This is a genomic window from Mycolicibacter sp. MU0102 (assembly GCF_963378105.1).
GTDB classification, from domain to species: Bacteria; Actinomycetota; Actinomycetes; order Mycobacteriales; family Mycobacteriaceae; genus Mycobacterium; species Mycobacterium holstebronense.
Map to the genome: position 1 here is coordinate 1,085,455 of NZ_OY726398.1, position 114,012 is coordinate 1,199,466.

General features: G+C 67.5%; 107 protein-coding genes, 1 tRNA gene and 2 pseudogenes (2 of these 110 cut by a window edge). 62 read left to right on the forward strand and 48 right to left on the reverse strand.

The genetic code is table 11. The annotated features are described in order from the left end of the window. The 10 genes from RCP37_RS05135 to RCP37_RS05180 all read right to left on the reverse strand — a co-directional run. On the reverse strand, positions 1-651 hold the 5' portion of the coding sequence (locus RCP37_RS05135) for a PPE family protein, SVP subgroup (RefSeq protein ID WP_308485896.1). Its footprint begins 150 nt before the window's first position; 651 of the gene's 801 nt are visible here — the first part of the coding sequence; its start codon is at positions 649-651; its stop codon lies off the left edge, out of view. Between the two features lie 130 nt (positions 652-781). Then, positions 782-1,066, reverse strand: coding sequence for a WXG100 family type VII secretion target (locus tag RCP37_RS05140; RefSeq protein WP_308485897.1), 285 nt, complete (start codon positions 1,064-1,066; stop codon positions 782-784). A 20-nt stretch (positions 1,067-1,086) separates the two neighbouring features. Beyond that, entirely contained in the window at positions 1,087-1,383 is a 297-nt protein-coding gene (locus RCP37_RS05145; RefSeq protein WP_308485898.1) for a WXG100 family type VII secretion target, read from the reverse strand. Between the two features lie 41 nt (positions 1,384-1,424). Further along, a complete protein-coding gene (locus RCP37_RS05150; protein WP_373693109.1) occupies positions 1,425-2,540 on the reverse strand; it encodes a PPE family protein in 1,116 nt (371 codons plus the stop codon). A 27-nt stretch (positions 2,541-2,567) separates the two neighbouring features. Beyond that, the gene (locus tag RCP37_RS05155) at positions 2,568-2,867 is read right to left on the reverse strand and encodes a PE family protein (protein ID WP_308486946.1); all 300 of its coding nucleotides are present in this window, start codon (positions 2,865-2,867) and stop codon (positions 2,568-2,570) included. A 206-nt stretch (positions 2,868-3,073) separates the two neighbouring features. Next, a complete protein-coding gene (locus RCP37_RS05160; protein ID WP_047317298.1) occupies positions 3,074-3,358 on the reverse strand; it encodes a WXG100 family type VII secretion target in 285 nt (94 codons plus the stop codon). A 14-nt stretch (positions 3,359-3,372) separates the two neighbouring features. Next, positions 3,373-3,669, reverse strand: a complete 297-nt coding sequence (locus tag RCP37_RS05165; RefSeq protein ID WP_047317297.1) for a WXG100 family type VII secretion target — start codon at positions 3,667-3,669, stop codon at positions 3,373-3,375. 44 nt (positions 3,670-3,713) lie between these two features. Next, on the reverse strand, positions 3,714-4,961 hold the full coding sequence (locus tag RCP37_RS05170) for a PPE family protein (protein ID WP_308485899.1): 1,248 nt from the start codon (positions 4,959-4,961) through the stop codon (positions 3,714-3,716). Between the two features lie 8 nt (positions 4,962-4,969). Then, positions 4,970-6,208 carry a PPE family protein gene (locus RCP37_RS05175; protein WP_308485900.1) on the reverse strand — a complete coding sequence of 413 codons (1,239 nt, stop codon included), beginning with the start codon at positions 6,206-6,208 and terminating at the stop codon, positions 4,970-4,972. Between the two features lie 9 nt (positions 6,209-6,217). Further along, a complete protein-coding gene (locus RCP37_RS05180; protein WP_308485901.1) occupies positions 6,218-6,517 on the reverse strand; it encodes a PE family protein in 300 nt (99 codons plus the stop codon). A 481-nt stretch (positions 6,518-6,998) separates the two neighbouring features. Between RCP37_RS05180 and RCP37_RS05185 the strand changes: the two genes are divergently transcribed. The 9 genes from RCP37_RS05185 (at position 6,999) to RCP37_RS05225 (ending at position 14,408) form a co-directional block, all read left to right on the forward strand. Then, the gene (locus RCP37_RS05185) at positions 6,999-7,304 is read left to right on the forward strand and encodes a DUF732 domain-containing protein (protein WP_308485902.1); all 306 of its coding nucleotides are present in this window, start codon (positions 6,999-7,001) and stop codon (positions 7,302-7,304) included. Between the two features lie 64 nt (positions 7,305-7,368). Then, positions 7,369-7,442: transfer RNA gene (locus RCP37_RS05190), tRNA-Leu, on the forward strand. A gap of 135 nt (positions 7,443-7,577) precedes the next feature. Continuing rightward, positions 7,578-8,000 (forward strand): limonene-1,2-epoxide hydrolase family protein, encoded by a 423-nt coding sequence (locus RCP37_RS05195; protein WP_308486947.1) that lies wholly within the window; start codon positions 7,578-7,580, stop codon positions 7,998-8,000. A 468-nt stretch (positions 8,001-8,468) separates the two neighbouring features. After that, on the forward strand, positions 8,469-9,482 hold the full coding sequence (locus tag RCP37_RS05200; protein ID WP_308485903.1) for a YncE family protein: 1,014 nt from the start codon (positions 8,469-8,471) through the stop codon (positions 9,480-9,482). A gap of 41 nt (positions 9,483-9,523) precedes the next feature. Then, positions 9,524-11,155, forward strand: coding sequence for a long-chain fatty acid--CoA ligase (locus RCP37_RS05205; RefSeq protein ID WP_308485904.1), 1,632 nt, complete (start codon positions 9,524-9,526; stop codon positions 11,153-11,155). Next, the gene (locus RCP37_RS05210) at positions 11,155-12,213 is read left to right on the forward strand and encodes an NAD(P)H-dependent amine dehydrogenase family protein (RefSeq protein ID WP_308485905.1); all 1,059 of its coding nucleotides are present in this window, start codon (positions 11,155-11,157) and stop codon (positions 12,211-12,213) included. Before RCP37_RS05205 ends, RCP37_RS05210 begins: the two co-directional genes overlap by 1 nt. A 16-nt stretch (positions 12,214-12,229) precedes the next feature. After that, positions 12,230-12,697 (forward strand): SRPBCC family protein, encoded by a 468-nt coding sequence (locus tag RCP37_RS05215; RefSeq protein WP_308485906.1) that lies wholly within the window; start codon positions 12,230-12,232, stop codon positions 12,695-12,697. Between the two features lie 8 nt (positions 12,698-12,705). Further along, entirely contained in the window at positions 12,706-13,572 is an 867-nt protein-coding gene (locus RCP37_RS05220) for a class II glutamine amidotransferase (protein WP_308485907.1), read from the forward strand. Beyond that, a complete protein-coding gene (locus RCP37_RS05225) occupies positions 13,569-14,408 on the forward strand; it encodes a patatin-like phospholipase family protein (RefSeq protein WP_308485908.1) in 840 nt (279 codons plus the stop codon). Before RCP37_RS05220 ends, RCP37_RS05225 begins: the two co-directional genes overlap by 4 nt. Positions 14,409-14,412: 4 nt before the next feature. Here RCP37_RS05225 and RCP37_RS05230 read toward each other — a convergent pair whose 3' ends face one another. Next, positions 14,413-15,432, reverse strand: coding sequence for a patatin-like phospholipase family protein (locus RCP37_RS05230; RefSeq protein WP_373693159.1), 1,020 nt, complete (start codon positions 15,430-15,432; stop codon positions 14,413-14,415). Between the two features lie 271 nt (positions 15,433-15,703). Between RCP37_RS05230 and RCP37_RS05235 the strand changes: the two genes are divergently transcribed. Together RCP37_RS05235 and RCP37_RS05240 are read left to right on the forward strand one after the other, a co-directional pair. Next, a complete protein-coding gene (locus tag RCP37_RS05235) occupies positions 15,704-16,249 on the forward strand; it encodes a cysteine dioxygenase (protein ID WP_308485910.1) in 546 nt (181 codons plus the stop codon). After that, positions 16,246-16,722: a rhodanese-like domain-containing protein gene (locus RCP37_RS05240; protein ID WP_308485911.1), complete on the forward strand. Its 477-nt coding sequence runs from the start codon at positions 16,246-16,248 to the stop codon at positions 16,720-16,722. Before RCP37_RS05235 ends, RCP37_RS05240 begins: the two co-directional genes overlap by 4 nt. On the opposite strand, the gene RCP37_RS05245 is transcribed toward RCP37_RS05240, so the two are convergent. From RCP37_RS05245 to RCP37_RS05255, 3 genes are read right to left on the reverse strand one after another with little or no spacing between them, the layout of a single operon-like run. After that, on the reverse strand, positions 16,654-18,360 hold the full coding sequence (locus RCP37_RS05245) for an alpha/beta hydrolase (protein WP_308485912.1): 1,707 nt from the start codon (positions 18,358-18,360) through the stop codon (positions 16,654-16,656). The genes RCP37_RS05240 and RCP37_RS05245 overlap by 69 nt on opposite strands. 11 nt (positions 18,361-18,371) lie before the next feature. Further along, the gene (locus RCP37_RS05250) at positions 18,372-19,145 is read right to left on the reverse strand and encodes an enoyl-CoA hydratase (RefSeq protein ID WP_308485913.1); all 774 of its coding nucleotides are present in this window, start codon (positions 19,143-19,145) and stop codon (positions 18,372-18,374) included. A 9-nt stretch (positions 19,146-19,154) separates the two neighbouring features. After that, positions 19,155-20,192: an enoyl-CoA hydratase/isomerase family protein gene (locus RCP37_RS05255; RefSeq protein WP_308485914.1), complete on the reverse strand. Its 1,038-nt coding sequence runs from the start codon at positions 20,190-20,192 to the stop codon at positions 19,155-19,157. A gap of 158 nt (positions 20,193-20,350) precedes the next feature. Here RCP37_RS05255 and RCP37_RS05260 point away from each other — a divergent pair, with 158 nt between their 5' ends. Then, the gene (locus tag RCP37_RS05260) at positions 20,351-21,202 is read left to right on the forward strand and encodes a Bax inhibitor-1/YccA family protein (protein WP_308485915.1); all 852 of its coding nucleotides are present in this window, start codon (positions 20,351-20,353) and stop codon (positions 21,200-21,202) included. Between the two features lie 110 nt (positions 21,203-21,312). After that, positions 21,313-22,158: a hypothetical protein gene (locus RCP37_RS05265; protein WP_308485916.1), complete on the forward strand. Its 846-nt coding sequence runs from the start codon at positions 21,313-21,315 to the stop codon at positions 22,156-22,158. Positions 22,159-22,222: 64 nt separating this feature from the next. Here the strand turns inward: RCP37_RS05265 and RCP37_RS05270 are convergent, their stop codons facing one another. Then, positions 22,223-23,440, reverse strand: a complete 1,218-nt coding sequence (locus RCP37_RS05270; protein WP_308485917.1) for an acetyl-CoA C-acetyltransferase — start codon at positions 23,438-23,440, stop codon at positions 22,223-22,225. A 36-nt stretch (positions 23,441-23,476) separates the two neighbouring features. Then, complete coding sequence (locus tag RCP37_RS05275; protein ID WP_308485918.1) at positions 23,477-24,331, reverse strand: SGNH/GDSL hydrolase family protein; 855 nt, start codon at positions 24,329-24,331, stop codon at positions 23,477-23,479. Between the two features lie 182 nt (positions 24,332-24,513). Here RCP37_RS05275 and RCP37_RS05280 point away from each other — a divergent pair, with 182 nt between their 5' ends. The 4 genes and pseudogenes from RCP37_RS05280 to RCP37_RS05295 all read left to right on the forward strand — a co-directional run bounded on the left by RCP37_RS05280 (position 24,514) and on the right by RCP37_RS05295 (position 28,971). Next, positions 24,514-25,566, forward strand: coding sequence for an alpha/beta hydrolase (locus tag RCP37_RS05280; RefSeq protein WP_308485919.1), 1,053 nt, complete (start codon positions 24,514-24,516; stop codon positions 25,564-25,566). 71 nt (positions 25,567-25,637) lie between these two features. Then, the gene (locus RCP37_RS05285; protein WP_308486948.1) at positions 25,638-27,032 is read left to right on the forward strand and encodes a cystathionine beta-synthase; all 1,395 of its coding nucleotides are present in this window, start codon (positions 25,638-25,640) and stop codon (positions 27,030-27,032) included. A 67-nt stretch (positions 27,033-27,099) separates the two neighbouring features. Beyond that, positions 27,100-27,814, forward strand: a pseudogene (locus RCP37_RS05290) (RDD family protein). Further along, entirely contained in the window at positions 27,811-28,971 is a 1,161-nt protein-coding gene (locus tag RCP37_RS05295) for a cystathionine gamma-synthase (protein WP_308485920.1), read from the forward strand. The pseudogene RCP37_RS05290 and the gene RCP37_RS05295 overlap by 4 nt, the downstream one beginning before the upstream one ends. A 31-nt stretch (positions 28,972-29,002) precedes the next feature. On the opposite strand, the gene greA is transcribed toward RCP37_RS05295, so the two are convergent. Then, positions 29,003-29,497 carry a transcription elongation factor GreA gene (gene greA, locus RCP37_RS05300; protein WP_308485921.1) on the reverse strand — a complete coding sequence of 165 codons (495 nt, stop codon included), beginning with the start codon at positions 29,495-29,497 and terminating at the stop codon, positions 29,003-29,005. A 121-nt stretch (positions 29,498-29,618) separates the two neighbouring features. After that, positions 29,619-30,041 (reverse strand): DUF4307 domain-containing protein, encoded by a 423-nt coding sequence (locus tag RCP37_RS05305; RefSeq protein WP_308485922.1) that lies wholly within the window; start codon positions 30,039-30,041, stop codon positions 29,619-29,621. Positions 30,042-30,196: 155 nt separating this feature from the next. Here RCP37_RS05305 and mca point away from each other — a divergent pair, with 155 nt between their 5' ends. The 3 genes from mca (at position 30,197) to RCP37_RS05320 (ending at position 31,854) form a co-directional block, all read left to right on the forward strand. After that, a complete protein-coding gene (gene mca, locus RCP37_RS05310) occupies positions 30,197-31,069 on the forward strand; it encodes a mycothiol conjugate amidase Mca (RefSeq protein ID WP_308485923.1) in 873 nt (290 codons plus the stop codon). After that, positions 31,066-31,374, forward strand: coding sequence for a hypothetical protein (locus RCP37_RS05315; RefSeq protein ID WP_308485924.1), 309 nt, complete (start codon positions 31,066-31,068; stop codon positions 31,372-31,374). Before mca ends, RCP37_RS05315 begins: the two co-directional genes overlap by 4 nt. Positions 31,375-31,530: 156 nt before the next feature. Beyond that, on the forward strand, positions 31,531-31,854 hold the full coding sequence (locus RCP37_RS05320) for a DUF732 domain-containing protein (RefSeq protein ID WP_308485925.1): 324 nt from the start codon (positions 31,531-31,533) through the stop codon (positions 31,852-31,854). 6 nt (positions 31,855-31,860) lie between these two features. On the opposite strand, the gene RCP37_RS05325 is transcribed toward RCP37_RS05320, so the two are convergent. Together RCP37_RS05325 and pstS are read right to left on the reverse strand one after the other, a co-directional pair. Further along, positions 31,861-32,973: a PPE family protein gene (locus RCP37_RS05325; protein WP_308485926.1), complete on the reverse strand. Its 1,113-nt coding sequence runs from the start codon at positions 32,971-32,973 to the stop codon at positions 31,861-31,863. Positions 32,974-32,985: 12 nt separating this feature from the next. After that, the gene (gene pstS / locus RCP37_RS05330) at positions 32,986-34,095 is read right to left on the reverse strand and encodes a phosphate ABC transporter substrate-binding protein PstS (protein ID WP_308486949.1); all 1,110 of its coding nucleotides are present in this window, start codon (positions 34,093-34,095) and stop codon (positions 32,986-32,988) included. Positions 34,096-34,274: 179 nt separating this feature from the next. On the opposite strand from pstS, the gene RCP37_RS05335 reads away from it, so the two are divergent. Both RCP37_RS05335 and RCP37_RS05340 read left to right on the forward strand, forming a co-directional pair. Then, a complete protein-coding gene (locus RCP37_RS05335; RefSeq protein WP_308485927.1) occupies positions 34,275-36,281 on the forward strand; it encodes a thioredoxin domain-containing protein in 2,007 nt (668 codons plus the stop codon). A 10-nt stretch (positions 36,282-36,291) separates the two neighbouring features. Further along, the gene (locus tag RCP37_RS05340; RefSeq protein ID WP_308485928.1) at positions 36,292-36,675 is read left to right on the forward strand and encodes a nuclear transport factor 2 family protein; all 384 of its coding nucleotides are present in this window, start codon (positions 36,292-36,294) and stop codon (positions 36,673-36,675) included. A gap of 13 nt (positions 36,676-36,688) precedes the next feature. Here RCP37_RS05340 and trhA read toward each other — a convergent pair whose 3' ends face one another. Continuing rightward, on the reverse strand, positions 36,689-37,399 hold the full coding sequence (gene trhA, locus RCP37_RS05345; protein ID WP_308485929.1) for a PAQR family membrane homeostasis protein TrhA: 711 nt from the start codon (positions 37,397-37,399) through the stop codon (positions 36,689-36,691). A gap of 79 nt (positions 37,400-37,478) precedes the next feature. On the opposite strand from trhA, the gene RCP37_RS05350 reads away from it, so the two are divergent. From RCP37_RS05350 to RCP37_RS22170, 4 genes and pseudogenes are all read left to right on the forward strand, one after another. Further along, positions 37,479-38,288 carry a (2Z,6E)-farnesyl diphosphate synthase gene (locus RCP37_RS05350; RefSeq protein ID WP_308485930.1) on the forward strand — a complete coding sequence of 270 codons (810 nt, stop codon included), beginning with the start codon at positions 37,479-37,481 and terminating at the stop codon, positions 38,286-38,288. Positions 38,289-38,294: 6 nt separating this feature from the next. Next, entirely contained in the window at positions 38,295-39,662 is a 1,368-nt protein-coding gene (locus RCP37_RS05355) for a hypothetical protein (RefSeq protein WP_308485931.1), read from the forward strand. Between the two features lie 99 nt (positions 39,663-39,761). Beyond that, positions 39,762-40,169, forward strand: coding sequence for a hypothetical protein (locus RCP37_RS05360; protein ID WP_308485932.1), 408 nt, complete (start codon positions 39,762-39,764; stop codon positions 40,167-40,169). Positions 40,170-40,223: 54 nt separating this feature from the next. Next, a pseudogene (locus RCP37_RS22170) lies at positions 40,224-40,499 on the forward strand (DUF732 domain-containing protein); the annotation flags it as partial. 342 nt (positions 40,500-40,841) lie between these two features. On the opposite strand, the gene coaA reads toward RCP37_RS22170, so the two are convergent. Beyond that, entirely contained in the window at positions 40,842-41,783 is a 942-nt protein-coding gene (gene coaA / locus RCP37_RS05365; protein ID WP_046285492.1) for a type I pantothenate kinase, read from the reverse strand. 45 nt (positions 41,784-41,828) lie between these two features. On the opposite strand from coaA, the gene RCP37_RS05370 reads away from it, so the two are divergent. The 8 genes from RCP37_RS05370 (at position 41,829) to RCP37_RS05405 (ending at position 49,996) form a co-directional block, all read left to right on the forward strand. Next, the gene (locus tag RCP37_RS05370) at positions 41,829-43,025 is read left to right on the forward strand and encodes a DUF885 domain-containing protein (RefSeq protein WP_308485933.1); all 1,197 of its coding nucleotides are present in this window, start codon (positions 41,829-41,831) and stop codon (positions 43,023-43,025) included. Between the two features lie 183 nt (positions 43,026-43,208). Continuing rightward, positions 43,209-44,483 carry a serine hydroxymethyltransferase gene (glyA, locus tag RCP37_RS05375; RefSeq protein WP_308486950.1) on the forward strand — a complete coding sequence of 425 codons (1,275 nt, stop codon included), beginning with the start codon at positions 43,209-43,211 and terminating at the stop codon, positions 44,481-44,483. Between the two features lie 65 nt (positions 44,484-44,548). Then, positions 44,549-45,376, forward strand: coding sequence for an acyl-ACP desaturase (locus RCP37_RS05380; RefSeq protein WP_308485934.1), 828 nt, complete (start codon positions 44,549-44,551; stop codon positions 45,374-45,376). A gap of 192 nt (positions 45,377-45,568) precedes the next feature. Next, the gene (locus RCP37_RS05385) at positions 45,569-46,876 is read left to right on the forward strand and encodes an RNA 5'-3' helicase PhoH2 (RefSeq protein WP_308485935.1); all 1,308 of its coding nucleotides are present in this window, start codon (positions 45,569-45,571) and stop codon (positions 46,874-46,876) included. Positions 46,877-46,930: 54 nt separating this feature from the next. Beyond that, a complete protein-coding gene (locus RCP37_RS05390) occupies positions 46,931-47,746 on the forward strand; it encodes a polysaccharide deacetylase family protein (RefSeq protein ID WP_308486951.1) in 816 nt (271 codons plus the stop codon). A 129-nt stretch (positions 47,747-47,875) separates the two neighbouring features. After that, entirely contained in the window at positions 47,876-48,340 is a 465-nt protein-coding gene (locus RCP37_RS05395; RefSeq protein WP_308485936.1) for an Rv1419 family lectin, read from the forward strand. A 98-nt stretch (positions 48,341-48,438) separates the two neighbouring features. After that, a complete protein-coding gene (locus tag RCP37_RS05400) occupies positions 48,439-49,395 on the forward strand; it encodes an oxygenase MpaB family protein (protein WP_308485937.1) in 957 nt (318 codons plus the stop codon). Positions 49,396-49,408: 13 nt separating this feature from the next. Further along, positions 49,409-49,996: a TetR/AcrR family transcriptional regulator gene (locus RCP37_RS05405; RefSeq protein WP_308485938.1), complete on the forward strand. Its 588-nt coding sequence runs from the start codon at positions 49,409-49,411 to the stop codon at positions 49,994-49,996. Between the two features lie 767 nt (positions 49,997-50,763). Here RCP37_RS05405 and RCP37_RS05410 read toward each other — a convergent pair. Genes RCP37_RS05410 through glpX form a run of 3 tightly spaced genes read right to left on the reverse strand, consistent with a single transcriptional unit; the run spans position 50,764 to position 54,574 of the window. Beyond that, a complete protein-coding gene (locus RCP37_RS05410) occupies positions 50,764-52,107 on the reverse strand; it encodes an MFS transporter (protein ID WP_308485939.1) in 1,344 nt (447 codons plus the stop codon). 15 nt (positions 52,108-52,122) lie between these two features. Further along, entirely contained in the window at positions 52,123-53,517 is a 1,395-nt protein-coding gene (locus RCP37_RS05415) for a class II fumarate hydratase (RefSeq protein ID WP_308485940.1), read from the reverse strand. Positions 53,518-53,542: 25 nt separating this feature from the next. After that, the gene (glpX, locus tag RCP37_RS05420) at positions 53,543-54,574 is read right to left on the reverse strand and encodes a class II fructose-bisphosphatase (protein ID WP_192830883.1); all 1,032 of its coding nucleotides are present in this window, start codon (positions 54,572-54,574) and stop codon (positions 53,543-53,545) included. A gap of 65 nt (positions 54,575-54,639) precedes the next feature. On the opposite strand from glpX, the gene RCP37_RS05425 reads away from it, so the two are divergent. Beyond that, entirely contained in the window at positions 54,640-55,269 is a 630-nt protein-coding gene (locus RCP37_RS05425; RefSeq protein ID WP_308485941.1) for a DUF4245 domain-containing protein, read from the forward strand. A gap of 7 nt (positions 55,270-55,276) precedes the next feature. On the opposite strand, the gene RCP37_RS05430 is transcribed toward RCP37_RS05425, so the two are convergent. From RCP37_RS05430 to RCP37_RS05440, 3 genes are all read right to left on the reverse strand, one after another. After that, positions 55,277-57,133, reverse strand: a complete 1,857-nt coding sequence (locus RCP37_RS05430) for a serine/threonine-protein kinase (RefSeq protein ID WP_465270685.1) — start codon at positions 57,131-57,133, stop codon at positions 55,277-55,279. A gap of 94 nt (positions 57,134-57,227) precedes the next feature. Next, positions 57,228-58,316 (reverse strand): AI-2E family transporter, encoded by a 1,089-nt coding sequence (locus tag RCP37_RS05435; RefSeq protein WP_308485943.1) that lies wholly within the window; start codon positions 58,314-58,316, stop codon positions 57,228-57,230. Continuing rightward, positions 58,313-59,419 carry an NAD-dependent epimerase/dehydratase family protein gene (locus RCP37_RS05440; protein ID WP_308485944.1) on the reverse strand — a complete coding sequence of 369 codons (1,107 nt, stop codon included), beginning with the start codon at positions 59,417-59,419 and terminating at the stop codon, positions 58,313-58,315. The genes RCP37_RS05435 and RCP37_RS05440 overlap by 4 nt, the downstream gene beginning before the upstream one ends. Before the next feature lie 248 nt (positions 59,420-59,667). Here RCP37_RS05440 and RCP37_RS05445 point away from each other — a divergent pair, with 248 nt between their 5' ends. The 3 genes from RCP37_RS05445 to RCP37_RS05455 all read left to right on the forward strand — a co-directional run bounded on the left by RCP37_RS05445 (position 59,668) and on the right by RCP37_RS05455 (position 64,548). Then, on the forward strand, positions 59,668-62,277 hold the full coding sequence (locus tag RCP37_RS05445) for a helix-turn-helix transcriptional regulator (RefSeq protein WP_308485945.1): 2,610 nt from the start codon (positions 59,668-59,670) through the stop codon (positions 62,275-62,277). 544 nt (positions 62,278-62,821) lie between these two features. Beyond that, positions 62,822-63,007: a hypothetical protein gene (locus RCP37_RS05450; RefSeq protein WP_308485946.1), complete on the forward strand. Its 186-nt coding sequence runs from the start codon at positions 62,822-62,824 to the stop codon at positions 63,005-63,007. A gap of 65 nt (positions 63,008-63,072) precedes the next feature. Continuing rightward, positions 63,073-64,548: a PE-PPE domain-containing protein gene (locus RCP37_RS05455; protein ID WP_308485947.1), complete on the forward strand. Its 1,476-nt coding sequence runs from the start codon at positions 63,073-63,075 to the stop codon at positions 64,546-64,548. On the opposite strand, the gene RCP37_RS05460 is transcribed toward RCP37_RS05455, so the two are convergent. The 5 genes from RCP37_RS05460 to RCP37_RS05480 all read right to left on the reverse strand — a co-directional run bounded on the left by RCP37_RS05460 (position 64,529) and on the right by RCP37_RS05480 (position 71,077). Then, positions 64,529-67,738, reverse strand: a complete 3,210-nt coding sequence (locus tag RCP37_RS05460; protein WP_308485948.1) for an adenylate/guanylate cyclase domain-containing protein — start codon at positions 67,736-67,738, stop codon at positions 64,529-64,531. The genes RCP37_RS05455 and RCP37_RS05460 overlap by 20 nt on opposite strands. Positions 67,739-67,810: 72 nt before the next feature. Beyond that, positions 67,811-68,920 carry a 3-beta-hydroxysteroid dehydrogenase gene (locus RCP37_RS05465; protein ID WP_308485949.1) on the reverse strand — a complete coding sequence of 370 codons (1,110 nt, stop codon included), beginning with the start codon at positions 68,918-68,920 and terminating at the stop codon, positions 67,811-67,813. Between the two features lie 54 nt (positions 68,921-68,974). Beyond that, positions 68,975-69,217 carry an exodeoxyribonuclease VII small subunit gene (locus tag RCP37_RS05470; protein ID WP_308485950.1) on the reverse strand — a complete coding sequence of 81 codons (243 nt, stop codon included), beginning with the start codon at positions 69,215-69,217 and terminating at the stop codon, positions 68,975-68,977. Beyond that, positions 69,207-70,478: an exodeoxyribonuclease VII large subunit gene (xseA, locus tag RCP37_RS05475; protein ID WP_308485951.1), complete on the reverse strand. Its 1,272-nt coding sequence runs from the start codon at positions 70,476-70,478 to the stop codon at positions 69,207-69,209. Before xseA ends, RCP37_RS05470 begins: the two co-directional genes overlap by 11 nt. Beyond that, the gene (locus tag RCP37_RS05480; protein ID WP_308485952.1) at positions 70,475-71,077 is read right to left on the reverse strand and encodes a lipid droplet-associated protein; all 603 of its coding nucleotides are present in this window, start codon (positions 71,075-71,077) and stop codon (positions 70,475-70,477) included. The genes xseA and RCP37_RS05480 overlap by 4 nt, the downstream gene beginning before the upstream one ends. A 96-nt stretch (positions 71,078-71,173) precedes the next feature. On the opposite strand from RCP37_RS05480, the gene RCP37_RS05485 reads away from it, so the two are divergent. Next, a complete protein-coding gene (locus RCP37_RS05485; RefSeq protein WP_308485953.1) occupies positions 71,174-72,190 on the forward strand; it encodes a 4-hydroxy-3-methylbut-2-enyl diphosphate reductase in 1,017 nt (338 codons plus the stop codon). Between the two features lie 51 nt (positions 72,191-72,241). On the opposite strand, the gene RCP37_RS05490 is transcribed toward RCP37_RS05485, so the two are convergent. Further along, positions 72,242-73,972: a SulP family inorganic anion transporter gene (locus RCP37_RS05490; protein ID WP_308485954.1), complete on the reverse strand. Its 1,731-nt coding sequence runs from the start codon at positions 73,970-73,972 to the stop codon at positions 72,242-72,244. A 569-nt stretch (positions 73,973-74,541) separates the two neighbouring features. Next, positions 74,542-75,690, reverse strand: a complete 1,149-nt coding sequence (locus tag RCP37_RS05495) for a DUF6542 domain-containing protein (RefSeq protein WP_308485955.1) — start codon at positions 75,688-75,690, stop codon at positions 74,542-74,544. A gap of 71 nt (positions 75,691-75,761) precedes the next feature. Between RCP37_RS05495 and ychF the strand changes: the two genes are divergently transcribed. The 4 genes from ychF (at position 75,762) to RCP37_RS05515 (ending at position 78,852) form a co-directional block, all read left to right on the forward strand. Next, entirely contained in the window at positions 75,762-76,835 is a 1,074-nt protein-coding gene (ychF, locus tag RCP37_RS05500; RefSeq protein ID WP_308485956.1) for a redox-regulated ATPase YchF, read from the forward strand. Positions 76,836-76,865: 30 nt separating this feature from the next. Beyond that, positions 76,866-77,303, forward strand: coding sequence for a VOC family protein (locus RCP37_RS05505; RefSeq protein ID WP_308485957.1), 438 nt, complete (start codon positions 76,866-76,868; stop codon positions 77,301-77,303). Between the two features lie 141 nt (positions 77,304-77,444). Then, entirely contained in the window at positions 77,445-78,452 is a 1,008-nt protein-coding gene (locus RCP37_RS05510; protein ID WP_308485958.1) for an alpha/beta fold hydrolase, read from the forward strand. Between the two features lie 88 nt (positions 78,453-78,540). Continuing rightward, the gene (locus RCP37_RS05515; protein ID WP_308485959.1) at positions 78,541-78,852 is read left to right on the forward strand and encodes a hypothetical protein; all 312 of its coding nucleotides are present in this window, start codon (positions 78,541-78,543) and stop codon (positions 78,850-78,852) included. Here the strand turns inward: RCP37_RS05515 and arr are convergent. Beyond that, on the reverse strand, positions 78,789-79,199 hold the full coding sequence (gene arr / locus RCP37_RS05520; protein ID WP_308485960.1) for an NAD(+)--rifampin ADP-ribosyltransferase: 411 nt from the start codon (positions 79,197-79,199) through the stop codon (positions 78,789-78,791). The genes RCP37_RS05515 and arr overlap by 64 nt on opposite strands. A 72-nt stretch (positions 79,200-79,271) precedes the next feature. Here arr and RCP37_RS05525 point away from each other — a divergent pair, with 72 nt between their 5' ends. Then, entirely contained in the window at positions 79,272-79,664 is a 393-nt protein-coding gene (locus RCP37_RS05525) for a nuclear transport factor 2 family protein (protein WP_308485961.1), read from the forward strand. Between the two features lie 10 nt (positions 79,665-79,674). Beyond that, positions 79,675-80,874: an acetyltransferase gene (locus RCP37_RS05530; RefSeq protein WP_308485962.1), complete on the forward strand. Its 1,200-nt coding sequence runs from the start codon at positions 79,675-79,677 to the stop codon at positions 80,872-80,874. Positions 80,875-80,883: 9 nt separating this feature from the next. Here RCP37_RS05530 and RCP37_RS05535 read toward each other — a convergent pair whose 3' ends face one another. After that, the gene (locus RCP37_RS05535; protein ID WP_308485963.1) at positions 80,884-81,264 is read right to left on the reverse strand and encodes a nuclear transport factor 2 family protein; all 381 of its coding nucleotides are present in this window, start codon (positions 81,262-81,264) and stop codon (positions 80,884-80,886) included. A gap of 66 nt (positions 81,265-81,330) precedes the next feature. Continuing rightward, positions 81,331-81,684, reverse strand: coding sequence for a hypothetical protein (locus RCP37_RS05540; protein ID WP_046283854.1), 354 nt, complete (start codon positions 81,682-81,684; stop codon positions 81,331-81,333). 103 nt (positions 81,685-81,787) lie between these two features. Here RCP37_RS05540 and RCP37_RS05545 point away from each other — a divergent pair, with 103 nt between their 5' ends. Then, a complete protein-coding gene (locus RCP37_RS05545; protein ID WP_308485964.1) occupies positions 81,788-82,300 on the forward strand; it encodes an OsmC family protein in 513 nt (170 codons plus the stop codon). 5 nt (positions 82,301-82,305) lie between these two features. Continuing rightward, on the forward strand, positions 82,306-82,626 hold the full coding sequence (locus RCP37_RS05550; RefSeq protein ID WP_308485965.1) for a putative quinol monooxygenase: 321 nt from the start codon (positions 82,306-82,308) through the stop codon (positions 82,624-82,626). 52 nt (positions 82,627-82,678) lie between these two features. On the opposite strand, the gene RCP37_RS05555 is transcribed toward RCP37_RS05550, so the two are convergent. Then, complete coding sequence (locus RCP37_RS05555; RefSeq protein WP_192830881.1) at positions 82,679-83,383, reverse strand: guanylate cyclase; 705 nt, start codon at positions 83,381-83,383, stop codon at positions 82,679-82,681. Between the two features lie 11 nt (positions 83,384-83,394). On the opposite strand from RCP37_RS05555, the gene RCP37_RS05560 reads away from it, so the two are divergent. After that, entirely contained in the window at positions 83,395-83,556 is a 162-nt protein-coding gene (locus RCP37_RS05560; RefSeq protein ID WP_308485966.1) for a hypothetical protein, read from the forward strand. Positions 83,557-83,562: 6 nt separating this feature from the next. Here the strand turns inward: RCP37_RS05560 and RCP37_RS05565 are convergent, their stop codons facing one another. Together RCP37_RS05565 and RCP37_RS05570 are read right to left on the reverse strand one after the other, a co-directional pair. After that, positions 83,563-84,390, reverse strand: coding sequence for an adenylate/guanylate cyclase domain-containing protein (locus RCP37_RS05565; protein ID WP_308485967.1), 828 nt, complete (start codon positions 84,388-84,390; stop codon positions 83,563-83,565). Then, positions 84,391-85,242, reverse strand: coding sequence for an alpha/beta fold hydrolase (locus tag RCP37_RS05570; RefSeq protein WP_308485968.1), 852 nt, complete (start codon positions 85,240-85,242; stop codon positions 84,391-84,393). It abuts the gene before it with no gap. A gap of 72 nt (positions 85,243-85,314) precedes the next feature. Between RCP37_RS05570 and RCP37_RS05575 the strand changes: the two genes are divergently transcribed. From RCP37_RS05575 to RCP37_RS05585, 3 genes are read left to right on the forward strand one after another with little or no spacing between them, the layout of a single operon-like run. Next, entirely contained in the window at positions 85,315-86,205 is an 891-nt protein-coding gene (locus tag RCP37_RS05575; protein WP_308485969.1) for an alpha/beta fold hydrolase, read from the forward strand. A 14-nt stretch (positions 86,206-86,219) separates the two neighbouring features. Continuing rightward, positions 86,220-87,446, forward strand: coding sequence for a WS/DGAT/MGAT family O-acyltransferase (locus RCP37_RS05580; RefSeq protein WP_308485970.1), 1,227 nt, complete (start codon positions 86,220-86,222; stop codon positions 87,444-87,446). A 9-nt stretch (positions 87,447-87,455) separates the two neighbouring features. Further along, a complete protein-coding gene (locus RCP37_RS05585; RefSeq protein WP_308485971.1) occupies positions 87,456-87,974 on the forward strand; it encodes a DoxX family protein in 519 nt (172 codons plus the stop codon). On the opposite strand, the gene RCP37_RS05590 is transcribed toward RCP37_RS05585, so the two are convergent. Continuing rightward, positions 87,938-89,383: a short-chain fatty acyl-CoA regulator family protein gene (locus tag RCP37_RS05590; protein ID WP_308485972.1), complete on the reverse strand. Its 1,446-nt coding sequence runs from the start codon at positions 89,381-89,383 to the stop codon at positions 87,938-87,940. The genes RCP37_RS05585 and RCP37_RS05590 overlap by 37 nt on opposite strands. Positions 89,384-89,503: 120 nt before the next feature. On the opposite strand from RCP37_RS05590, the gene prpD reads away from it, so the two are divergent. From prpD to RCP37_RS05610, 4 genes are read left to right on the forward strand one after another with little or no spacing between them, the layout of a single operon-like run. Further along, positions 89,504-91,009, forward strand: a complete 1,506-nt coding sequence (prpD, locus tag RCP37_RS05595) for a 2-methylcitrate dehydratase PrpD (RefSeq protein WP_308485973.1) — start codon at positions 89,504-89,506, stop codon at positions 91,007-91,009. Continuing rightward, positions 91,006-91,920, forward strand: coding sequence for a methylisocitrate lyase (prpB, locus tag RCP37_RS05600; protein WP_308485974.1), 915 nt, complete (start codon positions 91,006-91,008; stop codon positions 91,918-91,920). The genes prpD and prpB overlap by 4 nt, the downstream gene beginning before the upstream one ends. Further along, positions 91,917-93,059: a bifunctional 2-methylcitrate synthase/citrate synthase gene (locus RCP37_RS05605; RefSeq protein ID WP_308485975.1), complete on the forward strand. Its 1,143-nt coding sequence runs from the start codon at positions 91,917-91,919 to the stop codon at positions 93,057-93,059. Before prpB ends, RCP37_RS05605 begins: the two co-directional genes overlap by 4 nt. 28 nt (positions 93,060-93,087) lie before the next feature. Next, positions 93,088-94,248: an acyl-CoA dehydrogenase family protein gene (locus RCP37_RS05610; RefSeq protein WP_308485976.1), complete on the forward strand. Its 1,161-nt coding sequence runs from the start codon at positions 93,088-93,090 to the stop codon at positions 94,246-94,248. On the opposite strand, the gene RCP37_RS05615 is transcribed toward RCP37_RS05610, so the two are convergent. After that, positions 94,232-95,452, reverse strand: a complete 1,221-nt coding sequence (locus RCP37_RS05615; RefSeq protein ID WP_308485977.1) for a cytochrome P450 — start codon at positions 95,450-95,452, stop codon at positions 94,232-94,234. The genes RCP37_RS05610 and RCP37_RS05615 overlap by 17 nt on opposite strands. 191 nt (positions 95,453-95,643) lie before the next feature. Between RCP37_RS05615 and RCP37_RS05620 the strand changes: the two genes are divergently transcribed. The 4 genes from RCP37_RS05620 to RCP37_RS05635 are packed head-to-tail and all read left to right on the forward strand — an operon-like array spanning position 95,644 to position 99,588. Then, positions 95,644-96,216, forward strand: coding sequence for a TetR/AcrR family transcriptional regulator (locus tag RCP37_RS05620; protein WP_308485978.1), 573 nt, complete (start codon positions 95,644-95,646; stop codon positions 96,214-96,216). A 22-nt stretch (positions 96,217-96,238) separates the two neighbouring features. Beyond that, entirely contained in the window at positions 96,239-97,981 is a 1,743-nt protein-coding gene (locus RCP37_RS05625) for a DUF3556 domain-containing protein (protein WP_308485979.1), read from the forward strand. A 58-nt stretch (positions 97,982-98,039) separates the two neighbouring features. Further along, entirely contained in the window at positions 98,040-98,756 is a 717-nt protein-coding gene (locus tag RCP37_RS05630; protein WP_308485980.1) for a FadR/GntR family transcriptional regulator, read from the forward strand. A 4-nt stretch (positions 98,757-98,760) separates the two neighbouring features. Beyond that, positions 98,761-99,588 carry a sterol desaturase family protein gene (locus RCP37_RS05635; protein WP_308485981.1) on the forward strand — a complete coding sequence of 276 codons (828 nt, stop codon included), beginning with the start codon at positions 98,761-98,763 and terminating at the stop codon, positions 99,586-99,588. Here the strand turns inward: RCP37_RS05635 and RCP37_RS05640 are convergent. Continuing rightward, positions 99,585-103,601, reverse strand: a complete 4,017-nt coding sequence (locus tag RCP37_RS05640) for a cation-translocating P-type ATPase (RefSeq protein WP_308485982.1) — start codon at positions 103,599-103,601, stop codon at positions 99,585-99,587. The two genes, RCP37_RS05635 and RCP37_RS05640, sit on opposite strands and share 4 nt — an antisense overlap. A 284-nt stretch (positions 103,602-103,885) precedes the next feature. After that, the gene (locus RCP37_RS05645; RefSeq protein ID WP_308485983.1) at positions 103,886-104,764 is read right to left on the reverse strand and encodes a crotonase/enoyl-CoA hydratase family protein; all 879 of its coding nucleotides are present in this window, start codon (positions 104,762-104,764) and stop codon (positions 103,886-103,888) included. A gap of 65 nt (positions 104,765-104,829) precedes the next feature. Here RCP37_RS05645 and RCP37_RS05650 point away from each other — a divergent pair, with 65 nt between their 5' ends. Genes RCP37_RS05650 through RCP37_RS05660 form a run of 3 tightly spaced genes read left to right on the forward strand, consistent with a single transcriptional unit; the run spans position 104,830 to position 106,497 of the window. Further along, entirely contained in the window at positions 104,830-105,636 is an 807-nt protein-coding gene (locus RCP37_RS05650) for a MerR family transcriptional regulator (RefSeq protein WP_308485984.1), read from the forward strand. 29 nt (positions 105,637-105,665) lie between these two features. Further along, positions 105,666-106,016 carry a VOC family protein gene (locus RCP37_RS05655; protein WP_308485985.1) on the forward strand — a complete coding sequence of 117 codons (351 nt, stop codon included), beginning with the start codon at positions 105,666-105,668 and terminating at the stop codon, positions 106,014-106,016. Position 106,017: 1 nt separating this feature from the next. Then, positions 106,018-106,497 carry a hypothetical protein gene (locus RCP37_RS05660; protein ID WP_308485986.1) on the forward strand — a complete coding sequence of 160 codons (480 nt, stop codon included), beginning with the start codon at positions 106,018-106,020 and terminating at the stop codon, positions 106,495-106,497. A gap of 8 nt (positions 106,498-106,505) precedes the next feature. Here the strand turns inward: RCP37_RS05660 and RCP37_RS05665 are convergent, their stop codons facing one another. The 3 genes from RCP37_RS05665 to metE form a co-directional block, all read right to left on the reverse strand. Then, positions 106,506-110,462 carry a cation-translocating P-type ATPase gene (locus RCP37_RS05665; RefSeq protein WP_308485987.1) on the reverse strand — a complete coding sequence of 1,319 codons (3,957 nt, stop codon included), beginning with the start codon at positions 110,460-110,462 and terminating at the stop codon, positions 106,506-106,508. Positions 110,463-110,754: 292 nt separating this feature from the next. Continuing rightward, on the reverse strand, positions 110,755-111,645 hold the full coding sequence (locus tag RCP37_RS05670; protein ID WP_308485988.1) for a mycobacterial-type methylenetetrahydrofolate reductase: 891 nt from the start codon (positions 111,643-111,645) through the stop codon (positions 110,755-110,757). Positions 111,646-111,720: 75 nt separating this feature from the next. Next, positions 111,721-114,012 carry the 3' portion of a 5-methyltetrahydropteroyltriglutamate--homocysteine S-methyltransferase gene (gene metE / locus RCP37_RS05675; protein WP_373693110.1) on the reverse strand. The gene runs 12 nt beyond the window's last position, so the window shows 2,292 of its 2,304 coding nt (coding positions 13-2,304); its start codon lies beyond the right edge, outside the window — the gene reads right to left on this strand; its stop codon occupies positions 111,721-111,723.

The following is a 114,012-nucleotide window of genomic DNA, read 5'->3' on the forward strand; positions in this document are numbered from 1 at the left end:
GAGCCGCGCGGCCGGGGCCGCCGGCTCTGGGGCACCGGCCCAGCTGGGCGGGGCCGACAGCTTGCCTGCCGCTGCCGCCTGCCCGCCGGTGACCACCGATACCGGTCCGGCATCCGAGCTGGCGTTGGTCAGTACCGACGAGGGCAGCGCGTCGGTGGAACTGGCCAGGTGGCCCGGCGCCAGGAAGCCGGAGCTGCCCAGCTGCAGCAGGTCGGATGCCGCGGACCCGAAGTTGCTGGCCTGCATGGCACCGGCGATGCCTAGGTTGGACACCGCGGCGTTGGACAGGTTGTAGGGGCCCGATGCCGACCCGGTCAGCATGTTGATGAGGTCGGTCAGCGGGGAGTCGGCCGCCCCGTTGCCGGTCGCGTTGGCCGCCTCGGTGGTGTCGTAGGACTCTGAGCTGGTGCGCAGGGTCTGGACGAACATCTCCTGGATCGCGGCGGCTTGGGCGCTGATCTGCTGGTACAGGGTTCCATAGGCGGAGAACTGCGTCGCTTGAAGTGCCGAGACCGCGTCCGCTGCCGCCGGCGCCACGCCCGTGGTCGGTGTCGCAGCCGCCGTGTTCTGCGCCGTCATCGCCGCACCGATCGTCTGCAGGTTAGTGGCAGCCGCGGCGAGCGCCTCGGGCTGCGTGGTCACGAACGACATGACTTCTCCTGACGGATGGCGGTTTGACCGGCGGCCGAATGCACGGCTCCACTGTTTCCGGCAGATGGTGCCGTGACCACGGCATTAACGACTTCTTTACGGGCCGATCTGGATTATTGACGGTTTGCTTTCAGGCCCAGCTGGAGCCCACGGCGGCGTCGGTGTTGGCCATGTTGTTGCCAGCCGTCTGCACCTTCTGGCCGTGGGCGTTGGCCTGCTCGTAAATGACCTGGAAGTTCCGCCCAAGCGCGGTGATGAACTCCTGGCAGGCCACCGAGCCGGCGCCGCCCCAGAAGTCCCCGGCGGCCAGCACATCGTGCACGATCGCCTGGTGCTCGGCCTCCAAAGCGGCGGCCTGGGCGCGGATCAATGCGCCGTGGGCGTCGACGTCGCCGAACTGGTAGTTGATGGACATTGTTGTTCTCCTTTTCTTGGTTAGCTGCTCAGGATCTGCTGCGAGGCAGCTTCCTGCTGTTCGTACTGGTTGGCGTCGCGGATCAGACCGTCACGCACGCCGTGCAGCATGTTGACGATGTTGCTGAACGCGGTCTGCATCTGGCCCATGGTGTCGTAGGACGTGCGTTCGGCCAGCCCGCCCCAGCCGGAGCCGGAAATGCTGGTCGTCGATGCCCACATCCGTCGGGCCTCGTCCTCCACGGTCTGTGCGTGCGCGTCGAAACGTGCCGCGGTCGAACGCATGGCGTCCGGGTCGGTCATAAAACGCGTGGTCATGATGTCTCGCTGTCTCCTTGGTGGTGATTTCTTTTTCCTGCTCAGCCCGCCGCCACCGGGTGCATGGTGACGGTGGGCCGAAATCCATAGCTCGGGGCGGGGGCCGCCGAGGTGGCGCGTGCGCCGAGCGTTCCGATCGGCATGCCGGTGGGCATGGGGCCCACGCCTCGTTCGGCGGCGGCCAAGGTCCCTGCCGGCAATGCTGTTGAGGTGGCTCCGGCAGTCGTGCCGCTGGCGGCCCACGTCGGCGGTACCGAGAGCAGGCCGACCGAACCGGCTCGCCCCAGGCCGGCCACCACGCCGGCGCCGTTGGCGCTCGTGCCGGCCGCACCAGCCAGTCTCGCGGCGTTGGTCAGCACCGTCCCTGAGAGCAGCGGCGCCGCGGCCAGCGCGGGCGCGGGCGTCGTGGTGGCGCCGCCGGCGCTGCTGACGATGCCGAGCATGTTCGACAGCACCCCGACCAGGTTGGAGCCACTGGAGCTCGCCAGCGAACCCAGGTTCGCCGGGTCCAGCAGGCTGCTGAGCATCCCGGATGCCGACGACGAGCCGGCTTGCAGCGGTGACGAAAGTCCTTGCAGCGCAGCCGGAACCGACGAGATCAGTTGGGCTAGCCCGCCCAGCCCGCCCGGGGTGGTCGTGTCGGCGGGCGCGGCGAATGGAGTCACCTGCGCCGCTGCCGCCGACGAGCCCGCGTAGCCGTACATAGCGGCGGCGTCCTGGGCCCACATCTGGGCGTACTGAGCCTCGGTGGCCGCGATCGCCGGAGTGTTCTGCCCCAGCAGGTTGGTCGCGACCAGCATCATCAGCAGGCTGCGGTTGGCCACGATCACCGGCGGCGGCACCGTCATGGCGAACGCCGTCTCGAACGCGGCCGCGGCCGCAGTGGCCTGGGTGGCGGCCTGCTCGGCTTGAGCGGCGGTGGTGTTCATCCACGCCACGTAGGGAGTGGCCGCGGCGACCATCGACGCCGACGCCGAACCCGTCCACAGTTCACCGGCCATCCGGGTGACCACCGCCTGGTAGGCGGCGGCGGTCGACCCCAGCTCCAAGGCCAGGCCGTGCCAGGTCGTGGCGGCGGCCATCAACGGCGCCGCGCCCGGGCCGGTGTAGATCCACGCGGAGTTGACTTCCGGTGGCAACGCACCGAATTCCATCATTTCGTGATCCGTTGGGCGTGCGGGAAACTAGCGGGCTGCGATCGCGTTGGCGGCCTCAGTCGCCTCGTACGCGCCCGCGCCAGCCGCCAAGGTGGCGACGAACATCTGATGAATCGCGTCTGCCTGAGCACTGACCGCCTGGTATAGGCCGGCGTGCGCCGCGAACTGGGCGGCGGTCAACGCCGACACCGGATCCGCCGCCGCGGGTATCACGTCGGTGGTCGCCGGGGCGGCCGCCGCGTTCTGGGCGGCCATCGCCGCGCCGATACCGGTCAATTCGCCGGCCGCGGTCGTCAGCCCGGCGGGCTGCGCGCTCACGAACGACATCAACGACATCACCATCTCCTCACCAATTGAGCCGGCACGGTGCCGGCCACGAGATCCACCGTGCCGCAGCGGTGCTCGGCTAGCTGTTGCCCTTACGCGCTCTTAACGACGCCGGGGCCAACCTTGATGAGTCCTTGATGTCCGGGAATGGAAAAACCCGACGCAGCCCCCTCTGCTGCGTCGGGTTTCCCGGGACTTGGCTGACGTTACGCCCAGCTGGAGCCGACCGAGGCGTCGGTGTTGGCCATGTTGTTGCCGGCCGACTGCACCTTCTGACCGTGGCTGTTGGCCTGTTCGTAGATCACCGCGAAGTTGCGGCCCAACTGCGCCACAAACTCCTGGCACGCCACCGAACCGGCGCCACCCCAGAAGTCACCGGCGGCCAGCACATCGTGCACGATCGCCTGGTGCTCAGCCTCCAACGAAGCAGCCTGGGCACGAATCAACGCACCGTGGGCATCCACATCACCGAACTGGTAATTGATCGACATCTGCGGTTCTCCTTCTAGCTCGACAGGATCTGCTGGGAAGCAGCTTCCTGCTGCTCGTAGTGGTTAGCGTCGCGGATAAGACCGTCGCGCACACCGTGCAGCATGTTCACGATGTTGCGGAACGCGGTCTGCATCTGACCCATGGTGTCCATCGAAGTCCGCTCCGCCAGACCACCCCAGCCAGCACCGGAGATGTTCGTCGACGACGCCCACATCCGACGAGCCTCGTCCTCCACCGTCTGCGCGTGCACATCAAAACGGCCCGCCATCGAACGCATCGCGTCCGGATCAGTCATAAAACGTGTTGCCACTGTTGTGTCTCCTTTTCTGCGGTTCCGCTTTGCGGTGAGGGGGTTTAACCGGCAACTACCGGCCGGGCCATGACGGTCGGTTTGAAGCCGTAGCGCGGGGTGCTCAGACCGAAGCCGCCCCGTTCGGCACCCATCGGCATTCCGCCGGGCATGGCCGCCATCGACGACTCGATCTCTTCGGGGGCGGCCGCCCAGCTGCTGCCCTGCAAGGCGTTGGCGGTGTCGACGGCACTGGCGGCGGGAGCGGCTGCGGCCCAGGTCGGTGGCGTGGACAGCTCGCCTACCAGGGTGGCCTGACCCACGCCGGCCGACACGGTCTGGGCGCTCGCGGTGAACGCCGACGCGCCGCCCAGCGCACCCAAGCTGCTCAACGGACCGCCCGGGGCTAGCAGGGCACCGATGCCGGCACCTGCCGCACCACCGCCGAGGGCGTTGAAACCACCGCCGGAGAAGAACGTGGTCATGGTCGGGATCAAACTGGCGGGGGTGAACGCCGCGGAGGTTCCGGTGAAGCTCATCATGCCGTTGAGCGGGTAAGTCACCAGCGACACAACACCGTTGATCGACGCGTTCCGGCCGATGGCTTCGAGCAGTCCGGACCACGTGGCCGGGGGCAGACCGGCGTCCGCGGGACCCGGCGAGGTCAGCGTCTGCAGCGTGTTCGGCAGCGACGAAATCGCCTGTGCCGTCTGCGCGGTGTTGTTGGCGGCGGTGTTGCCGTTGGCCTGTCCGACCGCGGCGGCCTGGTTGGCCGTTCCGTCCGGGTTCGTGGTCTGGTTGGGCTCGTTGAACGGTGTCACCTTGCTCGCCGTCGCCGAGGACGCGGCGTAGCTGTACATGACGTCGGTGGCCTGGGCCCACATCTCGAAATACTGTGCGTCGCTGGCCATGATCGCCGCCGAGTTCTGACCGACGACGTTGGTCGCCACCAGTTGCTTCTGCTGCGCGCGATTGGCGGCGATCACCGCCGGGGGAGGGGTGGCCGCGTGGGCCGCCTCGAACGCGGCCGCTGCAGCGGTGGCCTGGGTGGCCGCCTCCTCGGCCTTGGTGGCCGTGTCGGCCATCCACGTCAGGTACGGCTTGGTGGCCGCGGACATCGAGGCCGATGCCGGGCCCATCCACTCTTCGTCGACGAGTTGGGTGATCGTCGTTTCGTACGACGTCAACGCCGAGGAGATCTCCGCGGCCAGTCCACGCCAGGCGGAGGCGACCGTCATCATCGGCGTGGAGCCGGGACCGGCGTACAGGCGCCCGGAGTTGATCTCCGGCGACAGCAGTGCGTAGTCGATCATCGTTGCTCCTAGACCACCATCGGCTTGGGCATGAATTTGGGCCGGAACCCGTAACGCGGCGTGCCGTAGTTCATGCCGCGCTGCCCGACGCCGGTCGGCACCGGGGGAGGCATCGAGGCCATGTTGTTGTGGGTCTCGGTGGGGACCGCCCAACCGCCGGGGCCGCTGGTGAGCGCCGCGGCGCCAGGGGTGGCCGCCGCCCAACTCGCCGGCGCCGAGAACGACGTCCCGACCAGTGAGGCCTTCCCCATGCCGGCGGTGACGGCCGGGGTGACCGAGCTGACCCCGAATGCGCTGCTGACCCCGCTGGAGAGGCCTCCGCCGAGCGCGCCCAGGGCGCCGAGTGCGCCCCCCGGGCTTAACGCCGCTCCCAGGCCGCTTCCGAGTGCGCTGCCGGTGGCGGCGGTGAAGCCGCCGCCGGTCAAGTTACCGATAAGGCTGGGCAGCAGGGCGGACGGGATGAAGGCCGCTCCGGTGCCCGCGGTGTTGAACAGGTTGTAGAGCGGGGTGCCGAACATGAACATGTAGCCGTTCGTCGGGTCGTTGTAGAGGAACTCGATGATCGGTGCGAGCCAGTCGGTCGACGCTGCGGGCGAGGCCATGCTCTGCAGGGCGTTCGGCAGCGAGGAAATCATCTGCGCGGCCTGCGCGGTGTTGTTGGCAGTGCTGCTGCCGCCGGCCTGGGTGACCGCAGCACCCTGGTTGGCCAGCCCGGCCGGGTTGGTGGTTTCGGCCGGCTCGCTGAATGGGGTGACCTGTGTCGCGGCAGCCGAACCGCTGGCGTAGCCGTACATCGCGGCGGCGTCTTGGGCCCACATCTGGGCGTAGTTGGCGTCGAGGGTCGCGATCGCCGGGGTGTTGATGCCGAGGATGTTGGTCGCGACCAGCGCCGCCTGCTGCACCCGGTTGGTCGTGACGGCCGCCGGGGGCACCGTGGCCGCCCGCGCCGTCTCAAAGGCGGCGGCGGCGGAGGTGGCCTGGACCGCGGCCTGTTCGGCCAGCGCGGCGGTGTTGTTCATCCAGGCGATGTAGGGCGCCGCGGCCGCGGCCATCGATGACGAAGCCGGACCGAGCCATTCCTCGCCGGACAGCTCGGTGATCACCGTCTCGTAGGAGTGGGCGGCCGCGGACAGTTCGGCGGCCAATCCGCGCCAGGCCGCGGCGGCAGTCATCATCGGGGTCGACCCCGGTCCCGTGTAGATGCGCCCGGAGTTGATCTCGGGGGGCAGTGCTCCGTAATCCCACATGGTTGCCGCCTAACCCGCCGCCGCCGCGTTCGCGGCCTCGGTGGCCGCGTACGACGCGGAGCTGCCCTTGAGCGTGGCCACGAACATTTCGTGAATGGCCGACGCCTGCGTGGCAACCGTCTGGTAGAGGTTGGCGTGCGCGGCGAACTGCGCGGCGGTCAGCGCCGAGACCTCGTCAGCCGCCGCCGGAGCGACGCCGGTAGTCGGGGCGGATGCCGCGGCGCTCTGCGCGTTGAGCGCCGCGCCGATCGCCTGCAGGGTGCTGGCCGCGGACGCCAGCGCCTCCGGCTGGGTGGTCACGAAAGACATGGGATTCTCCTTACAGAGCCCGGTGACGATTCGGCTCCTGGCACCACCGTTGCGTATGACTGGGCGATTGTGAAAGCTGGTTAACCGCTTCTTAACCGCGGTGTCGGAACTCTTTACATGCGCCTCAGTGGAGGGGGGTTCGCTGTGTGTGGGGCGTCACGATTTCGCGTGTGCGAGGCCCAGTGAAGGCTTGGACACGCAAGCTGCGCGTGGCGTTATTGGGCGTTCGCCGAAGGGCTTTCGTATTGCGGCGGCGTGGCCCAGCTCACACTGACGCGTTGGGTGCTGGGGTGCTCATTTCGGCCCTGCCAGGCTGACTCTCAATTAGCTTGATGGGCAACATTTTTAGCCCCCTCGGCCCACCATGGCAGCCGGTCGATTTGGGGCGGTGAAGGCCTGGTAACACGGATTTAACATCCGGATCCGGCGGAGTAAACGGTGCGTAACACGCTATTAACGAACGCTCAGCACACTACGAGCTATGAATCGGCTTCTGCTGCTGGCGGGTCTGACCGCCATGGTCGGTCTGGCGACCCCGGCGCATGCAGAACCGGTCGGCAGCGACGCTGCCTTCCTCACCCAGCTGACCGGCGCCGGCTTGAGCCACAAGGGCTCGGACCAGGTGGCCATCTCGGCCGGTCACTCGGTGTGTCAGCTGATGGACGCCGGACTCACCCCGATGGACACCGTGGTCGCCGTGCAGACCACCAACCCCGGCTTCACGCTGCAGCGTGCCGCGGAGTTCGCGCGGATCGCCGCGCAGAACTACTGCCCCGAGCACGCCTGATTTCTTCGTCTTCTCGGGGTACCGGTAGGGCGCTGGCGAGGCCGCCGCGTTAGATTCGCCGCGAGCCCCCATAGCCCAATTGGCAGAGGCAGCGGACTTAAAATCCGCACAGTGTCGGTTCGAGTCCGACTGGGGGCACAATTTTTGCTAGGCCGGATTTTCTACCGCGACGAACCCGCCCGCTCAGACGCGCCAAACGCCTTCTCGTGACGAGGTTCGCACCTTATTCTCGACCCTGTGGACGACCAGCTGGGTGCCGCGGAGTCGCCGGTGATGGCGCCGGCCGAAGTCGTCGAGGCATTCCTCTACGCGGTCATGCGGGACAAGGACTTTGATCGATTGAGCGAGCTGGTCACTGACGATCTCGTGTATGAGAACGTGGGCTACTCGACCATCCGTGGGGGCCAGCGCCTCGTGGCGATGTTTCGGGGTATGGCCGCGCGTATGCCCGTCATAAATTGGGAAGTCCGCTTCCACCGGGTCGCCAGCCAGGGCGCGACCATCCTGACCGAGCGCACAGACTCGATCGTGATGGGACGGTTCCAAGCGCACTTCTGGGTGTTTGGGGTGTTTGAGATACGGGACGGCAGGGTCGCGCTGTGGCGTGACTACTTCGACCTCGCGGATGTCATCAAGGGGGCGCTTCGCGGAGTCCTCGCGCTAGCGGTTCCGGCCCTGCGGCGACGGTCTTCGTAGCGTGGCGCCAGCGGAGTCGACGCTGGTTGGAGCGTTACGGCGCGAGTCGCATACCCGCCGGTCCGGGAATTTGCAAGGGTCTTTGGCAAGGCGTGCGGAATTTCCTGGTGGGAGTTCTTAATTTCTTATTTAACGTTAATCGCGGGGCGTATCGCGCGTTGTCCAGTGGCGGAATAATGCCTGGTCAGAAGCTATCGATAGGGTTGCTGAACGGCTCTGATCTGCGGTTTTGTCCGATGTGACGTGGGACGGTTGGGATTAGTCTGCGACCTCGATCACAATAATTACGACATTTTCCTGTTACCTCGAATTCACCGCTAGGATCGACCGGATGCCCCGCCTCGGCATCCCGGTTACGACCGGGCCGCACTGCGGTAGCCGCGGGGGCGCGAGGGCAGTGACGATACGAACGAAGCGACACGAACAGTGGTTGATAGGAGCGATGTGGACGAAGTGCCGGCTTATAGATTGGCCAACTCGCCAGCCCGCGTCGCGAACACCGTGACCCTGGACCGTGGCCCGATCGGCGGCATTGCGGTCACCGCGGACGGCCGGCGCCTGCTGGCCACCAACTTCGGCGACGACACCGTCTCGATCATCGACACCGTCACCTGCAAGATCGTGAACACCGTCTTCCAGGCCAACGAGCCGTACTCGATCGCCGCCGGCCCCGCCGGCACCGGCTGGGCCTATATCACCGCGGGTTCGACCGCTCTGGACGCCGTGCTGGCGATCGACGTCGACACCGCGCAGGTCGCCGGGTGCTACCCGGTGGCCATGGACATCGGCGACCTGGTCGCCGACCCGACCAGCAGCCGCGTCTACCTCACCCGTACCGGCTCGGCCGGCGTTGATGTGCTTGCGCTCGACGCGGCCATGCGTCCCGCCGCGTCCGCCGCAGTGTCCGGGCACCCCGGGGCGGCAGCGGCCGGCCTGCGGATCAGCGCGGACGGCCGGCGGCTGTACGCGGCGGTCCGCCAGCCCAACGGCGACACCGTCACCGTGCTGGACCGTGACCTGAACATCGTCGACACCGTCAAGGTCGGCGCCACCATCATCGATGTGGCGGTCAGCCCGGACGGTGCCCGGCTGTACGTGGCGACGTCCGGTCCCGACGGCCACGGCCGGGTGCACGTTGTCGACACCCGCACCCACGCGGTCAGCTCCAGCCGCGCCATCGAGGCCCAGCTGATCCAGCTGATCGCCGGCCGCGACGGCCAGCGGATCTACCTGGTGACCGATGGTGCCGTGTTGGTCATGTGCGCGCGCACCAGCGAAACCCTCGGCACGCTGGCCGGCGTCAACGAGCCGTCCTGCGCCGCAGAGAGCCCGGACGGCAGCCGGCTCTACATCGCCGGGTACGACGGCAAGGTGACCATCGCGTCACTGGCCGACCTGCCGGCGCCTTCAGCGTCGTTGCACGAGCAGCTCGAGCTCGACGACGCCGTCACCCGCATGCTGCAACTCGAACCCGCGGTGTAACCCACGCCACGTTCGGAATGGTGGCGTGATCGAATAGGCCGATGCACAGCACCATGCAGCACTGGCCGTTGACGGTCGGCGCCATCTTGGACCATGTCACTGCTGTCCACGGTGATCGCACCGTCACCACCGTGGCCGACGATGGATATCGGGTCACCACCTATCGCGAGCTCGGTCGGCAGGTGGCCCAGTTGGCCAACGCCCTGCGGCGTCTCGGTATCACCGGCGACGAGCGGGTCGCCACCTTCATGTGGAACAACACCGAACACCTGGCCGCCTACCTGGCGGTGCCGTCGATGGGCGCGGTGCTGCACACGCTGAATATCCGGCTGTTCGCCGAGCAGATCGTCTTCGTGGCCAACGAGGCCGAGGACCGGGTGATCCTGGTCGACGGGTCACTGGTGCAGCTGCTGGCGCCGGTGTTGGCGGAACTGGAGACCGTGCACACCGTGATCCTGGTCGGGGACGGCGACGTCGCGGCGTTGGAGGCCTCCGGCAAGACCGTGCTGGGCTATGCCGAGCTGCTGGCGGCCGAGTCCGACGAGTTCGACTGGCCGGTCATTGACGAGAACTCGGCGGCCGCCATGTGCTACACCAGCGGCACCACCGGCAACCCCAAGGGCGTGGTGTACAGCCACCGGTCCAGCTACCTGCACGCCATGGCGGGATGCACCACCAACGGCACCGGGATCGGCGCGATCGACTGCGTGCTGCCGATCGTGCCGATGTTCCACGCCAACGCCTGGGGTCTGCCGTATTCGGCGCTGATGGCCGGCGCAGACCTAGCGATGCCCGACCGGCATCTGGATGCCAAGTCACTGGTCGCCCTCATCGAATCGCAGCGGGCCACCGTGGCCGGTGCGGTGCCGACCATCTGGAACGACGTCATGCACTACCTGGAACGTGAACCCGGCCATGACATCTCGTCGTTGCGGCTGGCGGCCTGCGGCGGGTCGGCGGTTCCGGTCTCGCTGATGCAGGCGTTCGAGCAGCGCCACAACGTGCAGGTGCGGCAGCTATGGGGCATGACCGAGACCTCGCCGATGGCCACCATGGCCTGGCCGCCGCCGGGCACCCCGCCCGAGCAGCACTGGGCGCTGCGCGGCACCCAGGGCCGGCCAGTGTGTGGCGTCGAGACCCGCATCGTCGACGACGAGGACGCGGTACTGCCCAACGACGGCGAGGCGGTCGGTGAGCTGGAGGTGCGCGGCGCCTGGATCACCGGCGCCTACTACCGCGGCCAGGACGAGTCCAAGTTCTCCTCGGGCTGGCTGCGCACCGGTGACGTCGGCCGCATCGACCCGCAGGGCTTCATCACGCTGACCGACCGGGCCAAAGACGTGATCAAGTCTGGCGGGGAGTGGATCTCCTCGGTGGAACTGGAGAACGAGCTGATCGCCCACCCCGACGTCGTCGAGGCGGCGGTGGTTGGGGTGCCCGACGAGCGCTGGCAGGAACGGCCGCTGGCCGTCGTGGTGGTCCGTAGTGGCGCTTCGGTGAGCGGTGCCGAACTGCGAACCTTCCTGTCCGACAAGGTCGCCCGCTGGTGGCTGCCGGAGCGCTGGACGTTCGTCGAGGCGATCCCGCGCACCAGCGTCGGCAAGTACGACAAGAAGACCATCCGTGCCCGGTACGCCGAGGAGCAATACCAAGTGAGCGAGGTGCATAACTGATGAGTCTGCGTGTCATCCAATGGGCCACCGGCGGGGTGGGAGTCGCCGCCATCAAGGGCGTGCTCGAGCATCCCGAGCTGGAGTTGGTCGGTTGCTGGGTCCACTCGAAGTCCAAGAGCGGCAAGGACGTCGGGGAGATCATCGGCACCGGACCGGTGGGTGTGACGGCCACCGACAGCGTCGACGAGATCCTGGCGACCGAGGCCGACGCGGTGATCTATGCGCCGCTGCTGCCCAACCCCGACGAGGTCGCGGCGCTGCTGCGCTCGGGTAAGAACGTCGTCACCCCAGTCGGCTGGTTCTACCCGACGGAGAAGGAGGCCGGCCCGCTGGAAGGCGCGGCGCGTGAGGGCGACGTGACCCTGCACGGTGCCGGCATCGGCCCGGGCGCGGCGACCGAGTTGTTCCCGCTGCTGCTGTCGGTGATGTCCACTGGCGTGACATTCATTCGCGGCGAAGAGTATTCGGACCTGCGTACCTATGACGCCCCGGATGTGGTGCGGCACGTCATGGGCTTCGGCGGGACTCCGGACAAGGCGCTGAGCGGCCCGATGCAGAAGCTGCTCGACGGCGGGTTCCGTCAATCGGTGCGGCTGTGCGTGGACCAGCTGGGATTCGCTGCCGACGAGGAAATTCGTTCCTCGCAGGAGGTGGCGGTGGCCACCGCGCCGATCGCTTCGCCGATCGGGTCTATCGAACCCGGCCAGGTGGCGGGGCGGCGGTTCCACTGGGAAGCCACCGTCGGCGACGAGGTAGTGGTCCGGGTCACCGTCAACTGGCTGATGGGTGAGGAAAACCTCGACCCGCCATGGACTTTCGGGCCGGCCGGCGAGCGCTACGAGATGGAGGTGCGGGGCAACCCCAACACGTTCGTCACCGTCAAAGGCTGGCAGCCCGAAACCGTCGAAGAGGGCCTGATCAGCAACCCGGGCGTCGTGGCGACCGCGGCGCACTGCGTCAATGCCGTCCCGGCGACCTGCGCGGCCCCGCCCGGTATCGCCGGGTTCTTCGACCTGCCGCTCATCACTGGCCGGGCCGCTCCGCACCTGGCGCGATGAGCGCTACTCTCGGCTGATGGCCCTGGTTGTCGAACAGTCTCGGACGGTACCTGCGACGGTCGCCGACGCATTCGCCGGAACGCTGCCATTGCCGCTGCCACAGCTGTTCCGGCGCTGGTACGGGCCGATCCCGCCGATCAAAGAGGTCCGGGGCCAAGCCGGTGATTGGGCGAGCGTCGGGCAGACCCGCACCGTCCTGCTGACCGGCGGCGGCAGCATGCGCGAGGAGCTGACCGAGGTCGATTCCCCCCGGGCGTTTGCCTACCGGCTCACCGACGTCACCGGCCCGATGGCGCCACTGGTGGCCTATGTCGAGGGCAGGTGGCAGTTCGCACCCGCTGGTTCGGGCACCACGGTCACCTGGAGCTGGGTGATCCACCCGCGGTCCAGGCTGGCCGCGCCGGTGCTGCCGGTGCTCGGTTGGCTGTGGAAGGGCTACGCGCGTCAAGCCTTGGCGCGCCTGTCCGCCCTGTTGGAGGGCTGACCGCGCCGATGTGCCGACTCTTCGGGCTGCACGCCGGGACCAGCGTCGTGACCTCAACGTTCTGGCTGCTCGACGCCGCGGACAACCTGGCCGAACAGAGCCGACGCAACCCCGACGGCACGGGCCTGGGTGTGTTCGACGGCTACGGGCAATCGCAGCTGCGCAAGCAGCCGATCGCAGCGTGGCAGGACACCGAATTCGCTACCGCTGCACATGAACTGACCGGCACCACCTTCGTCGCGCACGTACGCTACGCCACCACCGGCGCTCGGAGCGTCGCCAACACTCACCCGTTCCTGCAGGACAACCGCATCTTTGCGCACAACGGCGTTGTCGAAGATCTTCCCGCGATTGACCAGCGGCTGCGCGAGGTCGACGGCTACGGCATGGTGCGAGGCGATACCGACTCCGAACGGATCTTCGCCCTCATCACCGCCGCGATCCGGGCGCGACGCGGCGACGTGACGGGCGGCCTCGTCGACGCTGTTCGGTGGCTGGCCGCCAACGTGCCGATCTACGCGCTCAACCTGCTGCTGAGCACCGCCACCGACATGTGGGCGCTGCGGTACCCCGAGCCCAACGAGCTCTACATTCTGGACCGGCGAGACGGCACAGCACCCGGAGGTCTGACATTGCGCACCAAGCGGATTCGAGCAGATGCCGCGAGATTACGCGGCCGACCCGCGGTAGTGTTCGCCACCGAACCGATGGACGATGACACCCGCTGGGAACCGATCGAGCCGGGCCACCTTGTCCACGTCGACGCGGGCCTGCGGATCACCCGCCAATTGGTGCTGCCCGATCCGCCCGCGCGGCAACTGCGGCGCGAAGATCTGAACCCGGTGGCCGCAGCGGCCCAACACCCGGCGGTATGAGTCCGATGACGAAACGTGCCCTGGTGCTCGGCGGGGGTGGGGTAGCGGGCATCGCCTGGGAGACCGGCGTGCTGTGCGGCATCGCCGACGAATCACCCGACACTGCACGGGAATTACTCGAATCCGCTGTGCTGGTTGGGACATCGGCCGGGTCGGCGGTGGCCGCCCAGATCGGCAGCGGGCTGGGCCTGGAGCAGTTGTTCGCCCGCCAGGTCGCGGAGACCTGCTCGGAGATCGATCCCGGTGTCGGCGCCGATGAGCTGACCGAGCTGTTCGTGGCGGCGATCACCGAACCCAACACGACCACCGCGCAGAAACTGCAAGGAATCGGCGCGGTGGCCCTGGCGGCGCAGACCGTTGCCGCGCCGGTGCGGCGCGGGATCATCGCCGACCGGCTGCCGTCGCACGACTGGCCGAAGCGCACGCTGCGGATCACCGCGATCGACATCGACACCGGGGAGCTGACGGTCTTCGACCGCGACTCGGGGGTGGAACTCATCGACGCGGTGGCAGCCAGTTGTGCGGTGCCCGGCGCCTGGCCTCCGGTGGTGCTCGGCACGCGGCGCTACATGGACGGCGGGGTGCGCAGCACGGTCAACCTCGATGTGGCCGCCGATTGCGACGAGGCCGTGCTGCTGGTGCCCACCGGCGGCGGCGTCGACGGCGAGATCGCGGCGTTCCCCGGTCGCGTCTGCGCGGTGTTGGCCGACGATGACGCGATACGTGCCTTCGGCGGCAATCCGCTCGACCCGGCGTGCCGGTTGCCATCGGCGCAGGCCGGCCGCGAACAGGGCCGACGGCAAGCCGGCGCCATCGCGGAGTTCTTGGCCGGCTAGAGCGCTACGGCGATTTCGGGGCGTCGAGAGCGCGGGCGGCGAGTTCTCGGCCCAGGTCGACCAACTCCGCGGCGCGGTGGAAGTCCAGGCTGCGGCAGGCGACGCGAGGCACCTCGATCAGCAGATCGGGCGGGTGCGACGCGAGCTGATGGCGGGCCAGCGCTGCCTGGGCGATATCGATGGTTCGGTTCATCACCTCGAAGCTGCCGAGTTTAGGCACCACCTCGGGAGTGGACTCCTCGTCCTCGCCGCCGGGCCCGCCGGGCTCGGACTCGCCACTGCTGAACCGGTCCAGGATCGCCCGTGCCGTGGGCCGGTCCAGCAGAGACCGCGCTCCGCTGGTGTCCAGCAGCGCAGAGGTGCTGCGCCACATGCGATTCAACCGGCCAGCCGGCACGTCCCGCTCGGAATCGTCGGCAGCCGGGCCGGCGGCAGTCGGGTCGCCGCCGTTGAGGCTGACGGCCAACGTCAGGTCGGCGTTGACGGCGCTCAGCGGCGCCATCGGCAGCGGATCGAGAATGCCGCCGTCGGCGAGCAGGCGTCCATCGACCACGTGCGGAGCGATCACCCCAGGGATGGCGATCGAGGCGCGGATGGCGGTATCGACCGGGCCGCGCTGCAGCCACACCGATCGGCCCGCGATCAGATCGGTCGCCACAGCGGTATAGGGAATCGGCAGCTCTTCGATGTCGATATCGCCCAAGATGTCGCGGACGACATCGAGGATCTTCTCCGCCCGTAGCACCCCTGCGGCGGTGAACGACGGATCCAGCAGCCGCAGCACCGCTCCCTGGGTCAGCGACTTGGCCCACTCGGCGAAGTCATCGAGTCGACCCGCAGCCTCTAGCCCGCCCACCAGCGCACCCATCGACGATCCAGAGATCCCCGCGATGTCGTAGCCGCGGTCGCGCAGCTCGGCGATCACCCCGATGTGGGCATAGCCGCGCGCACCGCCGCTGCCCAGCACCAGCGCCACCCGGGGCGCCCGGTGCGCGCGGGATTGTGCAGCAGAGGTCATATCCACCATTTTGCGGGCTCTACCGCGCCGGTTCTTTCCGTCATTGCGATTACAACCGTAATGCCGACAGGAAATGGCAGGTCACAGGGGGTATTGCCGTGCGGGGAGGGTCGGACCTTCCGCCCCGCGACTGACGCGCCGATGCGCCCGGCGCGGCACCCGGATAGCATGGCCGCTGTGATGGAGCACGTCGGATTCCAGGGTTGTTGTTGCCGCAGCTGAATGCTGCCGCCGACCCCTTTCTTGAATCCAGCCCATCCTCTTTGGAGTTCTCACCATGGTTATCGCCGATCCCATCGCGCTGCGCCGCCCGGCCGCCCGGCCCCGCTCGCTGCGCCTGCCCGACCTCTTACAGACCACCGACCTGGCCGCCGACGCAGTGCTGCAAGGCCGCTACAACCATCTGCTGCCCGCCTCCGGGTTGCCCGAGGACGAGCGTTGGTTCGCCCGCATCCACGGTGATGACCGGCTCGACATCTGGCTGATCAGCTGGGTGCCGGGGCACGCCACCGAACTGCACGATCACGGTGACTCGCTGGGCGCGCTGACCGTGCTGTCCGGCTCATTGGATGAGTTCCATTGGAATGGTCGCGAGCTGGCGCAACGACGCTTGGACGCCGGGGACCAGGCCGCGTTCACCCAGGGCTGGGTGCACGACGTCGTCTGGGCACCCCCTACAACCCAGTTCGAACCAGCTGCCCCGACGCTGAGCGTGCACGCATACTCGCCGCCACTGGCGGAAATGTCCTATTACGACGTCGGGCAGGACCATACTCTGCGTAGGCAGCGCACCGAACTCACCCAGCACCCGGAGGCGTCATGACCACAACGCACGTCACCAGCCGAATCGACCAACTGCTCGAATCGGCCCGCGCCAAGCTGCACCGGCTGACGGCCGATGAAGTGCCCGAGGCGCTGCGCAACGGCGCATACCTGGTCGACATCCGGCCAGCGGCCCAGCGCGAGGAGGAAGGCCAAGTGCCGGACGCGCTGGTGATCGAACGCAACGTGCTCGAGTGGCGCTGCGACCCGACCAGCGACGCCCGGCTGCCGCAGGCAGTCGACGACGACGTGCAGTGGATCATCCTGTGCTCGCAGGGCTACACCTCGAGCCTGGCCGCGGCGGCGCTGCAGGACTTGGGGCTGCACCGCGCAACCGACGTCGTCGGTGGCTATCAGGCCTTGGCCGCCGTCGGCGAGCTGGTGGAGCCGGCCCCGCTGGCCGCGCTAAGCGTTGGAGTGCAGCAGGGGGCGGAGCCGTTCAGTCTTCTCCGGGGTCCACGACGCTGGATGTAGGATCGCCGCCCACGCATCGGCGGCGTCGGCGACGTAGCTGTGGCCATGGCCGTCGGGCACGTCGATCGCCACCGCCATGTCGGCGGAGACCTGCAGAAACGTCACGATCGGGGTCCAGTGCACCTGCGGCAGCACGTCGTAGCCGCGGGGCTCTCTCAACCAGTCCGGCTTGTGGTACAGCAGATCTGGATGCCACCAGGCGATCGGGTCCGAGGCGTGCTGTAGGTACACCACTCGTGGCGTATCCGGTGCCCCCCAAGGGGTGTCGGGGCGTGCCAGGTCTTCCGGGCGAGCGACGAACCGCACGGCGCGGCCGTCGTGGTAGATCGGCAGCCATTGCGGGGAACCGGGATCGCGGTTGATGGTCAGGTCGGTCCAGATGGTGTTCTGAAAGGTCGGACCGGAGAACAGCGCGCCGTCGGTACGCGCCAGCACGTTGTTGAGGCTCATGAAGGAGGCCTCGCCGCCGAAGGAGCCGAGGCTTTCGCCGAACACCACCAGTTTGGGGCGCTGAGCCTCCGGCAGGGCGCGCACCTGTTTGTCGACGGCCTCGAACAAGGCCTGGCCGGCTTGGCGAGCGTTCTCCTTGTCGACCAGGAAGGAGAGCCAGCTGGGCAGGAACGAATACTGCATGCTCACGATCGCGGTGTCGCCGTTGAACATGTACTCCAGGGCCGAGGCCTCTGCCTCGTTGACCCAGCCGGTGCCCGTCGTGGTGGCCACCGCCACCACCGCGCGGTTCAGTCCGCCGGTGCGGGCCAGCTCGGCAGCGGCCAGCTCAGCGGTGTCCTTGATCCCATGGGCCGAATTCAGGCCGGCGTAGGCCCGAATCGGTTCGGTGGCCGGTGTGCCGTTGAACGCGCTGAGTTGCGCGACAGTGGGTCCGTTCGCAACGAAGATGCGGCCCTGATGGCCCAGCGACTCCCAGGAGGCCAGCGACTCCGGCCCGCCGGAGCGCAGCGGGGTCGACGGGGCGGCCCGGTCCGGGCTGGTCTCCTCGTTGACCGAGGCGAAGGTGCTGTTCATGACGTGCATCGCGCTCTTGAGCACCAGACCGTTGAGCACCGCCACGAACAGGGCCACCAGTAACGACACCGCGATCACGGCCGAAACCCGTGGCGGGGCAACGCGTTCGAGCTGACGCATCAGAAAGCGGATCAGCATCCTGACCAGCTGACCGATCTCGACCAGGATGAACAGCGTGACCACCGCGATCGCGCCGGCTTGCGGGTAGTTGTACCAAGTCAGCCGCGGCACGCCCATCAGGTCGCGCATCTGGTCCTGCCAGCCGTGGATCGTCCACACCACCCAGAGATGGATGATCGCCGCGGTGGGGATGAGCACCAGCCAGGCCCACCGCGGGGCCGGCGGGCTGGTGTCCTTCGAGCGCATGTAGCGGAACAGCCAGACGCTGAACACGCCCAGCGCGTAGCCGATGGCGCCCGAGCCGCCGCTGACCAAACCCTGGAACAGCGGCCCGCGCGGCAGCAGCGACGGCGTCAGGGACAGCCACAGGAACACCAGACCCACCGCGGTGCCGGTGAACGTGTAGTGCCGGACCCACCAGGGCGCGCGCGCGGTCGCTTCCGCGGGGGTTTCCGCGGTGGCGGTGGCGGTGTCGGTGGCTGTCGTGCTCATCGGGGAGTTGCTCAGCGGTGGGTGAAGTTCGGTGCGCGCTTCTCGGTGAAGGCAGCCATGCCCTCGGTCTGGTCATCGGTGGCGAACGCCGAGTGGAACAGGCGGCGCTCGTAGAGCAGCCCCTCGGTCAGGGTGGACTCGAAGGCCCGGTTGACGGCTTCCTTGGCCATCCGGGCCGCCGACAGGCTCATCCCGGCGATGGTGGCGGCGACCTTGCCGGCCTCGGCCAGCAGGTCGTCGGCCGGCACCACGCGAGACACCAGGCCAGAGCGCTCGGCTTCGGCGGCATCGATGGTGCGGCCGGTCAGGATCAGGTCCATCGCCTTGGCCTTGCCGATGGCCCGGGTCAGCCGCTGCGAGCCGCCCATGCCGGGCAGCACACCCAGCTTGATCTCCGGCTGGCCGAACTTGGCGGTGTCGGCGGCGATCAGCAGGTCGCACATCATCGCCAGCTCGCAACCGCCGCCCAGGGCGTGCCCGGCCACCGCGGCGATGGTCGGGGTGCGTACCGCGGCCAGCTTGGACCACGCGGCGAAGAAGTCGGCGGCGAACACCTCGGCGAAACTCAGGTCGGCCATCTCTTTGATGTCCGCTCCGGCAGCGAACGCCTTGGCGCTGCCGGTGATGATGATCGCCCCGATGCCCGGGTCGGCGTCGAATTCGGCTGCGGCAGCGGTGACTTCGTTCATCACCTGGCTGTTGAGGGCGTTGAGCGCCTGCGGCCGGTTCAAGGTGATGGTGCCGACCCGGCCGTCGCGGTCGACGAGGATGGTTTCGTAAGTCATGGGTGCTCCTTAGAAGGTCAGATCGGGTTCGGCGGGAACGAAATACGCTTCGATGTCGGCGGTGGTCACCTCGGCCAGCGTCGCCGGTGACCATTGCGGATTGCGGTCCTTGTCGACCAGCTGGGCGCGGATGCCCTCCACCAGGTCATGTGAGCGTAACGACGCGCACGACACCCGGTACTCCTGGATCAGAACGTCTTCCAAGGTGGCGAGCTGGCCCGCCCGACGCACCGCCTCCAACGTCACCGCGCAGGCGACCGGGGACCGGGTTCCGATCAGTTCTGCCGCGGCGTTGGCGTCGGGGCTGGCGTGGCCCGCCAGCGCACCCACGATCTGCGCAACGGTCTCGTGTGCGTAGCACTCGTCGATCCAGTCGCGGTGTGCGGCAAGCTGACTCGCCGGTGCCTCGGCCGCGTGGGCGGCCAGGGCACTGTCCACCCCGTCGGCGATGATCGCACCCGTGAAGGCCTCGAGCGCCGCGTGCGGCACGTAGTGGTCGGCGAAACCCAGCGCAATGGCGTCCGGACCGGAGAACGGCGCGCCGGTCAGTGCCGCGTGCAGACCGAGCCGGCCGGGGGAGCGGGAGAGCAGGTAGGTGCCGCCGACATCGGGGATGAAGCCGATGCCGACCTCGGGCATGGCCATCTTGGTGGTGTCGGTGACCACTCGGGTGTTGGCGTGCGCCCCGACTCCGACGCCGCCGCCCATCACGATGCCGTCCATCAACGACACGTACGGCTTTTTGTATCCGCCGATCTGCGCATTGAGCAGGTACTCGTCGTACCAGAATCGTCGCGCGTCCGCGCCGTCGGCTTTGGCGCTGTGATAGATCGCGACCACGTCGCCGCCGGCGCACAGTCCGCGCTCGCCGGCACCGGTGAGCACCACCGCCGTGACCGCCGGATCCTCGGCCCAGGCGGACAGCGCCGCGGTCATCGCGGTCACCATCGGAAGGTTCAGCGAGTTGATCGCCTTCGGACGGTTGAGCGTCAGCAGGCCGACCCCGTTGTCAACGCGGGCCAGGACCTCGTCAGATTCACCTGTCACGCCTTCGCAATGTAGATCCCTACGCGCGGTCACTGATCCGCGGGTAAGGTTTGGCAGCAGAGCGGCCCGAACGCCGTCGGGAACTCCGGCGAGTCGGGAAACGTTGATTCAGTATTCGTAAACCCTTAGCTTCACAGCCCCAGGAGAGGATCGGGACGGTGCGGGAGACCAGCAACCCGGTATTTCGTTCGTTGCCCAAACAGGGCGGCTACGCGCAGTTCGGAACCGGTATGGCCGGTGCCACTCAGCAGATGAGTCAGACCTACCAGGTCGACCCGTCGTTGGCGCAGTACCAGCAGCGGGAGGTCACTCGCCCGCTGACCATCGATGACGTCGTCACCAAGACCGGCATCACGCTGGGCGTGCTGAGCGTGGCGGCGATCATCTCCTTCTTCCTGGTGTCGGCCAACCAGGCGCTGGCCGGCCCGCTGACCTTCATCGGTGCGTTCGGCGGCCTGGCCGTGGTCATGGTGGCCATGTTCGCCCGCAAGCAGGACAACAAGGCAGTGGTGCTCAGCTACGCGGTGCTCGAGGGTCTGTTCCTCGGTGCCATCTCCTGGGTGCTGACCGCCTTCACCGTGGGGACCGGCAACGCCGGCTCGATGATCGGTCAGGCCGTGATGGGCACCCTCGGGGTGTTCGGCGGCATGCTGGTCGTCTACAAGACCGGGGCCATCCGGGTCACCCCGAAGTTCACCCGGATGCTCGTCGCCGGCATGTTCGGTGTGCTGGCCCTGATGATCGGCAACCTGGTCCTGTCGCTGTTCGGCGTCGGCGGCGGTGAGGGCCTGGGCCTGCGCAGCGGCGGCACGCTGTCCATCATCTTCTCGCTGGTCTGCATCGGGATCGCCGCGTTCAGCTTCCTGATCGACTTCGACGCAGCCGACCAGCTGATCCGCGCCGGCGCGCCGGAGAAGGCCGCCTGGGGCATCGCACTGGGCTTGACCGTGACCCTGGTCTGGCTGTACCTGGAGATCCTGCGGCTGCTGAGCTACTTCCAGAGCGAGTGACCCGCTAGCTTTCCCCGTTGACTCTGCGCTGAGGGCGCAAAAGTGCGAGTAGCACCCGCCCTCAGCGCAGAGTCATTTTTTGTGTCGGTGGCCCCGGGCAGCATGCCGACATGGGACAGCCATTCATCGGTAGCGAGGCACTAGCTGCGGGAACTTTGAGCCGCCATGAGCTGCGCCAGTTCCACACCGCAGTCCTGCCGAACGTCTACCAGGAGAAGCCCGCCGAACCTACGCTCCTGCACCGGACCCAGGCCGCCTGGCTCTGGTCGCAGCGCCAAGCAGTCGTCAGCGGCCTTGCCGCCTCGGCCCTGCATGGATCCAGCTGGGTCGACGACGACGCGATCGTCGAACTGATCTGGCGCAACGCGCGGGCACCGCACGGCGTCAAGACCCGTGCTGACCTGATCTTGGACGGCGAATCCCAGCACCTTGGCGGCGTCGTCGCCACCACTCCCGAGCGCACCGCCTTCGACCTGGGCCGACGCGGCCCGTTGCGTCAGGCGGTCGCCAGGCTCGACGCACTGGCCAATGCCACACATTTCAAGATCGAAGATGTGGCTCGGCTGGCGTCGCGGCATCGGCATACCCGCGGGCTGCGCCAACTGGAAGCCGCGCTGTACCTCGTCGACGCCGGGGCGCAGTCACCGAAAGAAACCTGGCTGCGGCTGCTGCTCCGTGACGCCGGCTTTCCCAGGCCGCAGACCCAGATCCCCGTGCTCGGCCCCGACGGCTATCCGCGCTACTTCCTCGACCTGGGGTGGGAGGACATCATGCTCGCGGTCGAATACGACGGCGACCAGCACCGCACCAGCCGCCCGCAGTTCGTCAAGGACGTCGAGCGTCTGGAGTACATCCGGCAGGCGGGCTGGACGCACGTCACGGTGCTCGCCGAACATCGGGGCTACGACGTCGTTCGACGCGTCCGCCAGTCATGGGACGTCCTGAGGCGAAAATGACTCTGCGCCCAGGGCGGGGGTTACTCGAAGTTTTCCGCCCTGAGCGCAGAGTCAACAAAACGAGCTAGGAGAGCCGCTCCACGACCATGGCCATGCCCTGGCCGCCGCCGACACACATGGTCTCCACGCCGAACTGCTTGTCGTGGGTCGCCAGGTTGTTCAGCAGGGTGGCGGTGATGCGGGCGCCGGTCATACCGAACGGGTGGCCCAGGGCGATCGCCCCGCCGGACACGTTCAGCTTGTCCTCGTCGATGCCCAGCTCGCGGGCCGAGCCGAGCACCTGCACCGCGAAGGCCTCGTTGATCTCGAACAGGTCGATGTCGGAGACCGACATCTTGGCGTTCGCCAGCGCCTTCTTGACGGCCTCGATCGGGCCCAGGCCCATGATCTCCGGCGACAGGCCCGACACCCCGGTGGACACGATCCGGGCCAGCGGCTTGAGACCCAGCTCCTTGGCCTTGGTGTCGCTGGTGATGATCACGGCGGCGGCGCCGTCGTTGAGCGGGCAGGCGTTGCCGGCGGTGATCGTGCCGTTGGGCCGGAATACCGGCTTGAGCTGGCTGATCTTCTCGTAGGTGGTGCCGGCGCGCGGGCCGTCGTCGGTGCTCACCACGGTGCCGTCAGGCAGCGTCACGGGCGAGATCTCGCGGGCGAAGAAGCCGCTGTTGATGGCCTCCTCGGCGCGGTTCTGGCTGCGCACGCCCCAGTGGTCCTGGTCCTCGCGGCTGATCCCGGTGTGCAGCACCACGTTCTCGGCGGTCTGGCCCATCGCGATGTAGACGTCCGGCAACAGGCCGTCCGCCCGCGGGTCGTGCCACTCGGTGGCACCGGCTGCGGCGGCCTCCGAGCGAGCGATTCCGTCGTTGAACAGGGGGTTCTTGCTGTTCGGGGCGCCGTCGGCAGCACCGATGGCGAACTGCGAGACGGTCTCGACACCGGCGGAGATGAATGCGTCACCCTCGCCGGCCTTGATCGCGTGGAACGCCATCCGGGTGGTCTGCAGCGACGACGAGCAGTACCGGTTCACCGTGGTGCCGGGCAGGAAGTCGTAGCCGAGCAGCACCGAGACCACGCGCCCGATGTTGTAGCCAGAGGCGCCGCCCGGCTGCCCACAACCCATCATCAGGTCGTCGATCTCGCGCGGGTCCAGCGCAGGCACCTTGTCCAGGGCGGCGCGCACCATCTGGGCGGCCAGGTCGTCGGGCCGCATGGTGACCAGGGATCCCTTACCGGCCCGGCCGATCGGCGAACGCGCAGTTGAGACGATTACAGCTTCAGGCACTTCTGGCTCCTTGAGATCGGGTATATAGAGCCGAATCTAGCCCGAAGTGGCCACCGTGCGGGAATCGGGCCGGTCCAGCACAGCGCAGAGCGCCGGGATCATTTGGCCCGCCGCCAGGGCGTAACCCGCAGCCGAGGGGTGGTATTGGTCCGCGGCGAACAGCAGGCCGGGACTGTCATGGAACTCCCGTGCCCGGAAGTCGGCGAAGGGCACGGCGATACCGCCGGCTGCCTTGACCGCCAGGGTCTGCGCCCGGGCCAGTTGGCACGCCCGGGCGTGGGCGACCCAGCGCAGCGGCCGCGGTATCGCGCTGATCGCCCCGAACTTGGGACAGGTGCCCACGATCACCACCGCACCGCTGGCGCGCAGTCGCTTCACCGCGGCGCGCAGTCGCTGCACCGAGCCGGCGATGCTGTGCAGTGCGGTCACGTCATTGGCGCCGATCATGATCACCGCGACGTCCGGTGGCGGACCCGCGACGAACATCGCGTCCACTTGCCCGGCCAGGCCCTTGGAGGTGGCGCCCACGATTGCCTTCGTGCTCAACCGAATCCGCATGCCGGTGCGCTCCGCCAGTGCTCTGGCGATCAGTGCGCCGGGAACCTCTGCCGCCGAACGACAGCCATAGCCGGTCGCGGTGGAGTCGCCGAAAACCATCAGCTGCAGATCGACATTCGCCCCGCGGTGAAAAGGCTGAACTTCGGCGTCGTCGGGACCGTATAAACCGTCAGCACGCGGTGGAAGATCCCAAGCCTTGGGGATCGTCTGACGGGCCCGGTCGGCCTGGCCCGCCAGGAGATTGCGCACACCCAGATAGAGGCTGCCGACGAAAGCGAACACGCCCGCAGTGGCCAGCGTTACCGCCGAACGTCGCGTTGCCCCGATCGCCATGTCGGTGATTCTAGGGAAAGGACGCCCATGTCACCTGAGCGCAGCAAACAAATATGGTCACGAAGCGGACCCGATGCAGTATCGGAACGAATCATAAGATTTCTTCTCAATTTTTCGCGTGTGACGATAAGTGGTACCGCGTTGGCTGTGCCGGCCCGGGCCGGCTGGAGGGAGTGTCCATCATGACCGCACCCGACACAATTCCCAGCTCGTTACGTGTTCGAACCCGCCTGTACCCCAGTCCGCGACCCTATCGCTACGGCCGTCATGACGGGCTGCCTGTCGAGGTTTCCGAGGAGTCGACCAGCGTCGAGGGGCGGATGGCGTGGCTGGCGGCCCGGGCCACCATTCGGCCGGTTCTCTCGGTCGGCAGCTACCTTCCGCGGATGCCGTGGCCGTTCGGATTGCTCGACTTCGCCGCGAAGGCGATGTTGCCGGCGCCGGGCACCATCCGCGCGACCATCCGGCTGCCGCGCTGCAAGGCGCAGATGGTGCGCGCTGCCGGTGTTCTGCCCGCCGACGGCACCCGTCGCGTCGTGCTCTACATGCACGGCGGGGCCTTTCTGACCTGTGGGGCCAACACCCACGGCCGGCTCGTCACGAAGCTGTCGAAGTACGCCGACAGTCCGGTCTTGGTGGTGGAGTACCGGATGATCCCCAAGTACTCCATCGCCGACGCGGTCGACGACTGTTACGACGGCTACCGCTGGTTGCGCCGTCAGGGGTACGAACCGGATCAGATCGTGCTGGCCGGCGACTCGGCCGGTGGCTACCTGTCGCTGGCGCTGGCCGAGCGGTTGTTGGACGAAGGGGACGAGGAAGTGCCGGCCGCGATCGTCGCGATGTCGCCGCTGCTGGAGATCGCCAAGGAAGCCAAGAAGGCGCACCCCAACATCCACACCGGTGCGATGTTCCCGCCCAAGGCATTTGACGCGTTGGTGGAACTGGTGGAAGCGGCGGCCCGCCGCGACCGCACCCACGGCAGTGAAGTCCTCGAACCGCTGCAGCACGTCCGGCCGGGACTTCCACGCACCCTGATCCACGTCTCCGGCTCCGAGGTGTTGTTGCACGATGCCCGGCTGGGGGCCAACGTGCTCGCCGCTGCCGGTGTACCGGTGGAGCTGCGGGTGTGGCCCGGCCAGATTCACGTCTTCCAGATCGCCGCCCCGTTCGTGCCGGAGGCAACCCGCTCGTTGCGCCAGATCGGCGAATACATCCGGGAAGCCACCGGTTGAACCGCTGGGTTCATGAGGTCCGTCGAGCCTCGCTGATCCGCCCGGCCAAATAACCTGAGACGATGGCAGGCATGCGGATAGCGAGCCACATCAGTGAACTCATCGGCAACACCCCACTCGTCGAGCTGAATTCGATCGTTCCCCCCGGCGCCGGCCGGGTGGTGGCCAAAGTCGAGTACCTCAACCCGGGTGCCAGCTCCAAGGACCGCATCGCGGTGAAGATGATCGACGCGGCCGAGGCCAGCGGAGCGCTCAAACCCGGGGGCACCATCGTCGAACCCACCTCCGGCAACACCGGCGTCGGCCTGGCGCTGGTGGCCCAGCGCCGCGGCTACAAGTGCGTGTTCGTCTGCCCGGACAAGGTCAGCGAGGACAAGCAGAACGTATTGCGGGCCTACGGCGCCGAAGTGGTGGTGTGCCCGACGGCGGTACCGCCGGACGACCCGGCCAGCTACTACAGCGTCTCCAACCGGCTTGTCGAGGAGATCGACGGCGCCTGGAAGCCGGATCAGTACTCCAACCCCGCAGGCCCGGAGAGTCACTACGAGACCACGGGCCCGGAGATCTGGGCCGACACCGACGGCCAGATCACCCATTTCGTCGCCGGGATTGGAACCGGCGGCACCATCACCGGCACCGGCCGCTACCTCAAAGAGGTGTCGGACGGCCGGGTGCAGATCATCGGTGCGGACCCCGAAGGCTCGGTGTACTCCGGCGGTACCGGCCGGCCGTATCTGGTGGAAGGAGTCGGCGAGGACTTCTGGCCGGCCGCCTACGACCCGAGCATCCCCGACGGCATCATCGCGGTCTCCGACGCGGATTCGTTCGACATGACCCGGCGTCTGGCCCGGGAGGAGGCGCTGCTGGTCGGCGGCTCCTGCGGGATGGCGGTGGTGGCGGCCGTCGAGACCGCCGTCAAAGCCGGCCCCGACTCACTTGTCGTCGTTCTGCTGCCCGACGGCGGACGCGGCTACATGTCGAAGCTGTTCAACGACTCCTGGATGTCGTCCTACGGGTTCCTGCGCTCGCGGCTGGACGGTTCGACGGTGCAACCCACGGTCGCCGACGTGCTGCGGGCCAAGGCGGGGGTGCTGCCGGACCTGGTGCACACCCATCCGGCCGAGACTCTGCGCGACGCCATCGGGATCCTGCGGGAGTACGGGGTGTCGCAGATGCCCGTCGTCGGCGCCGAGCCGCCGGTGATGGCCGGAGAGGTGGCCGGCAGCGTGTCCGAACGCGACCTGCTCTCCGCGGTGTTCGAGGGTCGCGCGAAGCTTGCCGACGCGGTGTCGCTGCACATGGGACCGCCGCTGCCGCTCATCGGATCCGGCGAGGTCGTGGGCGTCGCCGCCACCACGTTGGCCGAGGTCGACGCGGTGATGGTGGTCGAGGACGGCAAACCGGTGGGCGTCATCACTCGCCACGACCTGTTGGGCTTTTTGTCCGACGGGCCACGCCGCCGATAAGGCGTTGACGTTCACTGTCCTGCGGTAGCGTTTGGACCGTTCACCGACACGACCCGAAAGGGTGGAGATGACCGACTTTCCGCCGCCCCCGCAAGGCAACTACCCACCCCCGTCCGGTGACTTCCCGTCGCAGGGCAACTACCCGCCGCCTCCCGGCAACTACCCGCCGCCTCCGGGTAACTACCCCCGCCGCCGCCGGGCAACTACCCGCCCCCGCCTCCCGGGAACTACCCCCGCCGCCGCCGGGCAACTACCCGCCTCCGCCTCCGGGCTACGGCGCGTATCCGGGTGCGGTCGGAAACCCGGTGGGCCAGCTGCCGCAAGAGGCCTACACCTCATGGCTGACTCGCGTCGGCGCCTACTTCGTCGACTTCCTGCCGATCCTGGTGCTCTACGGCATTCCGTCGATGATTGCCGGAACCACCGCCGACAAGGAATGCATCACCAGCTCCGACGGATTCGCCTGCACGGTCACGCCGTCGAGCACCGGGGCGGCGCTGATGTTCGTCGGCTGGCTGGCCGCGCTCGCCTACGGGATTTGGAACTTCGGCTATCGGCAGGGCACCACCGGATCGAGCATCGGTAAGTCGGTGCTGAAGTTCAAGGTGGTCTCCGAAGCCACCGGCCAGCCCATCGGGTTCGGGATGTCGATCGTGCGCCAGTTAGCACACATCATCGACGGCGCGATCTTGTGCATCGGCTACCTGTTCCCGCTGTGGGACGCCAAACGCCAGACGATCGCTGACAAGATCATGACCACCGTCTGCTTGCCGATCCGTTGAGTCAGAAGCAACCCCACAGCAATACGGGCCTATCCACCACGGCGATCCACGCCGGGTTCCGTCCGGACCCGGCAACCGGGGCCGTCAACGTACCGATCTACGCCAGCAGCACCTTCGCCCAAGACGGCGTCGGCGGCCTGCGTGGCGGATTCGAGTACGCGCGCACCGGCAATCCGACCCGGGCCGCGCTGGAGACTGCGCTGGCTGCGGTCGAGCGCGGCCGATTCGGTCGGGCGTTCGGTTCGGGGATGGCCGCCACGGACTGCGCGTTGCGGTCGATCCTGCGCCCCGGCGATCACCTGATCATTCCCGACGACGCCTACGGGGGCACCTTCCGGCTGATCGACAAGGTCTTCACCCAGTGGGGTGTGGCGCATACCCCGGTGGCGCTGTCCGACCTGGACGCGGTTCGCGGGGCGCTCACCGACAAAACCAGGCTGATCTGGGTCGAGACTCCTACCAACCCGCTGTTGTCGATCGCCGACATCGCGGGCATCGCGGCCATCGGTAAAGAAGCCGGCGCAAAGGTGCTGGTGGACAACACCTTCGCCTCGCCCGCGCTGCAGCAGCCGCTGACGCTGGGCGCCGACGTGGTGTTGCATTCGACCACTAAATACATCGGCGGCCACTCCGACGTGGTGGGCGGTGCGCTGGTCACCGACGACGAAGAACTCGACGCGGCTTTCGCGTTCCTGCAGAACGGGGCGGGCGGCGTACCTGGCCCCTTCGATGCCTATCTGACCCTGCGCGGCCTGAAGACCTTGGTGCTGCGGATGCAGCGGCACAGCGAGAACGCCGCCGCCGTCGCCGAATTCCTCAACGGGCATCCTGCGGTGAGTCGAGTGCTCTACCCGGGTCTGCCGGAGCATCCCGGCCACGACGTCGCCGCGGCGCAGATGCGCGGGTTCGGCGGCATGGTGTCGGTTCGGATGCGTGGTGGCCGAGCCGCCGCCGAGAAGCTGTGCGCCGGAACCGAGATCTTCATCCTGGCCGAGTCGCTGGGCGGGGTGGAGTCGCTGATCGAACTACCCGGCGCGATGACGCATGCGTCGACGGCGGGTTCGCAACTCGAGGTTCCCGACGACCTGGTGCGCCTGTCGGTGGGCATCGAGGACATCGATGACCTGATCGCCGACCTGAAGCAGGCGCTGGACTAAAGCGACGAGCCCCGAAGCGGGGCTCGGGGGCTCAGGAGTGGTAGGGCTCCGCGCTGACCAGGGTCACCTTGACGGTCTTGCCGCTGGGCACCGTGTAGCTGCGCTCCTCGTCGACCTTGGCGCCCAGCAGGGCGTGGCCAAGCGGCGAGTTCGGTGAATACACCTCGAGCTTGTCGTCGCTGACGCCCTCCTGGCGGGTGGCGATCAGGAACGTCTCGGTGTCGGACTTGTCGCCGTCGTAGAAGACCTTGACCACCGAGCCCGGCAATGCCACGCCGGACTGCGTCGGAGCCTCACCGACCTTGGCGTTGTTGAGCAACTCCTGCAGCTGCCGGATGCGGGCCTCCTGCTGGCCCTGCTCCTCACGTGCGGCGTGGTAGCCGCCGTTCTCGCGCAGGTCGCCCTCTTCGCGGCGGTCGTTGATCTCCGCGGCGATCACCGGGCGGTTCGCGATCAGCTGGTCAAGCTCCGCCTTGAGCCGGTCGTGTGACTCCTGCGTCAACCAGGTCACCTGGGTGTCCGTCATCTCACTGTGCTCCTTGTGTCGTCGGATCCGGCGCCATCGGGCAGCGGGGCGACATCGTTCTAATGCAGCAATACACGGTCCCAGCTGGAACCGTGTATCCGTACAGGGTACCACCGCGGCATCATGGCGATCGTAAGTAATCGGGGACGTCGCTGCCGCAACCGTAGACGTCGCCCATGACAGGTTGCTGGGAGGATTTCACGGTCGTGGTCACCTGTACGGTGGCCGACTCCGACGGCGGAATCAGCACTTCACGGCGGCCAGTCTCGCTGCCGTCGCTGGATCGGACCCGCACGATGCAGGCCGCGGGTGTCGACGGGTCTGATCGAGTCACGCTGAACTTAACCGAGACCGTCTGGTCGTCGAGCACCTCGTAGCCGTACAGCTCGCCCTTGACCTCGGCGGTTGCAAAGCGCTGGTAGCCCACTACCGCGATGGCCGCGACAGTGGCGATCGCCAGCGCGCCCAGGGCGATCGCCAGTAACCGACGGGGCAGGGCACTGCCTCGGGTATCCCCGTATCGGGCCGGCTTGGGGTCGGTCATCGTGAGGTGTGTCCCATGGTCAACGGTGGATTCGGGAGCGATTACCGCGCCCGCCGCAGGTGGTGTAACGATGGGGGCCGGAAACCATCTGGAACTATAGGCGTCCGGTCCGGGGTTCCGGCAGGAGGAACCTGGAGGGAACGGGGAATGTGCGCATGAGTGGACTGCGACTGATGGCGGTGCACGCCCACCCCGATGACGAGTCCAGCAAGGGTGCGGCCACGGTGGCCCGCTACACGGCCGCTGGGCACCGGGTGATGGTGGTGACCCTGACCGGTGGCGAGCGCGGCGACATTCTCAACCCCGCGATGGACCTGCCCGATGTGCACGGTCGCATCGCCGCGGTCCGGCGCGACGAGATGGCGAAGGCCGCCGAGATCCTCGGGGTCGAGCACCACTGGCTGGGCTTCATCGACTCCGGCCTGCCCAAGGGCGACCCGCTGCCGCCGCTGCCCGAGGACTGCTTTGCGCTGGTGCCGCTGGAGGTGTCCACCGAAGCGCTGGTGCGGGCCGTGCGACAGTTCCGTCCGCACGTGATGACCACGTACGACGAGAACGGCGGCTACCCGCACCCCGATCACATTCGCTGCCATCAGGTGTCGGTGGCCGCGTTCGAGGCCGCCGGCGACCACCGCCGCTACCCGCAGGCCGGTGAGCCCTGGTCCGTTTCCAAGCTCTACTACAACCACGGGTTCTTACGGCAACGAATGCAGCTGTTGCAGGACGAGTTCGCCCGCAACGGCGAGGTGGGCCCGTTCGCCAAATGGCTCGAGCACTGGCAGCCCGACCACGACGTGTTTGCCGACCGGGTGACCACCCGCGTCGAATGCGCCGACTACTTCAGCCAGCGTGATGACGCGCTGCGTGCGCACGCCACGCAGATCGACCCCAACGGCGACTTCTTCGCCGCGCCGATCGAGTGGCAGCAGCGGCTCTGGCCGACCGAGGAGTTCGAGCTGGCTCGGTCCCGGGTGCCGGTTACTCTGCCGGAGACTGACCTGTTCGCCGGGATCGAGGACAACGGATGAACCATGCTGTGCTGACGGTGCTGTGGATGGCGGCAGACGACATCGTGGCGGATGGCGTGCCGCGCGACACCGGGCCGGACTTCGGTAAGGCCAGCCCGTTCGGGCTGTTGGTCATCGTGCTGCTGATACTCGGCACATTCGCGCTGGTGTGGTCGATGAACCGGCAGCTCAAGAAGTTGCCGGAATCGTTCGACCGCGACGACCCAGGCGCCGACCAAGCCGCCGACGAGGGGACCGTCGGGTCCACTTCTCCCGGCGACGTCCCGGGCGACGACGGGTCGGGATCGCCGCCTCAGCAGTCGTAGCGCTAACAGCTCCCCAACGCCGGGTTTCGCGTATGCGACTGCCGGATTAACCTTTGCCCCTTCGGGTTTCGCCGGTATCGCGGCTATCGCCGACCCTAGCGCTGCGTGCGATGATTGCCCTGAACCGCGGCTTGGGAGAAAGGTTCGGGGTTGGCCATGCTCGCAGATCGCTCACCCGGGTTGGCGATATCGCCGATCATCTTGATGGTGCTACTGGTCGGCCTCATCAAGATTCCGACGGTGCACGCCGACGCGGTCGACACCACCTTCCTGGGTGCCTTGAACGCCAAGGGCATCGACTTCGCCAATGGGCAGTCCGCGGTGATGGCGGGCCATGAGGTCTGCGACGAGCTCGACGGCGGTCGGCAGAAGAACGACGTGGTGTCCGAGGTGATGCAGAGCAGCCGGCTCGATGACTACCACGCCGGGTTCTTCGTCGGGGTCAGCGTCAGCGCGTTCTGCCCGCGGCACCACGGCTAGTTCAGCTCAGCCCGCAGACGGCGGCTTGGGCATGACCGGGCCCCGCAGCTCCAAACCGACTTCCAGGTCCTCGTACTTCTGCTGTCTGCGCTTTCGCCATCCGCTGCCCGCGGAGTTCGATGGGGGCACCATCGGCGGCATGATCGACGGGATGCCGGCGAACGTCGTGGACTGGCTTGCCGGCAGCGGTGTCGCCGACGACGCCAGCTGGACCGGTGCCTGTGTCGCGGCCAGAAACCCCGCCGCGGCGGGTGGCGCGGTCAGCGGGCCCACCTTCACCCCGACACCGATTGCCGCCGCGGGCATTTCGGAAAGTCCGGCGGCGCCCAAGGCGCCCAGCCCCCCGAGCGGCATCGCCGGTATCAAGGCGGACTCGCCTTCGGCGAGGCCTTGCGCCATGGCGGTGTTGACGTTCTGCAACGCCTGCGCCGAGGTGTTCTGGGCGAGGTAGCTGAGCAGGTTGATCGGGAATCCGGACGATACGAACTGGTTGGCATAGGTGTTCGCCAGGCCCGTCCAGCTGGTGTTGGGGTCGAATGCGGTCAGCGACGACTCCAACGACGCCAAAGTTGAATCGGCAGAGGTGGTTCCGCTGCTGGCTGTCGCGGGTGCCGGAGGGCTGAACGAGGGAAGTGTGGTCGCTTGCGCCGAGGCCGCCCGGTAGCGGGTCATCGCGGCGGTGTTGTTCGTCCACATGCCCAGGTACTGGCTCTCGTTCTCCGCGATTGCCGCTGAGTTGGTCCCGAATCGATTGGACGCCAGCAGTTGCATTCGGCGAGTGCGGTTGGCCTTGATCGCCGCAGTCGGGGCCACCGCCGTGCGGACTGTTTCGAACGCCGCGGCGGCCTGCTGCATCGAGGCGGCGGTGCGACGGCACTGCTGTGCCGTGGCGCGCAGCCATACCAGGTAGGGCTCGGCGGATTGCACCATCGCAGCCGCGGAACGGCCGCGCCATGAGTCCACCAACGACGACAGTGAGGCGACATAGTCGTCGGCGTATTCATCCAGGTAGGTGCCAAGCTGTCGCCACGCGCCCGACGCCTCGATGAGGGATCTCGCGCCGGGTCCGTTGTGGACCAGCGCGGAGGTGACCTCGGGGGGTGCGGTTACGGACTGCATGGCCTGTGGTGTTTAGGCGATTGCGCTGATGGCGGTCGAGAGGCGCGACTTGAACGCATCGGGGATGGGGACGTAGCCGTGATCGGACAGCTGATTCTGGCCGTCGCCGATCGCGCTCTGCAGGAACGCGCGCACCGCGGTTCCGACCTGCGGGTCGGGATACTTCGAGCAGACGATCTCGTAGGTGGCCAACACGATCGGATAGGCGCCGGACTGGTTGGGCCGGTAGAAGGAGATGGTGTCCAGAGCGAGGTCGTTGCCTTCACGGAGGAACCAGGCCGACGAGATGGTTTTGCCGACCGAGTCCTCGCTGATCGAGACCGGGTCCGGACCGGCCGAGGTGATGACGTTGGCCATGCCCAGCTGGTGGCTCTGCGCGAACGACCACTCGGTATAGGTCACCGACCCCTCGAGCTCGGCGGCGGCCGCGGCGACGCCCTCGTTGCCGTGGGCGCTCTGGCCGGCTATGCCGTTGAACGTTCGCCCGGCCCCCTTGCCCCAGGTGCCCGCGGAGGCGGTGTCCAGATAGCGCTGGAAGTTGTCCGTGGTCCCGGACGCATCGCTGCGCGACACCACCCGAATCGGCAGGGCGGGCAGGTCAGTGCCGGTGTTCAGGGCGGCGATCGCGGGATCGTTCCAGGTGGTGATGGTGCCGTTGAAGATGTTGGCCGCGGTGGGGCCGTCCAGATTCAGCGAGGCCACACCGCCCAGGCGGAACGCGATGGCAATCGGCCCGAACACCAACGGCAGGTTCCACACCGGCGCGCCGCAGCGCTGCTGGGCGCGGTCGTATTCACTCTTGCTCAGCGGCGAATCAGATCCACCGAAATCTGTTTGGTCGGCCATGAACTCGTCGATGCCCGCGCCGGATCCGTTCGGCTGGTAGGTCAGGCTCTGGCCGGGGCACGCTTGGTTGAACGACGCGACGAACCGCGTCATCGCGTTAGCCTGAGCGGTGGATCCGCTGGCCTTCAGGTTCGGGTGCCCACCACAGTCCACGCCGGACGCCGGGGCCTGTGCCGCGTGGCTCGGAGCTGTCGCGTCATGGCCCCCGCCGCACCCGGACAGCAGCGCAGCGCCCGCGGCCAGCAAACTCGGTACGGCACGTCGATTGATGTCAATCACATCCCTCGGGTCGTCTCATCGGCGAATGCTAGCAATGGTGTCGCCCCGTAACATTGGTGCTCTACAGGCGAATTCAAGAATTCAGCAACCGTTTTCGAACTGGTCATGAGTTGTATGGGCATCGTCCGCTGTGGGTCTCAGCGCCAGCTGATGTCGAACAGGATTAGCGTGGACGAATGGCCAACCGTCTCGCAGCGTCCGCCAGCCCCTACCTGCGTCAACACGCCGACAACCCGGTGCACTGGTGGGAGTGGACGCCCGAGGCGCTGGCCGAGGCCGCCCAACGCGACGTACCGATTCTGCTGTCGGTCGGCTACGCGGCCTGCCACTGGTGTCACGTGATGGCGCACGGCTCGTTCGAGGACGCCGAGGTCGCCGCGGCGATGAATGCGGGCTTCGTGTGCATCAAGGTCGACCGGGAGGAGCGCCCGGATATCGACGCGATCTACATGACCGCCACCCAGGCGCTGACCGGGCGTGGCGGCTGGCCGATGACCTGTTTCCTGACCCCCGATGGCCGGCCGTTCTACTGCGGCACGTACTACCCCAAAGACGCGTTCCTGAACCTGCTTTCGGCGATCACCGCCACCTGGAACGAGCGCCGCGGGGAAGTCGAGGAGGCTTCGGACAACATTGCCAACGAGCTGCGCTCGATGGCCGCCGGACTGCCGGGGGAGGGGCCGCCGGTGGATGCGATGCTCTGCGACGCCGCGGTGGCCGCAGTGCTGCGTGACGAAGACATCACCCACGGCGGATTCGGCGGTGCGCCGAAATTCCCGCCGTCAGCACTGCTGGAAACCCTGCTGCGTCACCACGAACGGACCGCGACCCGCCCGGCGCTTCAGGCGGTGGAACGCGCCGGCGCGGCGATGGCCCGCGGCGGGATCTACGACCAGCTCGCCGGCGGATTCGCCCGATACAGCGTCGACAACGCCTGGGTGGTACCGCATTTCGAGAAGATGCTCTACGACAACGCGTTGCTGCTGCGGGCCTACGCACACTGGGCCCGGCGCACCGGCGATCCGCTGGCCACGCGGGTGACCAAGCAGACGGCGCGATTCCTGCTGGCGGATCTTTCGGACAATGGGATGTTCATCTCGTCGCTGGACGCCGACGCCGACGGCCAGGAGGGCTTGACCTATGTGTGGACACCCGAGCAACTGACCGAAGTTCTCGGCGCCGACGACGGCGCCTGGGCGGCAGAGATTTTCGGGGTCACGGCGACCGGCACATTTGAAGCCGGCGCCTCGGTGCTGCAGCTTCTGGTCGATCCCGATGATCCCGAGCGCCTTGACCGGGTGCGTCAGCGGCTGCTGGCCGCTCGGCAGCTTCGGCCCCAGCCCGGGCGCGACGACAAAGTGGTCACCGCCTGGAACGGCATGGCGATCACCGCGCTGGCCGAAGCGGCTGTGGCGTTGGGAGATCCGGGCCTGACCGCCGCCGCGCAGGAGTGCGCCGGCAAGCTGCTCGACCTGCACCTGGTGGACGGCCGGCTGCGGCGGGCCAGCCTGGGCGGCCGGGTGGGGGACAGCGCCGCGATCCTGGAGGACTACGGCGCACTGGCCACCGGGCTGCTCAGCGTGCACCAGCTCAGCGGTGAGCAGAGTCTGCTCGATGCCGCCACCGGCCTGCTGGACACCGCACTGGCCCACTTCGCCGATCCGGACTCGCCCGGGCGCTGGTTCGACAGCGCCGACGACGCCGAAGCCCTCGTGCTGCGCCCCAGCGACCCGATGGATGGCGCCACCCCGTCGGGCGCGGCACTGATCACCGAAGCGCTGCTGACCGCGGCCCACCTCGTCTCCGCCGACCGCAGCGAGCGCTACCGCCAGGCGGCCACCGACGCGCTGGCCGCACACGCCGCGTTGCTGGAGCGGGCACCCCGCGCGGTCGGGCACTGGCTCGGCATCGCCGAGGCTTCCGTGCGCGGTCCGCTGCAGATCGCGGTGGCCTGCGCGCACCCGGACTCTGCACTGCTGGAGCAGGCGCGCCGGCTGGCCCCCGGCGGGACGATCGTGGTCGGCGGAGCGGCTGACTCCTCCGAGCTGCTCGCCGGACGAGACCGGGTGGGCAGTGCCGACGCGGCCTACGTCTGCCGGGGTCCGGTGTGCGACCTGCCGGTGCGCAGTGCGGCCGAGTTGGCTGCTGCCCTTGAGGTTCCCGCGGATTCGGCATCCGTGTAACGTGCGGCACATGACGAGCGCACCTGAGCGGGCACAAGCCATCACCGAGACCGTCCACCGCTACATCGAGCTGGTCGGCGGCGGCGACGCCGATGCGCTGGTCGAGCTCTACGCGTCCGACGCCACCCTGGAGGACCCGGTGGGCGGCGAGGTGCACATCGGCCACCAGGCCATTCGCAACTTCTACTCGGCCATCACCGGGCTGGACCGCAAGTCGGAGCTGGTGACGCTGCGCGTCGCCGGTAACGAGGCGGCGTTCCACTTCGCGCTGACTATCACCAACGGTGACCACCGGATGCGTATCGAGCCGATCGACGTGATGGTGTTCGACGGCGAGGGCAAGATCGCCGGGATGAAGGCCTACTGGTCGGCGGAGAACATCACCCAGCTGTAGGCCCGCGCGGCTATTACAGCACCGCGAACCAGATCGCGATGTACTGGCAGATCGCGGCCACGGCGGTGCAGGCGTGGAAGAACTCGTGGTAGCCGAACGTCGTGGGCCACGGGTCCGGCCACTTCAGCGCGTACATGATTGCGCCGATGCTGTAGAGCGCACCACCGACGGCCAGCAACACCATCGCCGCGACACCGGCGTTGTGCATGATCGTTGCGATGAAGAACGCTGACACCCAGCCCAACAGCAGGTAGAGCGGCACCCCGACCCACTTCGGCGCGGTCGGCCAGCACAGCTTGAGCACCACGCCGGCCAAAGCGCCACCCCACACGATCGCCATCACCAGCCGCTCCTGGGCGCCGTGGTCCATCGCCAGCAGCGCGAACGGGGTGTACGTGCCGGCGATGAAGATGAAGATCATCGCGTGGTCGAGCCGCTTCATGCGGATTCGGGCGGCGACAGACTTCCAGGTGATCCGGTGATAGGTCGCGCTGACCGCGAACATGCCCACCACCGAGATGGAGTAAGCCAATGTGGCCAGGCCTGCCTCGAGCCCGGCCAGCGACCAGGCCACCGCGGTCAGGGTGATACCGGCGATAACGGCAACGATGGCCGACACGAGGTGAATCCACCCGCGTGCCCGCGGTTTGGTGTGCGGCGCGGCGATGTCCGCCGGCAGCTCGTTCGGATTCGGCTCGGCAATGGTGTCGGTGTGGGTGCTCATGGGCCTTCCTGAACTCCACGCGGATCGATCCCGGACTGATTCCCGTCAGTGCTTGGAGATCACAGTAGTCTGGGTTTTTGTGGCAATCATCCCGGCGCGCTTGAAAGAGCCGCTGTACCGGATCTACGAACTGCGCCTCCGGCAGGGCTTGGCGGCGTCGCGGTCGACCCTGCCCCGCCACATCGCCGTTCTCTGCGACGGTAACCGCCGGTGGGCGCGCGATGCGGGCTACGACGACGTCAGCTACGGCTACCGGATGGGCGCGGCCAAGATCGCCGAGATGCTGCGCTGGTGCGCCGACGCGGGCATCGAGATGGCCACCGTCTACCTGCTGTCCACCGAGAATCTGCAGCGTGACCCCGCCGAACTGGCTGCGCTCATCGAGATCATCACCGACGTGGTGGAGGAGATCTGCGCGCCGGCGAACCGGTGGAGCGTGCGCACCGTGGGGGACCTGGCGCTGCTGGGTGAAGAACCAGCTCGTCGGCTGCGTGAGGCCGTAGAAAGCACAGTGAGCACCACCGATCCTGACCGCGCAAGCTCGCGCCTGCACGTCAACGTCGCAGTCGGCTACGGCGGTCGGCAGGAGATCGTCGACGCCGTGCGTGGCCTGCTCGGCAAGCAGCTGGCCAACGGCGCCACAGCCGAGGAGCTCGTCGACGCGGTGACCGTCGAAGGCATCTCGGAGAACCTCTACACCTCGGGCCAGCCGGACCCCGACCTGGTGATTCGCACCTCCGGGGAGCAGCGGCTGTCCGGCTTCCTGCTGTGGCAGAGCGCCTACTCGGAGATGTGGTTCACCGAGGCCCACTGGCCGGCGTTTCGCCGGGTCGACTTCCTGCGTGCGCTGCGCGACTACAGCGTGCGGCACCGGAGATTCGGGCGGTAGCGAGCCGTGGTGGTGTTGTCGGCGGCGGTCTTCACCCTGAGTTGGTGGCTCGGGATGTACCTGTTGGCGCGCGACCCGCGCAAACCGGTGCTGGTGCTGGCCGCGGTCGGGTTGTGCGGCTTCGCCGCCGTGGTGGCCGCCGACGCGGTCCGTGCGGTGTGGCATCCGGTGCTGCTCGGGCGGGTGGAGATCTACCTGGCGGTGGTTCCCGGGGTGGCCTGGTTCGCGGTGCTGCTGGAACTGGCCCGGCCGTGTGATCGCTGGACCGGCCGCGCGCGCGACGTGACGTTCATCGGCGCGGTTGCGGCTGCGGCACTGGTCGGAGCGACATGGGCCGGCAGCGTCGAAGGCCCGCCGGGGGCCGGACACTGGCTGCTGTTCGTGGTGATCTCGGTATCGACCTTGGCGGCGATGGTCAAGGCGCTGATCCGGCCCGCGCAGCCCGGTTCGGTGCTTGGGGTGGCCGCCGTCGCGACGCTGTTCTTCGCCTTGGCCAACGCGATCCTGATCATCCCGCTGGGCGTGGTGCCCAGCGGCATCGCGCTGGCCAGCACCGGCGTCGACGTGCTTCTGCTGGGCCTGGCGGTGGCGCTCTGGGATGCCTTCGACGAAGGCCAGGCGCTGCGGCTGGATATGTTGCGATCGTTTCTTGCCTGCGTCGCGATGGCGGCGTTGCTGGGTGGGCAGGCATTGATCGGCTTGTGGTTGACCCGGCCCGAACCCGTGGCGCAGACCGCGCTGACGGTGCTGCTGTTCACCACGATCGCGGTAGGGATCGAGGTCCAGGTGTTCGTCGACCGGCTGGCCGGGCTCTGGGACCGGCTGGCGTTCTGGCGCTCCCCGGCGTTGCGCGCCGACCGCGCCGTGTTGCGCGGCACCGAGGCGGCGCTGGCCCTGCGCTCGACCGGCCCGCTCGATGACCTCGATGAGGAGACCTTCGTCCGGCTGACCCGCCGGGCGTTGGGGCACTACGGTGATCTGTCGAAGCTCGTCGCCAGCCCGCTGACCGCGCTACCGGTCATCGACGAGCGATTGGCCGCCCGCGGTGCGCCCGATGCGCCGCTGGAACGAGCCAACGAACTCAAAGCTCTGTTGGCCGACCGGATCGCCGCGCTCAAGCCGCGTGACTGCGGCGAGTTCGGCACCACCGAGCAGTGGCGTCACTACAACGCCCTGTATTTCCCCTACGTGGTCGGCGTGCGTGCCTACGCGCAGAACGCCACTGCGGCCGGACTGGACCCCACGGCGCGCCAGGCCTGGCAGTGGCTGGTCACCGAGGTGCCGCAGCGTTCGCTGCACAACTGGCAGAACGCCGGGGCCCGAGTGATCGCCGCCGACCTGCGGGGCCGGATGACGGTGTCGCCGGTTCTCTGACCTGCGTGTGGCAGTGCTTGGCAGTGCCACGGGTCGATGTGGCAGCAGTTGCGCCGCAAGGTCGAGGGTGTCCGCACCACCCTCGAAGGGAGTTTCCTCATGACCGCCATCACCACCCCGGTCCTGTCCGACTCGACCGACTCACTGTTGCGCTTCGCACTCCGCGCCGACGCCGCCATCATCGGGGCCGTCGGTCTCTTTGGAGTGATCGCCGCCCGGCCGATGGCGGCGCTAGAGGGCCTGACCCCGGCACACGAATACGCCCTGGCCGCGTTCTGTGTCCTCTACGGCGCCGTGGTCTATTTTCTGTCCGCGCTGCCGGACCTGCGTCGCGCAGGTATCGCCGTGATCGCCGCGAATGTGGCGTGCACCGTTGCCGCTATCGCTGTGGTCGAGGCCGGCGTGCTGCCGCTGACCGGAATCGGTGTCGCGGCGACGTTGATCAGCGCGGTCTACACGGCGTTCATTGGATGGCTGCAGTACCGCGGGCTGCGCCGCCTGGGCTGATTTGCAGCCCACTCAACGTGTCGCTGCGGCCGTCACCGTCTACAGTTCACTCCCATGAAGTGGCGGCTGGCGGCGACGACGCTGATCCCCGGAATCCTGATCTACGCCGCGGCGCCGGCGCAGGCCGACGAGAAGACCTACCTCAGTTACCTTGAATCGCACGGCTTCAAATACCAGAACAGTCCCGGGCTGACCACCCCGTCCGGCGCGGTGCAGTTCGGCAAGATCATCTGCGAGAACCTGCGGAAGGGTCGCCCGGCCAAGGACCGGTTCGGGACGAAGGTCGCCGACGGTGTCACCAAGGTCATGATCGACGGGGCGCAACGTGAAATGTGCCCGGACACCTTGGCAGCTGCCGCCAACCCGACACCGACGCCGGCGGTGCCGCCGCCGGGTGCCGGCGAACCGCCGTCGCCGGGGCCTGAGGGGCCGCCGCCGGCCGACCAGGCCCCTCCGGGTTTCCCGCCGCCTCCGGGCTTCCCGCCCCCGCCGGGTTTCCCACCGCCTCCGGGTTTCCCGCCCCCGCCGGACTTCCCGCCACCCCCGGTTTCCCGCCGCCGCCCGAGCCTGCACCCGCACCCGCGGGGGAGCTGCCGCCACCGCCGCCGGAGCCGGCGCCCCCGCCGGGACAGCCGCAGCCGGGCACCGCGACGCAGCCCTAGCGATCTAGCGCTAAAGCTTGCGCAGGCGCAGCCTGTTGATGGAGTGATCGGCGTCCTTGCGCAGCACCAGGGTCGCTCGCGGCCGGGTGGGCAGGATGTTCTCGATCAGGTTGGGCCGGTTGATCGAGCGCCAGATGTCGCGCGCGGCGGCCACCGCCTGCTGGTCGTTGAGGGCCGCGTAGTGGTGGAAGTGCGAGTCAGGGTTGGCGAACGAGGTGGAGCGCATCGCCAGGAAACGCGAGACGTACCAGTGCTCGATGTCTTCCACCCGGGCGTCGACGTACAGCGAGAAGTCGAACAGGTCGGAGATCATCAGCGTCGGCCCGGTCTGCAGCACGTTGAGACCTTCGAGGATCAAGATGTCGGGGTGGCGGACCACCTGCTTGGCGCTGGGGACGATGTCGTAACTCATGTGTGAGTAGACCGGCGCGCACACGTAGTCCGCACCGGACTTCACCGAGGTGACAAACCGCATCAGCGCACGACGGTTGTAGCTTTCCGGGAACCCTTTGCGGTGCATCAGGTTCCGACGCTGCAACTCGTGATTGGGGTAGAGGAAACCGTCGGTGGTGACCAGGTCCACCCGCGGGTGGTGGTCCCAGCGGGCCAGCAGAGCCTGCAGCACGCGGGCCGTCGTCGACTTACCGACTGCCACGCTGCCGGCCACCCCGATGACGAAGGGCACCGGCCGATCGGGATTCTGGTCGTTCTCGGCACCCAGGAACTCCGCGGTGGCGGCGAAGAGCTGTTGGCGGGCGGCGACCTGCAGGTGCAACAGACGCGCGAGCGGCAGATAGACCTCTTCGACCTCCAACAGGTCGACCTGCTCGCCGAGGCCGCGCAGTGCGACGACTTCTTCTTCGGTGAGCGGCATCGGCGTAGACATACGCAGTGTCCGCCATTGACGCCGGTCGAACTCCACGTAGGGAGTCGGCTCGCTAAGCCGCCGCATGACCGTACAGTCTTGCAGTAGCCGCGACGGTTAGCCTGATCGGGTATGGAGCCCGCCGAATTGATCCGTGAATACCTGTTGCTCGGTCTGCGCTTTGACCGCATCGAGCAGGGTTATGTCGACGCCTTCACCGGCGACCCCGAGCTGCAGCGGCTTGTCGCGAACGAGCCGATGCCCAACCCGTCCGACCTGGCCCGCCAGGCCGAGAAGCTGGTCGCGGCGCTGCCCGGAGGTCTCGATCCGGCGCGCGCTGAGTACCTGCGGGTGCACCTGCGGGCGCTGGCGTGCGCCGGGCGCAAGTTCGCCGGGGAGCAGGTCGGCTTCGTCGAGGAGGTCCGCGACTACTTCGATGTCGACATCGTCAAGGGCGACACCGACCGCTATCGCCAAGCCCACGCCCGGCTGGACGAAGCGCTGGGCGGCACGGGTCCGCTGGCCGAGCGGATGGCGGCGCACCGGCGGGCCGAGGAGATTCCGCCGGAGCGGTTGGAAGCGGCCATCCACGCGTTCTCCTCGGCACTGCGCGACCGGGTGCGGGTGGACTTCCCGCTGCCGGAGTCCGAAACCATCACCTACGAGGTGGTCACGGACAAGCCGTGGTCGGGATTCAACTACTACCGCGGCGACTACCGCTCAACGGTGGCGGTCAACGCCGATCTCAAACAGCTGATGTCGAACCTGCCGCGGCTGGTGGCCCATGAGTCCTACCCGGGGCATCACACCGAGCACTGCCGCAAGGAGGCCGGCCTGGTGGAAAAGCTCGGCCAGGCTGAGCAGACCATCTTCCTGGTCAACACGCCGCAGTGTCTGATGGCCGAGGGCTTGGCCGACTTGGCGCTGTATGCCGCGGTCGGGCCCGGCTGGGGTGCCTGGGCTGCGGAGATCTACGCCGACCTGGGCCTGCAGTTCGACGGTGTGCGGGCTGAGGCGATCTCCGAGGCGGCTGCGGCGCTGGCCGACGTCCGGCAGGATGCGGCGCTGATGCTGCACGACGAGCATCGCGACGCCGACGAGGTGGCCGACTACCTACGCCGCTGGCTGCTGGTCACCGACGACCGGGCCCGCCAGAGCCTGCGGTTCCTGTCCTCGCCGCTGTGGCGGGCCTACACCTCGACCTACGTGGAGGGCTACCGGCTACTGCGCGGCTGGCTGGACGCCGCGCCGCCCGGGGTGAGTCTCACCGAGCGGTTTCGTCGGCTGCTCGACGAACCGTTGACGCCGTCGACGTTGCGGGCCGACTGACGCCGCCCGGACCGGGCCGGTCGGGCGAATTTGCGGTTTTACACACCGGACCTCGTGATTTGCGGATAAATCCGCACGGTCGGCGCCGGGGGAGCGTTCGCTGGCCTGCGGCAATCGAGTGAAGGTCCGCGTGCCAAACTGGAGGGCGTGACTGCCGCACCGAACACCCGCCCCGCCTCCACCATGTCCACGCCGCTGGCCGAACTCGACCCCGACATCGCCGAGCTGCTCGGCAAGGAACTGGGCCGTCAGCGCGACACGCTGGAGATGATCGCCTCGGAGAACTTCGTGCCGCGGGCGGTGCTGCAGGCCCAGGGCAGTGTGCTGACCAACAAGTACGCAGAGGGCCTGCCTGGCCGGCGCTACTACGGCGGCTGCGAGCACGTCGACGTGGTGGAGAACATCGCCCGCGACCGTGCCAAGGAACTGTTCGGCGCCGACTTCGCCAACGTCCAGCCGCACTCGGGTGCGCAGGCCAACGCCGCGGTGCTGCAAGCGCTGATGGAGCCCGGCGACCGGCTGCTGGGCCTGGACCTGGCCAACGGGGGACACCTCACCCACGGCATGCGGCTGAACTTCTCCGGCAAGCTCTACGAGAACGCCTTCTACGGCGTGGACCCGGTCACGCACCGCGTCGACATGGATGTGGTGCGCGCGCAGGCACTGGAGTTCAAGCCGAAGGTGATCATCGCCGGCTGGTCGGCCTACCCGCGTGTCCTCGATTTCGCGGCATTCCGGTCGATCGCCGATGAGGTCGGCGCGACGCTGTGGGTGGACATGGCGCACTTCGCCGGGCTGGTGGCCGCCGGGCTGCACCCCTCGCCGGTGCCGCACGCCCAGGTGGTGTCGACCACTGTGCACAAGACGCTCGGCGGCCCGCGGTCCGGTCTGATCGTCGGCCAGAAGGAATTCGCCAAGCAGATCAACTCGGCGGTCTTCCCGGGCCAGCAGGGCGGCCCGCTGATGCACGTCATCGCCGCCAAGGCCGTCGCGCTGAAGATCGCCGGCACGGCCGAGTTCGCCGAGCGTCAGCAGCGGGTGCTCTCCGGCGCGAAGATCATCGCCGAGCGGCTGCTGGCCGCGGACGTGGCCAAGGCCGGCGTCTCGGTGGTCAGTGGCGGTACCGACGTGCACCTGGTGCTCGTCGATCTACGGGATTCCCCGCTGGACGGCCAGATGGCCGAGGACCTGCTGCACGAGGTCGGCATCACCGTCAACCGCAACGCCGTCCCGAACGACCCGCGGCCGCCGATGGTCACCTCCGGGCTTCGGGTGGGCACTCCGGCGCTGGTCGCTCGTGGTTTCGGCGACGCCGAGTTCACCGAGGTCGCCGATGTCATCGCCACCGCGCTGGCGGACGGTTCGGCCGCTGACGTGCCGGCGCTGCGGGCCCGGGTTGCCAAGCTGGCGCAGGACTTCCCGCTGTACGACGGCCTGGAGGACTGGAAGCTCGCCTAGGCGGCGGCTGACACGCCGTACCCCGAGTTGACAGGATAGTGTGAATTCGGGTTACAGTTACTTTCATGGCTGAACGTCCCGTTGCTAATGCACTGATCCGCGAGCTGGAGCCGGTGGTCGACGCGAACTTGGTCCGACACATCGACACGGTGGACCCGTGGTACGCGCACGACTTCGTGCCGTTCGAGCAGGGTCAGAACTTCGCGTTTCTGGGCGGCAAAGATTGGGACCCGTCGCAGGTCACGCTGCCCAAGCTGATCACCGACGCCTGCGAGATCCTGCTCGTCGAGAAGGACAGCCTGGCCGGCTACCACCGTGAGCTGGTCGAGCACTTCATCCTCGAGGACAAGTGGGGACGCTGGATCGGCCGGTGGACCGCCGAAGAGCACCTGCACGCCATCGCGCTGCGCGAGTACCTCATTGTGACCCGGGAGATCGACCCCGACGAGAACGAGCGTGTGCGCATGGAGCACGTGCAGAAGGGCTACCGCGCCGACCGTTACAGCCAGGTCGAGACGTTGGTGTTCATGGCCTTCTACGAGCGTGCCTGCGCCGAGTTCTGCCGCAATCTGGCCGACAAGACCGATGAGCCGGTGCTCAAGGGACTGATCGGCCGGATCGCCAACGACGAGGAGCGTCACGAGGAGTTCTTCGCGAACCTGGTCGCGCACTGCCTGGACTTCGTGCATGACGAGACGGTGGCGGCGATCGCGAGCCGGGCCGCCGAGCTCAAGGTCGTCGGCGCCGACATCGAGGGCTACGCCGACCGGCAGGCCGCAATCGCCGAGGCCGGCATCTTCGGGCCCGACCAGTTGCGTCGGGTGATCTCCGACCGAATCAGCGCTTGGGGTTTGGCCGCCAACCCCGATCTGAAGCCGTTCGTCATCGGCTGAAAATTCCGGCGCGCCTGCGCAGCGCGCACGCGCCGACGGGGGTACCGTCGCAATCGATGGCTAGCCACACGCTTCGCTGTCTCATCGGCACCACCGGTCGTGATTACGACAGGACCGGCCCCGGTCCTGTGCCGTGCCCCCCGTCGAAATGTTCGCGCGGGGTCGCGCGTGCCCTCACCGCTGGAGCGCTTAGTGCCTGAAATCCGGACGTACGTGCTCGACACCTCCGTACTGCTGTCGGACCCGTGGGCTTGCACCCGGTTCGCCGAACACGAGGTTGTCGTCCCGCTGGTGGTCATCAGTGAGTTGGAGGCCAAACGCCACCATCACGAGCTCGGCTGGTTCGCCCGCCAGGCGCTACGCATCTTCGACGACATGCGACTAGAGCACGGACGGCTCGACCAGCCCATTCCCGTTGGGACGCAGGGCGGTACGTTGCACGTCGAGCTCAATCACAGCGACCCGGCGGTGCTGCCGACCGGGTTCCGCACCGACAGCAACGACTCCCGGATCCTGACCTGTGCGGCCAACTTGGCGGCCGAAGGGCGCCGCGTCACGTTGGTGAGCAAGGACATCCCGCTGCGGGTCAAGGCCGCCGCGCTGGGTCTGGCTGCCGACGAATATCACGCCCAGGACGTCATCGTCTCCGGCTGGACCGGGATGGACGAGGTCGAGGCGTCTATCGAAGACGTCGACGCCCTGTTCGACGAGGGCGAAATCGATCTGGCCGCTGCACGGGATCTGCCGTGCCACACCGGAATCCGCCTGCTCGCCGGCAGTTCGCATGCCTTGGGCCGGGTCAACGCGGCTAAGCAGGTCCAGCTGGTCCGCGGCGACCGGGAGGCGTTCGGCCTGCGTGGACGGTCCGCCGAGCAGCGGGTGGCGCTGGATCTGCTGCTCGACGAATCGGTGGGCATCGTCTCACTCGGCGGCAAGGCCGGCACCGGCAAGTCCGCGCTGGCGCTGTGCGCCGGCCTGGAGGCGGTCTTGGAGCGGCGCACCCAGCGCAAGGTGGTGGTGTTCCGGCCGCTGTACGCCGTCGGCGGTCAGGAACTCGGTTACCTGCCGGGCAGCGAGAACGAGAAGATGGGGCCCTGGGCTCAGGCGGTGTTCGACACCCTCGAGGGCCTGGCCAGCCCGGCAGTGCTCGAGGAGGTGCTGTCACGCGGCATGCTCGAGGTGCTGCCGCTGACGCACATCCGCGGCCGCTCGCTGCACGACTCGTTCGTGATCGTCGACGAAGCGCAATCGCTGGAGCGCAACGTGCTGCTGACCGTGCTGTCGCGGCTGGGCACCGGCTCGCGGGTGGTGCTCACCCACGACGTCGCGCAGCGGGACAACCTGCGGGTCGGTCGGCACGACGGCATCGCCGCGGTGATCGAGAAGCTCAAGGGTCACCCGCTGTTCGCCCACATCACCCTGCTGCGCAGCGAACGTTCGCCGATCGCCGCCCTGGTCACCGAGATGCTCGAGGAGATCAGCGGACCCGACCTGAGCTGAGCCCCCCGGTAGGCTGCCGGGGTGGCAAAACCCTGGCATGTCGGTGTGGTTGCGATGGCCGTTGCGGTGCTCGGCGCCTGCACCAGCCATGTCCACGAGGCGTCGGCCGAGCCGGTCGACTGCGCCGTGGACAAGTGTGTGGCGCTGACCTTCGACGACGGTCCCTCGCCCTACACCGACCGGCTGTTGGGGATCTTGAACGACGCCGGTGCGCGCTCCACGTTCTTCCTGATCGGCAACAAGGTGGCTGCCGACCCGGCGGGCGCCAAGCGGATCGCCGACGCCGGGATGGAGATCGGCAGTCATACCTGGGAACACCCGAACATGACCACGATCCCGGCAGCGGACGTGCCCGCGCAGTTCGCCAAGGCCACCGACGCGATCCGTTCCGCCACCGGCATCACGCCCACGTTGTGGCGCCCACCCGGCGGGCTGACCGACGCGGCGGTCAACGCGCGGGCCGCCGAGGCCGGACAGGCGGCGATCCTGTGGGATGTCATCCCGTTCGACTGGATCAACGACGCCGACACCAATGCCACCCGCTACATGCTGATGACCCAGATCAAGCCCGGGTCGGTGGTGTTGTTCCACGACACCTACTCGTCCACCGTGGATCTGGTCTACCAGTTCCTGCCGGTGCTCAAAGCCAATGGCTACCACGTGGTTACGGTCAGCCAGCTGCTCGGCCCGCGCGCGCCGGGCAGCGTGTACGGGGGCCGGGACAACGGCCCGCCGGTCAATGAGCTGCAGGACATCCCACCCGCGGACATCCCGGGATTGCCCGCGACGCCGTCGCCGCCGCCGATGCCGAATTTCCCGATCACCGATATTGCCGGGGCGAACTCCGGGGGACCCAACAACGGCGCGTGAGCGCGGCCCGGGATTCGGGTCTCGCCGGTGGGGTCCCGAAAACCGAGATTGGGTGAAGAACCTTTGTGCGTGCGGCACATCGGCTGTACTGGCGGATGAGGTAGCTCAGAACGACAGGACGGAGCCGAAGTGAAGGAATCGCGGTTGCAAGGCGGGGTGCGCCAGGTCCTTGTCCTATTCGGCGCGGTGTGCGGTGTCGCGGTGCTTAGCGCTGGCGGGGCAAGTGCCGACGGCCCCGTTCACTTGAGAAGCCGGCTAGGTGATGTGTGTCTGGACGCCCCGGGTGTGGGCATTTACAGCCCGGTGGTGATCAACCCTTGCAATGGGACGGACTCCCAGCGCTGGAATCTCAACGGTGACGGGCGAATCGAGAGCACGGCTTTCCCCGGGCAGTGCCTGAGTGTGGAAGATTCGGCGACGGCGCATGTCCTGGCCTGTTGGAACAGTCGGCGTTGGGCCATCGATCCCAACGGCCAGATCACGGTCATTCTTGGTGGTTGCCTCTCCGTCCTCGGCGGCCCGGATCCGGGGACTTGGGTGTCCACCCGCATCTGCAATGGCGCGCCCGAGCAGGGCTGGGATAGCGCTGCGTGACGTGGGGCGATGACCCGCTGCCCTTCTGGAGGCGCGGGCTATTGACACCTTGACACAAAAAACTATTCTTTGTGTCAAGTGAGTCGAGGAGGCCTCAGATGACGGCAGTGATCAGTCGCGTCACCAGCATCGACCCTGCCGCACGGGTTCGGCCCGAGGTGATGGCCCAGTTCCGCAGGCACTCCGGCAGTGTGTTGTCGGGCCTTTTCGGCGCCGCGGCGTTCGACGAGGTGGCGTTGGTACCGGTGGCCGCCGCGGTGGACAAGACCGGGCGCTTCGAACGCAACTTCACCGACCGTGCCATCCGTAGCGGATTCTCTGCGCTGCTTGCCATCTGGGGTGATGCCGAAGACCGCGCCGCCGAAGGTGAGCGCCTCAAGCGGATGCACCGCGACGTTCACGGCCAGGGCAAGGGGGACTTCGCCGATGTCCGCTACAGCGCGCTGAACCCGCGGCTGTGGAACTGGATTGCCGTCAGCGGCATGTTCGTGACCCTCAATTCGTTCACCCCGGTCACCGGCATCAAATGGAATGACGCCGAGCGGGAGGCGGCCTACCAGCAACTGGTCGAGGCGTTCAGCGCTCTGGAGCTGCCCGGCAAGTCCGGCAAGTTCCCCGCGACCTACGTCGAGGCTGCCGAGTACTACGACCAGATGGTGCAGACCGACCTGGCGGCCAACCCATTCTTGGATCGGGTCACCGCCGGCCTGGGCAAGTTGCCGCTGCCGTCGGCGCTGCCGGCCCCGGTGCGGGCCGCGGCCGCTCCACTGTGGTCGGTCGTCAGCGCGGGGGCCGGACGCGTGGTGAAGATCTGTTCGTTCGGGATCATGCATCCCGGGGTTCGGGAGCTGACCGGCTTCCGGTGGCAGCCGCACCACGACGTCGAATTCAACTTCTACACCCAGTTGTTGCAGATGGCGTGGCGGGTGTTGCCCGATCGCGTCGTGCTGGTGCCGCTGGCCTACAACCGTCTGCAGTACGAGAAGCTGGTGAAGATGCACCGCTCGGTCGCGCTGGATTCCTTTGCGCCGCCCGGCGTCTGTCCGATGGGATGACACACTGGTGCCGATGACATCGCGACGCAGTACCGCGAGCCCAGCCGAGCAAGAGGCGGCCATCCTCAAAGCGGCCGCCGAAGAAGTCGGGCTGGTCGGGGTGGGCCGCGCCAGCCTTGATGTCATCGCCCGCCAGGCGGGGGTCAGCCGCAGTACGTTGTACCGGCGCTTCCCGACTCGCGACGCACTGATCACCGAGCTCGGTCGGCGGGCCTTCGACAATGCGATGGTTCAGTTGCGCACGGTCGCGGTGGATTCCGGGCCGAAAAGCGCAGCGGTTGCGGCGTTTCGTGCCGGGTTGCGGCTGCTGACCACCGATCCGGTTGTGCGGAAGCTGCTCCGGCTTGATGCCGGTGTGCCGATGATGGCCGGGATGTACCAGGAGGCCGAAGCATTTCTGGAAAGCGCGTCGAGCGCGATGGCCAAGGCACTGCGCGCCGCCGGAGCCACCATGCCCGACGACGACTTGGTGGCTGCCGCCGAAGTGCATGTGCGCCTGGCCGCTTCGATCGCCCAGGTGCCGACGTCGGTGCTCGACCCGGCTGACGACGAGGCGGTCAGTGCTTACGCGAATAAGTATCTGGCGCCGCTGGTCTGGTAGCCGTGCCCGGCACGCTGACGTGCTGGCTGAGCATCTTGGTGTCCTGGTCCAGCGAGGGTTGGAGGGGAGTGGCATGGGGAACCGCCCCCGCCCCCGCAGCCACGCACTTGCCGTTTGAGCCGTCATTGTTGCCCACGTAGTCCCAGCCGGATGGGCAGTCGCAGTACGGGCCGACGATGCCGCTCCCGGCATGGCAGGTGAATCCAGGCGCCACCTGGTTGTGAATCAAGGGAGGGCAGTCGCCGGAGCTTGGCGCGGTTGAACCGTCGGGGCATTTGACCGGGGGAGTAGGGCACGTCTGAGGGCTGTAGACGGTGGAACCGTCGGAGCATGAGGTTGGGGTGGGGCACGTTTGGGGTGGGTACACCGTGGACCCGTTGCCGCAGGTGACTGGGGTCGGGCACGTCTCGGTCCCCGTAACAGTTGTGCCACCAGGGCATTCCGTGGTGACCGGCGTCGGGCAGGTTTGATCGGCGGGAACTGTGCTGCCATCAGGGCAGGATGTCTGCGGTTGCGATGTTGTTCCGGCGTCGTGCTGGCCTGATCCGCCGGAATCGTGGTGTTGGCCGGATTTTTGCTGGGTCGTCTTGGTGACTGTCGGAACCGGGCTCACCGTGCTGGGCTCGCTGGCACAGCCGCAGATGACGAACATGATCGCAGTGGTCAGCGCGACGAGGGCGCCTAGGGTGCGTCCGTGTCCCATGCCAACTCCTCAAGCCGGGTCAGCAAACGATTCTCGGGGATCAGTTTCGCACGCGCGCGGTGCTCTAACAGGGCTTTTGCGTCGACAACGACTCGTTGCTGGGCCTGGGGGCGGAACCGAGACGCAGAACAACGGCGGCCGAGGCCAGCGAGAATGCCCCGACCACCCACAGTGCGGCCTTGCCGTCGCCGGTCAGATCAGTGAGCCAACCCGTGACGTAGGGGCCCCCGAAGCCGCTGATGTTGCCCAGCGAGTTGATCAACGCGATGCCGCCGGCCGCCGCGGTCCCGGTCAGGAACGTCGAGGGCAATGCCCAAAAAACCGGCATGGCGCACATGATCGAGCACGTCGTCAGGGTGATCGCGACCATCGCCAGGTACGGGTTGGCCATATACAGCGCCGCCGGAATGCTGATCCCGCCGACGATCGCCGGGATCGCCACGTGCCAGACGCGTTCTCCGGTCCGGTCGGCGTGGCGAGCCCAGGGCGCCATTACGACCGCGGCGATGGCGTAGGGAATGGCGGTCACCAGACCGCGCCCGATGATGCTCAGGTGGCTGCCGTACTGCTGCTGAAATCCCGCGATGATGGTCGGCAGGAAGAATCCAACGGCGTACAGCCCGTAGACGATCCCGAAGTAGATGAACGCCAGCGCCAGGATCCTGGGGTGGCTGAGCGCCTTGCGCAGCGGCCAGTGCTGACCGGCCTCGGCCGCCGCACGCTCGTCGGCCAACGTGGTTTCCAGCCATTGCCGCTCGTCGGCGTCGAGCCAGTCGGCTTGAGCTGGGCGATCGGTCAGGTAGAGCCAGCAGACGAACGCCAGCACAATGGCCGGCAGCCCCTCGACCAGGAACATGAACCGCCAGCCGGCCAGGCCGAACACGCCGTGGCCCCAATCGATGACGAGTGCGGACAGGGTGGAGCCGATGGCCGTGGACACCGGCACCGACACCATGAACAGCGAGACCGCCCGGGATCGGTGCTTCTCCGGGAACCAGAACGTCAGGTACAGGATGATGCCCGGGAAGAAGCCGGCTTCGGCTACGCCCAGTAGGAACCGCAGTGCGACGAGCGTCGCTGCGTTGGGCACGAAAGCGATTGCGGTGCTGACGATTCCCCAGGTCAACATGATGCGGGCCAGCCAGCGTCGACCGCCAAACTTATGCAGGGCGATGTTGCTGGGTATCTCCAGCAACAGGTAGCCGAAGAAGAAGATCCCCGACGCGAACCCGAACGTGGTGGCGGTCAGGCCGAGTTCGGCGTTCATCCCGTTGGGCCCGGCGAAGCCGATGTTGACCCGGTCCAGGTAGTTGACGAAGAACAGCAGCGCCAGGAACGGGATGAGCCGACGAGAGACTTTCGCCAGCGTCACCCGGCCCAGCGCCGCCGCGGCGGGGTCAGCGTTCATCCGCGGCCTGGCGGATTAGTCCTTCACCTTGGCCATGGCCAGCACGTCGAGGCGCTTGTCCAGCTCGGCCTCCGACAGGTTGTCGCCGATCAGGCCGCGGTCGATCACGGTCTGGCGAATCGTCTTGCGCTCCTTGAGGGCCTGCTTGGCCACCGCGGCGGCCTCCTCGTAGCCGATCGCGGAGTTCAGCGGCGTCACGATCGACGGGCTGGACTCGGCCAGCTCACGCAGGTGCTCCTCGTTGGCGACCAGCCCGACGATGCAGCGCTCGGCGAACAGACGCGAGACGTTGGACAGCAGCGTGAACGACTCCAGCATGTTGCGCGCCATCATCGGGATGTAGACGTTGAGCTCGAAGGCACCGTTGCCGCCGCCCCAGGCGATGGCCGCGTCGTTGCCGATCACCTGCGCCGCCACCTGGGTGACCGCCTCGGGCAGAACGGGGTTCACCTTGCCCGGCATGATCGAGCTGCCCGGCTGCAGGTCCGGCAGCTGGATCTCGGCCAGGCCGGTCAGCGGGCCCGACCCCATCCAGCGGATGTCGTTGGCGATCTTGGTCAGCGACACCGCGATGGTGCGCAGCGCGCCCGATGCCTCGACCAGGCCGTCGCGCGCCGCCTGGGCCTCGAACGAGTTGGCGGCGGTACGCAGTTCGGTGATCCCGGTCTCGGCGACCAGCACCTCGACCACCTTGGCGCCGAAGCCGTCCGGGGCGTTCAGGCCGGTGCCGACGGCGGTGCCGCCGATCGCCAGCTCACCCAGGCGGGGCAGGGTGGCCTGCACACGCTCGATGCCGGCAGCGATCTGGCGGGCGTAGCCGGAGAACTCCTGACCCAGGGTGACCGGGACGGCGTCCATCAGGTGGGTGCGGCCCGACTTCACCACGGTGCGCCACTGCGCGGCCTTGGCGGCCAGCGCGTCGTGCAGCACCTGCAGCGACGGAATCAGGTGGCGCACGGCGGCTTCGGTGGCCGCGATGTGGGTGGCGGTCGGGAAGGTGTCGTTGGACGACTGCGACATGTTCACGTCGTCGTTGGGGTGCACCGTCACGCCGGCCGCGGCGGCGATCGAGGCGATCACCTCATTGGTGTTCATGTTCGAGCTGGTGCCCGAGCCGGTCTGGAACACGTCGATGGGGAACTGGTCGTCGTGCTTACCGTCGGCGATCTCGGCGGCGGCGGCCTTGATGGCGGCGGCCTTCTCCGGGGCCAGCAGGCCCAGGTCGGCGTTCACCTGCGCACACGCGCTCTTGAGCAGGCCGAGCGCCCGGATCTGGGTGCGCTCCAGGCCGCGCCCGGAGATCGGGAAGTTCTCGACCGCGCGCTGGGTCTGCGCGCGCCACAACGCGGCGACCGGCACCCGGACCTCGCCCATGGTGTCGTGTTCGATGCGGTATTCGATCTCGCTCATAGCTTTTTAGGTCCTCGCTTGACGGTCAGGGCAGGGGGTAGGCGGCGTGAGAGTCGCCGGTGAAGTCGACGGCCGAGTACTCGTTGAGCTTCGACAGCCGGTGGTAGGCCTCGATCATCCGGACGGTGCCGGACTTGGAGCGCATCACGATCGACTGGGTGGTGCAGCCGCCGGGGTAGTAGCGCACCCCCTTGAGCAGGTCGCCGTCGGTGACGCCGGTGGCGCAGAAGAACACGTTCTCACCGGAGACCAGATCCTCGGTGGTCAGCACCGCGTCCAGGTCGTAGCCGGCGTCGATGGCCTTCTGCCGCTCGGCGTCATCGGTGGGCGCCAGCTGGGCCTGGATCGCTCCGCCCATACAGCGGATCGCGGCGGCGGCGATGATGCCCTCGGGGGTGCCGCCGATCCCGGCGAGCATGTCGGTGCCCGAGTCGGGCCGGCACGCCGAGATGGCGCCGGCCACGTCGCCGTCGGTGATCAGCCGGATGCGGGCGCCGGTGGCCCGTGCGTCGGCGATGAGCTGCGCGTGCCGGGGCCGGTCGAGGATGCACACCGTCATGTCCCGGGCGGACAGGCCCTTGACCTTGGCGACCGCGGCGATGTTGTCCGCGATCGGCTTGGTGATGTCCAGCACGTCAGCAGCCTCGGGGCCGACGGCGATCTTGTTCATGTAGAACACCGCCGACGGGTCGAACATCGCGCCGCGCTCGGCCACCGCCAGCACCGAGATGGCGTTGGGCATGCCCTTGCTCATCAGTGTGGTGCCGTCGACCGGGTCGACGGCGAAGTCGCAGTCGGGGCCGTCGCCGTTGCCCACCTCTTCGCCGTTGTAGAGCATCGGCGCGTGGTCTTTCTCGCCCTCGCCGATCACCACGACGCCACGCATGGACACCGAGTTCACCAGTTCACGCATCGCGTCGACGGCCGCGCCGTCGCCGCCTTCCTTGTCGCCGCGGCCCACCCAGCGGCCGGATGCCATGGCACCGGCCTCGGTTACCCGCACCAGCTCCAAGGCCAGGTTGCGGTCTGGGGCTTCGCGTCGCGTGGGTCCCGTCATGCCAGTCACGGCTGTTGATTCTCCCAGAACCAGATCAGCACTAGCGAGCTGGGATACTGGCGTCCGTGACCACAGAGCCCCAACCGGCGCCCAAGCCTGCCAAACCACGCATATTGCAGGACTGGCGCGACATGTTCTGGTCGCTGGTGCCGCTGGTTCTGGCCTGCGTCGCGCTGGCTGGTCTGGCCGGGACGTGCGCTTTTCGGCCGGGCGGCATCACCGCCGGGCCGGTGCCGTCCTACGACGCCGTCGCCGCGCTCAAGGCCGATGCGCAGACCCTGGGGTTCCCGGTCCGACTGCCGCAGCTGCCGGAGGGCTGGCAGCCCAACTCCGGCACCCGCGGCAGCATCACCGACGGGCGCAGCGACGCTAAGGGCCAGCGGTTGCGGGCGGTCACCTCGCGGGTGGGCTACATCAGCCCGACCGGGATGTATGTCAGCCTGACGCAGAGCAACGCCGACGAGGTCCCGCTGGTCGCGTCCATCAGCCCCGGACTACACCCGACCGGGACCGAGGACGTCGACGGCACCCGCTGGGTGGTGTACCAGGGCGACGGCGATCAGGTGTGGACCACTCGGTTGGCCGGAAAGGCGGGGGCGGCCCAGCTGGCGATCTCCGGCGCGGGCGGCCCTGAGCTGTTCCGGACCATGGCGGCGGGCGTGCAGTCGCAGACGCCACTGCCCGCGAGCCGGTAGGGGACTACTACGTCACCAGCTTGAAGACGCGGCCCCGCCCCTCGTAGCCATTGCTGATGCGAACCTGGCCAAGGTCGGCAACGTAAACACTGCCGGTCGCATCGACCGAGATATTCGATGGGTTCTGGAGGCCGGTGAACGGTAACTCGATCTGTCTCGCGGAGCCGGCGGGCAGTTTGACTACCTTGTTGGCGCTCGTGTCGGTGACATAGATGCTGCCCTCCTTATCGACGGCGACGCCTTCGGGTCGCTGGAGACCGGTAAACGGCACCACGGTCTCGGTGTACGAGCTGGCCGCTAGCTTCACAACTTGGCCGGCGAAGCGACACATGTACAGGTTGCCTGCTGCGTCTGTTGCCAACGACGGCAGAACAAACCTTCCGCTGATCGGCAGCCTGACAGGAGAATCCGACCCGGGCGCGAGTCTCCAGATGTTGTTGTCTCCGTAATTAACCTGGTCGTTGACGTAGACGGTGCCGTCCGTGTCCACGGCCACACCGACCGGGCCCGCGAGCTCGGGGAAGGGCAGATCGATCGTCGAACTCGACCCGTCGGGGAGTTTCCGCACCCGCTTGCTCGTGAAGTCGGCGACATAGACGGCCCCAGTGCTGTCCACCGCGATGTCGGACGCGTTCTTGAGGTCTGAGATCGGCAGTTCGATCGGCGTGGTGGACCCGGCCGCCAGCTTCATCACGGTGATGGTGTTCCACGGACTTCCGGCGGCGTAGACGTTGCCGTCCCCGTCCGCCGTCACGCCGAGCAGTGTGAGGAAGTCGAACTGCAACTGGGTTTGTCCCGGGGGGCTCTTCTGCTGCGAGCCGGACTGCTGGGTTCCGTTGCGCTCCTGGGCTTTCGGGTGTGCTGTCGGGTGGGGTAGGGCCTTGATCCCCAGGACCGCGAGGATGAGGCCGACGAGCGTCAGTGCGGTGGTGAGCACGGCGCGGCGGCTGGGGCGTCGGCGTGCTGGTTTGGGCGAGGCCGGTGCTGTGGATGCGGCCTGGGTCTGGGCCTGATAAGGGTTCAGGTGTGGAGGGGCCAGCGCCTGCTGCGCCGCCGTGGCCAGTGCACCGGCAGTGGGGTAGCGATTGTTGGGGTCCTTGGCCATCCCGATGGCGACGACGTCATCGAATGCGGGCGGCACGCCGGGTCGGCGGGCGCTGGGTTGGGGGACAGGCGCATTGAGGTGGGCGCCCATCAGTGCGGGTAGGTCCGCGGCCTGGTAGGGCTGCGTACCAGTCAGACATTCGTAGAGGACGCACGCCAACGCATAGATGTCAGCGCGGTGGTCCGGAGTGGCGAGATGGGTGAAGCGTTCGGGGGCGAGGTAGGCCATGGTGCCGATGGTGGTACCGGTGTTGGTGAGTTTGGTGTCGGTGGCGGCGTTGGCCAAGCCGAAGTCCGCGAGGTAAGCGAAGTCGTCGCCGGTGAGCAGGATGTTCGCGGGTTTGATGTCGCGGTGCACCAGGCCGGCGGCGTGGGCTGCGTCGAGTGCTGAGGCGATCTGGCGGACGATCCACACAGCCCGATCGGGGTTCAGATGGCCGGTGTGGGCGAGCAGTTTTTGCAGGTCGGTGCCCTCGACGAGGCGCATGTCGATGTAGAGCTGGCCGTCGATTTCGCCGTAGGAGTGGATTGGTATGACGTGGGGTTCGTTGAGGCGCCCGGCGGTGCTGGCTTCACGGAACAGACGTTGCCGAAAAACCGGGTCGGCGGAGTACTCGGCAGTCATTAGTTTGAGAGCGACCATGCGGTCTTTCTCGACGTCGTGGGCCGCATAGACCTCGCCGAACCCGCCACGACCCAACAAATGGGTGAGCTGGTACGGCCCGAAGCGTGTACCCACGCGCGACCCGACCGACCCCACGCACGGATCATAAAGCCGTCGTGGTGACCAGGAATGCGCATCGGCGTGCGGAAACTTGCGGCAGTGTGCGTCTGCGCGGCAAAACGCAAGTGCGCTAACTGTCTGCGAGCAGCTCCTCGCCCGTCTCCTCGCTGGAGAACGCCGCCAGGTAAACGTCGATGGTGGTGACGATGATGATCATCAGCACCGGACCGATCACGATGCCCCAGAAGCCGAACATGGCGATCCCGGCGAAAACGGCCAGCAGCATCAGTGCGGAATTGAGCCGGGCGTCGCGCGGCACCAGCACCGGGCGCAGGAAGTTGTCGATGTTGGTCACCACGATCAGGTGGAAGAAGAACACGAACAGCCCACCGACGACATTGCCGAACAGCGCCATGCCGATGCCGAACGGCATGGTCACGATGCCCCCGCCGAGGGGAATCACCGACAGTGCGGTCAGCAGGATCGCGAAGATAAAGAACGCCTGGTGGAATCCGCCGATGTAGATGGAGGCGGCTCCGGCGACGCCTTGGCAGAACGCGATGACGAACTGGCCGCCGACGGTGCCGCGCACCATCGAGCCCATCTTGGCCAGGTAGAGATCGGTCACCTCGCCGCCGAGCGGGTTGAGCCGCCGGATCAGCGTGTGCAGTTCCTCGCGGTGGGTCAGCAGTGCCAGGAACACGTACAAGAAGATGATCGCCGAGGTGACCGCGCCGACCACGCCGCCGACGGCGCCCTGCAACACGTGCAACAGCAGCTCGCCGCCCTTCTGCGCCACGTTGACCATCGCCCCGCGCAGCGATTCCATGGTCAGCTCGACGTGCACGAACGGCACCTTGGCCAGCGTGCCGTTGATGAACTTCAGCACCTTGTCGCCCAGGGCGTTGGGGTCGGTGGCCTGCACCCATTCGGCAACCTCGCCCACGGTGCGAGAGATCTGCACGACGGCCAGAAAGACCGACAAACCGACCGGGACAATAACGGCGACCAAGGCGGCCAACAGGGTCCCGGTAGCCGCCAGACCGGTGGACACCTTGCTGTTGAGCCGCCGGAACAACGGGTTGAACAGGTAGGCGCCGACCGCGGCCACCACGATCAGCACGAAGTAGGTGCGCAGGAAATAGGCGCCGAACGCCAATGCGATCACGGTGAAGACCGCCAGCGCGCGTCGTTGGGTGGGAGTGAATTCGTGGTTCATGGGCGCGGGTCACTCCATCTGTCGGCGATGGCCTGCCACGGGTCGGCGAACCGGCGGCCGCTGCGGTAGTAGGGGGCGCGGGTGCGCAGTACGGCGCGGGCCAGGGGAGCGACGGCCCGCAGCAGGTAGCGCTGCGCGCCGGCGCGGGCCGCCGTCTCGGCCAACATGTCCGGCCAGGAGTGGTGCTGAAAACCCAGTGCCTCCTGGGCGCGCCTGGAGTCCATCCAGTCGGTGTTGAACCAGTCGTCGTCGCGATCGGGGTTACCCGGAAGGCCGGCGGGCAGGCCGTTGACCAGTCCCAACGCAGCGGCCATCGCCGGTGCGACGTCGCCCTGGACCTGGCGGTGCGAGTCATCGCCGCCGATCAGCAGGGTTTCTCCGATGACGGGGGCGGTGGTGGCGGCGACGAACGCGGATGCGACATCGCGGACATCGACGGTCTGCAGTCTGCCGTCAGTGGGGAGCAGCTGCTCGAAATACAGGTTGTCGAGCTTCATGTAGGAGCCCGGGTCCACGGTGAGCACCCCGCCGAGCCGCAGGATCACCCAGTCCAGCGGGGAGGCGCGCACCAGCTTTTCGGCCTGCACTTTGTGGTCGCCGTAGACGTCCGCGGGATTGGTAGGGGTGTCGGCGGTCAGCACGCCGGGGACGGTGTGCGGGTTGCGTGAGCCGTAGACGGCGATGCTGGAGGCCTGCACGAATCGGGGCGGTTTAGCGAGGCTCGACGCAGGAGAGCCGAAGCTGGAACCGCCGGATGAACCCCGTGGTTCGGTTTGGGCGGCGGCGGCCGCCAGAAGGTGCCCGGTGGCCTCGACGTTGACCCGATGCGCCAGGTCGCGGCGCGTGTAGATGAACGGTGGGATCACCGCGGCCAGGTGGATGATCGCGGCCGGCCGGACAGTGCCGACCAGGGCGTCGACCGCCGCCGGATCGGTCAGATCGGCGTAGCGCACCTGCACCGATGCCGGCAGTGCGGCGACCGCCTTGCGGTTGGCCGGGATGTCGAGGTCCGTCGCGACGACAGCGCGGCCATCGGCGGCCAACTGCCGCACCACCGCCGAACCGACCAGCCCGAACGCGCCGGTAACCAGGACCGTGTCCATAAGACCCCTCGATTGGAAAGTGTTCTCGCGATTTTGCCGGGAAACCCGGGGCAGCGACCGATCTTCTGGGGAAACACCTCGCGGAGTGTCGCGTCGGGAAGGGCGCTGGCGGTCCGGGAACCGGTATTGCCCCGGAGCGCCGATCGCCCGATAAGTAGCTGGTCAGGGTGGATAAGTCTATTCTTTTCCGGTCGGATGAAATTCCGGATTGGCGGCGTAGCTATGAGCGCGACAATCAGGGCGGGATCATGCGTTTGTCGTGGCCTTTGACCGCCCGTCCGGCCGAGATGCGGACTTTCGAGAGCGCCCTCATGGCCTCGGATGTCGCCGGAATCGTTGTCCATGGTGCCTCGGGTGTGGGGAAAAGCCGGATTGCACGTGAGGCACTGTCGGCCGCCGAGTCGCGGGGCGGTGAAACGCGTTGGGCGGTAGGCACATCTGCGGCGCGCGCAATTCCGCTCGGCGCCTTCGCGGCGTGGACACCGCCGGGAGTTACTGACACGGTTCAGTTGTTGCGGGGGGTGATCGAGTCACTGGTGGCCGCCCCCGCTGGCGCCACAGTTGTGGTGGGCATCGATGACGCGCATCTGCTCGACGACATGTCGGCCTTCGTCGTGCACCAGATCGTGCAGCGGAACCTGGCGAAGGTGATTCTCACCGTACGTGACGGCGAGTCCATTCCCGCTGCGGTGCATGAGATTTGGACGTCTGGTCGGTTCGAACGGCTCGACCTGCAGCCGTTGTCGATCGAGGAGACCGCCACGCTGCTGTCGGCGGCTATGGCGGGACCGGTGGATTCTGATGCGGTTCAGCGGCTCTGGAAGCTGACGCACGGCAACGTGTTGTATCTGCGTCACATCGTCGAGCAGGAGGTCGCCGACGGCCGGATCGCGCAACAGCGCGGCTACTGGCGGTGGATTGGGGCTCCGATCATGCCGCTCAGCCTGGTCGAGCTCATCGAATCTCGCTTCGGAACCCTGCCCGGGCCGATCAGCGATGTGATCGACACGCTGGCAGTCGGGGAGCCAATCGATCTGGCCGCCCTGACCCGGATCACCGATCCTGTCGCAGTCGAGCAGGCCGATACTCGCGGCCTGATCACGCTGGAGTCCATGGTCGGCGGTGTTCAAGTACGGGTTGCACATCCGCTCTACGGTGAAGTGCGCCGTGCCCGCGCGCCGGCCACCCGGCTACGGCGGTTGCGTGGAGTGGTGGCCGCTGAACTCGCCAAAGCCGATGATCGAGACGACGTCCAGGTGGTGGTGCGCCGCGCCACCCTGAGCCTCGACTCCGACCTCACCCCCGACGCCGATTTGCTGGTCGAGGCCGCTCGTGGCGCCGTCTGGCTGGCGGACTTGGCACTCGCCGAACGACTTGCCGGAGCGGCGATCCGCGGCGGTGGCGGGCCGGAGTCGAGTTTCGTTCGTGCACACGCATTGTCGTGGCTGGGCCGTGGTCGGGAGGCCGACAGTGTGCTCGCCGAGATCTCCGCCAGCGACTTGGCCGACGGCGAGCGGGCCCGGTTGGCGTTTCTGCGGGCCAGCAACATGCTCTGGGCGCTCGGTGAGCCCGCGCGGGCGAAGGAAATTATCGATGAGGCTTCGCGCACCGTGCCGCGGCAGGCTCGCAGTTACATCGATGCCTTCCTCACGGTGTACTGGTTTGCCGTGGACCGCCCGGATGCGGCGAGGCAGGCCGTCGAAGCGCTTGAGATGGAGGAGTTGCCCGCCGTTGTCGGCGCCGAGATCGCCTGGGTGCGTGCCGCCATCGCCGCGGACGCGGGGCGGACGGCCGAGGCCGTGGCCACCGCGGAGGCCGGGTATGGCGTCGCTGCCCGCTCTCTTGACGCTCCGCAGATGAGTTTCAACATCGCCGATGCACACATCGGCGCCTTGCTGATGGCGGGGCGGGTGGGCGAAGCCGTCGAGGCGGCCGAGCGGGTCAGACAGCAGGCCGCCCAGCTACCTGGGGCGGCGGGGTCACTCGGTGTCGCCGTCGCGGGCCTGGCGGCCCTGGGTGCGGGCCGCCTCGACGCCGCGTGCCGGCTGCTGGATCAGGCGGAAGCAGGATTGTCCGCCAGCCATGCCATCGGTTGGGGATACCGCTATCTCGTGCCTGGCATCACCGCGGCAGCCATGCGAGGTGCAATCGATGAGGCTGCCGCTGCCCTCGCCACGCTCGACAAGTCGCCACGTCCGTTCCGCTTGCTCGATTGCGACCGGAGCCTGGCCCGGGCGTGGGTGGTCGCAGGCCAGGGCGCACTCAGGGAGGCGATTGCCGTCGTGAGGTCGGCGGCCGAGGCAGCCGCGGCCAAAGGGCAATTCGCGGCGGAAGTGATCTGTCTGCAGACCGCCGCTCAGTTCGGGGATCGCACCGGCGCGGCCCGACTACGCGAGCTCGAAGATGTCGTCGAGGGGCCGCGGGTAGGCCTGGCAGCCCGCTTCGCCGCCGCGCTACACGACGGAGATGCCGCGGAAATGACCACGGTGTCGCTGGACTTCGAGCGTATGGGGGATCTGGTTGCCGCGGTCGATGCTGCCGCCCAGGCCGCGATCGAGTACCGCCGCCAAGACCTGCGGGGAACAGCGTTGGTTTGCTCGACCCGCGCCGCCGCCCTTGCCGAACAATGCGGTGGCGCGAGCACCCCGGCGCTGCGCCAGGCCGCACAGCCCTTACCACTGACCGATCGCGAGCAAGAAATCGTGATGTTGATCAGCGCGGGATTGTCCAACCGGGAAATTGCCCAGCGACTGACCGTTTCGGTTCGCACTGTCGAAAGCCACATCTACCGGGCGATGTTGAAGACCGACACCAACTGCCGTGACGAACTCGCAGCCTTGCGCCCCCTCCGCCGGTAGGTACGGAGACTGCAGTAGTGCACCACTGAACTACACCAGCCCCATGCCCGTGATGATTGATATGGACGCATCGATACCAGGCACTAAGCGGGGAGGGCTGACATGATTCCCCCACGATCGTGCGGTCACGATTGGGCCAAAGACGGCACCTTGCTGCGCGTTGACTGCGAACGCGGAATCGGCTGGGTCGCGACGCATTATGACCTCAACCTGCAAGTCATCCAGCTGTTCAGGGGCTCCGTTGAAGATGTGCACCAGACCGCATTGCGGTGGGCGCAGGCATAGGCGGTCAGCCTCGAATTCCTTGGGCGCTTTCCCGGATTCGGTGGCCCAAGTCGTCACCCATGCGGCTGACTAAGTCGTCGCCGAAGTAGATCGCTGCGTTGCGCGCAGCCGTTCGAGAGAATGGTCGTGCGGGTGCAGGGGATGGACTCGTTACTGCTCTGGTGCAACCGGGGGAGATTGCAGTAGTCCACTACTGCGTACTGCGTGTCGGAACAGAGTCACGATCGTCCGATCACAGTGCAGCAGAAAGAAGACCCCCATGTCCACGTTGTCTGCGGTACACGCCCATCCGTTGCACGTGCCGCACCTCAAGCACCTTCATCCGATCGAAGCCATCGGGGCGATGTTCCACAGTGGAACTCGGCCGGAACGGCTCCACTATCCGCCGGACCTCAGCTCCTTTCTCGAGAACGCCGCGTTGGCACGAGAGATGCGCCGACTGTGACGGCGCGAAGGACGGTGAGGCGTGCACCGACTTTGCCGGTCGCCTTAACCGCCATAAGTACGGTGGTGTCCGGCACCAGCCTGATCGCCGTCCCCCCAGTGGCGTATTCATCCGCCCCGCAGGCCCGAGACATCCAACTCACCGGCGGCGGTACGGCATTGGTGTATGACGGTAGCGGTGGCCCGATGCTGCCGCCCCCGCAGTTTCTCGATGCGATCAACACGCTGTATCTGGAGCCCGGCGGCTTCACCGGCACGATGCAGGCCGCGCTGCTGCCCAACGAGCTCTATCCGATCACCGGTGTCAAGAGCATGGGATTCGGGGCGTCGGTGAGCCACGGACAACCGATCATGCTCTCCGACATCCAAAACCAGATCGCCGCCGGCGGGGTGACGTCGGATAATCCCCTCGTGGTTTTCGGCTACTCGCAGAGCGCCGCGGTGGCCTCGCAGATCATGCCGCAACTCCGCGACGCGGGTGTCCCCAGCGACCTGGTGCACTTCGTGCTGGTGGGCGATGTCAACAACCCCAACGGCGGCCTGTTGAACACCTTCGATTTTCCGGCCGGCAACAGCTGGGCCTTCACCGCCGCGAACTTCCCGTTCAGCCCCCCGACCCCGTCGGATCTGTATCCGACCGACATCTACACCCTCGAATACGATGCCAGCGCCGACTTTCCGCACTACCCGCTCAATCTGTTGTCGGTCCTCAACGCTCTGATAGGAAACTTCACCCAGCACTTCATCTATGCGAACCTCACCCCCGAGCAGATCGAAAGTGCGATTCTGCTGCCGGGATCCGAGGCGCTGTCCGGCGAAGGCCTCACCGACTACTACATGATCCCGAGCGCGAGCCTGCCGTTGCTGATGCCGCTGCTGTTCCTCCCCGGGATCGGCCAGCCCCTGTATGACCTGCTGGAGCCTGTCACTCGGATCCTGGTGAACCTCGGCTACGGCAGCATCGACGAAGGATGGAATCAGGGGCCGGCGAATGTCCCCACGACGTTCGGGTTGTTCCCGCAGATCGACCTGGGCCAGCTTTCTACGGCATTGGGTAGCGGCTTGCAGCAGGGAATCACCGACGCCCTCAACGCCATTGCGAATCCGGTCAGCTATGAAGAGCAGCTCGCGCCCTGGCTGCCCTTCGCGGACTCGATCTACACCCACGGATTCGCTCCCGAGAACCCGACGTTTGACGATGTGATGGAGGGGATTCTCACGCTCGCGGGCTTCCCGGTTTCCGACGTGACGCTCAATTCACCGGTGGCCGACATCATCACCATGATCAACAGCACGCTGGCCTACGACTACTCGGCGCTGCTGCCCGCCGCCGACGCGGTCAGTGCGCTGTTCACCAGCCTCCCCGCATACGCCGCGAACATCTTTGTCGACCAGCTTCTAGCCGGTGACCTTCTTGACGCGATCGGGCTTCCGGTGGCGGCTTATTCCGGTCTGGTCCCGTTCGATCTGCTGCTCGGGGCTCCACCGGCACTGTTCGCGGCCATCGGCACCTTGGACAACTTCATGGAGCTGTTCTCGTAAGCTCCCTCGCCCAGTCGATATGACGTTCGAAGCCAAGCGATTCCGCCAGGACGCGATAGCGATTCACCGCTTCGGTGCCGGCCGCGACGTCACCGCGTGCCTTGCACAGCAGTGCAGTCAACCGCAGCATGACGATCTCGCACATCGCCGAACCTTGACCTGCCGGGAGGCTCGCCAGCCAGTGGATCGCCTCGTCGGCTTCGGTCAGGTCGCCCTCGGAGCCGCGCTCGGCCAGTGTCTCCACCAGGACGCCGGTGGCCCACATGCCGTAGAAGACATTTCCGGCACCGCGCAAGTCGTCGACCGCTTCGCGCATCGCGGTGATGGCGGCGTCGCGGTCGCCGCTGTGGGCCTTCTCCCGGGCGGCCCACACGTCGGTGACCGGGATGAGGAACAGGGCGCGCTTGCGCAGCCAGATATCGCGGCTCTGCAGGATCAATTCCAGCCCCCGATGACGGTCGGTTGCGTTGTCCCGATTGAGCAGCACGACACCGAGCGCATAGCCGGCCAGCCCGAGCGCGCGGTCGCTGCTGGCCTGTTGGGCAGATTGCACCGCCTCCTCGCAGGCGCGTTGCGCGGCGGCGCTGGGCCGAAGCACCCCGTACTGCAACGCGAAACCGTAGGTCCAAGCGACGGTGCTGCCCAGGGTTTCCGCGTTGCTGCTTAGGGCCATCGCAACGGCATCGTGGAGGTCTTGCGGCCATCCGGGACGGCCCAGCCACCACCGGGAGCTGCCGCGCCATGCCAGTGCGATCGCAAGAGGTGAACCCACACCGAAGTTGGCGCCCTTGGCTGGGTCGCCCTCGGCCAGGTCGACGATGGTCTGCGACCACCGCAAGATCTCACCGAATTCACCGACACAGAGCCAGTTGACGAACGCCATGAACGCCAAGCCCATGGTCGGGGAGCGATCGCCGATCGACTCGAACAGCGCCATCTGCTGGGATGCCAGCTTCGAGCCCTCACGTGAGTGGCCTGCGTAGAGCAGCTCGGTGGCCAGCGCGGTCATCCCGATGGCCAGCGACACCTGGTCCCCGGCCGCGTCGCACAACTCTTGCAGCTCCTCGAAGCGACTGCGGCTTTCCTGGACCTCTCGGGCTTGCCAGTCAGTGGCGCACAACATGGTTCGTGGGGCAATGCGCATTGACAAATATTCTGGGTCCACGGCCGGCAGCGCATCGGCGATACGGCGAGCCCGCTCCCAGCTGCCGCGAGCCGCGACCAGATCACGGTTGGTGGACCACGCCCCGGCGCGCATGTGCCAGGCATACGCCGCGTGCAGCTCACCCGCGGCCTGCAGGTGTTCGGCTATCAGCGCCGCGTTGTCCTCCAGCGAGCCGGGAGCACGTTCTTGAATCGCAGCGGCCAGCTTCCGGTGCCATTGAGCGCGATCGGACTTGAGCTGCGATTCGTAGACCACCGTGCGGATCAACGGATGCCGAAAGGCGTACTCGGCGCTCGCGGTGCGATCAATCTCATCGATAAGCTCCGCCTCGAGCAACTCGTCGAACACCGCATCGACGCCCAGTGCGGGCAACAGCTGCGCGCCGAAGCGTGCTCCGATCACCGAGGCCGCGTTCAGCGTTCGTTTGGCCCCGCTGCTGAGCTGATCGGTTCGCGCCTCAATGGCCGCCTGCACGGTGGGTGGCACGGTGACGTCCGCGGCCCTCGTGCGGCAGACGTAGCCGCCGTGTTCGCCGGCCAGCGTCCCGCGCTGGGCCAACTCCCGCACCATCTCCTCGGCGAAGAACGGATTTCCGGCGGCTCGCCCGGCGATGATCGCGGCCAGCTCACCGACCGAAGGATCCGATCCCAACAGTTCGCCGGTCAGTGCCGCGATATCCGAATCATCCAGCGGGGCAAGGACTATTTTCTGTGCACCGGGTAGATGTGTCAGCGTGCCACGGTATTCGGGTCGGTAGGTGATCAGCACCAGCGATGGGGTGCGGGGGAGCACCGCCAAGAAGTCGGCGATCAGGGATTCGCTGACGGCATCGATCCAGTGCGCATCCTCGATGATGAACAAGGTCGGTTCGGTACGGGTCAACGACGCCGAGTTGACCAGCGCTTTCAGCCGGCCGCGGCGGGTATCGGCGTCGATCTGGGGCAGCGGCACAGCAGGGTCGGCGATACCCAGCAGATCATCGAGCAGCAGCAGATCCTGCGCGTCGGCCTGCCCAAAGCGGTCTCGCACCCGTGCGCGGGCGTCCTCGCCGCGCCGATCATCCACACCGAGGCTCGCCCGCAGCAGCCTCGACACGGCCTGGAACGGGATGTCACCGGCATGCGACTCGCAGAACGCCCACACCACCTTCACGCCGCGACCGGCCGCGGCCGCCGCGACCTCCCGGGCCATCCGGCTCTTCCCGATGCCCGGCGCCCCCACCACACTGGCCGCGCTGCCGTAACCGTGGATCGCGCGGTCCACCATCGCCGCTACGGTGGCCAGCTCCCCGTGCCGGCCGATCAAGATCGACTCCGCACGTCGGACCGCGCGATGCCGCTCGGCCATGCCCAACAGGCGGCGGGCGGGCACGGGTTCGGAGGCGCCTTTGATCCGAACCAACTCGACATCACCCAGCGCAGCCATGCTCTCGACTAACCCGGCTGTCGACATGCTCAGCATGATTCCGCCCGGCGGCGCGACTGACTCCATCCGCTGGGCCATACCGACTTGCTCACCCACCGCGGCGTAGCCGAACTGTCGTGAGCCGATCCCGCCGGCGATCACCTCACCGGAGTTCAGCCCGACCCGCAACCGCAGCTCGATACCGTCGCGCTCAGCGACCTCGACAGCAAGCCGCTTGGATTCCTCTTGAACACCCAACGCCGCCAGGCAGGCCCGCACAGCATGGTCTTCCACGGCAACCGGGGCGCCGAACACCGCCATGATCCCGTCGCCGGTCCACTGTGCGACCGTGCTGCCGTAGCGCTGTACCACCGCCGCGCAGCGGTCGGCGAGGTCGGCCATGATCTCGTGCAGCCGCTCGGCACCCACCGCCGCGGCGATGTCCATCCAGTGCACCACGTCGGCGAACAGCACCGTCACCTGCTTGTATTCAGCCGGTATCGGTGCGGCCAGAACCGCCGCTCCGCACTCGTGGCAGAACTTGAAGGTCGCGGGCAGCCCAGTGCCGCATGAACTGCACGCCAAGGCTGGCAGTTCCGGCAGCGGCCCAACGCCGTTCACGTCGCTATCGTGTCACCGCAGACCGGTAGCTGGATACAGCGTTCGCCGAGAAACTTCCCAGTGGACCTGGGGTTACTCCGGGTGCGGCTCGGCGACCACCGTCGCCAGGTGCGGATGCGCCTCGGCCTTGACCGCCTCGAAGAGCTTCTTGTAGTAGGGCATGCAGTCGGCCATCGCCTGCTCGGTGGTGAACAGCGGCTGGTAGCCCAGGTCGCGACCGGCCTTCGCGATCGAGAAGTAGTTGTTCAGGTAAAGCCGTTCCACCGCACCGGGTTCCAACATCGGCTCGGGCAGGCCGAACCGGAAGTGCAGCCACTGCCAGGCGAACATCACATCGCGCACCATCCGGCCGGAAACCCGGATCCGGGGCCAGCGCTCGCCGCACGCCTCCATCACCGGTCGAGCGAACTCGAACATGTTGATCGGGTCATCGTCGTTGATGAAGTAGGCCTGGCCGGGCGCCGACCCGCCGGGAACCAAGTGCTGAGCGGCCAGGATGAAGCCGTGAATCAGGTTGTGCACGTAGGAGTTGTCGAGCTTGGCGCGCTTGCTACCGACCAACACCTTGACGTGACCGGCGACCACGCTTTCAAACAGCTTGCGGAACATGGTCTGGTCGCCGTCGCCCCAGATGCCCGACGGCCGGATGGCACAGGTCAACATGCCGTCAACACCGTTCTCGCCGAGCACGAACTTCTCGGCGACCACCTTGGTCTCGGTGTAGAGGTCGTTGAACTTGGTGGTGTAGGCCATGGTTTCGTCGCCGCCCGAGATGGCCTTGCCGCCCATCACCACACTGTTGGAGGCGGTGTAGACGAAGCGCTTCACCCCGGCCCGCTGTCCGGCCTGGACCAGGTTCTTGGTGCCGTCGACGTTGACCGCGAAGCTGCGCCGGCGGATCTCGTCGGTGACCTTCGCGCCACCCTGCAGATCGATGATCGCGGCGGTGTGGAACACGGTGTCGATGTTGGCGACCGCCGCGGCCACGGTCTGCGGGTCGCAGATGTCGCCTTCGAGCTTCTCCAGATTGGGGTGGTCGGGCAGGCTCGACGGTGCGCGGTCGAAGGACCGTACCTGGTAGCCGCGCTCCAGCAGCGTCTTGACGAAATTGGTTCCGACGAAGCCGGAGCCCCCGGTGACAAGTACCCGGCCGAGTTCAGTAGTCAGTGAAGGATCACCCATCGGGCGAGCATAACTGAACGTGTTTCAGTTCCCGTGGTCTTGTAAAGAGGGAAGTCACTCGCGGGCGTCGTCGCCGGCTTCGGCGTCCAGCGCTTCCTGCACCCGGCGCCGGGCGCCGGCCAGATGCTCTTCACACCGCTTGGCCAGCTGCTCGCCCCTTTCCCACAGGCTCAGCGACGCGTCGAGATCCATCCCGCCCTGCTCCAGGCGCTGCACCACGTCAATCAGCTCGTCGCGGCATTGCTCATAGCCAAGCTCACTAACGGGTGTCACCGGATCGGCTTGCTCAGCTGCCATCGCTCGGTCTTTCAAGAAGTCGTCCTTCAAGAAGTCGCCCCTCACTCGTCGCCGCGACGGCCCCGTCGGCCACCCGGATTCGCAGTCGGGTGCCGGCCTCCGCATCGTCGACCGACCGCAGTACGTGCGGCCCCGCTGCGCCGACAGTCTGGACGACCGCGTAGCCGCGTGCCAATGTCGCGGCCGGGCCCAGGGTAGCCAGCCGCGCTGCCAGGTGCCCCACCCGTTCGCTCTGCACGGTGATCAGCCGGCTGACATCTCGGCGCACCGCGGCCAGGGCACGCCGTATCTCCTCGCCGCGCTCGGTCAGCGCACGCAGCGGGTCGGCCAATACCGGTCGGCTGCGCAGCTGCATCAGCACGCGGTCCTCACGTACCACCCAGTTACGTACCGCCTGCGCGCTGCGCCGGCGCAGGTCGTCGACCAGCGCCTGTTCGGCCGCGGCGTCGGGAACGATCCGCTTCGCCGCATCGGTGGGGGTGGCCGCGCGCAGGTCAGCGACCAAATCGCACAGCGGGCTGTCGGGTTCGTGGCCGATCGCACTGACCACTGGGGTTCGGCACGCCGCGATGGCCCGGCACAGGGTCTCGTCGGAGAACGGCAGCAGGTCCTCGACGCTGCCGCCCCCGCGGGCCAGCACGATCACCTCCACGGCTTCGTCGGCGTCCAGGTCGCGCAGCGCCTCGACAATCTGGACGACGGCGGTCGGCCCCTGCACGGCGGTATTGCGCACCGCGAAGCGCACCGCCGGCCACCGGGTGCCGGCAACCGTCATGACATCGCGCTCGGCGGCGCTGGCGCGCCCGGTGATCAGGCCGATCGTGCTCGGCAGGAACGGGAGCGGCCGTTTGAGGCGCGGATCGAACAGTCCCTCGGCGTCCAGCAGGCGGCGTAGCCGCTCGATGCGGGCCAGCAGCTCACCGATGCCGACGGCACGGATCTCGCTCAGGCGCAGCGAGAAGGTGCCCCGGGCGGTGTAGAAGTTGGGTTTGCCGCAGACCACCACCTGGGTGCCTTCGGTCAGCTTGACCGGCGCTGAAGCCACCATTTCGGGGCTACACGTCACCGTCAGCGACATGTCGGCGGCGGGATCGCGCAACACCATGAACACGGTCCGCACGCCCGGGCGCAGATTGATCTGGGTGAGCTGCCCTTCCACCCACACCGAACCCAGCCGGTCGATCCAGCCCTTGACCCGGATGGCAACCGCGCGGACCGGGAACGGGTTCTCGGCGGATTCGCCCGGCGCGGGGGCGCTCACTTCGCGGTGGTGCGGGTGATCCTGTTGGCCAGCAGCGTCTGGAACGGTGCCCGGGCCTTGGTGGCCTCTTCGTAGGCGAGCAGGGTCTCCAGCTCGTCGAGGCTGAGCGAGGCCAGCCGGGCCCGCAGCTGGGCCAGGGTCAGCGAGCCGTAGTCCAGCTCGTCGACCAGGTCGGGGACGGGCACCGTCGGGTCCGCGGCACCGTTGCGGCCGGCCGGGGCCTCGTTGACGGCGGATGCGCTCGGCGGAGTGGCCCCGTCTTCGCTGAACGAATAGAGGGCGAAGCGCCCTTCGGTGCGCGGGTCGGTGTCGTCGTCGTCGAAGGTCGCGGCACCGCCGTCGAAACTGTCCTCGATGTCGTCATCGAAGGTTGCCCACTCCGGCTGCTCATCCTTCGGCGGGAACAGCGACTCGAGAGTGGTGTCGCCCTTGTTGACCAGATCAGCGACACCTTGCTGCCAGCGCATCACCGCGTGCGCGGCCTGGCTGGCCAGCGTCATCGGGTAGGTCAGGATGGTTTGCGGCAGCTTCAGGGTCTCCTCGACCGCGACGGTGGCCGCGCCGACCAGAAGCCGGACTCCAAAGGGTGCAGTTGCCATGGCCCCCAGCCTGCCTTACCTGCCGGTCATCTCCAAGTATTGACCGGCATGACGCGAGCTGGCGGTTGCGTGTCGGCAGACCGTACGCTGGTTGCCATGCCCCAAACCGTCGACGTGGAGATTGCCTACAGTTCAGCCGCGCGGGTGGGCGGCGCTCCGGCCGGCAAGCGGGTGTTGCTGGCGGAGCCACGCGGGTACTGCGCGGGTGTGGACCGGGCAGTCGAGACCGTCGAGCGGGCCCTGGAGAAGCACGGTGCCCCGGTTTACGTGCGCCACGAGATCGTGCACAACAAGCATGTGGTGGACACCCTGACGAATAAGGGCGCGGTCTTCGTGGACGAGACCGATCAGGTGCCCGAAGGCGCGATCGTGGTGTTCTCCGCCCACGGCGTGGCACCGACGGTGCATGAGACGGCCGCCGACCGCAACCTGCGGGTGATCGACGCGACCTGCCCGCTGGTGACCAAGGTGCACAACGAAGCCAAGCGATTCGCCCGCGACGGCTACGACATCCTGCTGATCGGCCACGCCGGCCACGAAGAGGTCGTCGGGATCATCGGCGAGGCCCCCAACGACGTGCAGCTGGTCGACGGCTTAGATGCTGTAGCCGCCGTGACCGTACGTGACGAGAACAAGATCGTGTGGCTGTCGCAGACCACGCTCAGCGTGGACGAGACCATGCAGACGGTGCACAAGCTGCGTGAGCGATTCCCGAACCTGCAGAATCCGCCCAGCGACGACATCTGCTACGCCACCCAGAACCGCCAGACCGCGGTCAAGGCGATGGCCCCCGAGTGCGAGCTGGTGATCGTGGTGGGCTCGCGGAACTCCTCGAACTCCTGCCGACTGGTCGAGGTGGCGCTGGGCGCCGGTGCCCGCGCTGCCCACCTGGTGGACTACGCCGACGACATCGACCCGGCGTGGCTGGCTCCCGAAGCAGGCGAGGTGCAGACCATCGGCGTCACCTCGGGTGCGTCGGTGCCGGAGATCCTGGTCCGTGGGGTGCTGGAGCGGCTTGCCGAGTACGGCTACGGCACGGTGTACCCGGTGGCCACCGCCAACGAGACCCTGGTGTTCGCCTTGCCTCGCGAGATCCGGCCGGATCGGCGCTAGCGGCGACCGCAGGCGCGGCGTCAGCCGGCGCCGTTCGGTGAAGAATTGTCGTCAATCGGCTGGTTGGGGGTTCTCCAACGTCGCGACGTCGGCCAGGGCGATCCGCGTGCTCGTCTCGTGCTTCGAGAGGGGCCGCATGTTGTCCCATCCCTCGATCACAAGCGTCGGGATCTTGTCCTGGCCGCTGGACTCCTCCAGGAAATATCGAAGGGTCTCACTCGTCGTGTGATCGACGAGGGGTACTCGTGAGCTCAAGTGCAGCTGCACCGTCTGTGTCTCCGGCGGATGCTGCTCCAACTCCCGAATGACGTGGAACAGGTTGAAACACACCAGGGGGCCATCCAGGTACAGGTGGTAGACACCCTCATCGAAATCCCGCTGCGACACCGGATTGCGGAAGAGACCGAGGAAACGGCGGACAACACTCGGCTTGGCCGAATCCGAGGAGTTGTGCGAGGTGTGCCAAAGACCTTCCAACCACAGATTCAGTAGCAATTTCACGGCGACGCCGGCGAGGAGACCGATGAGCAGGTCCGTCGTCAACGTCACGAGCAGGGTGATCGCGAAGACAACGAACTGCTCCGTCCCGACCCGTGCGACATTGCGCCACACCTCGGGCTTACACAGCTTGTAGCCGATGAACACCAGGACGGCGGCCAACACCGTCAAGGGGACCAAGTTGATCAGGTTGCTGAACAGCACCACGAAGATCATCAGGAAGCAGGCGTTGTAGAAGTTGGCCCACTGGGTCCGGCCCCCGCCCAGAATGTTGGCGGTGCTCTTGATCATGCCGGGGATGATGGTCAAGCCACCGAGCGTGCTGGAGGCGACGTTGGACACTCCCATGGCCTGCAGGGTCCGATCGGGGTCGGAGCGGCGGCGAAAGGGATCGATTTTGTCCACGGCTGCGATCGTCGCCAGGGACTCGGCCCCGTCGACCAAGACCAGGGTGATGGCCAGGTAGGCCAGCGCCAGCCATAGTTCAGGATGGGCGAGCACCGTTCCGAACTGGGGCAGGACGATCCCGTCCATGATCGAACCGGGAACGTCGATCAGGTAGTGCTTGTCCAGCTTCAGGATGAACACGCTCGCGAGCGTGCCGGCGAAGAACACCCAGACCGGAGGCGGCATCACCTTCAGTAGCCGCCCGGGCATTGCCGTCAGCGCGAAAAGCCCCGCCAAGCAGCCGATCCCCAGGGCGAAGACCTGAAGGTTCATCGACCCGGCATGGCGGGGAACTTCGGCCACGATCGTCCAGAAGTCGTGGCCTTCGAAAGGCACACCCATGAACAGCGGGATCTGCTTGGCGATGATCATCAGGCCGATCGCAGCCAGCATGCCCTGAATGGCCGCCGCCGGGAAGATGGCGCTCAGGCGGGCCACCTTCAACCTGGCAAGAATGAACTGCAACACGCCCGCAAGGGCGATGGCGACCAGAACCAGGGGATATCCCACCGCAAGCAGCTCGGATTGCGAGGCACCCTCGCCCAAGCGGAGCTGTCCCAGGGTGATCATGCCAGCGAACAGAACCGGCGCCAGCCCCGCTGCCGGGCCGCTGATGGTCACATACGAGCCGCCCAAAAACGGCAGGACGAAACCGGCGATGATCGCCGACACGATCCCGCAGATCGGCGGCGCCCCCGACGTGATCGCGATACCCATCGAGAACGGCAGCGAGATCATGGCCACTGTGAAACCCGACCGGAGGTCGTAGCGCCAGTGTTTGAGACCGGCCAGGCCATTGCGCGGCTTTTCAGGCGGAACTGTCTGGATCTGCGGCATCGATCAGCTCTCTCAGCAGCAACTTAAAACGGTGGGGCAATTCGCTGCCGAAGTTCGCGCAGCGTCAATCCGACGTCATGACGGGAGGACGGAAATGCAGGGGGCGGGACGGACAAACCGCATCGTAGCCCTCAGAACGGAATGAGCCAATTGAACCCCGGTCGCCACAAAGTCCGCGCAGTGGAAAACGAGAAACCGACGGGCCGACGAAACGATCGTCCTGACCGGGCCGCAGGTCTCCGCCTGAGGGCCAGGGTGTACCCCCTGTTCAGCGGGTGTCGGCGTCCGGTCGGGTGTGGTCATCCCGACCTCGCAGCCGCGGCAGGGCAACCCTCCAGAATTCACAGTAAGTTGGCAGCTGAATTCCAGCCAACGACCAGTTTTGTTGTTTTATTTATTCGAAAAAAAGTGTCTCCAGCAGCCGGATATCGGCAGAATAGTTTCGGCTGGTGTCGATGACTCATGCCGGTTCAGTCGGATTTTTTGGCCGTCGCAACGCCTCGGCAACCCCCGATTCATAGGTGGATCGAGGCTGAGCGTGGATGCAAGCGCGGCGTAAGTCGGCTTGGCTAGATGTCGAATTCCCAAGAGTCGGCGTGATCGCGCGGCTGTCGGGAGGGAGTGCGGGGCGAAGCGTCGGGCTCGTCGCCGGCGGCCCTGCGGTAGCGCACTTGGGAGACCGGATGACGGGTGCCGGTCCCGTTGCCGCGGCCCTCACCGGACCTCGGCGCCGGCCGACGCCGAGGCAGCGATTCAGCACCTTCGGCAGGCTGGAAGCCGCCGCGCGGAGTTCTCGGCGTCGGTTTGCCGTCGCGCGCCGCGTCTTGGGGCGGACGGGGACGCCGCCGCGGTTGTTCGTCGTGCCGCTCGGGTGCCGGCCGGCGTCGAGGCTGCCGGTCGTCGCGCATGTCGGGAGCCGGGCGCCGGCGGGGTGGCAGCTCGTCGCGCATGTCTGCCGGGCGGCGCCGCGGACGTTCTGCGGTCGCGCCGTCCATGTCCGGCCGAACGTGCCGCGAACGCGTCGGCGCCGAGCCGTTGGCCGCGGCGCGGCGCTCGGTGGAGCGGGTCCGGGATCGGGACCCAGAACCCTGCCGCGCGGCCCGGCGGGCCTCCGAGGTGGCGCGACGGGGACGCTGGCCCGGGCGCTCCTCGCGGGAAGCCGGCTTCTCGATGGCGTGCGCGGGGTTGCGGGTCAGGGCGGAGGTAAGCACGGCGCCGATGCGGTCGCTGAGTGTTGCCCGCTTCGGGGTGGCGTCGTCGGTGGTCTCGCGCTTCGCGGCTCCGCCCAACATCCCGAGGTACCAGCGGACCATTCCGATCAGCAGCACGGCCGCCGCCGTGAACAGCATCAGCGGGAATCGCTCGATCAGGGGATAGCCGCAGTTGATGACGATGGCCTTGAGGCCAGGGAACCCGCCGCCACGCAGCAGCCAGTACGCACTGGGCACGCTCACGAACAGGATCAACGGGGGCTGGACCACCGTCGTGAACACGGCCGATTGCTGCACCATGAGCACCGCGGCGATACAGCCCATCGCGTAGAGGGCGGAGAAGACGATGGTCAGTTCTTTGTCTCCGGAGCCGGCGTCGAACGCCACTCCGATCGCGGTCGCGACCACCGCCACCGCCACGGCGCTCCACCACGGCAAACCGGCGATGCTGGGCAAGATCGAACGGTGGTCAGCGGCCACTGCCGACTTCTCCCGCGCTACTGCCACACACTGACGGTACCGGCTGGCGGCGGCGGGGGCGCACGGCGGCACGCCCCGGGCTCTAGACTTGGCTACCCGTGAGCCTGAGCCTGGGAATCGTGGGGTTGCCCAACGTCGGTAAGTCGACCCTGTTCAACGCGCTGACACACAACGATGTGTTGGCCGCCAACTACCCGTTCGCGACGATCGAGCCGAACGAGGGTGTGGTGCCGCTGCCCGACCCCCGGCTGGTCAAGCTGGCCGAGATCTTCGGTTCGGAGCGGATCCTGCCGGCGCCGGTGACGTTCGTCGACATCGCCGGCATCGTCAAGGGCGCCTCGGAGGGGGCCGGCCTGGGCAACAAGTTCCTGGCCAACATCCGTGAGTGCGACGCCATCTGTCAGGTGGTGCGGGTCTTCGCCGACGACGACGTCGTGCACGTCGACGGCAAGGTGGACCCCGAGGCCGACATCGAGGTGATCGCCACCGAGCTGATCCTGGCCGACATGCAGACTCTGGAGAAGGCGGTCCCGCGGCTGGAGAAGGAAGCCCGCAACAACAAGGACCGCAAGCCCATGCACGAGGCGGCGGTGGCCGCTGCGGCGATCCTCGACACCGGCAAGACCCTGTTCGCCGCCGGGGTGGACACCGCCCCGCTGCGCGAGCTGAACCTGCTGACCACCAAACCGTTCCTCTATGTGTTCAACGCCGACGAGTCGGTGCTCACCGACGCGGCGCGGGTCGCCGCGCTGCGCGAGCTGGTGGCCCCGGCCGACGCGGTGTTCCTCGACGCCAAGATCGAAGCCGAACTCGCCGAGCTTGATGACGAGTCGGCGATGGAGCTGCTGGAGTCGATCGGGCAGAGTGAGCGCGGCCTGGATGCGTTGGCGCGCGCTGGTTTTCACACCCTGAAGTTGCAGACCTACCTGACCGCCGGGCCCAAAGAGGCGCGGGCCTGGACCATTCACCAGGGCGACACCGCGCCCAAGGCGGCCGGGGTGATTCACACCGACTTCGAGAAGGGCTTCATCAAGGCCGAGGTGGTCTCCTACGACGACCTGGTCGAGGCGGGGTCGATGGCCGCCGCCAAGTCCGCCGGCAAGGTGCGCATGGAGGGCAAGGACTACGTCATGGCCGACGGGGACGTGGTGGAGTTCCGCTTCAACGTCTAGGTGGACTGTCTGCGCGTTAGCGTCTAGCGCATGGCCATCAAACTCGAGAACGTCGGCATCGCGGTGGACGACCTCGAAGCAGCAATCGCGTTCTTCACCGACCTCGGTTTGACTCTCGTCGGACGTGACACCGTTAGCGGCGAATGGACCGACATCGCGGTGGGTCTCGACGGTAACCACGCCAACATTGCGATGCTCCAGACGCCGGACGGCCGGGGCCGCATCGAGCTGTTCGAGTACATCCACCCCCGTGCCATCGCGTCGAATCCGACGCTTCCGAACGAAATTGGCATGCACCGCGTCGCCTTCTCGGTCGACGACATCGACGAGGCTCTCGGTATAGCCGCGAAGCACGGATGTCACCCGCTCCGCGGCGTGGCCAACTACAACGACGTGTACAAGCTCACCTATGTTCGCGGTCCCAGCGGAATCATCGTCATGCTCGCCGAGGAGCTGGGGAACACCTGACGATGGCGGCTCATGTTTATATGCGCGGCAACTCGGTGGAGTTATGGGAACGGGTCGCGCGTTAAATCATTGAAACATCGGGTGCGCAACGGGCCGGTAGGCGGTTAGCTGAAGGGTAACTGCGGATGGAGGGAGCGCTGAATGGTTACGCGCAAGCCTCGATTGCGGACGGTCTCGGATGATCCGGCCCGAGTCGAATACCGAACCGTGCACGGATATCTCCGGGCGTTTCGGGTGGCCGGGGACGGGCCGCCGCTGCTGTTGATCCACGGGATTGGGGACAATTCGTCGACCTGGAAGCCACTGATCCCGCTGCTGGCGCAGAAGTACACGGTGATCGCCCCGGATCTCCTCGGTCACGGGCTCTCGGATCAGCCGCGCGCTGACTATTCCGTCGCCGCGTTCGCCAACGGCATGCGAGATCTGCTGTCGGTCTTGAATTTTGACCGGGTGACGGTCATCGGGCATTCCCTGGGCGGCGGGGTGGCGATGCAGTTCTGCTACCAGTACCCACAGATGGTTGAGCGGCTGGTGTTGGTGGCCGCCGGCGGTGTGAAGCGTGAGGTCAACCCCGCGCTGCGGCTGGCGTCGCTGCCGGCCGCGCCGCAGGCGCTGGCCGCACTTTCAGTGCCAGGATTTGAGACAGCGCTTCGGATGGTTCGGGGGCGGATCGGCAAGGTGAACCTGCCGGCGCTTCTGGTCGATCTGCCTGAGATCCTGCGGGTGCTAGGTGATTTGAGTTCGCCGAACAAGCGGGCGGCGTTCGTGCGGACGCTGCGCGCCGTGGTGGATTGGCGCGGGCAGATGGTCACCATGCTCGACCGCAGTTATCTCACCGAACGGCTCCCGATCATGATTGTCTGGGGCACCCACGATCTGGTGCTGCCGTATTCGCACGCCAAGCTCGCACACGCTGCTATGCCGCATTCGCGGCTGGAAACCTTCGTCGATTCCGGTCATTTCCCGTTCCGTGACGACCCGCTGCGGTTCGCCGACCTCGTCGACGACTTCATCACCAGCACGGTGCCGCTGGATTTCGACCTGGAACGGTGGCGTCGGCTGCTCACCGACGGAGCGCCCGAGCCAGCGGTGGCCGATCCGGATGAGGAGTTGCTGCGCGCGATGACAGACGGCCGCAGCGCCACCTGACCCGCGGGTTCTGGCCTGATAGCCGATGTCGCCGACGTGTGTCTCGCCGGTGACCTCACCGCGACGGCGATAGGGGAGGCTCTTCCTCATGTCGGTGGTTGAGGCGATCTATCTGGTCGCGGCTGTGCTGTGGATTGTCGTGGTGGTGGCCGCGGCGTGCGTCGGAGGCCACTACCTGATCAAGCTTCGTGCCAGGCGGCGCCAGGTGACCGGGCTGATCGACACCGTGCGGCTGTCCATCGAGCGCGCCATCGTCCCGTACCGGGCACTGGCCGCCGGCGGTGTCGCCGTTCTTCAGCGGGTAGTTGCCGGCAGCGGAGTCTTCGGGAGCATCGCTCAGTTGATGATCTCGTCGGTCCCGTCTGCGCGCATCGCCGCCAACCGGTCGCGCCATTCCTGAAGCGCCTCGGGCGTCAGTCGCGGCCAGTCGTGGATCTCTTCGACGACCCGCAGCGGTTCACTGCTGCGGTAGGAGCGGGTCGGATTGCCGGGGAACTTCTTGTCGGTCACGTTGGGATCGTTCTCGCAGTCCCCGGTGGGTTCGACGCGATACACCCGCGGCGTGCCGCCTCCGGCGGCGAGCTCGGCCGCCAGCCCGGCACCGCTGACCAGCGCGGTGAAGTAGATGTGGTTCATGACGATCTCGGGTCGGTAGTTGGAGCGGAAGCCGGCGGTGAGTAGGTCTCCAACCACCAGTTCGGCCTTGGTGCCGTGAAAGAACGGGCCCTCGTCATCGATCGCGTCCATTAGCTCGAGGGTATCGATTGGAGCATCGACTGTTCCTGCGCCATGGCTCCATTGGCGGCATACGCTCGCAGGATGATCTATCGCTGGTTGGTGCGCAAGCAGGCCGCGGCCGGGTGGCAACGACTGTCCGAGCAGCGGTTCGACGAAGCTCCGCTGGCCGACGACATCCACTTCGTCTTCCTCGGCGACCACGAACTGTCCGCCGATCTGCGTGGTGCCGAGACGGTGCGCAATTGGCTGCGCGATCAGCTGCTGGCCCGGCTGCCGAACCTGCGGTTCGTTGTCGACGAGACGCTCGTTGAAGGCGGCCCTTGGTCGACCCGTGTGGCGACCCGCTACCACACAGAGCAAGACGGCCGGCTCGTCTATCGCGGTACGTACTTCGGGCGCGTGGTGTGGGGCAAGGTCGTTGAGGAGATCATTCTTCCTGACACCAAAGCGCTTTCGGCCGCCCTTGCCCGGTAGCCTGGCGTCGGTGCGGATTCGAGAGTGCGACGGCCCGGCCGAATATCCCCGGCTGGCGTCGATCTGGCGCAGCGCCGTCGATGCGACGCACGACTTTCTGACCGAACCCGACCGCGCGGCCATCGAAAGCCAGCTGGCGGACAACTACTTTCCCGGGGTTCGTCTCACGGTCGCGGAAATCGACGGTGAGCCGGTGGGTTTCGCCGGCACGGCGGGCGAGCACCTGGAGATGTTGTTCCTCCACGGCGACGCCCGTGGCCACGGCGTCGGTAGCGCGCTGCTCGATCATGCGATGGCGGAAGAGGGAATCCGCTTAGTCGACGTCAACGAGCAGAACGAGCAAGCGATCGAGTTCTACGTGCGACGCGGTTTCGTCGTCACAGGCCGCAGTGAGCGTGACGACGCGGGCCGGCCATACCCGATCCTGCACATGGAGGCACTGCTCACACCGGTGCTGCGCTACCTGGACGATCACCGGCCAGGCGAGCTGGTCGGGGCCTACCTCTACGGTTCGGCGGCAAGCTCCGGGCTGCGGCAAGACAGCGACGTCGATCTGTTAGTTCTCACCCGCACGACGTTGTCCGAGGCCGAGCGGGCGTCGCTGGTCTCCATGCTGCTGAGCGTGTCCGGGTGGCGGGGGCACGCTGCCCAGTTCCCCGACGTCGCCGACCGTCGGGCGTTGGAACTGACGAGCCTCGTCGTGGCCGACGTTGATCCGTTGCCGCAGACACCTCGACGCGACTTCCAATTCGGCGAATGGCTGCGCGCGGAGCTGCTGGACGGCCATGTCCCGCCAGCGGTTTCCGATCCCGACGTGGTCGTGCTGCTGGCCACCGCCCAGAGCGCGCACCGGGTGCTGCGCGGCCAACCGCTTGACGCTCTCGTCGCTCCGGTACCGCCCGAGCTGCTCCGGCACGCTCAGCTCGCGTTGCTGCCCGAGCTCCTGAACGACCCGGCAGGGGAGGAGCGGTTCTTCCTGCTGACCTTGGCGCGCATCCTGGTCACGATCGAGACCGGGCAGATCGTCGCCAAGGACGTTGCCGCTCAACGTGTCGCACCGAGGCTGACGGGACAAGATCGCACGCTGCTGGAGCTCGCCGGGCAGGACTATCTCGGGCTCGGCCACGTGAACTGGGCAGACCACTACCACCAGGTGGTGGCGTTGGTGCCAAAGCTGGTCGGCCTGATCCGACAGGCCGCCGGCGTCTAAGCGCCGCGGTCAGTCGATGGGTTCGACCCATTGAACGCGCGACGGTCCGGGGCTGAAGGGATCGCCGAAATACTGCGTCTCGCGCATGACTTCCCCGGCCACGAACTCCATCACGCTCACCACGTATGACGGCTGACCGTCGTAGGTGAGGACGAGTTCGCTGACCCACAGATCGCCGGTGCCGAGGATTCGGCGGACGGTGAAGCGCTTGGCATTGGGCTGGGCTTCCCGCGATGCCTGGATGCGGTCGCGGCCGCGAATCCGTTCACCGGACTGGGGGTATTCGAGGACCGCATCGGCCCGGTAGATCCGATGCTCGGCGTCGAAGTCGTTCCGATCCGAGGACGCCCAATGCGCCTCCAGGGCGGCGCGAATGTCGTCGTCAGTCATGGTGACGACGGTATCGGCTGGACGGCCGTTTCGGATCAGCCAGATTGAATGCGCGGAACCAGCCGGCTACCAGATGACGGCGAGCCCGGCGGCCGTCAGGGCCAGGGCGCCCGCGGCGTAGAACAGCGGGCGAGGTGCTTCCCCGCCAGACTTGCGCTGTCGGGCCCGGCCGATGCCCAGTACGGCACCCAGGGCGATCAGGATCACCAGCTTGATCTCGATCTTGGGGTAGTTGAGCACCACGCCGGCGGGCCAGGGTGCGGCCAGCGCCAGTCCGGTCAGCAGCGACAGCACCACGCCGTAGTCCATCACCGGGGTGAGCTGGAAGCGCCGTGCCGCGGCTTCGGCGATCAAAGCGCCGAACGTCACCGCGAATCCGACGATGTGCAGCAGAACTATTACGTGCCGTAGTACCTCCACGTCGCTCAGGCTAGCCCCTGGCGGCGGCAAATGGTATTCCTTCCGGCGACCTGGTGGTCGCGTCGTTCGCCGACCTGTCGGCGGGGTCTCTACCCTTACCGGCATGACCACTTCGACAACTCGCCTGGCCGCCGTCGTCGCCGCCACCAGTGACCCGGCCGCCGCCGACCCCGCCGGCTCCCAGGTCGTCTTCCGTGCCTCGGCCGTCGCGCACGACGCGGTGGCCAGCACCATCACCATGGGCCGCTACAGCGTCGAGGTCGATGAGCCGCCGGCGCTCGGCGGCGAGAACACCGCGCCCAATCCGGTCGAGTACTACTTGGGATCGCTGCTGTCCTGCCAGGTGGTCACCTGGCGGTACTGGGCCGAGAAACTGGGTATCGCGGTCGATGAGATCACCGGGCGCGCCGAGGGCGACCTCGACGTGCGCGGGTTCTTCGGCCTGGACGACTCGGTACGCCCCGGCTTCAAGGAGGTGCGGGTGGTCGTCACCGTCACCGGCCCGGAAACCGAGGAGCGGTACCGCGAACTGCACGAGGTCGTCGAAAAGCATTGCCCTGTACTGGATTTGACCACCAACGTCACTCCGGTGCGCAGCACGCTGGAAATCGGGTAGCGGCGGTGATCTTCATCGTGGTCAAGTTCGCGGTCAAGCCGGAGTGGTCCGAGCGCTGGCCGCAGCTGGTGGCCGGCTTCACCGCGGCCACCCGTGCCGAGCCGGGAAACCTGTGGTTCGAGTGGTCGCGCAGCCTGGAGGATCCGAACGAGTACGTGCTCGTCGAGGCCTTCCGTGATGGTGAGGCCGGCGGCGTGCACGTCAACAGCGATCACTTCAAGCAGGCCATGGCCGACATGCCGCAGGCGCTGGTGTCGACGCCGAAGATCATCAGCCAGCAGATCGACGCGACGGACTGGTCGGAGATGGGCGAGCTGACGGTCTAGCGATTTCGGCGCGATAACTCCCGCTGAGCGGGCGAAACCGCGCCGAAATCGCCTAACGCACGACGACGATCTCCCGGCCCAGCTGATAGCCGGGTGTCAACGGCAAGATGTCGCCGCTCCAGAACGACCCGGGGTCGAACCAGTTCGAATTCTTGTCGGTCGAGAGCAGTCCCATCTCCTCATAGGTGATGGCCACCGTCTCGGCGCAGTACGCGGTCTGCAACGCGACTTTGCTGTTGCGGGCCTTGCGCCGCTGGCTGATCTCGTGAACCTTGCGGTCCAGAAACGGGATGCCGCGGGTCCAGTCGCTGGCCGTCGGCAGCCGCCCCCGCAGCCACCGGCCCGTCAGCCGCGCGGTGGTGGGAAACGCGGTGCCGTCCATCCGCGCGATCGCCTGCAGCAGGTGGTTCTCCTGCTTGCGGGTGATGGTCCCGCTGAGCTGGCGAAACCAGCAGCGCTGCTCGTAGCGGCCCATCCACTGTTCGACGGCCGCGCGGGCGTCGTTGAGCTGCACGCCGCGGTGATTGGTGCCGGTCCAGAAGTCGTGCAGTTTGTCGCCGAGCTCGGCATGCCAGATCAGCGGCGGCAGGTCATCGAGGGCCACCGTCATCCCGACGTGGTTCACCGGAGAGTTGGACAGCGTTTGGATGGCGCGGTCGGGCCCGGAGCGGCCCCGGAACAGCCAGATGTCGCCGGTGCGCGTTTCCGCCAGCGCACGCTCCAAAGTCACGGTGTGTTCGTCCACGCTCAGCACCATAAAGTGTGAGCGTGCGCAGCATCTGGAAATGGATCGGCCTGGCGGGTGTGGTCGGGGTTGCCGCCGGGGGAGTGCTGGCGGCGCGGGACCAGCGGCGGCGACGGGCCTACACACCCGACGAAATCCGCGCCCGGCTGCATGAGCGGCTGGCCGAAGCCGGCGGCGAGGACTAACGCGGACTACTCCGTGGTGACCTCGACGGCATAGAGGCGGTGGGTGCCGGCGAAGCCCTTCAGCTCGGCGTCGCGGCCCGCACCGACGGTGATGTCGTCGCATTCCTTGACGGCGTCGCGCACCGGTCCACTGATCAGGATCTGGCCGCCCTCGGCGGCCGCGGCCACCCGCGCGGCCATCGCGACATTGCGTCCGAACAAGTCATCACCGCGGCGCACCGAGCGGCCCATGTGCACCCCGATCCGGACCCGGATCGGGTGCTGCGGTTTGCGTCCGCGTCGCGAAGCCAGCGCGTGCTGGATGCCGATGGCGCAGCGCACCGCCTGGTCGGGTTGGGCGAAGGCGATCATGAAGCCGTCGCCTTGGCTCTTGACCACATGCCCGGAGTGCTGGGTGACCAGCCGCTGCACCATCTCGTCGTGCCGGGCGATCAGCTTCACCCAGGCGCGATCGCCGATCCGTTCGTTGAGCGCGGTGGACCCCTCGATGTCGGTGAACAGCACCACCACATGCCCGTTCGGGGTCAGGCGGGCCAGATCGGGGCGTTCCACCTCCGCCCAGTCGGCGAGGTCTTCGATCGAACTGCGCACGGCCGCACCAAACCCCTGCTTGCGCACCAGGTTCGCGGTCTGCCACACCGTCTTGACGGCCTCACGTCCGCCGGCCAGCAACAGGTTGCGGGTGTCGACCCGGCCGCGTAGCGCCTCGATCTCGGCTTGGGTCGTCCGCAGCTGTCGGGTCAACACCGCCAGGGCGACGGCCTCGGCGACCGCGACCGCGGCCAGCACACCGGCCGCCAGCAGCGTCGGCGTCAGCCATCCGATCCCGAACATTCAGCCGGACACGAACTCGACGACGGCTGCGCTGAAGGCGTCGTTGTCGTCACCGGCCGCGGTGTGCCCGGCGTCGGACAACTCGACGAGGCGCGCACCGGGCACCTTGGAGAGGAAGTCCGCGACACCCTCGGCGCTGACCACGTCGGACAGCTTGCCGCGGATCAGCAGGATCGGGATCTGCAGCCCGATGGCGGCGGCCTCGATCTTCTCGGTGCGCAACGCCGGGTCGTCGCCGGGTTTGGTCATCAGCGCCGGATCCCAGTGCCAGTACCAGCGGCCGTCGCGGAACCGCAGATTCTTCTTCAATCCCTCCGGACTGCGGGGCTTGGCCCGGTGCGGCAGGTAGGCGGCCACCGCGTCGGCGGCCTGCTCCAGGGAGTCGAAACCGTCGATGTGGCTGAACATGAAGTCGCGGATCCGGGCGCTGCCGTCCTTCTCGTACCGCGGCACCACGTCGACCAACACCAGCTTGGTCACCCGCTGCGGCCCGGCCTCATCGGCCACCAGGATGCCGGTCAGTCCGCCCATGCTGGCCCCGATCAGTGCCACCGGCCGGCCGATCGCATCGATCACCGCGACGGCGTCGGCGGTGAGCGTCTCGATGGCGTAGTCGGCGTTGGGTGCGCGGTCGCTGTCGCCGTGGCCGCGGGTGTCGAGTGCGACGACGTGATAGCCGCGATCGGCCAGGATCTGGCCGGTCTTGTGCCAGGAGTGCCGATTCTGTCCGCCGCCGTGCAGCATCACGATCGTCGGATGTTCGGCGGCTTCGGTGGCGCCCCGGTTCCACTCGTCGGCGACCAGCGTTACTCCGCCGACGCCGTCGTACTCGACGGTCTGGGCTGTGCGCATCTCAAGATGGTAGATAGTTTGAACGACAGGGCGGACAGAAACGCCTGCCCTGCCCGGTCTTGGGGGTATGTGATGACTGAACCGCGGTGGATCGACGTGTCTACGCCCGGAGTCGCGCTCAAGGCACTGAGTTGGGGGACACCGGGTGACCCGGTGGCGTTGTGCCTGCACGGGTTTCCCGACACCGCCTACGGATGGCGCCGGCTGGCGCCGCGCCTGGTCGCGGCCGGCTGGCATGTGGTGGCACCGTTCATGCGGGGCTACGCGCCGTCGTCGATTCCCTCTGACGGCAGCTACCACATCGGCGCTCTGATGGACGACGCGCTGCGCGTGCACGCCGCCGTCGGCGCGACCGGTCGCGACGTGGTGATCGGTCATGACTGGGGCGCGATGGCCGCCACCGGCCTGGCTGCGCTGCCGGACAGTCCGTTCACCAAGGCGGTGATCATGTCGGTGCCGCCGCCGGCATCGCTGCGCGCGGTCCGCGGGGCCGACCGACTGACCCTGGCCAGCCGCGTTCCGGCGCAACTGCTGCGCAGCTGGTACATCAGCTACTTCCAACTGCCGTGGCTGCCGGACCGATCCGCCTCGTGGGTACTGCCGCTGTTGTGGCGGCGGTGGTCGCCGGGGTACTCGGCCGAAGAGGATTTGCGGCACGTCGATGCGGCCATCGGAACGCCGGAGGGCTGGCGCGCAGCACTCGGTCCCTACCGGGCGCTGCGTAGTCTGCGGGCTCCCGATCGCTACGCCGATCTGCACCGCCACTGGCTGCAGCTCCCACGGTTGCAGACCCTGTACCTGCACGGGCGTACCGATGGCTGCATGTCGCCGGGGTTGGCGCAGTGGGTGCAGCCGGCGTTGCCTGCGGGCAGTGCGGTGGCCATCGTCGAGAACGCCGGCCACTTCCTGCAACTCGAACAGCCCGACGAGATCGCCGATCGGGTGCTGCAATTCTTGGCCTGACACCTGGACGCCCCATGACGGCGATCGACGCGCAGTTCTACTGGATGTCCGCGAAGATCCCCAGCGACCAGTTCCTGCTGTACGCCTTCGCCGGGGTGCCCGCCGACCTCGACGACGCGATCGCAGGCGTGCTCGACCGAGCCCGAATGATCCCGGACCTGACCATCCGGGTCGCCGACGCCGGTGCGCTGCGCTACCCGCGATGGGTGCCGATCACCGAGCCCAGCGAGGACGTAGCCGCGATCCGGGTCCCTGGTGACAGTTGGGCCGGTTGCCTGGATGCCGTCGTACGCCTGACCGACGACCAGCTCGACGTCCGAGTGGGGCCCTGGCGGTTGCACGTGTTCGCGCCGGTTCACGACATTCCCGGGCACCGCGGCGCGGGCACGGTGTTGGTGCTGCAGGTGGCGCACGCTCTCGCCGACGGTGGGCGGGCTTCGGCGTTGGCTGCCTGGCTGTTCGGCCGGGCCGCACCGGTGCCTGGGGTGCAAACACCGGGCCGCGGCCTCCTGCCGTGGCGTGCGGTTGTCGCGGCGCGGGCCCACCGCAGCCGGGTCGAGGACACTGCGGCGGGCCGCTTGCCGCCCCCAGTCGGTGACCGTCCGCCGTTGGCCACCAATAACCGGCCGGCCGGTGGCCGGACAGTGCGCACCCTGGTGCGGCAGCGCACCGAACTGCGCGGGCCGACGGTCACCGTGGCCGTGCTGTCAGCGGTGTCGGCGGCGCTGTCGGAATATCTCGACGGACCCTGCGATGAACTGGGCGCCGAAGTGCCGATGGCCAAAACCGGTGAACGCCAAGCCCACAACCACTTCGGCAATATTCCGGTCGGGCTGTACCCGCTCCTGGGCCAGGATGCCCGCTGCGAACGGATCGCCGCCGACATCGCCGGGGGCCGGCTGCGGGGCCGCCACCCGGCTTCGGCCGCGGCCGATCGGGCCTTCGCCGCGACGCCCGCGGCGCTGCTGCGCTGGGGGGTAGCCAATTTCGACCCCGACGCCCGGCCGGAGCGGGTCACCGGCAACACCGTGGTCTCCAGCGTGCACCGCGGCGCCAAAGACCTGCGTTTCGGTGCGGCGCCGGTACTGCTCACCGCGGGGTTCCCGGCGCTGTCCCCGGCGATGGGCCTGACCCACGGGGTGCACGGCATCGGCGACACCGTGGTGATCAGCGTGCATGCCGCCGAGTCGGCGGTCGAGGATATCGAGGTATATCTGCGATTGCTGGACGCCGCGTTGTAGTTTGAGCAGATGGTCACTGCTGCTGATGTCGCATTGCTGCTCCTGCGTCTGGTTCTCGGTCTGACTATGGCGGCGCACGGATTCAACAAGTTCTTCGGCGGAGGCCGAATCCCCGGCACCGCGGGCTGGTTCGAAAGCATCGGGATGAAGTACGGCAAGTTCCAGGCGGTGACGGCGGCGACCGCGGAGATCGCCGCCGGGCTGGGGCTGGCGGTGGGGCTGCTGACCCCGATCGCCGCCGCCGGATTCGTGGCCCTGATGGCGGTGGCGGTGTGGACCGTGCACCGCGCGAACGGCTTCTTCGTGCTGACCAACGGCTGGGAGTACAACCTGGTGCTGGCCACCGGCGCCGTCGTGGTGGCCATGCTCGGGCCGGGCTATCTCAGCGTGGACCACCAGATGTTCTGCCATTGCTGGAAGAACGGCTGGCCGGGCCTGTGGATCTCGCTCGGCCTTGGGCTGGCGGGCGCCATCGGCCAGCTGGCGCTGTTCTACCGTCCGGGTGCAGTCGACACGACCGGCGAGTAGGGCAGCCCGCTGCCGGCGTTCTCGTCGACGACCACCCGCCGTCCCAGATAGGGGAACGCGCGCTGCGGGCACGCCTCGCGTTCGCAGATCTTGCAACCCGCCCCGATCGGCACCACGGTGGCAGCGTCACCCAGGGCCACGCCGGTGGAGTACACCAGCTTGTCGGCGTGCGCCAGGTCGCAACCCAAGCCGACGGCGAAAGTCTTGTGCTGGCCCAGATAGCCGCGCCCCTCGGGCGGCGTGGTGGTGGCGATCCAGAAGTATTTGCGGCCGTCGGGCATCTGTGCCACCTGGGTGACGATCCGGCCCGGTTGGCTGAACGCGTCGTGCACCACCCACAGCGGACAGCTGCCACCGACCCGGCTGAAGTGAAACGCAGTGGCTGACTGGCGCTTTGAGATGTTTCCCGCCTTGTCGGTACGCACAAAGATGAACGGCACCCCGCGACGTCCGGGCTGCTGCAGGGTCGACAGGCGATGGCACACCGTCTCAAAGCCGACCTCGAAGCGGCGTCCCAACAGATCGATGTCGTAGCGCAGGTCGGTGGCGGAACGCTGAAACTGCCGATACGGCAACAGGAACGCTCCCGCGAAGTAGTTGGCCAACCCGATCTTGGCGACACCGCGGGATTCCGGGCTCAACGACTGGTCTTGCGCCACGATCTCCGACATCAACTCCTGTTGGGTCAGCAGTGCCAGCTGGGTGGCGATTTGGAAGGCCCGCTGACCGGCCAGCAACCAATGCGCGATGCGCAGCACCCGAGTCGCCGGGTCGAAGACCCGCTTGGTTCCCGCGGGCAGGTCGTCGACGATCGCCACGGTGATGTCGAATCGCTCGGCCATCAGCGTCGACAGCTGAATGTCTAAGCCGCCGAAGCGCATCCCGCTCTCGACGAACAGCTTCTCGGCGGCATTGTCGAGTTCGCCGATGTAGTTGTTGCGGTCGTAGAAGAAGTCGCGGACTTCCTCGAACGGCATGGGCCGGGCCACTGACTGGGTCGAGTCACCGGAGATCTGTGACCGGTAGGACTCCAATTCCTCGGTGGCCCCGCGTAGCTGGCGATGCATGGTCAGCAGGCTGTTGCCGATGTCGGGCATGCGTGCGACGAGTTCCTCGATCTGACTGTCACTGGCGGCATGTTCGCCGGCCGTTGCGGTGAACATGTCGCGCAGGTCGGCCACCAGTCGGGCATCGGCGTCCCCGGAGAAATACTGCGCGGGCAAGCTGAACCGGTCGGTGAGCGCGAGCAGCACCGGTACGGTGATCGGCCGCTGGTCGTTCTCGAGCTGGTTGACATAGCTGGTCGACAGGTTCAGGGCGCGTGCCAGTGCCACTTGGGTCAGGCCGCGATCCTCACGCAGGCGTCGCAGCCGCGCCCCGGCGAACGTCCGAGTGGTGGTGGGTGCCATGTCACGCAGCGTAACCCGCCAAGACATTCGCAAGGTTCGCAATTCTGGCCAACTTAGGACGCATTAATACGCATTTCCCATGTATATCGGGGTTTGCCCGGCGTGCGTAGGGTGTGGAACATGCAGCTACACGACGTGAAAACCCGCCGCAGTGCCGATGACTTCCCCCGCTCCGAGCACCTCGCCTGGAAGATCGCGCAAGTGGCCGCCGACCCGGTGGCCGTTCCCGACGACACCGCGGCAATGGTGATCAACCGGATCATCGACAACGCGTCGGTCAGTGCGGCCTCGGTACTGCGTCGGCCGGTGACGGTGGCTCGCCGGCAGGCTCAGGCGCACCCGTCGAAGCCAGGTGCCGCGGTCTTCGGTATCGAGGGCACCTACTCCGCCGAGTGGGCCGCCTGGGCCAACGGCACCGCGGTGCGCGAACTGGACTTCCACGACACCTTCCTGGCCGCGGAGTACTCGCACCCCGGCGACAACATCCCGCCGCTGGTGGCGGTCGCCCAGCAGCTCGGCCTCTCCGGCGCCGACCTGATCCGCGGCCTGGCCACGGCCTACGAGATCCAGGTCGACCTGGTCAAGGGCATCTGCCTGCACGAGCACAAGATCGACCACGTCGCGCACCTCGGCCCGTCGGTGGCCGCCGGAATCGGCACCATGCTGCGGCTGGACACCGAGGTCATTTACCAGGCGGTCGGCCAGGCGCTGCACCTGACCACCGCCACCCGCCAGTCCCGCAAGGGCCTGATCTCCAGCTGGAAGGCCTACGCGCCGGCTTGGGCCGGCAAGGTCGGCATCGAGGCCGTGGACCGGGCGATGCGCGGTGAGGGTGCACCGGCTCCGATCTGGGAGGGCGAGGACGGCGTCATCGCCTGGATGCTGTCGGGCAAAGACCACACTTACCAGGTGCCGCTGCCCGGCCCCGGCGAGGCCAAGCGCGCCATCCTGGACACCTACACCAAGGAGTACTCCGCGGAATACCAGAGCCAGGCGCTGATCGACCTGGCCAAGCGGCTGCGGGAACGGGTCGGTGACCTGAGCCAGGTAGCCACGATCAGGTTGCACACCAGCCACCACACCCACTACGTGATCGGCACCGGCTCCGGCGACCCGCAGAAGTTCGACCCGGACGCCTCGCGGGAGACCCTCGACCACTCGGTGATGTACATCTTCGCCGTCGCGCTGGAGGACGGCAGCTGGCACCACGTGCGGTCGTACTCCCCGGAGCGTGCGCACCGTCCCGAGACCATCGCGTTGTGGCGCAAGATCTCCACCGTCGAGGACCCGGAGTGGACCCGGCGCTATCACTCGACCGACCCGAATGAGAAGGCCTTCGGAGCGCGCGCCGAGATCACCCTGGCCAGTGGGGAAGTCATCACCGACGAGCTCGCGATCGCCGATGCGCACCCGCTGGGGGCGCGGCCGTTCGAACGCAAGCAGTACATCGGCAAGTTCACCGAACTCGCCGAGGGCATCGTGACCACGGCCGAGCAGGAGCGGTTCCTGGCCGCCGCAGAAGGTCTGGCAGGGCTTTCCGGTGCTCAGCTCGGCGAACTCAACATCGTCGTCGAGCCCGCGGTGCTGAGCCAGGCGCCGGCGACTCCTGAGGGGATCTTCCGGTGAGTGGGCTGCTCGGGGCCGCCGCGGTCCCGGCAGACAAGCGGGCAGACTTTCGGGCCGGACTGCAATCCGGTCGGCTGCAACGGTTCCCGGGGGCGTTCTCGCCCCTGGTCGCCAAACTGGTTGCCGAGATCGGCTTCGAGGGCGTCTACGTCTCCGGCGCGGTGCTCTCGGCCGATCTGGGGCTGCCGGACATCGGGCTGACCACGCTGACCGAGGTGGCCGGGCGCGGCGCGCAGATCGCGGCCGCCACCGATCTACCGACCTTCATCGACGCCGACACCGGCTTCGGCGAGCCGATGAGTGCCGCCCGCACCATCACGGCGCTCGAAGACGCCGGGCTGGCCGGCTGTCACCTCGAGGATCAGGTCAACCCCAAGCGGTGCGGGCACCTCGACGGCAAAGCCGTGGTGCCGGCAAGCGAGATGGTCAAGCGCCTGCGGGCCGCGGTCGCCGCGCGCCGGGACCCGAACTTCATCATCTGCGCCCGCACCGATGCCGCGGGCATCGAAGGGCTTTCGGCCGCGATCGACCGGGCCAAGGCCTACGCCGACGCCGGAGCGGACCTGATCTTCACCGAAGCTCTAAGCGGGCCAGCCGATTTCGAACAGTTCCGAGCCGCAGTGGATGTTCCGCTGCTGGCCAACATGACCGAGTTCGGCAAATCGGAGCTGCTCACCGCCGCTCAACTGACCGACCTCGGCTACAACGCCGTCATCTATCCCGTCACCACCCTGCGGCTGGCCATGTTCGCCGTCGAAGTAGGGCTGCGGGAGATCGACACAGCCGGAACGCAATCCGGTCTTCTGGACCAGATGCAGCACCGCAGTCGGCTCTACGAGTTGCTGCGATACGCCGAGTACAGCCAGTTCGACGACGACATCTTCAACTTCACGTTAGGAGCGTCCCAATGACGATCGCCCCCTCCGACGCCGCCTCAGCGCCGGAAATCCGTAAAGGACTCGCAGGCGTCGTTGTCGACACCACGTCGATCTCCAAAGTGGTGCCGGAGACCAACTCGCTGACCTACCGCGGCTATCCCGTGCAGGACCTGGCCGCGCACTGCAGCTTCGAGCAGGTCGCTTACCTGCTCTGGCACGGTGAGCTGCCGACCGACGCCGAACTGGCACTGTTCTGCCAGCGCGAGCGGGCGGCCCGGCGGGCGGACCGGTCGCTGCTGTCGCTGGTGGAAAAGCTCCCGGAGAACTGCCACCCGATGGACGTGGTGCGCACTGCGATCAGCTACCTGGGTGCCGAGGACGCCGAAGAGGACGATCCGTCCGAGTCGGCGAACTTCGCCAAGGCGCTGCGGATGTTCGCGGTGCTGCCGACGATCGTGGCCGCGGACATGCGCCGCCGGCGCGGGCTGGACCCGATCGGGCCGCACAGCCACCTCGGCTACTCGGAGAACTTCCTGCGGATGTGCTTCGGTGAGGTGCCCGAGCCGGTGATCGTGCAGGCATTCGAGCAGTCCATGACCCTCTACGCCGAGCACAGCTTCAACGCGTCCACCTTCGCCGCGCGGGTGGTCACCTCCACCCAGTCCGACATCTACAGCGCGGTCACCGCGGCCATCGGCGCGCTCAAGGGCTCGCTGCACGGCGGGGCCAACGAGGCGGTCATGCACGACATGATCGAGATCGGTGAGCCGGCCAACGCCGCAGAGTGGCTACACGGCAAGCTGTCTCGCAAGGACAAGGTGATGGGCTTCGGGCACCGGGTGTACAAGCACGGTGACTCCCGGGTGCCGACCATGAAGGCGGCGCTGGAGCGGGTGGTGGCGGCCCGCGGCGGCCAGCGCTGGTTGGACATCTACCAGATCCTGGAGGCCGAGATGTTCGCCGCCACCGCGATCAAGCCCAACCTGGACTTCCCGACCGGTCCGGCCTACTACCTGATGGGCTTCGACATCCCGATGTTCACCCCGCTGTTCGTGATGAGCCGCATCACCGGGTGGACCGCGCACATCATCGAGCAGACCGCGTCCAACGCGCTGATCCGTCCGCTGAGTGCCTATTCGGGAAGTCCGCAGCGCGTCGTCGGCGCGATCTGAGGTTCGCCCCGGGGGCTACCATCCGGGGATGTCGCAACTGTTCCCCGATTACCGCCCGCTCTGGGAGACCGACCAGCACCGCGAACTGCGCAAGCACGCCGCGGAGTTCCTGCGCAAGGAGGCCACCCCGCACCAGGAGCGCTGGGTCGCCCAACACGGTGTGGACCGCGAATTCTGGAACAAGGCCGGTGACGCCGGGCTGCTGGGACTGGATCTGCCCGAGGAGTTCGGCGGAGCCGGCGGCGACTACGCCATGCACTCGGTGGTCCAGGAAGAACTGGTCTACGCCCACGACCAGTGCTTCGGCTTCTCGGTGCATTCGCCGATCGTGGCGCACTACCTGTACGCCTACGGCAACGACGAGCAACGCAAACGCTGGCTGCCCAAGGTCATCAGCGGTGAGGCGGTGCTGGCCATCGCGATGACCGAGCCGGGCACCGGCTCGGATCTGCAGTCGGTGCGCACCACCGCGGTGCGCGACGGCGACCACTACGTCATCAACGGCTCGAAGACGTTCATCTCCAACGGGACCCACTGCGATCTGCTGGTGATCGTCGCCAAGACCGACCCGTCCCAGGGGGCGGCCGGGGTGTCGCTGGTCGTCGCCGAGACCAACGGACTGGCCGGCTTCGAACGTGGCCGGGTGCTGCAGAAGATCGGACAGCATGGCCAGGACACCCGAGAGTTGTTCTTCACCGACATGCGGGTGCCGGTCGCCAACCTGCTCGGGGAGAAGGAAGGCCTGGGCTTCTACCAGCTGATGGACCAGCTGGCCCGCGAGCGGCTCATCATCGGGACGCTGTGCGCGGCACTGGCCGAGGCCGCCGTGCTGGAGGCCATCCGCTACTCCAAGGAACGCGAGGCGTTCGGCCGGCCGATCGGCAACTTTCAGCACACCAAATTCGTGCTGGCCGAATGCAAGACGGACACGCTCGCGATCAAAACCCTGGTCGACTACGCGATCAGCCAGTACGTCGGCGGCAAGAACGATCCGATGACCGCCTCGATGGCCAAACTGTTCGCCGCGGAGAAATCCGATCAGGTGGTCGACAAGTGCCTGCAGATCTTCGGCGGCTACGGCTACATGGCCGAATACCCGATCGCCAACATGTACACCGGTTCGCGGGTGAACCGGATCTACGGCGGCACCAGCGAGATCATGAAGGAGATCATCAGCCGATCGCTGTGAGCTCCAGGTGCTCGAGCCGGCGTACCAACAGGCTGGGCAGCCAACGGCTGGCCTCCGCGACGCCGATGTGTGCGGTGCGTGCCAGCAGTTCGCCGATCACGATTCTGGCCTCCTGGCGGGCCAGGGCGGCGCCGACGCAGAAATGCGCGCCCTTGCCGAAGGCCAGGTGACTTTGCGGCGGACGGTCCAAGCGGAATTCGTTCGGCTCGGCGTAACGCGACGGGTCCCGGTTGGCTGCGCCCCACAGCAGCAACAGGCGTGATCCGGCCGGCAGGTCTACCCCGCCGAGGCGGGTGTCCCGGCGGACATGCCGGTAGTGACCGCGAAACGGCGATTCGCACCGCAGCACCTCTTCGAGGAACGGGCTCAACAGCTCCGGTGACTCGCGAACCCGACGCTGAATCTCCGGGCGCGTCGCCAAAGTCCAGGCGGCCGAACCGATCAGCGATGCCGTCGATTCGCCGCCGGCGCTGAACAGGGTGATCATCATGACCTGGGCGGTGAGGGTGTCGAGGGCGCCGGAGGCGCAGGCGGTGGCCAGATCGCCGAGCAGGTTGTCGCGCGGATCGCGCGCGGCCCGCCCGAAGTGGTCGCTGATATAGCCCGCGAGCTCCATGACGGCGACACCCGCGCTGGCGAGCTGGTCGGCGTCGACCAACCCCTCCACCACTTGGGTACCGGCGTAACCCCATGCCGCCAGCTGATCCACGTCCTCATCGGGCACACCGATCAGCCGCGCCACGATCATCATCGGCAGCCGGTTGGCGACGGCGCTCATCCACTCGATGCGCCCATCGCGGACCCCGTCGTGCCATAGCTGATCCAACGTCTCGGAGATGAAGGGCTCCAACGCGCGAATACGTTTGGCCGCCAGCTGTGGCACCAGCATCTTGCGGTGCGCGGCGTGTGCCGGGTCGTCGGCGGTGGCCAGCACATGGGTGGGGTCGTTGAGTCCGGGCATCGGGAACGTGGCCACCGTGCCGTCGGGTTGATAGAGCATCGTCCCGGTCAGGTTCGAGGAGAAGTCCTGCACTCGCGCCACGGCGTCGGTGACCGCATCCCAGCCGCACACGAGATAGAAGCCGGAATCACCGACCGGGTGGACGGGCGCCTGCGTGATCATCCGCTCATACAGCGGATACGGGTCCTGAATGCACGCATCGTCGAACAGGCGCAGGCCGATCGGGTCTATTCCTACTGGCATGACTCTAGGCTGCTCAGGGCGTGCTACCTGCGTCAATGCGCTGCGCAAAGTTGAAAGCCGCCGACGGAGCCGACTTCGGGGCGTTGTCTCAGCGCAAGTCGCGGACCTGCAGACGCCGTGAGAATTCAGCCATTTTCTGTCTCACACTGAGATAAAGTTTCCAGCGGGGGAGTGCAAGATGGGGGCGCGTGATGGCGGGGCATGACTGGCTGGTGGGCGAGGACCGCCGTACCGCCGGCGCCGAACGCATCTACACCGCCGCGATGGATCTGGTAATTCGCGACGGGATCGACGCCCTCGATATCGATGCCTTGGCCGCCCGGGTGCACTGCTCGCGCGCCACCATCTACCGGCATGCCGGCGGCAAAGCCGAGATTCGCGATGCCGTGCTGGCCCGGGCGGCCGCACGCATCGTGGACGCCGTGCGACAGGCGGTCGCCGGGCGCAGCGGGGCCGAACGGGTGGTGGCCGCGATAGCGGCGGCACTGCAGCGGATCCGCTCGGATCCGCTGGTCCAACCGATGGTCGGCTCGGTGCGCGGCGCACAGGAGATGACTCGACTGGCCGCATCGCCCATGGTCGCCGGTTTCGCCCGCGATCTCAGCGGCCTGAGCGAGGACGATCGACAGGCCGCGCAATGGGTCGTGCGGGTGGTGCTTTCGCTGTTGTGTTGGCCAATCGAGGATGCCGCGGCCGAGCAGCAGATTCTGGAGCGCTTCGTCGCCCCGGCCTTCACGGGGGACGGTTTCGCCGCACAGACCTAGAACACGTTCTAGTCTGGCCGTCATGGGATTTCTCAAACCTGAACTGCCCGTTGTCGACTTCGCCGAATGGAGCAAGGGCACGCGCAGCGAGAAGATCCGTCCGATGGCCCGGCACTGGGCCGAGGTGGGTTTCGGCACGCCGGTGGTGCTGCACCTGTTCTACGTGCTCAAGATCGGCCTCTACGTGCTGGGAGCCTGGCTGTTCGCAGCGAGCACAACCGGTGTGGGAGGGGTGGCCGGCTTCACCGAGGTGCGGCAGTGGTGGAGCGAACCGATCGTCTTCGAGAAGGTCGTGCTCTACACGATGCTGTTCGAGGTGATCGGCCTGGGCTGCGGCTTCGGCCCGCTCAACAACCGGTTCTTCCCGCCGATGGGATCGATCCTGTACTGGCTGCGGCCGGGCACCATCCGGCTGCCACCGTGGCCACGGCGCATTCCGCTGACCTCCGGAACCGGCCGCAGCCCCGTCGACGTCGCGCTGTATGCCGCACTGCTGGTGATGCTGCTGGTCGCACTGGTCTCCGACGGGACCGGCCCGATTCCCGCACTGCACACCGAAGTCGGGGTGTTGCCGCACTGGCAGATCCTGACGATTCTGGGGATCCTCGCGCTGGCCGGCTTGCGGGACAAGGTGATCTTCCTGGCCGCGCGCGGCGAGGTCTACGCGCCGCTGGCTGCGGCGTTCCTGTTCACCGGTGTCGACATGATCATCGCGGCCAAGGCGATCTTCATGGTGATCTGGATGGGCGCGGCGACCTCGAAACTCAACCGACACTTCCCGTTCGTGATCTCGACGATGATGAGCAACAACCCGCTGATCCGGCCGAAGGCACTCAAACGCGCCTTCTTCAAGAACTTCCCCGAAGACCTGCGCCCCGGTGGGCCGTCGAAGGCGCTGGCGCACCTGAGCACGGCGATCGAGATGCTGGTGCCGCTACCGCTGTTCTTCTGCCACGGCGGCCTGCCCACCGCGATCGCCGCTTTCGTCATGGTCTGTTTCCACCTCGGCATCCTGGCGGCGATCCCGATGGGGGTGCCGCTGGAGTGGAACGTGTTCATGATCTTCGGGGTGCTGTCGCTGTTCGTCGCGCACGCCGACCTCGGGCTCTCCGACGTCAACAACCCACTGGCGGTGGGACTGCTGTTCGCCGTCAGTGCGGGCACGGTGGTGCTGGGCAACCTGTTCCCGCACAAGGTTTCGTTCCTTCCCGGCATGCGGTACTACGCCGGCAACTGGGACACCACCCTGTGGTGCGTGAAGCCGTCGGCCGAAGAGAAGATCGCACGGGGAATCGTCGCGATCGCCAGCATGCCCGCTGCACAGCTGGAACGGTTCTACGGCAGCGCCGAGGCTGCCCAGATCCCGATCTACATGGGATATGCGTTCCGCGGCTTCAACACCCACGGCAAGGCGCTGTTCAGCCTGGCGCACCGGGCGATGGCCGACGGCGACGAGAGCGACTACTCGTTGACCGACGGGGAACGGATCTGTTCGACCGCGATCGGCTGGAACTTCGGCGACGGTCACATGACCAACGAGCAGCTGATCGAGGCGCTGCAGCAGCGCTGCGGATTCGAGCCGGGGGAGGTGCGTGTGGTGATTCTCGATGCGCAGCCGATCCATCGGCAGACCCAGGCGTACCGGCTGGTGGACGCCGCCACCGGCGAGTTCGAACGCGGCCACGTCAAGGTGGCGGACATGGTCCAGCGCCAGCCTTGGCAGGACGACGTGCCGATCTACGTCGATCGCGCCGCCACGGTGTGACCCAGATAACTGGTATAACCAGTTGACCAGTAGGGTGGGGTGCCTGACCATGTAGACCATGGATCTGGCGCCCATTTCCCGCACCGCACTCTCCGACACGATCTTCGTGCGGCTCGTCGAAGAGATATTGACCGGACGCCTGCCCGCCGGTGAGCCCCTTCCGTCGGAACGCGAACTGGCGCTGACCCTGCAGGTCAACCGGCATGCGGTCCGCGAAGCGCTCAAGCGGCTGCAGCAGGCGGGACTGGTCCGGATCAGCCACGGCGGAAAGACCCGGGTGCTGGACTGGCGCCAAAGCGCTGGCCTGGACGCTCTGACCGGACTGGCCGTCGCCGGGGCGATCCCGGCACGCCAGATCATTGGCGACGTGGCAGTGATGCGGCGCTCGATCGCCGCGGACGCCGCACGCCTGTGCGCGCGGAACGCCTCAGAACAGCAGCGGTCCGCGATCACCGCGGCCGCCGCGGAATACCCGACCGCCGGGGATCTCACCGCGGTCAGCGATGCCGACCTGGCGTTCTGGATCGCCGTAATTGACGGGTCCGGCAATATTGCCTACCGGTTGGCGCTCAACACCTTGGTCGCCGCCTACGACGAGATTGGCCGCGACGCGATCTACGCGCTGGGGGCCGCCGAGTTCGCCGACCGCAGCGCACACATCGACCTGGCCGCCGCGATCGCCGCCGCCGACGAGAACACCGCTTACCGCCTCGCCGACGAGTTGCTGACCTGGTTCGTCACGGCCTGCCAGGCCGGCGCCGAGGGAGAGGAATAGTCGCATGTTCGACCTCATCGCGCACGCAATCCCGGTCTTCGTGCTCTGCCTGCTATTGGAAGCCGTGTCGTTCGCCGTGCGGCCCGACGACGACGAGCGCGGCTACGAACTACGCGATACCGGCACCAGCCTGACGATGGGCATCGGCAACGTGATCATCAACATCGGGTGGAAGCTGGTGGTGCTGGCGATCTTCAGCGGCGCCTATCTGCTGGCGCCGGTTCACCTGCCGGCCGCCAACCCGCTGACCTGGATCGCGCTGTTCGTCGCCGACGACGTCGCCTACTACTGGTATCACCGCACGCACCACACCATCCGGGTGTTCTGGGCCAGCCACGTGGTGCACCACTCCAGTCAGCACTACAACCTGTCCACCGCTCTGCGCCAGACCTGGACGCCGTTCACCGCGGTGCCGTTCTGGATCCTGTTGGCGTTCGCCGGATTCGCCCCGTGGATGATCCTGCTGCAGCAGTCGGTCAGTCTGCTCTACCAGTTCTTCATTCACACCGAGCGGGTCGGCAAGCTCTGGCGGCCAATCGAATTCATCTTCAACACCCCGTCGCACCACCGGGTGCATCACGGGGCGAACGCCCAATACCTCGACAAGAACTACGGGGGAATCCTCATCGTCTGGGACCGGCTGTTCGGCACCTTCCAGCCCGAGGACGAGCGCGTCGTCTACGGCTTGACCAAGAACATCGACACGTTCAACCCGGTGCGAGTGGCCACCCACGAATACGTCGCGATCTGGCGCGACATCCGTGCGGCACGCAGCTGGCGTGTCGCGCTGGGCCACCTGTTTCGCGGCCCGGGTTGGCAGCCGGCCGGCTAGGCACGCGACAAGAACCGGGGTGCGATGCTCGCCGCGGTGGTGGCGACCGCCGCCGATCCCAGCGCCTGGGCCCAGCCGATCGGACCCAGCGGTGTGCAGCCGAGGAACTGGCTGACCCCCGGTGTGCTGATCAGGATCGCCAGCGCCGCGAACGAACCGCCCGCAGTGACCGCTACCAGCGGTGAGCGCGACTCCAACAGGGTCTGGCTCAGCTGGGTGGTGACGAACGCGACCAGGGCCACCGTGGCGGCGCGTCGGGGAAAGCCGGTGAGCCGGGCCATCATCCACGCCGCGACGGTGGCGCCGGCGGTGGTGGTGCCACGCAGCGCCACCGCGCGCATCAGCGCCTTCTCGTCGGGGCCACGCCCCCCGAACGGTATGGGGCGGCGCGGTTGGCTGATCGCCAGCGCGGTGGCGGGAAATGCGTCGATCGCCATGTTCACCAGCAGCAACTGGCGGGTGTTCAGTGGAGCCCGGCCGGTCAGTGCGCAGCCAAGGAGTGCGAATGCCGCGCCGCTGGCGTTGCCGCCCAGCAGCACCGCCACCGCCGCCTGCACCCGCTGCCACAGTTGGCTGCCCTCGTTGAGAGCGTCCAGCAGTGTCTCGATCCGGCCGTCGAGCAGCACCACGTCGGCGGCGGTGTGGGCGGCGTCGCTGCCGTGCGCGACGATCCCGATCCCGACGGTGGCCGCGCGGATGGCCGCGGCGTCGTTGGCGCCGTCGCCGACCATCGCCGACACCTTGCCGCTGCGTTCCAGGGCCTGCACCACCTGCACCTTGTTCGCCGGTGACATGCGGGCGAAGACCACCCGTTCGGCCACCGCGAGCTCCTGCTCCTTACCCGACAGGGCCTCCCACTCCATGCCGGTGATGACCTGCTCGGCGGTGACCTGCAGACCCATCTTGCGGGCGATCGCACGCCCGGTGGTCGGATGATCGCCGGTGATCATCCGAACCGGCACCTCCCGCCGGGACAGCTCGGCCAGCAGGCCCGCCGACCCGGCGCGCGGAGTGTCGGAGATGCCGACGAAACCGACCAGAGTCAGCCCGCCCGTGCACAGCGCAGCCATGGCAGCCGGCTGAGCGTCGGGATCGTCGGGGTCTTCCGAAAGTGACTGCGCCTGTTCGAGGCTGAGCTCGCGCCGGGCCACCGCCAGGACCCGCAGTCCATCGGCCGCGAGCTGCTCGACCAGGTCATAGACGTCGGCCGCAACATCTGTGCACGCGGCGAGCAGCACCTCGGGGGCGCCCTTGATGGTCAGTTCGGTCCCGATCACCGACGCTGAGAACGGCCTCCCGGAACGGAACGGCAGATGAATGTCGGCACCATCCGGTTCGGCGGCACCGATCACCGGCGCCGCCGCCGCCACGATCGCCGAGTCGGTGGCGTCGGCGTGGCCTTGGGGCCTGGCGGCCGGTGTCGCGTGCAGCGCGCAGCGCAGCACGTCGTCGCGGTACTGACCGGAGGCGGCGCGCACCTCGGTGACCTGTAGGCGGTTTTCGCTGAGGGTGCCGGTCTTGTCGAAACAGACCACGTCGACCCGGCCGAGGGCTTCTACCGAGCGCGGGACCCGCACCAGTACACCGGACTTGGTGAGTCGACGTGCCGACGCCTGCTGTGCCAGCGTCGCCACCACCGGCATGCCCTCGGGGACGGCGGCGACGGCGACCGAAACACCGTCGGTCGCTGTCTGGTGCAACCCGGTACCGCGCAACAGCCCGAATGCGCTGACCAAGCCGCCGGCCACCAGGCTCAGCGGCCAAATCCGGGTGGTGATCTGGCCGAGCTGATGACCGAGCCCGATATCGTGATGCCGGCTGGTGACCAGGTCGGCGGCGCGGCGCACCTCGGTGTCGGGACCCACCGCGGTCACCAACGCCAGACCCGTTCCGGCCGCCACGATGGTGCCGGCGAAAAGCATGCAGCGCCGCTCAGCCAGCTCGGCGCCCGGGGTGGCATCGATCTGCTTGGTCACCGGCAACGACTCACCGGTCAGCGACGCTTCGTCGACCTCCAATTTCTCCTGCTCGACCAGGCGGGCATCGGCAGGCACCACATCATTGGCCCCCACTTCGATCAGGTCACCACAGTGCAGCTCGTCGGGCAGCACCTGTACGCGGTCGCGGGTGCCGTCGGGCCGGATGGTCACCTTCCATGCAGGCGGGATCTGCTCGGCCAGCAGCCGATTGAGCCGCAGCTCGGTACTCAGGCGTTGCCCGGCGGCCAGGAACGCGTTACTGACCAACACCGAGCAGACCAGGGCGGCGTCGATCGGCGAGCCCAGGATCGCAGTGGCCGTGGCACCCAACCCCAGAATCGGAGTCAGCGGGTCAGACAATTCCTCACGCACCGCATCGACGAATTGCCAGATCATGTGGCGTTGCTGCGCGTCCGCGGCGATCCGAGCGGATGCGGGGTCCGACGATGATGCCAACGTGGCACGAACCCGTTCGACCGACATGGCATGCCACTCGTCGACGGGAACCGGCCGGGGCAGCGGCGCATTGATCACCGTGCGCGCCAACCGGTATCCGGACCACAGGCCCGCCGCCGCGCCCACGACGACCGCTTCGGGGCCGCGACCCTGGACGGTCGGAATCAGCATCAGGGAACCCATCGCCGAAGCGCCGATGGACAACTCGACACCCCGTTTGCTGGCGGCTTTGGCTGCGGGGATCGCATGCAGCACCCGCCATACGCCGGCGAGATCATCCACGATCAGGTCCGCGCTCCATGGCTGGGTCTCGTCGGCACCGTCGGGCAGGATGCCCACCCCGAGATCGGCGGCCGCCAGCGCTCGATTGGCCGTCGAGGAGATCAGTGCGACGCTGTGACCGTCCTGCTGATGGCGACGCACAGCGTCGAGCAGGGTGTTGTCGATCGAGTTGCCGGTCGCCGGTGCGATCTCGTCGAACGCCGGCCGCAACTCACCCAGCCCGGCGGGGTCGTCCACCGAAACCACCCGCACGTCAGCGCGTTGTGTCTCGGCGAGCGTCGAGGCCGCCAGCGGATGGTGCGCCGGTGCGAAGAGCGCCTCCGTGCCGTTCCACCCGTTGTTGCGGTCCGTGCCGGCCACTGAGTGCCAGCCTGGCTGCAGGTCGTCCGCCGCCAGCATGGCCTGGGCGCGCTCCCACATGGTCAGATCCTTGTCGCCGGCGCCGCGAAGCCGAACCAGGCGCAACGTGTCGCTGCGGAGCACTCGCGGATCGAGGATCACCACATCGATGCGGTCCAGTTGACGCAAGCCGTCCGGGTGCAGCTGTAGGGCCTCGTCGTTGTCGGCCAGGCCGCGGACCAAAGTCGCCGCGAATGATTCCTGTGTGGACCGGACAGCCTTCGGTACGGCAACCAGCGCTGCGTTTCCGGCCAGGTTCGGGTCGCGGCTGACGGCACCGACCACGGCCGCGCCGATCGCCTGAATCCAACTGCCGCGTAGCAAGTGCCGTTCGACCGGTCCAGTCGGCCGGATATCGCGGGCCGGGTCCGGCAGTTCGTGGGGCCGGCTGGTCAGGCGGGTCAATTGCGGTTCACGTCGAGTCCGTGCCCGTTCTTCGGCCCGTGCTTCGGCAGCCTTGAAGGAGTTGATTGCCAGGTCCACGGCCACCATCGACGGCGCTGCGGCGAGCGCATTGGCGGCGGTGGTCGCCAACCCCAATGCAGTATCGGTGGCGCGCTTGCCGATTCGCTCCTCGATCAGGCGGCGTAACCGCGGCTGATGATCCAGGGCGATCACGGCGCCCTGGATGCTGGCCGGCAGACGGGGGATACGCAGGGCGCGGCCGGCCAGTGCGATGCCCATACCGACGGCGGTGATACCCGCCATCGCTGCGCTGCTGACCGCGATCAACCCGTCGCCGGGTTCGGGGGTGGAGCGGGTGGGTCGCCCCTCGGTGACGTCGTATAGGTCGCCAAGGGGCGGTGGATTATCGGGGTCGTCGTCGGGGTCGGCCTCGTAGAGCGCGTCCAGTGCCGGGATGAGGTCTTCGGCGAGAACAGGCATCGCGGGGGGCATCGGTCTCCTTTGCTTGGCGACCGAATCTGCCGGGCAAAAACTTCGGTCGACATGGCCAATCGTCCGAAGGTCTGGCTCGCGGTGTGTCAGAGGTCCGCTGAATGACCGGGTGGGACGGGCCCACCGGATTGACGACCATTCACATCCGCCACGGGTGCGGCGGGTAGGAGTTACTCCCCTTCGCGGCCGACGCTAGAGCCGCTTGGCGGCGGTCGGCTGAACGTCCGCGAGATTCGATTTGAAGTTCCGGTGAATGCTTTACCTCGCACCGGGTCTGGTGATGCCTAGTGCTTGCCGACCCACTCGTCGTAGAACGGCGGCATGGCCGAGGCCCGCGCGGTGAAGTCGGGATCGCGCTTCTCCAGGAAGGCCCGCACGCCGTCGGCGCCGTCGCCGATGCTGGTGTAGAACATCGCCAGCGAGTCCACCCGGTGCGCCTCGATGGGGTCGGGTTGCGCGGAGTTGCGGTAGAGCATCTGGCGGATCAGCGCGAACGACACCGGCGAACGGCCTTTGGTCCAGGCGTCGGCCAGCGCCCGCGCCTGCGCCAGCAGTGTCTCTGGTTCGTGGATGGACTGGGCGATCCCACAGGCGCGCGCCCCCTCGGCGTCGAGAATGTCGGCGCGGTACAGCAGGTCCAAAGCCGTTGGGACACCGACGATGCGGGGCAGGAACCACGTCGAACACGCCTCCGGGGTGATGCCCAGCTTCCCGAACACCAGGCCGAAACGCGCCTTGGTCGAAAACAGCCGGGCGTCCATCGCCAGCATCATGGTGGCGCCGATCCCGACCGCCGCACCGTTGACCGCGGCGATCACCGGCTTGCGACAGCCATAGATCGCCAGCGTCACCCGCCCGCCGGTGTCGCGCACCCGGGCCAGCTCCGGATCGTCGAGGTCGGCCATGGCGGCCAGCGACGGCGACTTGGACTCGTCGAGCCCGAACACATTGCCCGAGCTCGACAGGTCCATGCCTGCGCAGAACGCGCGTCCGGAGCCGGTGACGATCACCGCGCGAACGGCGTCGTCGTCGTTGACCTCGACGAAGGTGCGCTCCAGCTCCTCGGCCATTTCGACGGTGAACGCGTTGAGGTTGTCCGGTCGGTCCAGGTACACGGTGAGAATGCCGTCTTCGACCTCGTGGCGCAGCGTGTTGAACTCCATCTGCCCGAGGCTAGTTGCACCGACCTGTTGACTCTGCCCCCGGGGGAGATCCAACACTGGAACGCATGCCGACACTGTTGCCCATCGGGGACTTCTCCCGGATGACCTATCTGACCGTCAAGGCGTTGCGGCTCTACCACGAGCGCGGCCTGCTGGCGCCCGTGCGGGTGGACCCGTCGTCGGGGTACCGCTACTACAGCCCGGACCAGGTGCCGATCGCCCAAGTCATCCGCCGGCTGCGCGATCTGGGCATGCCGCTCGACGAGCTGACCGAAGTGGTCCGCGCCGAGCAGGTCACCGACCGCAACCGGGCCATCGTGGCTCACCTGCAACGGCTCCAGGACCGCTTGGCGCAGACCCAGGCCAGCGTGGAATCGCTGCGGGCGCTGCTCGAAGACGCCGGCGACGCCTGCGATGTCACCTACCGGTCGGTGCCGGCGACGCCGGCGGCCGCGGTCGTCGACCAGGTGGCGATGGCAGACATCGACGACTGGTGGACGCAGGCGTTTACCGAGCTCGATGCCGCGCTCGCCGATGACGCCCCCGGGGTTCGCGGTGCGTTGTACTCGGCGGAGTTCTTCGAGGCCGGCGGGGGAGAGGTGATCGCGTTCCGGCCGGTGGGCGCCGCGACGGCCCGGGGCAGGGTGCGCACGCTGGAGATTCCCGCGGCGGAACTGGCGGTGGCCGTGCACCGCGGGGCGTTCGGCGAGCTGGATCGCACCTACGCCGCGCTGGGCACCCATGTTGCCGAACGCGAACTGGGTGTCGACGGACCGATCCGCGAGTACTACCGGGTGTCCGGCTACGACACCGACGATGAGACCGCGCATCGCACTGAGGTGTGCTGGCCGATCTTTCGCACCAAATCCTGACTCACGACAACACGACAAGGAGTTCATCCATGGAGATCACGCTGCACACCGTCACCTTCGACTGCGCCGACGCCGGCAAGCTGGCGCGGTTCTGGTCGCAGCTGCTGGCCCGACCGGTCGACGAGGGGGCCAGCGCCGAGATCGCCTCAATCGGCATTTCAGCGCAGACGCCCCCACGCCTGGTGTTCGTGCAGGTGCCAGAAGCCAAGCAGGTCAAGAACCGAATCCATCTCGACCTCGTCGCGGCGGATCTGGCGGCCGCGGTCGAGCGGGCCCTGGAACTCGGCGCCGCCCGGTTGGCCGACCATGCCGAGGGCGGCTACCGGTGGACCACACTGGCCGACCCCGAGGGCAACGAGTTCGACCTCGTGGCGGCCTGACATGTCTTTGCTGGCAGAGGCATTGGTTGCCTCCGGGCCTGTCGCCGAACATCGCGACGCGATGGCACTGTACGGATGGTTGGTTGGTGGCCGCTGGGATCTTGACATCAGCTGGTTCGGCGACGAGGACACCCGCCACGTCGCGGGTTGGATGGTCGCGGACTGGGTGCTCGACGGACGGGCCGTCCAGGACGTCTGGCACGCCGAAGGACTCTTTCACGGGTCGACGCTGCGCATCTTTGACCCGGCTATCGATGCCTGGCACATCCAGTGGACGGAACCGCAACTGGGACTTCGGCTGCACCAACTGGGCAAGGCCGACGCGGACGGGATCGTGCAGGACGGCACGCTGCCGGATGGCTCCGCCATCCGATGGAGCTTCCACGACATCGGCCCGGACTCGTTTCGCTGGCGCGATGAGCGCAGCGACGACGGGCGCACCTGGGTGCTCAAGCAGGAGTATCGCGCCCGCCGCCGCTGAATCCGGTGTCAGGCGGTGACAGCGTCTTTCGTCTCGGTACGCGAGAGGAACCGGGGTGCGATGCCCGCCGCGGTGGTCGCGATCGCCGCCGATCCCAATGCCTGGGTCCAGCCGATCGGGCCCAGCGGCGTGCATCCCATGAACTGGCTGATCCCCGGGATGCTGATCAACAGTGCCATCGCCGCGAACGAGCCGGCCGCGGTAGCCACCAGCACCGGTGAGCGCGACTCCAACAGGGTCTGTCCCAGCTGAGTGGTCACCAGCGCGACCAGCGCCACGGTGGAGGCGCGTCGGGGAAAGCCGGTGAGCCGGGCCATCATCCACGCCGCGACGGTGGCACCGGCGGTGGTCGTGCCACGCAGCGCCACCGCGCGCATCAGCGCCTTCTCGTCGGGCCCGCGTCCCCCGAAGGGCATCGGGCGCCGGGGTTGGCTGATCGCCAGCGCGGTGGCCGGGAACGCGTCGGTCACGATGTTGACCAGCAGCAATTGCCGCGTGCTCAACGGTGCCTGACCGGTCAGTGCGCTGCCGATGATCGCGAACAGTGCGCCGCTGGCGTTGCCGCCCAGCAGCACCGCCACCGCCGCCTGCACCCGCTGCCACAGTTGGCTGCCCTCGTTGAGGGCATCCAGCAGTGTCTCGATCCGGCCGTCGAGCAGCACCACGTCGGCGGCGGTGTGGGCGGCGTCGCTGCCCTGGGCGACGATCCCGATCCCGACCGTGGCGGCCCGGATTGCGGCGGCGTCGTTGGCGCCGTCGCCGACCATCGCCGACACCTTGCCGCTGCGTTCCAGGGCCTGGACGACCTGCACCTTGTTCGCCGGTGACATGCGGGCGAAGACCACCCGTTCGGCCACCGCGAGCTCCTGCTCCTTACCCGACAGCATCTCCCATTCCGTGCCGGTGATGACCTGCTCGACGGTGACCTGCAGACCCATCTTGCGGGCGATCGCACGCCCGGTGGTCGGATGATCGCCGGTGATCATCCGAACCGGCACCTCCCGGCGGGACAGCTCGGCCAGCAGGCCCGCCGACCCGGCGCGCGGAGTGTCGGAGATGCCGACGAAACCGACCAGGGTCAAACCGTCGGCGCACTGGCGGGCCATGGCTGCAAGCTGGGCTTCGGGATCGTCGGGATCAGCCGAAAGCGATTGCACTTGAGCGGGGCTGAGCTCGCGTCGAGCAACCGCGAGCACCCGCAGACCCTCGTCGGCCAGCTGTTCCACCACGTCGTCGATGTCGGCCGGGACGCTGTCGCAGGCGGCGAGCACCACCTCGGGTGCTCCCTTGATGGTCAATTCGGTGCCGAACACCGATGCCGCGTAGGGCCGCCCGGAGCGGAACGGCAGATGGGCGTCGGCGACCCCCGGCGCGACGGCGCCGGGCACCGCCTCCGACGCCGCCACGATCGCGGCGTCGGTGGCGTCGACGTGGCTCTGCCCCTTGGCCGACGGGGTCGCGCGCACCGCGCAACGCAGCACCTCGTCACGGGAATGATCGGCTGCCGTGCGCACCTCGGTGACCCGCAACCGGTTCTCGCTCAGGGTCCCGGTCTTGTCGAAGCAAACGACGTCGACGCGGCCCAGGGCCTCCACGGAGCGGGGAACCCGGACCAGCACCCCGGATTTGGTGAGGCGCTGGGCTGAGGCGTGCTGAGCCAGCGTCGCCACCACCGGCAGGCCCTCGGGGACAGCGGCGACGGCCACCGACACTCCGTTGGCCACCGCCTGCTGCAGCCGGGTGGCCCGCAACACCCCGAGCACGCTGACCAGACCGCCGGCCATCAGACTCAGCGGCCAGGTCCGGCTGGTGATCTGTCCGAGCTGATGGGTCAGGCCGATATCCCCATGCCGGCTGGTGACCAGGTCGGCGGCGCGCCGCACCTCGGTGTCGGGACCCACCGCGGTCACCAACGCCAGACCGGTCCCGGAGGCCACGGTGGTGCCCGCGAACAGCATGCAGCGCCGCTCGGCCAGCTCGGCGCCCGGAGTGGCGTCGATCTGCTTGGTCACCGGCAACGACTCACCGGTCAGTGAGGCCTCGTCGACCTCCAACTTCTCCAGTTCGATCACACGGGCGTCGGCGGGCACCACATCGTCGGGACCCACCTCGATCAGATCGCCACGCTGCAGCTGTTCGGGGAGCACCTGAACGCGGTCGCGGGTGCCATCGGGCCGGATCGTCACCTTCCAGGCGGGCGGGATCTGCTCGGCCAGTAGCCGATCCAGCCGCAGCTCGGCGCTCAACCGTTGACCGGCCGCCAGGACGGCGTTGCTGACCAGGACAGAGCCGACCATGAGCGCGTCGATTGGTGCGCCCAGCAGCGCGGTGGCAGTGGCACCCAGCCCGAGCACGGGCGTCAGCGGGTCGGACAGTTCGTCACGAACCGCGTCGAGGAACTGCCAGACCACGTGCCGGGTGGCGGTGCCGGCGTCCGGTGCGAAGTCGGGCTGCGACGGCGAGGCCAAGGCGTCACGCACCTGTTCGACCGACATCGCATGCCATTCGTCGACGGGGACCGGTCGGGGCAGCGGCGCCGTGATCACTTGACGGGCCGACCAGTAGCCGGACACCAGACCCACAGCCGCGCCCAGCGCGACCGGTTCGGGACCGCGTCCTCGCACCGTGGGAATGAGCAGCATCGAACCCAATGCTGAAGCGCCGGTGGATAATGCGATACCAAGGCGGGTGGCCGCCTGGGCTGCGGGCAGGGCATGCAGTACCCGCCATACCCCGGACAGGTCATCGACGATCAGATCCGCCACCGGCTTGCTAGCGTCGGGCAGGATGCCGACCCCGAGGTCGGCCGCCGACAGCGCCTGGGCGGCCGTCGAGGAGATCACCGCGACGGTGTGGCCTTCCTGTTGGTAGTCACGCACCGCGTCGAGCAGCGCGTCGTCGATCGAATCGCCTGTCATTGGAGCGATTTCGTCGAATGCGGGCCGCAGTACTCCTAGGCCGGTGGAGTCGTCCACGGTCACTGTTTGCACCTGGGCGCGCTGTGTCTCAGCGAGTGTCGCGGCCGCCAGCGGATGCGGCGCCGGAGCAAACAGCGCCTCGGTGCCGGGGCGGCCCGTGACGGGATGCCAACCTGGCCGCAGGTCGCCTTCCGCAAGCATCGCCCGGGCGCTCTCCCAGGCGGTCAGATCCTTCTCGTCGGCGCCGCGAAGCCGCGCCAAGCGCAACGATTCGGTCCGCAGCACCCGCGGATCGAGGATCACCACGTCGATGCGGTCCAGTCGACGCAGGCCCTCGGGGTCGATCTGCAGTGCCTCGTCCCGGTTGGCCAGCCCGCGGCCCAACGTGGCTGCGAACGATTCGTGAGTGGCTCGGGCAGCTTTGGGCACCGCGACCAATGCGGCATTGCCGGCCAGTTCGGGGTCGCGACTGGTCGCGGCGACGACGGCTGCGCCGATCGCCTGAATCCAGGTCCCGCGTTGTAGGTGTTGGTCGACCGGGCTCTCCGGGGATTCCGCCGTGTGCCGGGCCGACGAGGCAACCGGGCGGGCCAGCTCCGGCTCTCGCCGCGCCCAGGCCCGGGTGTCCGCGCGCGCTTCGGCGGCCCTGATGGTGTTGATCGCCAAGTCCACCGCCAGCATCGACGGCGCCGCACCGAGTGCATTGACGGCGGTGGTCGCCATCCCCAACGCAGTGGCGGTGGCGCGCTTGCCGATTCGTTCCTCCAGCAGGCGGCGCAGTTGCGGCTGGTGGTCCAGGGTGATTACAGCGCCCTGGAGACTGGACGGCAACCGGCGAAACCGCAGAACGCGACTGGCAACTGCGAGACCCAGGCCGACGGCGTTGATGCCGGCCATCGCGGCGCTGCTGACCGCTATCAAACCGTCGCCGGGTTCGGGGGCCGCGCGAAGGTGTCGCTGTGGGCGATCAGCCTCCGCCGGTGGGCCGGCAACCACGTCATAGCCGGGTTCGGCATCGTCGATCAGGGCGGGTATCGAGGGGGGCATCGGTCTCCTTCGCTCGGCGACCGAAGCCTCAGAGACAGCCTGCGGAACCTTCGGTCGACATGGTGAATCGTCCGAAGGTCTCGCTCGCGAAAGTCCTGGGTCCGCTGAATGACCGGGCGAGGCGACTCGCCGTATTGACGACCATTCACATCCGCCACCGGTGTGGCGGGTAGGAACTACTCCCCTTCACGCTCGAAGGTAGGGCCGGTAGGCAGCGTCCAGCTGAACACCGGCGAGACCCTACTTGAAATGCCGGTGAATGCTCTGCGTTGCAGACGGTTTCGGTCCGGGTTCAGGCCCGCGGCGACCAGTAGGCGAGCATCTCGGCGAAGGTATCGAATGCCGGTTTCGAAATACCGTACGGAGCTTCGAAGTGCAGGCTCAACGGGAAGCCCAACTCGGCCACGTCGTCGATGACCCGCTTATACAAATCGAGCAACTGGCGGCGTTTCACGTCGGGTTCGCCTGCGGCCAGGGTCCGCACGAAGGCCTGCTCGGCGGCGACGGCCTCGTTGCCCGGGTCCTGGATCAGCCAATCGACCAGTCCGACCTTGCCCTCCATCTTCGGCACGAAGCCGAACGACAACAGGACCTCGGGCCGGTGGTCACTGACCTGCTTGAAGTCGCGGAGGAATCCCACAATCGCATCGGAGTAGAGCAGCTGCGTCATCCCGAAGGTGGCGCCCCGGTCACATTTGAAGTCGAAGCGTCCCTGCTCGCCGTCCCGTGTCGGGATGAGGATGACGCCCCGGTTGTCGACCAGGTCATCGAACTTCGACAGCGCGTCGGTGGGTGCGACGCCACCGCCCTCACCATCGTTCAGCGTGCGGGGGACACCAACGAAGATGATTCCGTCGAACCCGGCCTGGCGCAGGCCGGTAAGTCGCGTCCGCAGCGCCGCCTCGTCGAGGAATGCGGTCACCTGCGTGCACAGTCCGCGTACGCCGGGCAGTTCGGGACGGATTATCGACCAGAAGTCGCTGACGTCGAGTTTGGGTTTCATCTCGACCGGTCGATCGTCATCCTCGGGAATCAACCCGGGAATCATGACGTGACCGATCCGGCCGGCGATACCCGCTTGCTCGGACAGCTGCAGAACTTTATATGCCTCTTCGCGGGCGTACTCCGACCCGCGATCGGTGTTGGTCGGCACTAATTCCAGTGCAATGGTGTTCAGCGGCACCAGGGAACTCCGTATCTCATTCGAACGGACATGTTGCGCCCCAGAGATAGCTCTGGGGCGCAACATGTCAGACGGTCACAGGCCGGTGCGGGCTGCTCGGACTTCGCGCGCGGCGGCAACCATGTGGGCCAGCGAAGCCGTCACCTCGTCGGCCTTGCGGGTCTTCAGGCCGCAGTCCGGGTTGACCCAGAGACGTTGCGCCGGAACAGCATCCAGCGCCTCGCGGAGCGACGTGGCCATCTCGTCGGTGGACGGCACCCGCGGCGAGTGGATGTCGTAGACACCCGGGCCCACCCCGTTGGAGAAGCCGATCGCGTTGAGGTCGTCGAGCACCTCCATGTGCGAGCGGGCCGCCTCGATCGACGTGACGTCGGCATCCAGATCGGCGATCGCCCCGATCACTTCACCGAACTCCGAGTAGCACAGGTGGGTGTGGATCTGCGTCGCATTCGAGACACCCGAGGTGGACATCCGGAATGATCCGACCGCCCAGTCCAGATAGGCCGCCTTGTCGGCGTCGCGCACCGGCAACAGCTCGCGCAGCGCGGGCTCGTCGACCTGAATCACCGCGATGCCGGCGGATTCCAGATCCACCGTCTCCTCGCGGATAGCCAGCGCCACCTGGTAGGCGGTGTCGGCCAGCGGCTGGTCGTCACGGACGAACGACCAGGCCAGGATGGTGACCGGACCGGTGAGCATGCCCTTGACCGGCTTGTCGGTCAGCGACTGGGCGTAGGTGGCCCAGTCCACCGTCATCGGCTTGGGTCGTGTGACGTCGCCGAACAGCACCGGCGGGCGCACACAGCGGCTGCCATAGGACTGCACCCAGCCGTTGCTGGTAGCGAAGAAGCCCTCCAGCTGCTCGGCGAAGTACTGCACCATGTCGTTGCGCTCCGGCTCGCCGTGCACCAGCACGTCGAGGCCGAGGTCCTCCTGCAACTTGATGACCGCGGCGACCTCGGCCTTCATCCGGTCGGTGTACCCCGCCTCGTCGATCTCTCCGGCCACCAGCGCGGCACGGGCCTTGCGGATCTCCACGGTCTGCGGGAACGAGCCGATCGTGGTGGTCGGCAGCGGCGGCAGGTGCAGTCGCTCGTCCTGAGCGGCGCGACGCTCCTCGGCCGAACCGCGCTGGATGCCCGCTTCCTTGATCTTGGCGATCTGGGAGCGCAGCGCCGCGTTGTTCAGTCGCGGGTCGGACTTGCGGGAGGCGACCGCGGCGTTGGACGCAGCGATCTCCGTGGCGACCGCGTCCCGGCCCTCGCGCAGGGCACGAGCCAAGGTGGCCACCTCGGTCACCTTCTCGGCGCCGAACGCCAGCCAGCTGCGCAGCGCGTCGTCCAGGCCGGTCTCGGGCTCCAGCGAGTAGGGCACGTGCAACGTCGAGCACGACGTAGACACAGCGACCGCCCCTACGGGGCCCAGCAGCGACGCCAGCTTGGCCAGCGCGGCCTGCAGATCGGTGCGCCAGATGTTGCGGCCGTCGACCACGCCGGCGACCAGCGTCTTGGAGGCCAGCTCCGGCACCGACGCGATCTTGGTGTCCGCGCCGTAGACCAGGTCGACGCCGATCGCCTCGACCGGGGTGCGGGCCAGGGCGGGCAGTCCCGCGCCCGGGTCACCGAAGTAGGTGGCCACGAAGATCGACGGCCGCTTGCTCAGCGCGCCGAGACGGTTGTAGACCTGCTCGGCCAACGCGGGGGCGTCGGCGGAGATGTCGGTCACCAGCACCGGCTCGTCGATCTGCACCCACTGCGCGCCGGCGTCGGCCAGCTTGCCCAGCAGCTCGGCGTAGATGTCGGTCAGCTCCTCGAGGCGGGCGATCGGTGCGTCCGCACCGTCGACGGCCTTACTCAGCAGCAGGAACGTGACCGGCCCGATGATCACCGGCCGGGCCACGTTTCCGCCGAAGCCCTGCTCCTGGGCTTCGGCGAGCTCGGAGAGCACCTTGGCCGGGTTCAGCGTGAACTTCGTGTCCGGGCCGATCTCGGGAACGATGTAGTGGTAGTTGGTGTCGAACCACTTCGTCATCTCCAGCGGGGCGATGTCCTTGTTGCCCCGGGCTGCGGCGAAGTAACGGTCCAGCTCATCGGCGACGCCGGCCACCCGCGCCGGGAGTGCGCCCAGCAATACCGCGGTGTCGAGCATCTGGTCGTAGTAGGAGAACGTGTTCACCGGTACCGAGTCGAGCCCGGCGGCGGCCAGCTGGGCCCAGGTGTCGCGGCGCAGGCCGGCGGCCACCTTCTTCAGTTCGTCCTGGCCGATCCGGCCGGCCCAGTAGCTTTCGGTGGCGCGCTTGAGTTCGCGGCGCGGCCCGATACGAGGTGAGCCGAGAACGGTGGCGGTAAAGGCTTGAACGGTCACGAT

Coding starts and splice junctions, on each gene's coding strand:
- RCP37_RS05325 (WP_308485926.1), bottom strand. CDS start 32,973: ATGCAGTCCGTAACCGCACCCCCCGAGGTCACCTCCGCGCTGGTCCAC.
- RCP37_RS05185 (WP_308485902.1), top strand. CDS start 6,999: ATGAATCGGCTTCTGCTGCTGGCGGGTCTGACCGCCATGGTCGGTCTG.
- RCP37_RS05665 (WP_308485987.1), bottom strand. CDS start 110,462: ATGCCCCCCTCGATACCCGCCCTGATCGACGATGCCGAACCCGGCTAT.
- RCP37_RS05590 (WP_308485972.1), bottom strand. CDS start 89,383: ATGGCACCCACCACCACTCGGACGTTCGCCGGGGCGCGGCTGCGACGC.
- RCP37_RS05400 (WP_308485937.1), top strand. CDS start 48,439: ATGACGGCAGTGATCAGTCGCGTCACCAGCATCGACCCTGCCGCACGG.
- RCP37_RS05640 (WP_308485982.1), bottom strand. CDS start 103,601: ATGCCCCCCGCGATGCCTGTTCTCGCCGAAGACCTCATCCCGGCACTG.
- RCP37_RS05380 (WP_308485934.1), top strand. CDS start 44,549: ATGGCTGAACGTCCCGTTGCTAATGCACTGATCCGCGAGCTGGAGCCG.
- RCP37_RS05575 (WP_308485969.1), top strand. CDS start 85,315: ATGACTGAACCGCGGTGGATCGACGTGTCTACGCCCGGAGTCGCGCTC.
- RCP37_RS05440 (WP_308485944.1), bottom strand. CDS start 59,419: ATGGACACGGTCCTGGTTACCGGCGCGTTCGGGCTGGTCGGTTCGGCG.
- RCP37_RS05515 (WP_308485959.1), top strand. CDS start 78,541: ATGTCGGTGGTTGAGGCGATCTATCTGGTCGCGGCTGTGCTGTGGATT.
- RCP37_RS05620 (WP_308485978.1), top strand. CDS start 95,644: ATGGCGGGGCATGACTGGCTGGTGGGCGAGGACCGCCGTACCGCCGGC.
- RCP37_RS05245 (WP_308485912.1), bottom strand. CDS start 18,360: ATGAGCACGACAGCCACCGACACCGCCACCGCCACCGCGGAAACCCCC.
- RCP37_RS05160 (WP_047317298.1), bottom strand. CDS start 3,358: ATGTCGATCAATTACCAGTTCGGTGATGTGGATGCCCACGGTGCGTTG.
- RCP37_RS05615 (WP_308485977.1), bottom strand. CDS start 95,452: ATGCCAGTAGGAATAGACCCGATCGGCCTGCGCCTGTTCGACGATGCG.
- RCP37_RS05180 (WP_308485901.1), bottom strand. CDS start 6,517: ATGTCTTTCGTGACCACCCAGCCGGAGGCGCTGGCGTCCGCGGCCAGC.
- RCP37_RS05170 (WP_308485899.1), bottom strand. CDS start 4,961: ATGATCGACTACGCACTGCTGTCGCCGGAGATCAACTCCGGGCGCCTG.
- glpX (WP_192830883.1), bottom strand. CDS start 54,574: ATGACGGGACCCACGCGACGCGAAGCCCCAGACCGCAACCTGGCCTTG.
- greA (WP_308485921.1), bottom strand. CDS start 29,497: ATGACGGACACCCAGGTGACCTGGTTGACGCAGGAGTCACACGACCGG.
- RCP37_RS05660 (WP_308485986.1), top strand. CDS start 106,018: ATGTCTTTGCTGGCAGAGGCATTGGTTGCCTCCGGGCCTGTCGCCGAA.
- RCP37_RS05175 (WP_308485900.1), bottom strand. CDS start 6,208: ATGTGGGATTACGGAGCACTGCCCCCCGAGATCAACTCCGGGCGCATC.
- mca (WP_308485923.1), top strand. CDS start 30,197: ATGAGTGGACTGCGACTGATGGCGGTGCACGCCCACCCCGATGACGAG.
- RCP37_RS05155 (WP_308486946.1), bottom strand. CDS start 2,867: ATGTCGTTCGTGAGCGCGCAGCCCGCCGGGCTGACGACCGCGGCCGGC.
- RCP37_RS05410 (WP_308485939.1), bottom strand. CDS start 52,107: ATGAACGCTGACCCCGCCGCGGCGGCGCTGGGCCGGGTGACGCTGGCG.
- RCP37_RS05150 (WP_373693109.1), bottom strand. CDS start 2,540: ATGATGGAATTCGGTGCGTTGCCACCGGAAGTCAACTCCGCGTGGATC.
- RCP37_RS05470 (WP_308485950.1), bottom strand. CDS start 69,217: ATGGCAGCTGAGCAAGCCGATCCGGTGACACCCGTTAGTGAGCTTGGC.
- RCP37_RS05450 (WP_308485946.1), top strand. CDS start 62,822: ATGTCCACGTTGTCTGCGGTACACGCCCATCCGTTGCACGTGCCGCAC.
- RCP37_RS05545 (WP_308485964.1), top strand. CDS start 81,788: ATGACCACTTCGACAACTCGCCTGGCCGCCGTCGTCGCCGCCACCAGT.
- RCP37_RS05275 (WP_308485918.1), bottom strand. CDS start 24,331: ATGGCGATCGGGGCAACGCGACGTTCGGCGGTAACGCTGGCCACTGCG.
- RCP37_RS05205 (WP_308485904.1), top strand. CDS start 9,524: ATGCACAGCACCATGCAGCACTGGCCGTTGACGGTCGGCGCCATCTTG.
- RCP37_RS05405 (WP_308485938.1), top strand. CDS start 49,409: ATGACATCGCGACGCAGTACCGCGAGCCCAGCCGAGCAAGAGGCGGCC.
- RCP37_RS05650 (WP_308485984.1), top strand. CDS start 104,830: ATGCCGACACTGTTGCCCATCGGGGACTTCTCCCGGATGACCTATCTG.
- RCP37_RS05285 (WP_308486948.1), top strand. CDS start 25,638: ATGCGGATAGCGAGCCACATCAGTGAACTCATCGGCAACACCCCACTC.
- RCP37_RS05565 (WP_308485967.1), bottom strand. CDS start 84,390: ATGTTCGGGATCGGATGGCTGACGCCGACGCTGCTGGCGGCCGGTGTG.
- arr (WP_308485960.1), bottom strand. CDS start 79,199: ATGGACGCGATCGATGACGAGGGCCCGTTCTTTCACGGCACCAAGGCC.
- RCP37_RS05215 (WP_308485906.1), top strand. CDS start 12,230: ATGGCCCTGGTTGTCGAACAGTCTCGGACGGTACCTGCGACGGTCGCC.
- RCP37_RS05555 (WP_192830881.1), bottom strand. CDS start 83,383: ATGGTGCTGAGCGTGGACGAACACACCGTGACTTTGGAGCGTGCGCTG.
- RCP37_RS05370 (WP_308485933.1), top strand. CDS start 41,829: ATGGAGCCCGCCGAATTGATCCGTGAATACCTGTTGCTCGGTCTGCGC.
- RCP37_RS05585 (WP_308485971.1), top strand. CDS start 87,456: ATGGTCACTGCTGCTGATGTCGCATTGCTGCTCCTGCGTCTGGTTCTC.
- RCP37_RS05605 (WP_308485975.1), top strand. CDS start 91,917: ATGACGATCGCCCCCTCCGACGCCGCCTCAGCGCCGGAAATCCGTAAA.
- coaA (WP_046285492.1), bottom strand. CDS start 41,783: ATGCGGCGGCTTAGCGAGCCGACTCCCTACGTGGAGTTCGACCGGCGT.
- RCP37_RS05340 (WP_308485928.1), top strand. CDS start 36,292: ATGACGAGCGCACCTGAGCGGGCACAAGCCATCACCGAGACCGTCCAC.
- RCP37_RS05580 (WP_308485970.1), top strand. CDS start 86,220: ATGACGGCGATCGACGCGCAGTTCTACTGGATGTCCGCGAAGATCCCC.
- prpD (WP_308485973.1), top strand. CDS start 89,504: ATGCAGCTACACGACGTGAAAACCCGCCGCAGTGCCGATGACTTCCCC.
- RCP37_RS05630 (WP_308485980.1), top strand. CDS start 98,040: ATGGATCTGGCGCCCATTTCCCGCACCGCACTCTCCGACACGATCTTC.
- RCP37_RS05225 (WP_308485908.1), top strand. CDS start 13,569: ATGAGTCCGATGACGAAACGTGCCCTGGTGCTCGGCGGGGGTGGGGTA.
- RCP37_RS05635 (WP_308485981.1), top strand. CDS start 98,761: ATGTTCGACCTCATCGCGCACGCAATCCCGGTCTTCGTGCTCTGCCTG.
- RCP37_RS05240 (WP_308485911.1), top strand. CDS start 16,246: ATGACCACAACGCACGTCACCAGCCGAATCGACCAACTGCTCGAATCG.
- RCP37_RS05220 (WP_308485907.1), top strand. CDS start 12,706: ATGTGCCGACTCTTCGGGCTGCACGCCGGGACCAGCGTCGTGACCTCA.
- RCP37_RS05305 (WP_308485922.1), bottom strand. CDS start 30,041: ATGACCGACCCCAAGCCGGCCCGATACGGGGATACCCGAGGCAGTGCC.
- RCP37_RS05250 (WP_308485913.1), bottom strand. CDS start 19,145: ATGACTTACGAAACCATCCTCGTCGACCGCGACGGCCGGGTCGGCACC.
- glyA (WP_308486950.1), top strand. CDS start 43,209: ATGTCCACGCCGCTGGCCGAACTCGACCCCGACATCGCCGAGCTGCTC.
- RCP37_RS05485 (WP_308485953.1), top strand. CDS start 71,174: ATGCCCCAAACCGTCGACGTGGAGATTGCCTACAGTTCAGCCGCGCGG.
- RCP37_RS05320 (WP_308485925.1), top strand. CDS start 31,531: ATGCTCGCAGATCGCTCACCCGGGTTGGCGATATCGCCGATCATCTTG.
- RCP37_RS05235 (WP_308485910.1), top strand. CDS start 15,704: ATGGTTATCGCCGATCCCATCGCGCTGCGCCGCCCGGCCGCCCGGCCC.
- RCP37_RS05360 (WP_308485932.1), top strand. CDS start 39,762: ATGACCGCCATCACCACCCCGGTCCTGTCCGACTCGACCGACTCACTG.
- RCP37_RS05570 (WP_308485968.1), bottom strand. CDS start 85,242: ATGCGCACAGCCCAGACCGTCGAGTACGACGGCGTCGGCGGAGTAACG.
- RCP37_RS05280 (WP_308485919.1), top strand. CDS start 24,514: ATGACCGCACCCGACACAATTCCCAGCTCGTTACGTGTTCGAACCCGC.
- RCP37_RS05415 (WP_308485940.1), bottom strand. CDS start 53,517: ATGAGCGAGATCGAATACCGCATCGAACACGACACCATGGGCGAGGTC.
- RCP37_RS05525 (WP_308485961.1), top strand. CDS start 79,272: ATGATCTATCGCTGGTTGGTGCGCAAGCAGGCCGCGGCCGGGTGGCAA.
- RCP37_RS05465 (WP_308485949.1), bottom strand. CDS start 68,920: ATGGGTGATCCTTCACTGACTACTGAACTCGGCCGGGTACTTGTCACC.
- RCP37_RS05210 (WP_308485905.1), top strand. CDS start 11,155: ATGAGTCTGCGTGTCATCCAATGGGCCACCGGCGGGGTGGGAGTCGCC.
- RCP37_RS05445 (WP_308485945.1), top strand. CDS start 59,668: ATGCGTTTGTCGTGGCCTTTGACCGCCCGTCCGGCCGAGATGCGGACT.
- RCP37_RS05510 (WP_308485958.1), top strand. CDS start 77,445: ATGGTTACGCGCAAGCCTCGATTGCGGACGGTCTCGGATGATCCGGCC.
- RCP37_RS05390 (WP_308486951.1), top strand. CDS start 46,931: ATGGCCGTTGCGGTGCTCGGCGCCTGCACCAGCCATGTCCACGAGGCG.
- RCP37_RS05610 (WP_308485976.1), top strand. CDS start 93,088: ATGTCGCAACTGTTCCCCGATTACCGCCCGCTCTGGGAGACCGACCAG.
- trhA (WP_308485929.1), bottom strand. CDS start 37,399: ATGAGCACCCACACCGACACCATTGCCGAGCCGAATCCGAACGAGCTG.
- RCP37_RS05145 (WP_308485898.1), bottom strand. CDS start 1,383: ATGACCACGCGTTTTATGACCGACCCGGACGCCATGCGTTCGACCGCG.
- RCP37_RS05335 (WP_308485927.1), top strand. CDS start 34,275: ATGGCCAACCGTCTCGCAGCGTCCGCCAGCCCCTACCTGCGTCAACAC.
- RCP37_RS05655 (WP_308485985.1), top strand. CDS start 105,666: ATGGAGATCACGCTGCACACCGTCACCTTCGACTGCGCCGACGCCGGC.
- RCP37_RS05505 (WP_308485957.1), top strand. CDS start 76,866: ATGGCCATCAAACTCGAGAACGTCGGCATCGCGGTGGACGACCTCGAA.
- RCP37_RS05480 (WP_308485952.1), bottom strand. CDS start 71,077: ATGGCAACTGCACCCTTTGGAGTCCGGCTTCTGGTCGGCGCGGCCACC.
- RCP37_RS05265 (WP_308485916.1), top strand. CDS start 21,313: ATGGGACAGCCATTCATCGGTAGCGAGGCACTAGCTGCGGGAACTTTG.
- RCP37_RS05315 (WP_308485924.1), top strand. CDS start 31,066: ATGAACCATGCTGTGCTGACGGTGCTGTGGATGGCGGCAGACGACATC.
- RCP37_RS05535 (WP_308485963.1), bottom strand. CDS start 81,264: ATGACTGACGACGACATTCGCGCCGCCCTGGAGGCGCATTGGGCGTCC.
- RCP37_RS05195 (WP_308486947.1), top strand. CDS start 7,578: ATGGCGCCGGCCGAAGTCGTCGAGGCATTCCTCTACGCGGTCATGCGG.
- RCP37_RS05490 (WP_308485954.1), bottom strand. CDS start 73,972: ATGCCGCAGATCCAGACAGTTCCGCCTGAAAAGCCGCGCAATGGCCTG.
- RCP37_RS05645 (WP_308485983.1), bottom strand. CDS start 104,764: ATGGAGTTCAACACGCTGCGCCACGAGGTCGAAGACGGCATTCTCACC.
- RCP37_RS05625 (WP_308485979.1), top strand. CDS start 96,239: ATGGGATTTCTCAAACCTGAACTGCCCGTTGTCGACTTCGCCGAATGG.
- RCP37_RS05435 (WP_308485943.1), bottom strand. CDS start 58,316: ATGAACCACGAATTCACTCCCACCCAACGACGCGCGCTGGCGGTCTTC.
- RCP37_RS05140 (WP_308485897.1), bottom strand. CDS start 1,066: ATGTCCATCAACTACCAGTTCGGCGACGTCGACGCCCACGGCGCATTG.